This is a genomic window from Streptomyces sp. NPDC050147 (assembly GCF_040660195.1).
In the GTDB taxonomy this organism is placed as follows: Bacteria; Actinomycetota; Actinomycetes; order Streptomycetales; family Streptomycetaceae; genus Streptomyces.
This window is the reverse complement of the sequence record NZ_JBFALJ010000004.1, coordinates 1-113,645: the sequence shown is the minus strand read 5'-3', so window position 1 is coordinate 113,645 and position 113,645 is coordinate 1. Positions and strand designations below refer to the sequence as shown.

Annotated in this window: 97 protein-coding genes and 2 pseudogenes; 49 read left to right on the top strand and 50 right to left on the bottom strand. The window is 70.5% G+C overall.

Annotated elements, in window-relative coordinates; all coding sequences use genetic code 11:
- The first annotated feature begins 49 nt into the window (after positions 1-49).
- Positions 50-886 carry a helix-turn-helix transcriptional regulator gene (locus tag AB0I94_RS09175; protein WP_363308824.1) on the top strand — a complete coding sequence of 279 codons (837 nt, stop codon included), beginning with the start codon at positions 50-52 and terminating at the stop codon, positions 884-886.
- Between the two features lie 90 nt (positions 887-976).
- On the opposite strand, the gene AB0I94_RS09170 is transcribed toward AB0I94_RS09175, so the two are convergent.
- Positions 977-2,194 carry a winged helix DNA-binding domain-containing protein gene (locus tag AB0I94_RS09170; protein ID WP_363308823.1) on the bottom strand — a complete coding sequence of 406 codons (1,218 nt, stop codon included), beginning with the start codon at positions 2,192-2,194 and terminating at the stop codon, positions 977-979.
- 261 nt (positions 2,195-2,455) lie between these two features.
- On the opposite strand from AB0I94_RS09170, the gene AB0I94_RS09165 reads away from it, so the two are divergent.
- The 3 genes from AB0I94_RS09165 to AB0I94_RS09155 all read left to right on the top strand — a co-directional run bounded on the left by AB0I94_RS09165 (position 2,456) and on the right by AB0I94_RS09155 (position 5,049).
- On the top strand, positions 2,456-3,628 hold the full coding sequence (locus AB0I94_RS09165) for a magnesium and cobalt transport protein CorA (protein ID WP_363308822.1): 1,173 nt from the start codon (positions 2,456-2,458) through the stop codon (positions 3,626-3,628).
- Between the two features lie 354 nt (positions 3,629-3,982).
- Complete coding sequence (locus AB0I94_RS09160) at positions 3,983-4,375, top strand: hypothetical protein (protein WP_363308821.1); 393 nt, start codon at positions 3,983-3,985, stop codon at positions 4,373-4,375.
- 5 nt (positions 4,376-4,380) lie between these two features.
- On the top strand, positions 4,381-5,049 hold the full coding sequence (locus tag AB0I94_RS09155) for a nucleotidyl transferase AbiEii/AbiGii toxin family protein (protein ID WP_363308820.1): 669 nt from the start codon (positions 4,381-4,383) through the stop codon (positions 5,047-5,049).
- 106 nt (positions 5,050-5,155) lie between these two features.
- On the opposite strand, the gene AB0I94_RS09150 is transcribed toward AB0I94_RS09155, so the two are convergent.
- The 6 genes from AB0I94_RS09150 to AB0I94_RS09125 all read right to left on the bottom strand — a co-directional run bounded on the left by AB0I94_RS09150 (position 5,156) and on the right by AB0I94_RS09125 (position 13,822).
- Positions 5,156-6,292 carry a hypothetical protein gene (locus AB0I94_RS09150; RefSeq protein ID WP_363308819.1) on the bottom strand — a complete coding sequence of 379 codons (1,137 nt, stop codon included), beginning with the start codon at positions 6,290-6,292 and terminating at the stop codon, positions 5,156-5,158.
- Entirely contained in the window at positions 6,289-6,597 is a 309-nt protein-coding gene (locus tag AB0I94_RS09145) for a helix-turn-helix domain-containing protein (RefSeq protein ID WP_363308818.1), read from the bottom strand. Before AB0I94_RS09145 ends, AB0I94_RS09150 begins: the two co-directional genes overlap by 4 nt.
- Complete coding sequence (locus tag AB0I94_RS09140; protein ID WP_363308817.1) at positions 6,594-7,337, bottom strand: hypothetical protein; 744 nt, start codon at positions 7,335-7,337, stop codon at positions 6,594-6,596. Before AB0I94_RS09140 ends, AB0I94_RS09145 begins: the two co-directional genes overlap by 4 nt.
- Positions 7,338-7,614: 277 nt before the next feature.
- Complete coding sequence (locus tag AB0I94_RS09135) at positions 7,615-8,421, bottom strand: hypothetical protein (RefSeq protein WP_363308816.1); 807 nt, start codon at positions 8,419-8,421, stop codon at positions 7,615-7,617.
- A gap of 111 nt (positions 8,422-8,532) precedes the next feature.
- Complete coding sequence (locus tag AB0I94_RS09130) at positions 8,533-9,234, bottom strand: Crp/Fnr family transcriptional regulator (protein WP_363308815.1); 702 nt, start codon at positions 9,232-9,234, stop codon at positions 8,533-8,535.
- Positions 9,235-9,373: 139 nt separating this feature from the next.
- Positions 9,374-13,822 carry a hypothetical protein gene (locus AB0I94_RS09125; RefSeq protein ID WP_363308814.1) on the bottom strand — a complete coding sequence of 1,483 codons (4,449 nt, stop codon included), beginning with the start codon at positions 13,820-13,822 and terminating at the stop codon, positions 9,374-9,376.
- A gap of 367 nt (positions 13,823-14,189) precedes the next feature.
- Here AB0I94_RS09125 and AB0I94_RS09120 point away from each other — a divergent pair, with 367 nt between their 5' ends.
- Both AB0I94_RS09120 and AB0I94_RS09115 read left to right on the top strand, forming a co-directional pair.
- Complete coding sequence (locus AB0I94_RS09120) at positions 14,190-14,450, top strand: CorA family divalent cation transporter (protein WP_363308813.1); 261 nt, start codon at positions 14,190-14,192, stop codon at positions 14,448-14,450.
- A 113-nt stretch (positions 14,451-14,563) separates the two neighbouring features.
- Positions 14,564-15,091 (top strand): 2'-5' RNA ligase family protein, encoded by a 528-nt coding sequence (locus AB0I94_RS09115; RefSeq protein WP_363308812.1) that lies wholly within the window; start codon positions 14,564-14,566, stop codon positions 15,089-15,091.
- Between the two features lie 107 nt (positions 15,092-15,198).
- On the opposite strand, the gene AB0I94_RS09110 is transcribed toward AB0I94_RS09115, so the two are convergent.
- Complete coding sequence (locus tag AB0I94_RS09110) at positions 15,199-15,639, bottom strand: hypothetical protein (RefSeq protein WP_363308811.1); 441 nt, start codon at positions 15,637-15,639, stop codon at positions 15,199-15,201.
- 665 nt (positions 15,640-16,304) lie between these two features.
- Positions 16,305-16,499: pseudogene (locus AB0I94_RS09105) on the bottom strand (hypothetical protein); the annotation flags it as partial.
- On the opposite strand from AB0I94_RS09105, the pseudogene AB0I94_RS09100 reads away from it, so the two are divergent.
- Positions 16,500-16,864 (top strand): annotated as a pseudogene (locus AB0I94_RS09100) (adenosylhomocysteinase); the annotation flags it as partial.
- Here the strand turns inward: AB0I94_RS09100 and AB0I94_RS09095 are convergent.
- Positions 16,849-17,106 carry a hypothetical protein gene (locus AB0I94_RS09095; RefSeq protein ID WP_363308810.1) on the bottom strand — a complete coding sequence of 86 codons (258 nt, stop codon included), beginning with the start codon at positions 17,104-17,106 and terminating at the stop codon, positions 16,849-16,851. The pseudogene AB0I94_RS09100 and the gene AB0I94_RS09095 overlap by 16 nt on opposite strands.
- Positions 17,107-17,712: 606 nt before the next feature.
- On the opposite strand from AB0I94_RS09095, the gene AB0I94_RS09090 reads away from it, so the two are divergent.
- A complete protein-coding gene (locus AB0I94_RS09090; RefSeq protein WP_363309027.1) occupies positions 17,713-19,029 on the top strand; it encodes a phosphatase PAP2 family protein in 1,317 nt (438 codons plus the stop codon).
- A 1-nt stretch (position 19,030) separates the two neighbouring features.
- On the opposite strand, the gene AB0I94_RS09085 is transcribed toward AB0I94_RS09090, so the two are convergent.
- Genes AB0I94_RS09085 through AB0I94_RS09075 form a run of 3 tightly spaced genes read right to left on the bottom strand, consistent with a single transcriptional unit; the run spans position 19,031 to position 22,577 of the window.
- Positions 19,031-20,077, bottom strand: coding sequence for an LCP family protein (locus AB0I94_RS09085; RefSeq protein WP_363308809.1), 1,047 nt, complete (start codon positions 20,075-20,077; stop codon positions 19,031-19,033).
- Positions 20,074-22,179, bottom strand: coding sequence for a bifunctional polysaccharide deacetylase/glycosyltransferase family 2 protein (locus AB0I94_RS09080; RefSeq protein WP_363308808.1), 2,106 nt, complete (start codon positions 22,177-22,179; stop codon positions 20,074-20,076). Before AB0I94_RS09080 ends, AB0I94_RS09085 begins: the two co-directional genes overlap by 4 nt.
- Positions 22,176-22,577 carry a hypothetical protein gene (locus AB0I94_RS09075; protein ID WP_363308807.1) on the bottom strand — a complete coding sequence of 134 codons (402 nt, stop codon included), beginning with the start codon at positions 22,575-22,577 and terminating at the stop codon, positions 22,176-22,178. The genes AB0I94_RS09080 and AB0I94_RS09075 overlap by 4 nt, the downstream gene beginning before the upstream one ends.
- Before the next feature lie 336 nt (positions 22,578-22,913).
- Between AB0I94_RS09075 and AB0I94_RS09070 the strand changes: the two genes are divergently transcribed.
- The gene (locus tag AB0I94_RS09070; protein WP_363308806.1) at positions 22,914-23,801 is read left to right on the top strand and encodes a DUF72 domain-containing protein; all 888 of its coding nucleotides are present in this window, start codon (positions 22,914-22,916) and stop codon (positions 23,799-23,801) included.
- Here AB0I94_RS09070 and AB0I94_RS09065 read toward each other — a convergent pair.
- The 4 genes from AB0I94_RS09065 to AB0I94_RS09050 all read right to left on the bottom strand — a co-directional run bounded on the left by AB0I94_RS09065 (position 23,772) and on the right by AB0I94_RS09050 (position 27,802).
- Positions 23,772-24,185, bottom strand: coding sequence for an STAS domain-containing protein (locus AB0I94_RS09065; protein WP_363308805.1), 414 nt, complete (start codon positions 24,183-24,185; stop codon positions 23,772-23,774). The genes AB0I94_RS09070 and AB0I94_RS09065 overlap by 30 nt on opposite strands.
- Positions 24,182-25,384 (bottom strand): cobalamin-dependent protein, encoded by a 1,203-nt coding sequence (locus AB0I94_RS09060; protein ID WP_363308804.1) that lies wholly within the window; start codon positions 25,382-25,384, stop codon positions 24,182-24,184. Before AB0I94_RS09060 ends, AB0I94_RS09065 begins: the two co-directional genes overlap by 4 nt.
- Positions 25,381-27,108 (bottom strand): PP2C family protein-serine/threonine phosphatase, encoded by a 1,728-nt coding sequence (locus AB0I94_RS09055; protein WP_363308803.1) that lies wholly within the window; start codon positions 27,106-27,108, stop codon positions 25,381-25,383. The genes AB0I94_RS09060 and AB0I94_RS09055 overlap by 4 nt, the downstream gene beginning before the upstream one ends.
- A 241-nt stretch (positions 27,109-27,349) precedes the next feature.
- Positions 27,350-27,802 carry an ATP-binding protein gene (locus AB0I94_RS09050; RefSeq protein ID WP_363308802.1) on the bottom strand — a complete coding sequence of 151 codons (453 nt, stop codon included), beginning with the start codon at positions 27,800-27,802 and terminating at the stop codon, positions 27,350-27,352.
- Positions 27,803-28,075: 273 nt separating this feature from the next.
- Here AB0I94_RS09050 and AB0I94_RS09045 point away from each other — a divergent pair, with 273 nt between their 5' ends.
- A complete protein-coding gene (locus AB0I94_RS09045; RefSeq protein WP_363308801.1) occupies positions 28,076-29,404 on the top strand; it encodes a phytase in 1,329 nt (442 codons plus the stop codon).
- 49 nt (positions 29,405-29,453) lie between these two features.
- Here AB0I94_RS09045 and AB0I94_RS09040 read toward each other — a convergent pair whose 3' ends face one another.
- From AB0I94_RS09040 to AB0I94_RS09015, 6 genes are all read right to left on the bottom strand, one after another.
- The gene (locus tag AB0I94_RS09040; protein ID WP_363308800.1) at positions 29,454-30,149 is read right to left on the bottom strand and encodes a GntR family transcriptional regulator; all 696 of its coding nucleotides are present in this window, start codon (positions 30,147-30,149) and stop codon (positions 29,454-29,456) included.
- Positions 30,150-30,234: 85 nt separating this feature from the next.
- Positions 30,235-31,236: a proline racemase family protein gene (locus AB0I94_RS09035; protein WP_363308799.1), complete on the bottom strand. Its 1,002-nt coding sequence runs from the start codon at positions 31,234-31,236 to the stop codon at positions 30,235-30,237.
- A gap of 46 nt (positions 31,237-31,282) precedes the next feature.
- Positions 31,283-32,209 carry a dihydrodipicolinate synthase family protein gene (locus AB0I94_RS09030; RefSeq protein ID WP_363308798.1) on the bottom strand — a complete coding sequence of 309 codons (927 nt, stop codon included), beginning with the start codon at positions 32,207-32,209 and terminating at the stop codon, positions 31,283-31,285.
- 23 nt (positions 32,210-32,232) lie between these two features.
- Positions 32,233-33,909: an FAD-dependent oxidoreductase gene (locus tag AB0I94_RS09025; RefSeq protein WP_363308797.1), complete on the bottom strand. Its 1,677-nt coding sequence runs from the start codon at positions 33,907-33,909 to the stop codon at positions 32,233-32,235.
- Positions 33,906-34,232 (bottom strand): (2Fe-2S)-binding protein, encoded by a 327-nt coding sequence (locus AB0I94_RS09020; protein ID WP_363308796.1) that lies wholly within the window; start codon positions 34,230-34,232, stop codon positions 33,906-33,908. Before AB0I94_RS09020 ends, AB0I94_RS09025 begins: the two co-directional genes overlap by 4 nt.
- On the bottom strand, positions 34,229-35,407 hold the full coding sequence (locus AB0I94_RS09015) for an FAD-binding oxidoreductase (RefSeq protein WP_363308795.1): 1,179 nt from the start codon (positions 35,405-35,407) through the stop codon (positions 34,229-34,231). Before AB0I94_RS09015 ends, AB0I94_RS09020 begins: the two co-directional genes overlap by 4 nt.
- A 109-nt stretch (positions 35,408-35,516) precedes the next feature.
- Between AB0I94_RS09015 and AB0I94_RS09010 the strand changes: the two genes are divergently transcribed.
- From AB0I94_RS09010 to AB0I94_RS09000, 3 genes are all read left to right on the top strand, one after another.
- Entirely contained in the window at positions 35,517-36,944 is a 1,428-nt protein-coding gene (locus tag AB0I94_RS09010) for an aminopeptidase P family protein (protein WP_363308794.1), read from the top strand.
- 147 nt (positions 36,945-37,091) lie between these two features.
- Entirely contained in the window at positions 37,092-37,826 is a 735-nt protein-coding gene (locus AB0I94_RS09005; RefSeq protein WP_363308793.1) for a polysaccharide deacetylase family protein, read from the top strand.
- A gap of 50 nt (positions 37,827-37,876) precedes the next feature.
- Positions 37,877-38,335: an SRPBCC family protein gene (locus tag AB0I94_RS09000; RefSeq protein ID WP_363308792.1), complete on the top strand. Its 459-nt coding sequence runs from the start codon at positions 37,877-37,879 to the stop codon at positions 38,333-38,335.
- A gap of 36 nt (positions 38,336-38,371) precedes the next feature.
- Here the strand turns inward: AB0I94_RS09000 and AB0I94_RS08995 are convergent, their stop codons facing one another.
- The 6 genes from AB0I94_RS08995 to AB0I94_RS08970 form a co-directional block, all read right to left on the bottom strand.
- Positions 38,372-39,598, bottom strand: coding sequence for an FAD-dependent monooxygenase (locus AB0I94_RS08995; RefSeq protein WP_363308791.1), 1,227 nt, complete (start codon positions 39,596-39,598; stop codon positions 38,372-38,374).
- Between the two features lie 63 nt (positions 39,599-39,661).
- Positions 39,662-40,819, bottom strand: coding sequence for an XdhC/CoxI family protein (locus AB0I94_RS08990; RefSeq protein WP_363308790.1), 1,158 nt, complete (start codon positions 40,817-40,819; stop codon positions 39,662-39,664).
- A gap of 37 nt (positions 40,820-40,856) precedes the next feature.
- Complete coding sequence (locus tag AB0I94_RS08985) at positions 40,857-42,335, bottom strand: NCS2 family permease (RefSeq protein ID WP_363308789.1); 1,479 nt, start codon at positions 42,333-42,335, stop codon at positions 40,857-40,859.
- A 280-nt stretch (positions 42,336-42,615) separates the two neighbouring features.
- The gene (locus AB0I94_RS08980) at positions 42,616-45,006 is read right to left on the bottom strand and encodes a molybdopterin cofactor-binding domain-containing protein (protein WP_363308788.1); all 2,391 of its coding nucleotides are present in this window, start codon (positions 45,004-45,006) and stop codon (positions 42,616-42,618) included.
- A 2-nt stretch (positions 45,007-45,008) separates the two neighbouring features.
- On the bottom strand, positions 45,009-45,602 hold the full coding sequence (locus AB0I94_RS08975; protein ID WP_363308787.1) for a (2Fe-2S)-binding protein: 594 nt from the start codon (positions 45,600-45,602) through the stop codon (positions 45,009-45,011).
- The gene (locus AB0I94_RS08970) at positions 45,602-46,492 is read right to left on the bottom strand and encodes a xanthine dehydrogenase family protein subunit M (RefSeq protein ID WP_363308786.1); all 891 of its coding nucleotides are present in this window, start codon (positions 46,490-46,492) and stop codon (positions 45,602-45,604) included. Before AB0I94_RS08970 ends, AB0I94_RS08975 begins: the two co-directional genes overlap by 1 nt.
- Positions 46,493-46,843: 351 nt before the next feature.
- Between AB0I94_RS08970 and AB0I94_RS08965 the strand changes: the two genes are divergently transcribed.
- Both AB0I94_RS08965 and AB0I94_RS08960 read left to right on the top strand, forming a co-directional pair.
- Positions 46,844-48,586, top strand: coding sequence for a PucR family transcriptional regulator ligand-binding domain-containing protein (locus AB0I94_RS08965; RefSeq protein ID WP_363308785.1), 1,743 nt, complete (start codon positions 46,844-46,846; stop codon positions 48,584-48,586).
- 154 nt (positions 48,587-48,740) lie between these two features.
- Positions 48,741-49,502, top strand: a complete 762-nt coding sequence (locus AB0I94_RS08960) for a hypothetical protein (protein ID WP_363308784.1) — start codon at positions 48,741-48,743, stop codon at positions 49,500-49,502.
- 213 nt (positions 49,503-49,715) lie between these two features.
- On the opposite strand, the gene AB0I94_RS08955 is transcribed toward AB0I94_RS08960, so the two are convergent.
- Positions 49,716-50,459, bottom strand: a complete 744-nt coding sequence (locus AB0I94_RS08955; protein WP_363309026.1) for a GntR family transcriptional regulator — start codon at positions 50,457-50,459, stop codon at positions 49,716-49,718.
- A 192-nt stretch (positions 50,460-50,651) separates the two neighbouring features.
- On the opposite strand from AB0I94_RS08955, the gene AB0I94_RS08950 reads away from it, so the two are divergent.
- Together AB0I94_RS08950 and AB0I94_RS08945 are read left to right on the top strand one after the other, a co-directional pair.
- Positions 50,652-51,503, top strand: coding sequence for a (2Fe-2S)-binding protein (locus AB0I94_RS08950; RefSeq protein WP_363308783.1), 852 nt, complete (start codon positions 50,652-50,654; stop codon positions 51,501-51,503).
- Positions 51,504-51,734: 231 nt separating this feature from the next.
- Complete coding sequence (locus tag AB0I94_RS08945; RefSeq protein ID WP_363308782.1) at positions 51,735-52,799, top strand: DUF2637 domain-containing protein; 1,065 nt, start codon at positions 51,735-51,737, stop codon at positions 52,797-52,799.
- Positions 52,800-52,838: 39 nt separating this feature from the next.
- Here the strand turns inward: AB0I94_RS08945 and AB0I94_RS08940 are convergent, their stop codons facing one another.
- Entirely contained in the window at positions 52,839-53,321 is a 483-nt protein-coding gene (locus tag AB0I94_RS08940) for an ATP-binding protein (protein WP_363308781.1), read from the bottom strand.
- A gap of 217 nt (positions 53,322-53,538) precedes the next feature.
- On the opposite strand from AB0I94_RS08940, the gene AB0I94_RS08935 reads away from it, so the two are divergent.
- A complete protein-coding gene (locus tag AB0I94_RS08935) occupies positions 53,539-56,598 on the top strand; it encodes a glycoside hydrolase family 38 C-terminal domain-containing protein (RefSeq protein WP_363308780.1) in 3,060 nt (1,019 codons plus the stop codon).
- 7 nt (positions 56,599-56,605) lie between these two features.
- Here AB0I94_RS08935 and AB0I94_RS08930 read toward each other — a convergent pair whose 3' ends face one another.
- The 3 genes from AB0I94_RS08930 to AB0I94_RS08920 form a co-directional block, all read right to left on the bottom strand.
- On the bottom strand, positions 56,606-58,348 hold the full coding sequence (locus AB0I94_RS08930; RefSeq protein ID WP_363308779.1) for a pyruvate dehydrogenase: 1,743 nt from the start codon (positions 58,346-58,348) through the stop codon (positions 56,606-56,608).
- Between the two features lie 62 nt (positions 58,349-58,410).
- The gene (locus tag AB0I94_RS08925) at positions 58,411-59,967 is read right to left on the bottom strand and encodes a protein phosphatase 2C domain-containing protein (protein WP_363308778.1); all 1,557 of its coding nucleotides are present in this window, start codon (positions 59,965-59,967) and stop codon (positions 58,411-58,413) included.
- A 129-nt stretch (positions 59,968-60,096) separates the two neighbouring features.
- On the bottom strand, positions 60,097-63,876 hold the full coding sequence (locus AB0I94_RS08920; RefSeq protein WP_363308777.1) for a S8 family serine peptidase: 3,780 nt from the start codon (positions 63,874-63,876) through the stop codon (positions 60,097-60,099).
- A 203-nt stretch (positions 63,877-64,079) separates the two neighbouring features.
- On the opposite strand from AB0I94_RS08920, the gene AB0I94_RS08915 reads away from it, so the two are divergent.
- The 3 genes from AB0I94_RS08915 to AB0I94_RS08905 all read left to right on the top strand — a co-directional run bounded on the left by AB0I94_RS08915 (position 64,080) and on the right by AB0I94_RS08905 (position 66,196).
- Entirely contained in the window at positions 64,080-65,063 is a 984-nt protein-coding gene (locus AB0I94_RS08915; RefSeq protein ID WP_363308776.1) for a helix-turn-helix transcriptional regulator, read from the top strand.
- Between the two features lie 70 nt (positions 65,064-65,133).
- Entirely contained in the window at positions 65,134-65,616 is a 483-nt protein-coding gene (locus AB0I94_RS08910; RefSeq protein ID WP_363308775.1) for a DUF456 domain-containing protein, read from the top strand.
- Between the two features lie 211 nt (positions 65,617-65,827).
- A complete protein-coding gene (locus tag AB0I94_RS08905; protein ID WP_363308774.1) occupies positions 65,828-66,196 on the top strand; it encodes a PPOX class F420-dependent oxidoreductase in 369 nt (122 codons plus the stop codon).
- A gap of 155 nt (positions 66,197-66,351) precedes the next feature.
- On the opposite strand, the gene AB0I94_RS08900 is transcribed toward AB0I94_RS08905, so the two are convergent.
- Both AB0I94_RS08900 and rsgA read right to left on the bottom strand, forming a co-directional pair.
- A complete protein-coding gene (locus AB0I94_RS08900) occupies positions 66,352-67,704 on the bottom strand; it encodes an AlkA N-terminal domain-containing protein (protein WP_363309025.1) in 1,353 nt (450 codons plus the stop codon).
- Between the two features lie 548 nt (positions 67,705-68,252).
- Positions 68,253-69,383: a ribosome small subunit-dependent GTPase A gene (gene rsgA, locus AB0I94_RS08895; protein WP_363308773.1), complete on the bottom strand. Its 1,131-nt coding sequence runs from the start codon at positions 69,381-69,383 to the stop codon at positions 68,253-68,255.
- 413 nt (positions 69,384-69,796) lie between these two features.
- On the opposite strand from rsgA, the gene AB0I94_RS08890 reads away from it, so the two are divergent.
- The 3 genes from AB0I94_RS08890 (at position 69,797) to AB0I94_RS08880 (ending at position 73,031) form a co-directional block, all read left to right on the top strand.
- The gene (locus AB0I94_RS08890; protein WP_363308772.1) at positions 69,797-70,309 is read left to right on the top strand and encodes a hypothetical protein; all 513 of its coding nucleotides are present in this window, start codon (positions 69,797-69,799) and stop codon (positions 70,307-70,309) included.
- Positions 70,310-70,489: 180 nt separating this feature from the next.
- Positions 70,490-71,257 (top strand): hypothetical protein, encoded by a 768-nt coding sequence (locus AB0I94_RS08885; protein WP_363308771.1) that lies wholly within the window; start codon positions 70,490-70,492, stop codon positions 71,255-71,257.
- 40 nt (positions 71,258-71,297) lie between these two features.
- Positions 71,298-73,031, top strand: coding sequence for a hypothetical protein (locus AB0I94_RS08880; protein WP_363308770.1), 1,734 nt, complete (start codon positions 71,298-71,300; stop codon positions 73,029-73,031).
- On the opposite strand, the gene AB0I94_RS08875 is transcribed toward AB0I94_RS08880, so the two are convergent.
- Both AB0I94_RS08875 and AB0I94_RS08870 read right to left on the bottom strand, forming a co-directional pair.
- Positions 73,003-73,413 carry an NUDIX domain-containing protein gene (locus tag AB0I94_RS08875; protein WP_363308769.1) on the bottom strand — a complete coding sequence of 137 codons (411 nt, stop codon included), beginning with the start codon at positions 73,411-73,413 and terminating at the stop codon, positions 73,003-73,005. The two genes, AB0I94_RS08880 and AB0I94_RS08875, sit on opposite strands and share 29 nt — an antisense overlap.
- A gap of 10 nt (positions 73,414-73,423) precedes the next feature.
- Entirely contained in the window at positions 73,424-74,266 is an 843-nt protein-coding gene (locus tag AB0I94_RS08870; protein ID WP_363309024.1) for a radical SAM protein, read from the bottom strand.
- Between the two features lie 286 nt (positions 74,267-74,552).
- Between AB0I94_RS08870 and AB0I94_RS08865 the strand changes: the two genes are divergently transcribed.
- Entirely contained in the window at positions 74,553-75,755 is a 1,203-nt protein-coding gene (locus tag AB0I94_RS08865) for a cytochrome P450 (RefSeq protein ID WP_363308768.1), read from the top strand.
- A gap of 9 nt (positions 75,756-75,764) precedes the next feature.
- A complete protein-coding gene (locus tag AB0I94_RS08860; protein ID WP_363308767.1) occupies positions 75,765-75,956 on the top strand; it encodes a ferredoxin in 192 nt (63 codons plus the stop codon).
- A 27-nt stretch (positions 75,957-75,983) separates the two neighbouring features.
- Here the strand turns inward: AB0I94_RS08860 and AB0I94_RS08855 are convergent, their stop codons facing one another.
- Complete coding sequence (locus tag AB0I94_RS08855) at positions 75,984-78,533, bottom strand: polysaccharide lyase family 8 super-sandwich domain-containing protein (protein ID WP_363308766.1); 2,550 nt, start codon at positions 78,531-78,533, stop codon at positions 75,984-75,986.
- Between the two features lie 142 nt (positions 78,534-78,675).
- On the opposite strand from AB0I94_RS08855, the gene AB0I94_RS08850 reads away from it, so the two are divergent.
- The 3 genes from AB0I94_RS08850 to AB0I94_RS08840 are packed head-to-tail and all read left to right on the top strand — an operon-like array spanning position 78,676 to position 82,206.
- The gene (locus AB0I94_RS08850; protein ID WP_363308765.1) at positions 78,676-79,275 is read left to right on the top strand and encodes a chemotaxis protein CheB; all 600 of its coding nucleotides are present in this window, start codon (positions 78,676-78,678) and stop codon (positions 79,273-79,275) included.
- Positions 79,275-81,296 (top strand): CheR family methyltransferase, encoded by a 2,022-nt coding sequence (locus tag AB0I94_RS08845; protein ID WP_363308764.1) that lies wholly within the window; start codon positions 79,275-79,277, stop codon positions 81,294-81,296. The genes AB0I94_RS08850 and AB0I94_RS08845 overlap by 1 nt, the downstream gene beginning before the upstream one ends.
- A 25-nt stretch (positions 81,297-81,321) precedes the next feature.
- Positions 81,322-82,206, top strand: coding sequence for a GAF domain-containing protein (locus AB0I94_RS08840; protein WP_363308763.1), 885 nt, complete (start codon positions 81,322-81,324; stop codon positions 82,204-82,206).
- 15 nt (positions 82,207-82,221) lie between these two features.
- On the opposite strand, the gene AB0I94_RS08835 is transcribed toward AB0I94_RS08840, so the two are convergent.
- Complete coding sequence (locus AB0I94_RS08835; protein ID WP_363309023.1) at positions 82,222-82,905, bottom strand: pyridoxamine 5'-phosphate oxidase family protein; 684 nt, start codon at positions 82,903-82,905, stop codon at positions 82,222-82,224.
- A 237-nt stretch (positions 82,906-83,142) separates the two neighbouring features.
- On the opposite strand from AB0I94_RS08835, the gene AB0I94_RS08830 reads away from it, so the two are divergent.
- Entirely contained in the window at positions 83,143-86,022 is a 2,880-nt protein-coding gene (locus AB0I94_RS08830) for a glycoside hydrolase family 2 TIM barrel-domain containing protein (RefSeq protein WP_363308762.1), read from the top strand.
- A gap of 68 nt (positions 86,023-86,090) precedes the next feature.
- The gene (locus AB0I94_RS08825) at positions 86,091-86,519 is read left to right on the top strand and encodes a VOC family protein (RefSeq protein ID WP_363308761.1); all 429 of its coding nucleotides are present in this window, start codon (positions 86,091-86,093) and stop codon (positions 86,517-86,519) included.
- Here AB0I94_RS08825 and AB0I94_RS08820 read toward each other — a convergent pair.
- Positions 86,491-87,219: a DUF6597 domain-containing transcriptional factor gene (locus AB0I94_RS08820; RefSeq protein WP_363308760.1), complete on the bottom strand. Its 729-nt coding sequence runs from the start codon at positions 87,217-87,219 to the stop codon at positions 86,491-86,493. The genes AB0I94_RS08825 and AB0I94_RS08820 overlap by 29 nt on opposite strands.
- Before the next feature lie 25 nt (positions 87,220-87,244).
- Complete coding sequence (locus AB0I94_RS08815; protein ID WP_363308759.1) at positions 87,245-88,180, bottom strand: AraC family transcriptional regulator; 936 nt, start codon at positions 88,178-88,180, stop codon at positions 87,245-87,247.
- 80 nt (positions 88,181-88,260) lie between these two features.
- Between AB0I94_RS08815 and AB0I94_RS08810 the strand changes: the two genes are divergently transcribed.
- A complete protein-coding gene (locus tag AB0I94_RS08810; protein ID WP_363308758.1) occupies positions 88,261-89,154 on the top strand; it encodes an NAD(P)H-binding protein in 894 nt (297 codons plus the stop codon).
- A 159-nt stretch (positions 89,155-89,313) separates the two neighbouring features.
- Here the strand turns inward: AB0I94_RS08810 and AB0I94_RS08805 are convergent, their stop codons facing one another.
- Positions 89,314-90,462: a YihY/virulence factor BrkB family protein gene (locus AB0I94_RS08805; protein ID WP_363308757.1), complete on the bottom strand. Its 1,149-nt coding sequence runs from the start codon at positions 90,460-90,462 to the stop codon at positions 89,314-89,316.
- 17 nt (positions 90,463-90,479) lie between these two features.
- Between AB0I94_RS08805 and AB0I94_RS08800 the strand changes: the two genes are divergently transcribed.
- The 16 genes from AB0I94_RS08800 to AB0I94_RS08725 all read left to right on the top strand — a co-directional run bounded on the left by AB0I94_RS08800 (position 90,480) and on the right by AB0I94_RS08725 (position 105,716).
- A complete protein-coding gene (locus AB0I94_RS08800; RefSeq protein WP_363308756.1) occupies positions 90,480-92,117 on the top strand; it encodes an acyl-CoA dehydrogenase family protein in 1,638 nt (545 codons plus the stop codon).
- A 265-nt stretch (positions 92,118-92,382) separates the two neighbouring features.
- On the top strand, positions 92,383-93,675 hold the full coding sequence (locus tag AB0I94_RS08795; protein WP_363308755.1) for a GAF domain-containing protein: 1,293 nt from the start codon (positions 92,383-92,385) through the stop codon (positions 93,673-93,675).
- Positions 93,676-93,900: 225 nt separating this feature from the next.
- Positions 93,901-94,464 carry a GNAT family N-acetyltransferase gene (locus AB0I94_RS08790; protein WP_363308754.1) on the top strand — a complete coding sequence of 188 codons (564 nt, stop codon included), beginning with the start codon at positions 93,901-93,903 and terminating at the stop codon, positions 94,462-94,464.
- 216 nt (positions 94,465-94,680) lie between these two features.
- Complete coding sequence (locus AB0I94_RS08785; RefSeq protein WP_323178717.1) at positions 94,681-94,764, top strand: putative leader peptide; 84 nt, start codon at positions 94,681-94,683, stop codon at positions 94,762-94,764.
- 118 nt (positions 94,765-94,882) lie between these two features.
- Positions 94,883-96,580, top strand: coding sequence for a nitrite/sulfite reductase (locus AB0I94_RS08780; RefSeq protein WP_363308753.1), 1,698 nt, complete (start codon positions 94,883-94,885; stop codon positions 96,578-96,580).
- Between the two features lie 28 nt (positions 96,581-96,608).
- Positions 96,609-96,788 carry a hypothetical protein gene (locus AB0I94_RS08775; protein WP_363308752.1) on the top strand — a complete coding sequence of 60 codons (180 nt, stop codon included), beginning with the start codon at positions 96,609-96,611 and terminating at the stop codon, positions 96,786-96,788.
- Entirely contained in the window at positions 96,785-97,498 is a 714-nt protein-coding gene (locus AB0I94_RS08770) for a phosphoadenylyl-sulfate reductase (protein WP_363308751.1), read from the top strand. The genes AB0I94_RS08775 and AB0I94_RS08770 overlap by 4 nt, the downstream gene beginning before the upstream one ends.
- Entirely contained in the window at positions 97,498-98,079 is a 582-nt protein-coding gene (gene cysC, locus AB0I94_RS08765) for an adenylyl-sulfate kinase (RefSeq protein ID WP_363308750.1), read from the top strand. The genes AB0I94_RS08770 and cysC overlap by 1 nt, the downstream gene beginning before the upstream one ends.
- On the top strand, positions 98,076-99,014 hold the full coding sequence (gene cysD, locus AB0I94_RS08760; RefSeq protein WP_363308749.1) for a sulfate adenylyltransferase subunit CysD: 939 nt from the start codon (positions 98,076-98,078) through the stop codon (positions 99,012-99,014). The genes cysC and cysD overlap by 4 nt, the downstream gene beginning before the upstream one ends.
- 2 nt (positions 99,015-99,016) lie before the next feature.
- Positions 99,017-100,390: a GTP-binding protein gene (locus AB0I94_RS08755; RefSeq protein WP_363308748.1), complete on the top strand. Its 1,374-nt coding sequence runs from the start codon at positions 99,017-99,019 to the stop codon at positions 100,388-100,390.
- A 230-nt stretch (positions 100,391-100,620) separates the two neighbouring features.
- Positions 100,621-101,751: an aliphatic sulfonate ABC transporter substrate-binding protein gene (locus tag AB0I94_RS08750; protein WP_363308747.1), complete on the top strand. Its 1,131-nt coding sequence runs from the start codon at positions 100,621-100,623 to the stop codon at positions 101,749-101,751.
- Between the two features lie 67 nt (positions 101,752-101,818).
- A complete protein-coding gene (locus AB0I94_RS08745) occupies positions 101,819-102,613 on the top strand; it encodes an ABC transporter ATP-binding protein (protein WP_363308746.1) in 795 nt (264 codons plus the stop codon).
- Positions 102,600-103,520 carry an ABC transporter permease gene (locus tag AB0I94_RS08740; RefSeq protein ID WP_363308745.1) on the top strand — a complete coding sequence of 307 codons (921 nt, stop codon included), beginning with the start codon at positions 102,600-102,602 and terminating at the stop codon, positions 103,518-103,520. The genes AB0I94_RS08745 and AB0I94_RS08740 overlap by 14 nt, the downstream gene beginning before the upstream one ends.
- Before the next feature lie 9 nt (positions 103,521-103,529).
- Positions 103,530-104,291: a sirohydrochlorin chelatase gene (locus AB0I94_RS08735; protein ID WP_363308744.1), complete on the top strand. Its 762-nt coding sequence runs from the start codon at positions 103,530-103,532 to the stop codon at positions 104,289-104,291.
- Between the two features lie 11 nt (positions 104,292-104,302).
- Positions 104,303-105,160, top strand: coding sequence for a hypothetical protein (locus AB0I94_RS08730; RefSeq protein WP_363308743.1), 858 nt, complete (start codon positions 104,303-104,305; stop codon positions 105,158-105,160).
- Positions 105,161-105,206: 46 nt separating this feature from the next.
- The gene (locus AB0I94_RS08725) at positions 105,207-105,716 is read left to right on the top strand and encodes a GNAT family N-acetyltransferase (RefSeq protein ID WP_363308742.1); all 510 of its coding nucleotides are present in this window, start codon (positions 105,207-105,209) and stop codon (positions 105,714-105,716) included.
- A gap of 28 nt (positions 105,717-105,744) precedes the next feature.
- Here the strand turns inward: AB0I94_RS08725 and AB0I94_RS08720 are convergent, their stop codons facing one another.
- The 7 genes from AB0I94_RS08720 to AB0I94_RS08690 all read right to left on the bottom strand — a co-directional run bounded on the left by AB0I94_RS08720 (position 105,745) and on the right by AB0I94_RS08690 (position 112,338).
- Positions 105,745-106,788 carry a 2-dehydropantoate 2-reductase N-terminal domain-containing protein gene (locus AB0I94_RS08720; RefSeq protein WP_363308741.1) on the bottom strand — a complete coding sequence of 348 codons (1,044 nt, stop codon included), beginning with the start codon at positions 106,786-106,788 and terminating at the stop codon, positions 105,745-105,747.
- Positions 106,789-106,820: 32 nt separating this feature from the next.
- Positions 106,821-107,204: a DUF4440 domain-containing protein gene (locus tag AB0I94_RS08715; protein ID WP_363308740.1), complete on the bottom strand. Its 384-nt coding sequence runs from the start codon at positions 107,202-107,204 to the stop codon at positions 106,821-106,823.
- Positions 107,197-107,760, bottom strand: coding sequence for a DUF1697 domain-containing protein (locus tag AB0I94_RS08710; RefSeq protein ID WP_363308739.1), 564 nt, complete (start codon positions 107,758-107,760; stop codon positions 107,197-107,199). The genes AB0I94_RS08715 and AB0I94_RS08710 overlap by 8 nt, the downstream gene beginning before the upstream one ends.
- Before the next feature lie 65 nt (positions 107,761-107,825).
- Positions 107,826-109,034, bottom strand: a complete 1,209-nt coding sequence (locus tag AB0I94_RS08705; RefSeq protein WP_363308738.1) for a S8 family peptidase — start codon at positions 109,032-109,034, stop codon at positions 107,826-107,828.
- A gap of 351 nt (positions 109,035-109,385) precedes the next feature.
- Positions 109,386-110,354, bottom strand: coding sequence for a CDP-alcohol phosphatidyltransferase family protein (locus AB0I94_RS08700; protein ID WP_363308737.1), 969 nt, complete (start codon positions 110,352-110,354; stop codon positions 109,386-109,388).
- A gap of 223 nt (positions 110,355-110,577) precedes the next feature.
- Entirely contained in the window at positions 110,578-111,798 is a 1,221-nt protein-coding gene (gene mgt, locus AB0I94_RS08695; protein ID WP_363308736.1) for a macrolide-inactivating glycosyltransferase, read from the bottom strand.
- 93 nt (positions 111,799-111,891) lie between these two features.
- On the bottom strand, positions 111,892-112,338 hold the full coding sequence (locus tag AB0I94_RS08690; RefSeq protein WP_363308735.1) for a MarR family transcriptional regulator: 447 nt from the start codon (positions 112,336-112,338) through the stop codon (positions 111,892-111,894).
- A gap of 81 nt (positions 112,339-112,419) precedes the next feature.
- Between AB0I94_RS08690 and AB0I94_RS08685 the strand changes: the two genes are divergently transcribed.
- Positions 112,420-113,511: a hypothetical protein gene (locus tag AB0I94_RS08685; RefSeq protein ID WP_363308734.1), complete on the top strand. Its 1,092-nt coding sequence runs from the start codon at positions 112,420-112,422 to the stop codon at positions 113,509-113,511.
- Positions 113,512-113,645 lie beyond the last annotated feature (134 nt).

Here is a 113,645-nt window from a genome sequence, read left to right as displayed (position 1 = left end):
GGTCTCACCACCCCCGGACGGGGGTGTCCCGGAGCGAAAGGGCTGACGTGTGACGGCTGACGGAGGCGAGGCGGTCGAGCTGCGGTCCGCGCTGTTGCGGCTGCGGCGCGGCACGGGGCTTCCGGTGGCCTTCGGGGGCCTGGTCGAAGGGCAGCGCCAGGTGCGGATCGGCGAGCTGACGGGCACGGGGACGCGTGCGCTGTGCGGCCTCGCGGTGTCGTCCGGGAACGGCCTCGGCGGCAAGGCGGTCGCGCTCTCGCGCCCCTGCGCGGTCACCGATTACCACGACTCGCGCCACATCAGCCATGAGTACGACAGCGCGGTGGCCGCGGAGGGCCTGCGTTCGGTGCTCGCGGTTCCGGTGGTGGTGCGGCGCAGGGTGCGAGGCGTCCTGTACGGGGCCTTGCGCTCGGCCCAGCCGCTGGGTGACCGGACGCTTTCGGCGGCGGTGGCGGCCGCGCGGGACGTGGAGCAGGCCCTTGTCGTACGGGACGAGGTGCATGCGCTCATCGCGGCGGCGCGGGAGCCGCAGGCGGGCGCCGGGCCCGCCTGGGGGCAGGTCCGCGAGGCACACGGTGCGCTCCGGGAGCTGGCCCCGCGGATCGCCGACCCTGCGTTGCGTGCGGAGATACTGGCGGTGTGCGGGCGGTTGGCCTCGGCTGCGACTGTGCCGCCCGGACGGGAGCGCACGGTGTGCCTCGCGCCGCGCGAGGTGGACGTCCTCGCCTGCGTGGCCGGGGGCGCGACGAACGCGGTGACGGCGGAGCGGCTGGGGCTGCGGCCCGAGACGGTGAAGGGGTATCTGCGGGCCGCGATGCGGAAGTTGGGGGCACACACGAGGCTGGAGGCGGTTGTGGCGGCGCGCAGGGAGGGGCTGCTGCCGTGAGCCGGGGGGAGGGTCGGTCGGGGGGCCTCGGTCGGGAGAGCGCCGGATCTGCATGCTGCCCACCGCCGCTCACCGCTGCTCAACCGCTGCTCACCGCTCGATGACCGTGCCGAAGCGGATGTCGTACGTGGCGGCCTGGTGCATCGGCCCGCTCAGCAGCCGCTCGGCCTCTTCGGTCACTTCGTTCCGTTGCGCCTTGGTCAGGGCTCCGAACGGTTCGACGGTGAGGACAGCGGAGCCCTTGGCCGCCCCCGCGCCCTCCTCGACGCGCCACACGCCCGCGAGGAAGCCGTCGACCAGGAAGACGCTGTAGGCGAAGTTCCCCTTCCAGGTACGGCCCTTGTACTCGGGCGGCACGATCCGGGCGCGGTCCGCGTGGGACAGGAGGAGGTTGTCGAACTCGGGCAGGAAACGTGCCGGGGCCGGGGTGTCCGCGTCGGGGCGTGGCGCGTCGGGGAGGTCGAAGAGTTCGACGCCGTTCTCGTCGCGGAACGTACGCAGTTGGGGCCGCAGCCGCTCGAAGGCCTCCCGCAGCCGCGTCAGGCCCGCCCAGGTCTGCATGTCCTTGACCGAGGCGGGCCCGAAGGCCGCGAGATAGCGCAGGACGGTGGCGTCGGGGGCGGGCACCGGCTCGCTCGGGCGGCCCAGCCAGTGCTCGGCGGTGGTGAGCGCGACCTGCCCGCTGCGCCGCCACAGTCCGCGCGGGGTGACCTGGACCAGTGGCAGCGAGCAGCGGGCCGCGACGGCGAGCGACTGCGGGTCGGCGTCGGGCCAGCGGGGCAGCAGGACCTCCCGCAGCTGCTTCATCGTCCGGGGCTCCTCCTCGACGGCGGCGCGGGCGAGCGAGGCGAGTTCCCCCAGATCGACGCCGGTCAGTCCGTTGCGGAAGGCGTGCAGCTCACGGTCGCGGGCGCCTTGCACCAGCGGGCGCAGGGTGAGGGCGTCGTCGGCGGTGTGCAGGTGGATGGTGGAGCGCATGGTGACGATGCGTACGAGATCGCGGGAGGCGAGGAGCGCGGACAGGCTCTCGGGGTCGAACCCTTCCAGCCGGGCGGCGAGGGCGAAGTAGGGCGGCTTCACGTTCTGCGCCTGGAGGCCGAGGAGGTGGGCGACGGCGCCCTCGACGGAGAGGCGGGCCGAGCGGCTCAGGAGGAGTTGACGGTCGAGGGTGGCGCGGTTGAGGGCGCGCGTGCTGAGTACGGGGGCAGTGGGCTCGGGGGCCTTGGTACGGGTGGCCTTCGGCTGGGTGCCGGCGCCCTTCGGCTTCGCGGTCCTCGGCATCCTCGGCGTCCTCGGCGTGTTCGTCATGCAGCGCACGCTAGCGGGACTTGCGGACATCTTCTGTCCGCAAGATTGGCCGGACAGGATTCGGGGGGCCGGGAGGCGGCCTGGAGCGAGTCGGGACATGGCCCGGAGCACACCTGAGCACGCCTGAGCGCGCCGAGACGGTGCCAAGCCCGTCGAGCTCGCGACTTTTGGGCCGTATATCCTGCTTCGGAGCCGACAAGACACACGTTCGACGCTCGACGTACGACGATCGACAGCGATCCGACATCGGAGGCAGCCAGCATGGCGGAGCGCCGGCCCCGACCCGCACCGATCGCGAAGAGGCACGGCTGGCGGCGGACCGCCCCGCCCAAGGCCTCTTCGGCCGCGGGGAACGGGGACCAGACAAATCCTGAGACCCAGCCCGCGTCCCCCTCCCCGGGACCACCGGACGCCGCGAGTGTCGTACAGGCCGCGCTCTACCGGGACGGGGTCCGCGTCGCGACGCCCGCCTCCCTCGCCGACACCTTCCGGGAGCTGCGCGAGCAGCGGGACGGCATGGCGTGGATCGGCCTCGCACGCCCCACGGAGGCCGAACTCCTCTCGCTGGCCGCCGAGTTCGATCTGCATGAGCTCGCCGTCGAGGACGCGATGGAGGCCCACCAGCGGCCGAAGCTGGAGCGCTACGGCGAGACACTCTTCGTCGTCCTGCGCGCGGCCCGCTACTTGGACGCCCAGGAGGAAGTCGACTTCGGCGAGCTGCACGTGTTCGTGGGCCCCGACTTCGTCATCACGGTGCGCCATGGCGCCGCCCCGGACCTGACCGCCGTACGCCGCCGCATGGAGGAGAGCCCGGAACTCCTCAAACTCGGCCCCGAGGCGGTCCTGTACGCGATCCTGGACGCGGTGGTCGACGGGTACGCCCCGGTCGTGGCCGGAGTCCAGAACGACATCGACGAGATCGAGACCGAGGTCTTCAGGGGCGACCCGGAGGTCTCGCGCCGCATCTACGAACTCTCCCGGGAAATGGTCGAGTTCCAGCGGGCGACCCGCCCCCTGGTGGCCATGCTGCACTCCTTGATGGCGGGTTTCGCGAAGTACCGCACCGACGAGGAACTCCAGCGCTACCTGCGCGACGTCGCCGACCACGTCACGCACACCAGCGAACGCGTCGACGGCTTCCGCCAGGCCCTCACCGACATCCTCACGGTCAACTCCACGCTCGTCACACAGCAGCAGAACGCGGAGATGCGGGCACTGGCGGAGGCGGGCTTCGAACAGAACGAGGAGATCAAGAAGATCTCGTCGTGGGCGGCCATCTTGTTTGCTCCCACGCTGGTGGGAACGATCTACGGGATGAACTTCGACGAGATGCCGGAGCTGCACTGGACGTTCGGCTACCCGTTCGCGATCGGCCTGATGGGGGTTGTTTGTATCAGTTTGTACTTGATTTTCAAGCGAAGAGACTGGCTCTAGGAGGGGCAGCAGCCCCTCAAGCACTTCGCACGGTTTACTCTTGCATCTACCGAAAACAGAGCCATGACGGGCCCTGGGGAGTTTCTGGGGAGACGTGATGCGAGTGATCTCGTCTACCTGCCTCTGTTACGCATCTGACCAGGACTTTTCACCCTCCTGAGGCCGCTGGGGAGAATCCGGGGAGATTTGGCTGACGGCACAGGCCCTGTGCCAGCATCCGCTGCGCCGTCCCGATTCCCGCAAAGCGTCTCGCCGGTGTCCGTTGCCGCATCCGCGATGGATAACAGACAGCGACATTGGCTCCATGGCTGGAGCCGCAAGACCTCGCCCCTCTGCGGCCGCCATAATGGGGTCATGGCCTCCCACCCGCAGCACACCGGACCCGGGACAAGGAACCTCTCGGGCGCAGACGCCGAGGATCTCGCGCTGTACCGGGAAAAGTTCCGGCTCCGTCTACCGGAGTCGCTTGACGAGCTGCACGGACCGGCCCAAGGTGTCGTGGAGCTGCCGCTGCACCTGGCCTGGTCCGGAATGACCTCGTACGACCTGGGCAATCCTCGCCAGCGCATGGGCCTGTACCGCACCGTCCTGCACGAGGGTCTGCACGACGATCTGCCCCGCTACCTCAACCAAGACCTGCTCCTCCAGCTGTGGCCGGTGTTGCGCACTCTCGTCGGTCGCACCGTGCGCACCGTGTGGGAGACCGCCTTCACCGAGCTCGCCTGCCGCACCCGGGCAGCCGCGTGACGGACATGCCGGAGCTGCACACACGGCTCCTGGCGGATGTGATCGCCCTCGGCTCGCCGTATCCCCTGGTCCTCACCGGCGGGTACGCCGTGAGGGCGCATCGCCTCGTGAACCGACCCAGCCAAGACCTCGATGTCGCCACCGAGAACCCGGCCCCCATGGCCGATATTGCGGCCGCACTCTGCAGCGGCCTGACAGCCCGGGGCTGGAAGGTGCAGGCGCTGGAGACTGCCCCGCTGTCCGCTCGCTTCACCGTGACGGACCCCGCCACCGGGCAGGAGTGCGAAGTCGACATCCTCAAAGAGATCTTCTGGCGACCCATCGCCCAGAGCCCGTACGGCCCCGTCCTCGCCGAGGAGGACGTGATCGGGACCAAGGTACGCGCCCTCGCCGACCGCGGAGCGCCCCGCGACCTGATCGACGTGTACGCAGCCTCGCACCGCTGGAGCAACACCGAGCTCGAAGAGTTCGGCCGCCGCCATGCCCGCGGCCGCTTCGAGCGCGAGGACCTCCAAGCGAACCTCACCGGCGCAGAGTGGACCGACGACGAAGCCTTCACCGCCTACGGCCTCGACGAACCCACCATCACCGCTCTGCGCACCTGGGCCCTGGAATGGGCCGACGACCTCGCGAGCCGCCTCCTCGAAGAGTCCAGTGACCTCGACATCGACTGAACACGGCCGGGCGAGACCGCATCTGCCAGGCTGTGAGGGTGCAAGCAGCAGGCGTGACGCACAGGACCCGGGCCTCTGAAAGAGGTCCGGGTCCTGCAATGTAGTGTCATGCGGTGGCTTTGTTCGCCAGGGCACGGGCCTTTGTCGCCCACTCCCCCATCCTCGTGATGGCGGAGGTCAATTGCTTCACCGCGGCGGAGATCTCCCTCACCGGCTTGCGGAGGTGCCGACTCACCCGAACCAGAGAGCCCGCCGAGGAGCCGAAGTAACTGATCTGCACCAGCCCGTCCTGCGCAGCCTCGTCCAGGGACATCAGCTGCTCCAGGAACTCCTCCGCTTCCTCACCGCGTTCGTCTGGAGGTGTCATCTCGATCAACCCCAGGGCGGCCCGCACCCCGCTGTCCAGGGTCGCCATCCGCTCCGCGAACGCAGCGGCGACGGTGTTCAGTTCGCCCGCCGGTGCACTGATCGTCTCCGCGTACCGGGCGACGGCGGCGAGCCGTGCGCTCGCGGGCGCGTTCGCCTGAGTCAGGTCGAGCATCTCGGTACCGGACTGGTCGGTCAGTGCTCCGATCGTCTCGATGGTCTTCGTGATCGCCTCCATGTCGGCGGTCATCTCGTCCAACCCGTCCTCGATAACGGCGAAGTCGTCGAGCAGACCGGGCGGGTCCTCGTCCTCCTCCTTCCCTCCGTCGTCGAACTCCGATCCGGAGGGCGGCCCGTCACCGGTCTGAATTCCGCGCAGCACCCGCGCTGGCGTGAGAAGTTCGAAGCCGTCCCGGAGCCCGGCCTCCAGGGCGCTCTCAATCTCCTTGCGAGCTCCGGCCAGATGGCTGCGCGTCCGCTGGTAGCGGATCGTCCTGATCGATGCGATGTCGAAGGGCAGCTGCCCGGCCTCCCCGATGTGGATCGTCGGCTTGCCGGTGATGTGCCGGAGGCCCAGCTCGTACATCACGTTGGGGTTGCCGCCGCTGACGTCCGCAACGACCAGGTCGGACTCGACGACGTGCCGACAGATCTGCTCGTTGATGTCACCGGCGTGCGCAATGCCGTCCGCGCGCACGGCGCTGATGCCGTACTTCTCGCAGGCGGGGGCGATCACCTGCTCGAAGATGCCGAGGTGGTGCTCGTACGCCTCGCGCTCGGGGCTGTCGTGCGCGGCGTGCGGGTCGCCGATGGGGCCGACGACGAAACACATCCGGGGCTGGTCGGACTCCTGTCGGAGCGTCGGTGCCGTGATCATGCGGGAACCTCCGATGCGTGGGCGTGGATGTCGTGGGACCTGGCTGCGGGCGCCGCGTCGTCCTCCAGGGGGACCGCATACACCGGACGCTCCTCGATGCCGAGCGTGCGCAGCAGGTAGGCGGTAGGGATGCGGTAGCGTCCGCCGACCCGCAGCACGGGGCACGGGAATACGCCGAGGCGGATCAGCTTGTACGCCGTCGCAGGGCAGATGCCGAAGGCGCGGGCGGCTGTGCGCAGGTCGACACTCAGGGGCAGGTCAAGAGCCTCCGCGAAGCCGAGCGGCCGACCGGACCGCCCGCTCACCGCCGGGCTCCCGCGGGGAGCAGGACCAGCGTGCCGATGAGGTCGGCCTCCTCATGGCGGCGAGCCCGGAACACCATGTCGGGAAGGCGGGCACCGGTCCTTCGGCCGTCTTGCCGGGGGTGCGGCTCAGCGAAGCGGAGCGTGGCGTACAGGCCCTCTCGGCGGGGCGGGGGTGTGATATGCACTTCCCATCCCCCGGCCGGGCGGAGCCGTTCCTCCACCGGTGCGGTGGAGTTTCGGGCCTCGGCGAAGGCACCGATGTCGACGACGGGGATCTCCCGCGTGACGCGCTTCGCGTAGGCCCACATTCGATTCACCGCCTCCTTGACCAGACAGCCGCCCGTGTCCGGGCAGTCCGTGTCCGCCGCATCGAGGGCGGCAAGCACGGCCAGAACGGCCTCGGCCTCCAGATCAGCCCGCTCTACCCGCCGCCAGAGGCGCAAGATCCGGTACAAGTTCCGGTAGAGCCCGGGGAGGGCCAGCCAGGCGACGAGCAGCCGTCCGCTGCCGTCGCCGTCCCGCGGCTCCCGCCGGGCCTCGGAGACGGCCTGCCGCCACACCGCCGCACCCAGCGCGGCGTCCCGCCGTGGGCCGTAGAGCGCCTTCCTGCTCTCCTCCAGCGAGAGCAGGACCGCGCGGGAGCCGACGTGCACTGTGAGGGACGGCCGCGTCGCGGCGGGCGGCCCGAGGATGCCCCGGTCGATCCGAGCGAAGAGGCTCCCGGCTCCGGTCGATGTCATTCCTCCTCCTTTCCGGCCTCGTCGGGCCGGAGGTGTATCAGGGCGGCGGTGGCTCGGCCGCAGGCACGTGCGAGGTCGGTCAGGGCCGACCGCACAGACCTGTGCCACGTCATGCGGGCCGGGTGCGCCGTCCCGTTCCGGCGCCGGGGCCGTGCGGCGGGCAAGGCGGGCGGGTGGAGGTGAATACCTCCGTACACGGCGTGGCCGACGTTCACCCCGTAGTCCGCCCACTGGCTGTCACCCCGCTCGCGCCAGGGCGGTGCCTCGTTGGGGGCCGTCATCGGGCGGGCCCGGAGCTGGCTGGCGGAGGGGCCACGGGCAGACCGACGGTGAGACCGCCGACGACGTCCCTGCCGACGGCGGCACCCTGGTGGACATACTGGGACAGATCCGTTCGAGTCGTCCGGCTCGGGGCGTCGGCCTCAGGCGAGGGCTTCTGGTCCGGCTCCGGCGACTCCGCCACCGCCGACCGCACGTCGTCCGGTGCATGGCCCGGCACACGGATCCAGCCGTAGCCGCCGAACTCCTTCACCCGCACATGGGCCCGCACGTACTGCGTGGGGTCGAGCCCACGCCGCCCGGACCGCACGATGTCCTGGTATAACCGGTCCGACACGATGACCGCGAGATCTGCCGCGGTGAGGGTCGCGAGTACAGCCTTGAGCTGGGGCGCGTTGACGTAACGCGCCACGGCGACCGGGGCCGGGCCCGCGTGGCCGAGGGCGGCGGTCGCGACCATGCCGGTATCCACGGCCATCCGCAGCCTGACCCGCTGAGCGGCCGGGCAGGTGTTACGGTCCCCGACGCGGACCGCGAGGTGGTGCACGAAGGGGCCCAGCACGGCATGCTCCGGCGTGGCCTCAGGGAGGACGGCGAACTCCAGGTCGCCCTGCGGCTGGCGCATCCAGGCCGCCCGGTCCAGCCCGGTCAGCGCCGCCGCCTCATCCAGCATCCGAACCAGCTCTGACTGGACGGCCGACTGCATCAGGGTGTCGAGACGGCTGTACTGCTCCACGTCCACGGCCAGGCACAACCGGCGGTGCGGCAGGCCGACCGGTGGTCGGGGAGGAGAGATCTCTTTCATGGCAACTCGCCACCTTCCACAGGGGGTTGGGTTGCAGTGCATGCCAACTGTGGGTGGAAGGGGTGAGAGCGGCACAGAAAGCCGCATTAATGCGGCTTTCTGGCTATGGCCCTAGGCGATCGGGAAACTCAGCCGAGCTGCTTTGCACAGGCGGGCCAGGTCCCGCACGTAGGTCTTCCGGAGGCCGGTGGTGATGATGCCCTTGTTCCGCAGCTGCGCAAGTGCTTCGTGCACGCTGCGCGTCTTGGCTCCGGTGAGGGCGGCGAACTCGTCCTGGGAAAGGTTCACGTCGATGCGCAGTGAGTTCCGTTCGGGTTGCCCGTGTGTGACTGCCAGTTCGACGAGAACGCGCGCCAGCCTGACTGGGACCGGGTATCCGCCCAGCTCCAGCCGTAGGCGGTCCGCCCGGCGCAACCTGCCGCAGAGCAAGCGATTAAGCGCCAGTGACGTCTCGGGGTGGGCGAGGAGGAAGAGCTCCAGTTCGTTGCGCGGGACGACAGTGGCGAATACGTCGCCGCAGGAGGTGACCGTGGCTGATCGCGGTCCGACACCCATCGTCGCCATCTCACCCACGATGTCCCCGGCGTTCCAGATGTCCATCAGCGACACCCGGTCACGGTCCAGCCGGGCGGTCACCTTCACCCGGCCTTCGATCAGGACCACCAGCTCCTGTTCATGGTCGCCCTCGTGGATGAGTACGTCTCCCATGGCGTAGCGGCGTCGCGTACCGAGCCGAGTGAAGGCCGCGCGTTCTTCGGGCGACAACGTGTCGAGGAAGGCCGCTCGGCTGTTGAGGTTCGAGCCGTTCATCATCTGCTCAGCACAGCACTCGGTCACCGCGGCGGTGAACGCTTCCGCCTGGTCCGCCGGTGCGCCAGACGCACGCTGGGGCGCGCGGCAGCGCACAGCGGGAGCATCCCTGCGGGCCGGACCCATGCAGGGCCGGTTCCGTTCAGCTCCGGTCGGAGTCGTTGATCGCCTCAGCCACGCCGTAGGACCCGAGGAGCAGCAGTCGGTCCAGCAGATCGAGGATCGCGGACCGGCTCGCGGGGGCAGTTGCCTGGATATACGCGCGGACCAGCAGTCGGCCGATGTCGCGGGCATCGGCCGCCGCACCACGGGCCAAGTCGGCCGAAGCAGTTCCGAATACCGCGACAAAGCGCCGCGCGCATACCAGAACCAGTTCGTCGACCCGGTCCGGGGCGTCCTCGAGCGTGATCAGCAGCTGAGGCAGGGCGGCCCCGAAGGCGTGGGAGTCGATCAGTGCAATCAGTGTCCGCCGATAGGGCCCCAGACGTCGGCCGCGCAGCGCGGCGGCCACTGCTGCGGCGGCTTCCCGCACGCCCTCCTCGGAGTCGTGGAAGAACCGTACGAGTGCGTGATGGGCGAGCGCCGCGTCACCTGTGTTCAGGAGGCGCTGGGCGCACACGTCCGCCGCTCCCTGTCTCTGTGCCACGTCGTTCCCGGCAAGCACCTCGGCCAGCAGGCCAGGCGTCTCCCACTCCATCGCGGCCAGCGCGGCGGCCTGGCCGCCGGCCCGGCGCACCGGCGCCAACGGGGAGCGCAGCATGCGTTCCGTCAGTGGTCCGGCCGACTCCGGGTCTCCGCGCATCAGGACAACGGCCAGGCGGGCTACGTACGGTGACGCCAGCAGATGGTCGGGAGCCTGGACGAGCACCGCGAAGGCATCGGCTGCCGCCGGGCGGTCGTGACGGATCGCGGCACGCACCACATGGGCCACGCACGCCCGGACATCGAGGGAGGGGTCGGCCGCTAGTCGGCCCAGGTGAGGGACGATCAGGGCGGCGCGGGACCCGTCGGCGTCATGGACGAGCAGATCGCCCAGGCTCTCGGCCGCGCTGCCCCGTACGGTGTTGATCCCGGCGGTGAGCAGGTCACGCGTCACGTTGTCCCCGTCCGCGCCGGACGGATCGGCGGCGTCGCTAAGCTCACCCGAGTCGAGAGCGCAGGTCAGGAGCGCCTCCACCAGGTCGAGCGGCACGTGGTCAAGGTACTTCCGCAGGGCGTGCCCCAGCCACAGATCCATCTCTGGCCGACCCCTGCGCGCGCAGTGGCGCACCGCCTCGAAGACAGTCTCCGGATCGTCATATGGCTCGGCCTCCCCCAAGCCGAGGAGTAGCGAGGCACCGTACGCCGGGTGCGTCCCTGCGTCGATCCGCACGGCGAGCCGGGCGAACCGACCGGGGTCCTCCACCGTCATGCTCTGCAGCACGTGGGACAGCTCGCGCGCCCCGCCGGTCTGGGTCGCCCAGTCGATTCGGTCCCGACTGTGCTTCCTCATGGCCCTCAGCCACTGGTCGTCACTCATGTAGCGGGCCGCTTGTGCCGGGATGGGCGGTCCGACGAACCCACCCGTCACCCCCTCCGGTTCGTCCGGCTCCCGCCGGTCGCCGTGGAGCCGACGGAGCTCTCCGAGCCGACGCGTCGCCCGCTCGGACAGCCTCTCTTCAGGCAGCGCCGTCAACAGGGTGAACTCATGCCAGGGCGAGAGCTTCTCGTCCCGACGAAGTCGCAGGTGCAGCAGGGACTGCTCCAGCCGCCCGAAAGTATCGTCGGGCAGGGCGCCACCGATGGCGTGGAGGACCTGCCGGGCACCCCACACGGCATTGGCGACGTAGCCGGACAGCAGACGATGCCCGCCCTCAAGAAGAATGTCAGCAGACCACGGGGCGAGCTCGGAGCCCCCTTCCGCCAGCACCTGGTAGAGCAGCCACTGTGCCGCCTCGTACGACTCGTTCACCAGATGTTCCACGAGCTGACGCGCTCGCACGGCGTCCCGGCCCGCTGTGATCCGCAGAGCTGTGGCGGTGCCTTGCAGCAGGGCGTCGCCCAGGTCGCCGGGGCCGCCCCCAGGATGGCGGTACGAGAAGTGGCGGTCATGGGCGGGCCGCCCCGTCCGCATCGGAAGGGCGGTCAGGCGCATCACGGCCAGGAGGACCGGCAGCATCCGGACGCAGAACTCCTCCGGTGCGCCGATAGCGGCGGCGGTCACCGTCCGGAGCACCGCGTGGTCTCGGTTCAGCAGTAGCGCGACCCTGCCTTGGTCGTCGAGCTGGAGGGCGTCCGGGCGTTCCGCCAGCAGCACGCTCAGCAACTCGACCACCCACGTGGGCTCTTCGGCCGCCAGGTCGCCCAGCGGGACCCAGAGAGTGTGTTCGGCCCCGGTGAAGAGGTCCGCTCGTACGCCGTCGAGCAGGAGGTCGAAGAGCGGTCGGCTGTCGGCGAGGCGGGCATGGAGCACGATCCGGCTCAGCCACGCACCGTACCCGGGGGCAGCGATGTGCGGTTCCAGGAGGCGGGCCACCCGGTCGGGCAGGGCATCAGCGACCGACACCAACAGCCTTACCGGCCAGTCCTGTTCTCTTGTGTCGGCGCTGTCGATCCAGTTCTCGAAGACCCCCTCGTCGTCCCCGCGACGGAACCAGGCGGGCATGCCGAGCATATCGACGAGGCGGTCACGGAAGCACGGGCGCGTGTCCAGCACACGGGCGACGACGCCCCACTCGATAGCGGTGGGAGCGTCCAGGCCACGCAGCACGGCCAGGATCAGGTGCTTGAGGTGGTAGCGGATGTCCGGACTGGTCAGGAGCGCCTCGACCTCCTCGGCGAACCGTTCCGGGTCGAGATCCCGCAGGTGATCGAGCACCTGCCGAAGCTGTCCGCGGCGAAACAACTCCTGCTCCCCACCGGTGAGGAAGGCGACCAGGCTCTCTTCCCGCCGGAGCCAGTCGCGGGCGAAGGCGTAGTCGAAGAAGCTCTCGTGAAAGAAGGCCAGTTGCCGGCCGTCGCGCACACAGACGTGCTCCGACTCCAGTACCTTCCGGCTGGCGGCGAGGTCGTCCGTGTCGAGCACACTTTGCGGCACGGACAGCCGCTGGCGCACACTCATGGCGGCGACGACGGCCGAGACCGCGTTGTGGAAGCGTACGGACGGACGCCGGGCGCACGCCTCCTGTTTAGTGTCCCAGAAAGCGTCGAAAAGCTGCCGGGTGGTGTGGAAGAGGAGAGCCTCCTCCTGATCCGCGACCTGGGCGAGGAGGACGAGATGCAGCGGTGAGCGCAGCAACGCCCTTTGCGGCGGGGCCAGTCGGGAGGTCTCCAGGCCCATGCCGGTGACGGCGACATCGACCTGGGCGTCGGAGAGCGGCCCGACCGTGACGTGCGAGCAATGGTCCGGGGTGGCGAGCCTGCGGATGCGGGCGTCGGCCTCGGCGTCGAACGTGCGGCAGGCCAGGACCACCCGCATGCCTGGATGCGCCGCAGCCTCGTCCACCAGGTCGGCCACCGCGTCGAAGGTTTCTGGGATGCGTCCCGACGCCATGCTGACGGCGTCGAGCTGGTCCACGACGAGGACGCATGGCCGCCCGTCCGCCACTGCGCCGAGAGCGCCGACCGGGGACATGGGCAGGCCGACACGCTGCCCCAGTTCATGGGTCGAGCCGAAGGGCTCCAGGCGGTCGAGACGGAAAGCGAGAACCGGAGTGGCCGCCTCGTCGAGGGCGGTGAAGGTCTGGTGCAGCACGGCGCTCTTCCCGCCGCCCGCGGTTCCGGTCAGCAGGACGAGCCGCCGGGTGCCCTCCCTCACCTCCGCCACGAGGCAAGCGGCCTCCTCCCGGGGGATTGCGGGCCGGAGCAGCGTGCGTTCGACACTCGCCGCCCACCGGCGCGTCACCGTTCTCACAGCGTCGGACACCGCGACAGCGTCGGCCCGCACGATGCCCCGCAGTCCGTACGGCACCAGCCGGCTGGTGAGGGCCGCGGCGTCGAGTGTGGTTCCCAGGTTGTCGAGCAGGACTTGGCCGAGGGCGAGCGCCGCCAGGCGGCCCGGTGCTCCGACCAAGACCTGTTCGGCCAGGACGGCGTTGGTGTGCACGAGGTCCCGTTCGTCGTGCCACTCCACCCGGAGCCCTCTCAACATCCTCCAAGCCGTCGCCGTCGAACCGTAGATGCCACCCGAGGCGAGGGCGTCGAAGGGGCCCCGGAGTCCGTCCGTCAGCCACTCTGCCTGGAAGGAGGCGACATCGTCGGAGCGGCGAGCGCGGTCAGCGAGTTCGTCAAGCGCACGGGCGGGGACTACGGAGACAAAGTGGAACACCCGGCCAGCCTCGACATGCGAACGCAGACTCTCCCACACTCCCTTGTCGCGGAGAGAGGCCACATTCCAGCTGTTCGCGTTACGGTTTTGTCGCTTGACCTGGTGTACCTCCGTCCCGTGGTCGTGCCGGTAGACGAACTCGACCCCGTCGCCCAGCGGCCCACCCGGTTCGACGCAGAGCGATATGCCCGAGCCCAGCAGTACGTATAGGGCATGTCTGATCGTCCAGGCTCCCTCGTAGCGGTTGCCGAACTTGTCCGTCTCGCCGCCCAGCCGCGGTGCCACCGTGCCCCCCCCCCCGCTCCTCGGCTCGGCCAAGATGGGCCGCGCGCGTGCGCGGACGCTACCGCATGTACGGGATGACCACTGAGCAAGCCTCGTCGGGCAGAGCTGGCGGCGATCCGCCTTCTACAACAGCCTGCGCAGCGTGCCCGGCGATGCAATGCGCCAACGGCACACGCTCCATTGACGGCACCTCATTCCCGGGTTGTGCTCATCATCAATCAAACCCAAGAACCGAACCGTTGACGGGCCAATGCCAACAACAGCCCGCGATGTGGGCTATCTCTGGGGAGAACCTGGGGAGTACGAACGCTACTGGGGAGGGCGTGGGGAGAATCAGGTGCGCAACGCGACGTCAGCCTGAAAGGCAATGAAAGCAGCATCAGCGCTGATCAGAGACGTTGGTGATCGCATCGTCGCAGGTCAGCACCACCTGGAAGACAACTTCAAGAAGATCTCCTCTTGGGCGGCCATCTTGTTTGCACCCACGTTGGTGGGAACGATCTACGGCATGAACTTCGACGAAATGCCGGAGCTGCACTGGACGTTCGGCTACCTGTTCGCGATCGGGCTGATGGCCCTGGTCTGCGTGAGCCTGTACTTCATCTTCAAGCGGCGGGACTGGCTGTAGTGGGGAGTCGGGATACTTGATGGACTTCACGTAAGAGGTCCCATGAGAGCCTCGCCTCGCCCACCTCCCGGTGCGACGCGCGCAGTAGCGGACTGGCCTGCGATGATGACGGCGTGCCAGAGCCAGGGACCACTGCCGTCGTCATTGTCTTGCCCGATGCCGCCCCGCTCCTTGATGCGGCGTGGCGTATCGACCCGGCTCTGGTGCGTCCTGGGGTGCCGGCGCACGTCTCGCTCCTCTACCCGTTCGTGCCGGAATCGGCGCTGACAGAGCAGGACGAGAAGGGCGTGCGTGCCCTGGCTGCGAGTTTTCCGGCAGCTGATCTGCTCTTGGAGGAGGTCGTGACGGCGTCCGGCTTCGTCGCCGTCACCGTTCCGGGACTCCAAAAGATCGTCGATGCGTTCCGCACCCAGTGGCCCGGGTTACGCCCGTACAAGGGCCGCTTCGGGGCGCAGCCCGCCGCCCATGTCACGGTCGCTATGGGTGCGGACGACCCGACAGCTGCCGCCCATGTCCGCGCTGCGATCGGCAGTCTGCTGCCGCTGCACACCCGTGCGACGGCGGTCCAGCTGGTGGCGCTGACGGAGGAAAGCTGGCAGCCGCGGTTCACCGTGCCGCTCGGCGTCCCGGACGGGCCGTAAACACCGCCCGCCAGTCCCTCGCCCGTGGCCGCGAACACAGCCCGAGGTCGGCGCCCCATCCTCGGGCATATCCCGGGGACCAGTCGAACCTGAGGGATGATCCCCGATCAGCGGCGGCCGGTGGCCAGGATGACGAGGAACTGGCCGCCGCCCGCCTCGATGCCGGCGGTCACCGGCACCCCCGGCAGCAGTCGGGAGAACCGGTCCACCAGCCAATCCGCCGTCTCTTGGGCGTCCTTCCTGGTCGGACAACGGCCCACCATCTCGCGGCCCCCCTTGCGCTCCAGCCTGTCGGCCACGGCGATCAGCGGCGCGGGTTCGACTACGTACAGGCGCTCCGGCCAGGCGATGACCACCTTGACCGCACCCTTGCGGCTATTGCACCCGCGGTGCGCGAGCCGCTCGGTGACCTTGGCCTTCCGGTCGGCGGTCCGGCTGTCGACACTGGGCCCCCTCGGGTCGTTCACCGACTCGTCGGGGTCGACCGGTTCGTCACACACCCAGCACCGCCAGCCGTCGCGCTCGGCCACATCATCAAGAAGACTCATCCAGGCAAACTAGCCTGCCCGGCCGCCACCCGCGCACCAGGGCCAAGGCGACCCGGTTCGCGGTGGGCCTCACCGGCGCCGTCGCCCTGCCACGACACGGACTTGGGACAGCAGAAGCCCCAAGGGACCCAAGAGCGCGGGGATCCCCAAAGCCAAGGTGGCCCATGTCACCACGCACCCCTTCCGGTTGGCCCCATGACACGCGAAGCACCTGGGTCGCTGACCCGCCGTCCTCGTCCGCATACTCCCGCCGCAAGAGATCAAAGTCTGCACGATAAATGCGGCATTTTGTGATCTTCACGCCGATGATCCCTCGCGGATCGTCTGCCGCAGGGCGTCATGGCCGCTAACGCCTTGGCTCGCGAAACCGGCCACAACTCCGCCGCGGCCGATCGAAGCGCTACTTGGCGCCGAGGGCAATAGCTCAGCGGAGACCGCGACTGCTCTGCGACGAGGCGCTGAGCGTGCGGGTTGGCGCAACACCAGCCAGCGTGCATATACAGAAAACGGGTGGCACAGCATGTGCTGTGCCACCCGTTCCCTCAGGCGCTCGCGAAGTCCTCTGGGATGTACTCAGGGAGGATGTACTCAGGGACCACTCCGAGCAAGGCGTCGACGGCCGCTCGCCCCTTCCCGCCCGCCTCTGGCATGAAGTGGGCCAGTCTGAGGTCTTCGAATTCGCGGGTCGCGGCCTGCATGACGCGGGTCGCGTAGTCGTGGTTGCCGTCCTTGCTCAGCGCGGTGCCCACCCACAGGCGCGCTCTGGCCCGGTCACGGCGGGAGAGCCGGTCGTCGACGGCGAGTGTCTCGTACGTACGTGCTGAAGTCGCCAGGTTGCCGGACATCTCCGCGACGACCGCGCCGTGTCCCTACGCGGTGAGGACTTCTCCCACCTGCGCAACGGCGCCTACGTCGCCACGTCACCTCCAGCGAGGACGAACTCGACCTCACCGGGCTGCCCGATGTCTACACCCGCACACAGGTCGGCGACCACATCACTCGGTACCAGACCACCGGCCACTACTTCTATCTGGCGAACGGCGGCAACGCCGTCAACTTCCTGCACGGCGCCAGCGTTGGACCGTTCATCTTCCTGGTCCAGGCCGAAATCCTCGCCGCGATCAGGATGCTCACCCTCGACGACCTCGCCCCCGGCATCCACGAGGTCTCCGCACCCGACCGCGAAGCCATCGCGGCGACCTGGCTCTCCTACTTCAACAGGTGATCACCATGCCCATCACAGCAGACCACATCCGCACCACCATCGCCGCCTGCCTCCACCAGCACCCCGAGGACAAACGCGAACTCGACGCCGTACGCGGTCTCCTCGACGACAGCGACGACCTCACCCACCGCGCCACCCTGCCCGGCCACGCCACCGCCGGCGCGATCCTCGTCGACGCCGCCCACCACGTCCCGCACATCCACCACCTCGCCACTGGAAACTGGCTTCTGCCCGGAGGCCACCTAGAACCCGTCGACAACACCCTGCTCCAGGCCGCTGGGCCAAGAACGAACCCGCCCACCAGCACTTCGACTTCCGCTTCCCTTTCCGCACCACCACCGCCGACGTCGGCCGGCTCCAGACCGACGAGGTCTCCGACTCAGCCTGGCGCGACATCAGTGAGGTCCGCGACCCACGACTCCGAGAGCGCATCGCTGACGCCCTGCGCTGACCAGCGCCGAAAGGGTCGCCCAACGGCGTCCACGGACTCGAGGGCGGCCCTCGGGACCACCGCTGTGAAAAGAGCGAGATGAGCGTCAAAGTCTGCTCGCATCTTCAGACTCATGCTCTACGCCGAGGGCGTGGACTGGTCCGACCGGACCAGGTACGGCGTGCGCTCCTGGTCTTCGGGGACGTCATCCGCGCGTACCTCGCCCCGGGCGATCCAGGCACACCGAAGTGGTTGGACGACAGCAGGGTGCGACTGGAGCGTGCGGCGGGACTGGCTGCAGGCGGCGCTCGTCCCAATGGCATGATCGGCCTCGCGACCAGCGCCTCGACCTACTCCCACCGCATCGACCAAATCGGCCAGACAATTGATACCTATACCTTCGCGGACATTTCCGCGAATAAACCGCAGAACCGTCCTGTGGGCCACCGCAGGCACGGTGGCCCTGGGGTTCCTCATCGCCCTGGAGGTCGCCGCGCGTCGCTACGGCGGCGTAGCGGGGCCGATCACCAATCAGGTGCGGGAGGTGATCTTCGCGCCCAAGCCGGGTCCGCTGTACGGCGGTCTCGCCCTGATGATGGTGGTGCTCACCTGGCGGCAACGGTTCATCGCCGCCGGATTCGCGGTCGGCGTCGACGTCGTCTTCGTGGCGGCACGGTGGGCGGTCGACGCCGATGTGCCCGAAGGGCAGTTCTTCGGCAACGGCGCGTTGTGGGCCATGCTGGGCTGCGCGGTCTTCGCGATCGCGCGCCGCACGGGCGAGGAACGCGTCCTGCTGCTGAAGGGCGTCGGCCTTGGCCTGCTGCTCGTGACCGGCCGCAAGACCGGTGACACCTGGCTGCTCATCACGTCGAAGACCCGCCCGACCGTGCTCGACCCCTATGTGGCGATGGCCGATCACGCACTGGGCAACCCGTCGTGGCTCGCGGGCCGGCTGCTGGAGGCCGCGGGACCGGTCAGCACCCACGTCCTGGACCTGGTCTACGCCCAGCTCGCGGTGGCCGCGGTCGCCGTCGCGCTCTACCAGCTGCGCAACGTGGCGGCCGAGCGCGCCTTCCCGCGCCACCATCTGGTGCGTACCTTCCTGCTGATCGGCCTCCTCGGCCCCGCCTTCTACATGATCTTCCCGGTGGTCGGCCCGATCTTCGCCTACGGCCCCGGCACCTCCGGCACCGGCGGCGTGCAGTGGGCCGTGGCCAACCTGTGGCCGCACACGCCGCCGCAGATCAGCGTCCCGCACCCGGTGACGTACGACGGGATCACCCCGCGCAACTGCATGCCGAGCCTGCACACGGCATGGGCGACAGCGATCTTCATTCACTCCCGCAAGGGCCCGCGCCTGCTGCGCTACGCGGGCACGTTCTGGCTGGTCTGCACGCTCGGCGCGACGCTGGGCTTCGGTTACCACTACGGCGTGGATCTCGTCGCCGGTGTGGTGTTCGCGCTCACCGTCGAGGCGGCGCTGCGTACGTTCGACCGCGGCTGGCACCGGTCGGGGGTCCAGCTGGTCGCTTACGGCACGGCGGTCTTCGCCGCGCTCCTGGTGTCGTACCGCTTTCTGCCGATGGAGATGGCCGCCCACCCGTGGGTGTCCGGCCCTCTCGTCATCCTGTCGATGCTCTCGGTGATCTACGGCTACGTACGGACCACCGGAGCGTGGGAGCCGAAGGCCGCACCGGCGCTCCGGCCGCCGGACCCGCAGCCCGAAATGGTGTGAGTCATGTCAGCGGCCGGTCCTGCCGCAGATCGGCGAAGAGCCGGGCCGACTTCTCGGCGTCCCACTTCAGTACGTTGCCCTTGGAGGTCGGGACGCCGAAGCCGGACACGGGCACGTTGAGCCGGGTGCCCCGGCCGCCCGAGACGCTCTGCACGGCGCGGAACATCTCGCCGAGGTCCCGCAGGCTCATGTCCTCGTCGACGATGAGCGTGTCGAGCCCGGCCCGCATGGCCGGTCCGATCTCCGTCGGGTCGAAGAGGGTGCCGGGCCGGGCGGCCTGGTGGGCGAGGGTCGACAGGAACTTCTGCTGGTTCCTCGACCGGCCCAGGTCACCCTCCCTCTCCTGGTGCCGCTGGCGGACGAAGGCGAGCGCCTGCTTGCCGTCCAGGGTGTGACAGCCCTTGCGCAGGTCGGCACCCGACTTCTTGTCCTTGATGTCGCGGTCGAGGCACATCCGGACACCGCCGATGGCGTCGACGATGTTCACGAACCCGGCGAAGCCGATCTCCGCGTAGTGGTCGATGCGCAGCCCGGTGTTCCGCTCGACGGTGTGCACGAGGAGTTCCGGGCCGCCGTAGGCGAAAGCGGCGTTCAGCTTGTCCCCCTCGGGCCGCTTCGTCTTGCCCGTCGTCGTGTCGAGGCGGCCGGGCACGGTGACCCAGGAATCGCGCGGCAGGCTGACCATGCTGGTGCCGTTGACCCCGGTGTGCAGCAGCATCATCGAGTCGGTACGCCGCCCGCCGCCCCCGCCCGCGCGCAGGTCCCTCACCTCGCCCTCGGAGAGCCCGTCGCGGCTGTCCGAGCCGACGATCAGGTAGTTGGTGCCCTCGCCGGGTGCCGGACGGTCCTCGTACGTGTCCAGGTCGATGTCGCGCTGGAGGCGCGTCTCGGCCCAGCCGTACGTGCCGCCCGCCGCGACGATCACGCCGGTCAGCAGGACGAGCACCGTCCGCCGCAGCCTCCTGCGTTTCTTCGGCTGCCGGGCGTGGGCCCGCCGGGGGCCGTAGCGGGAACTGGGGCGCTCGGCGAAACGGAGGGGGTCTGTCATCGTCCACTCCCTTGCAGACTCTGCCGCGCCTCTTGTGGCGGCGTGTGAAGCAGGTAAGGGTCGGCGGTACCGGTCCGCTTCATGCTGTGCCACTTCAGGCGGGTGCCGAGCAGCGCCGTGGTGACGGAGTGGATGACCACCAGGTACATCAACTGCCGGTACACGAACTGCTGGAGCGGCAGCACCCACAGCACGCGCAGCCGTTCGCGGTCGAGCCGCAGCGCGTACGCGGCCGTCACCAACTGGACGGCGAGGAAACCGAACCAGACGAGGGCCGCCTCCACGGGGTCGCGGAACAACGCCCCGAACAGGGCGAACATGTCCACGACCGGAGCGCACAGCGGCAGCACGATCTGGAACAGCGTGACGTAGAGCAGTACGCGACGGCCGAAGCGCCCGGCGGGGCCGACCTCCACCGCCGCGTGCCGGTGCTTCCACATCGACTGGAGGGTGCCGTAGCACCAGCGGTAACGCTGGCGCCACAACTGCCGCACGGTGCTGGGGACTTCGGTCCAGGCGACCGCCGACTGTTCGTAGACGACCCGCCAGCCTGCCCGCCAGAGCGCCATCGTCAGGTCGGTGTCCTCGGCCAGGGTCTCGTCGCTGACACCGCCGACGCCCATCAGCGCGTCCCTGCGGTACGCCCCGATCGCCCCCGGCACCGTCGGCATGCACTCCAGGACCTCGAACATCCGCCGGTCGAGGTTGAAGCCGAGCACGTACTCCAGGTGCTGCCACTTGCCGAGCAGGCGGCGCCTGTTGCCGACCTTGGTGTTGCCGCTGACCGCGCCGACCGCCGGGTGGGCGAGCGGCTGGACGAGTCGGGCAAGCGCCTCGGGTTCGAAGATCGTGTCCGCGTCGACCATCACGATGATGTCGTACCGGGCGTGTGCGAGGCCGGTGTTGAGGGCGCTCGGCTTGCCGCCGTTGGGCTGCCGGATCACCGCCACCCGTGGGTCGGCGTTGGCGATGGACTCGGCGATGTCGGCGGTGGCATCGGTGGAGCCGTCGTCGATCACGATGATCTGGAAGTGCGGGTGGGTGGAGGCGAGGAGCGAGTACACGGTGGAGGCGATACCGGCCTCCTCGTTGTACGCGGGCACCAGGACCGTCACCGGATCCCGCACCTCGCGCAGTCGCGGTGCGCCGGGCCGCAACCGGTGCAGCCTGCGCACGTGCAGCCGGGCGAACAGTGCGAACAGGAGCATCCGCAGGACGCCGAGCACGCCCGCGAGGGTCAGCGTCCACACCATCACGGTGAGGAAGGCCTTGCCGAGCCGCTGGGACCAGACGAGACCCTCGCCCTCGATCTCCTCGGTGACCGGGACCCCTTCGGTGAACGAGGGCCGGCCGAGGCCGCCGCTGATGGTGGTGAACGACTTCACCCGGCGGTCCCGCAGCAACTCCTCGGCCTCGCGGTAGCCGAGGTCGGTCTGGCTGTGCTGCGTCACCACCCCTCGCCACGGCTCGCGGTCCTTGCGGTCCGACGCGACCACCAGGTATCCCTGCTCCGCCGCGCGCTTCGCGGCCGGCCACTGGGGGCCGCAGAGGGTGTCCGCGGCCGTGGTGTGCGGCAGCCGCAGCAGGGTGGTGTTGACGCCGGCCGCGCCCGCGAGCGCGGTCTGGGTGAGCGAGAGTTCGAGGCGGGCGCGCAGCGGCGACGCGACGCCGAAGTCGCCGCCGCTGTACGTGTACGAACCGACCTCGTGGCCCTCGCGCAGGATTCGCCGCGTCAGCTCGGGGTGCCGGGCCGCGTCTTTCCCGTAGACGAAGAAGGTCGCCCGCGCGTGGTGCCCGCGCAGCAGGTCGAGCAGGCGCGGCGTCCACACCGGGTCGGGCCCGCCGTCGAAGGTGAGCGCTACGGTCCCCGGTGGCATGGCCACGGTGGTGACCCCTTTCGGGCCGAACCGCAGCAGTGGCTTCCCGTCGTCCGCCTCGCGCGGGATCGGGCGGGTGCACGGCGGTTTGGTGCGCGCGGCGTCGACCTGATGGGTCGTCCAGCCCTCGAAGAGGAGGGCGACGGCGACCACCAGGAGGACGAGCAGGAGCACGAGCCAGTGTCCGCGCGGCGGGCGGCGGACTCCGGCGGCGCCCCGGCTCACTGCTTTCGGACCCCGGTCGGCGGGGTGGATCTGGCGGCGGGCGGGTGGCGGTGCTCGTCCCGGTCCGCGCGGGCTCCGGCCGGCAGCCCGTCGGTGTTCACGCCGGAGGACGCCGGTGCGTCCGTACTCGGCGGGTGCGTGCCGACGGGCTGCCAAAGGCCGCTGATCAGCGTGCCCGCGAACAGCAGGTAGCCGAGGCTCGCGCAGCCCACGAGGAGACCGAAACCCTGCAGCGCACGCCTGCGCCGGCCGGACTGGTCGATGAACACGGGGAGTTGCGGGGCGGCGGCCGGGGGACGCCGTGCGGTCGGGGCGGCGCCCGACGGGTACGGGTACGGCGACACGGACGGCAATCGCCCGTCGTGCGGTGTGCTGGCTATGTGGGGGGTGCCCTGCACTGGTGCTCCTGATCTGCGGCCGCGCACGCGCGACTCTTTGTGTGTGGGGGTACGGACCCGGGGGCCCGCCGTAGTGCCCGTGAGACGTCAGGAGCCGCATCCCGGTGCCCGGCGCGTACGGGGTTTCCCGTCCACGCGCATGCGGTGCGTCCTTCCCGGGTGGGGCCGGAAAGGCCGCGTACGCGAAAGCCGCGTACGCATGCGCCCTCACGAGGGCAGGGAGGCCAGGGTGCGGCCGTCGGTGTCACGCAGCCCCCGACCCTACTCGGGCGCGCGATGACGGTCACGTGAGAAATGCCATGCCCGGCAGGCGTCCCCTGTGGGTACCGGGCCCCCATGGGCGACATTCTTGTGGGGACGTGCTCGTGGACCGATCCGGCGCTTGTCCGCAGCGGGTGGTATCCGAGGGGGAGGCGCGACGCGGAAGGGCGGCTGCGGTACTACGCCGAGCGGTTTCCCGTCGTCGAGGTCGACTCGACGTACTACGCACTGCCCGGCGAACGCAACAGCCGGCTGTGGGCCGAACGCACGCCGGACTCCTTCACGTTCGACGTGAAGGCCTTCTCGCTGCTCACCGGACACCCCGCACGCCCAGCCGCGCTCCCCCATGACCTGCGGGAAGGGATGCGGCAGGTCGACGCCCGGGACCCGGGTCTGCTCGACGAGGTGTGGAGGCGCTTCGCCGCCGGGATCGAGCCGCTGCGGCAAGCCGGCCGTCTGGGCAGTGTGCTGTTCCAGTTCCCGCCGTGGCTGCGGCCCGGGCAGCGGGCCGAGGAGTTCCTCGCCCTGACCGCCCGGCGGGCCCGGGGGTGGCCGGTGGCCGTGGAGTTCCGGCACCCCGACTGGTGGCGCCCGGAGCAGACCGCGGCCACCACGGCTCTGCTGGCCGGCCACGGCATGGCGGCGGTCGGCGTCGACATGAACCGGACGCTGCCGTCCTCGCTGCCTCCCGGCGCGCCGGTGACCTCACCTCGGCTGTCCGTCGTACGGTTCCACGGCCGCAGTACCGCATGGGGACGGGGCAGCAAGGAGGACCGCTTCCGGTACGCGTACGACGATGACGAACTCGCCGAGTGGGTGCCCAGGTTGCTTACGCTCGCCGAGCAGGCAGAACGGGTTCACGTCCTGTTCAACAACTGCTGCGCGGACGCCGCCGTACGAGCCGCCGAGTCCATGGAGCGGCTGCTCGGTCCGTCACTTCCCCCGCATGTCCGGCGTGCCTGACCCGCCCGCCGCCTGGTCGGACGAGGCGGCGCCCTTGGGCGCGTTGGAGGCGGTGAGGTGGTCGAAGGTGCAGGTGAGCCGCAGCAGACGGTCCAGGCAGTCGGGGCGGCGGTCGAGCCTGAGGGCGACCCCATGGGCGTCCGCGACGCGGCGGGCCATCAGCAGGGACGCCAGCCCCATGGAATCGACGAACGTCAACTGAGCCAGGTCGAGCACTAGTTGGTGCGCTTGACGGCCGCTCGCGCGGGCGCGGTCCAGTTGTTCGGTGACGGTGGCGACGAGGCTGTCGGTCACCCCGTGCTCCAGGCTTCCACCGACATGGACGGTCAGGACGCCCTGCTGGAACTCTGTGCGCAGGTCGAGGCGGGAGACGGGTCGGGTCATGCGGTTTCTCCGGTCTTGACTTCTCCGATGCCGGCTTCTCCGGTCCTGATTTCTCCGTGGGCGGTGTCGAGGACGCGCGTGGCGCGCGGGAAATCGGCCAGCCTGCCGCCCAGGACCTCCAGGGCGAGGAGGAGGCTGTGGGCGGGGACGTGCCGGGCGGTGAGTATGTCCGCCGTCCAGTCGAGGAACCGGGTGAAAAGCGCGTCGTCGTCCAGGTAGAGCGCCGTGGCCAGGTTGTCCACGATGTGCGCGATGTCCTCCGCGGTGTGCTGCCGCTGCTGCGCCGTGTAGCGCGCCATCGGAGGGAACAGCTCCTCCAACTCGCGGAGCACCTCCTTGACCAGCTCGCCCCGGCTGCGGGCGACCATCGAGTATTCCTGGTCGATGAGGTGCGGCAAATCGCCCACGGCCTGATGGAGCGTCACCTGCGGGCGCACCAGGCCGCGTTCGAGCAGATCGGCCCCGTCCCGCGCGTCGGCCGCCCAGGCGTCTGCACCGAGGGACTTGGCATACCGCCCGTTCGGCCCGAAGGCCGCGCCGCCGACGAGCACCGGCGCTCCGACGGCCTGGCAGGCGGTGAGCGCGGCATGGGCGACAGGAAGGTTCGTCGGGATCGACGAGGAGAGCGCCACCACGTCGGGCACCTGCTGATGCAGGTGCCGCACCAGGTGCGGGGTGGGGGTGTGGGCGCCGAGGAAGTCGACCTGCCAGCCGCGCAGGCGCAGTACCTCGGCGAGCAGCCGCGCCGGCAGGGCGTGCCACTCACCGTCCACACAGGCGACGGTGACGCGTCCGCGCCGCCGTGCCGTGTCCGGGAGCGGCAGGCCGGCATCTGCCGTGAGCGTGATGACCCGGTCGTTGATGGCCGTCGCGGCGTGTTCCTGGGCCACGCTGATGCGGTTCGCCGCCCATTCGGCGCCGACCCGCGCCTGCACGGGGGCGATGAGGTCCAGCAGGACGCTCTCGCATCCGTGGCCCGCCTCGACCGCGGCCCGCACGGTGCGGGTGGCCGCGCCCTCGTCGCCGTCGCGCACGTCGTCCCACAGCTGTGCGCGGGCCGATTCGAGCGGATCAGAGGCTTCGCCCGGATCAGGGATTCCGGCCGGGTCGGGCGTTTCGGACAGATCAAGAGGTCCACTCAGACCACGAGTTCCGTTCAGACCGCGAGTTCCGGCCACATCAGGGATGGGAGCGATCATCCGGTGTACCTGCCTCGGGTGTGTCCGTCCACGGCGCTGAGGTGCTGGTGGCGCGGTGCGGCTATGGCGACCACGGCCATGTCGTCGTGCGCTCCCCGGCCCACCCACTGCGCGGCCAGCATCTGCACGTGCTCGACGACCGCTTCGGCCACCATGCCGAAGCACTCCGAGAGCGCCGACGACAGCCGCTCCTCGCCGAACACCTCCGTTCCCAACGGCCCTCCCTTGGCCTCGATGATGCCGTCACTGAACAGCAGACACACCTCCCCCGGCTTGAGCCGGACATGCGCGGTGCTGGACGTGACCTGTGGCAGCGCGCCGATCAGGGTGCCCCGCGTCTCGGCCTCGTCGACGCTGCCGTCCGCACGGGCGATCAGCGGCGGGGGATGGCCCGCGCTGGTGACGCGCAGGTCCACGGAGTTTCCCCGGCGGGCCACGGAGGCCAGTGCCAGCGTGACGAACCGGGCGTGCTCGGCCCGCAGCAGCGATTCGTTGAGCAGGGCGAGCAGCTTCTGGTGGTCGTGCCCCATGGGCCGCAACGCCTGCACCGTATTGCGGATCTTGCCGGTGAGAGCTGCCGCTTCCAGGCCCTTGCCACAGACGTCACCGAGAACGGCGAGCGTCTCGTCCTCCGGGGTCTGCCCGGGGTGTACGTCGTAGAAGTCGCCGCCGACGAGCTCTCCGGCGCCCGCGGCGAGGTAACCCCCGGCAAACTCCACTCCGTTCATCGGGCGCAGGTCGGGCGGGAGCAGGTCACGCATGAGCGTGCGGGAGATGGCGCTCTGTTCGGCGTAGAGCCGCGCCGCCGATACCGCCGCGCCGGCGCGAGCGGCGAAGGCGCGGGCGAAGGCCTCCTCGGCCTCGCTGAACGCGCTGCGCTCGGTGGACCGCAGCAGCATCAGGACACCCGCCGGCACACCGTGACCGGGCAGCGGGGTGATCGCCACCGAGCTCACCGCGCCGGTGAGATGCGCGGGCACGGCCCAGTCCGGAAGCGTCGCGGGGTCGATCCACCGCGAGGGCACCGGCGGGAAACCCTGCATCGCCTCGCTGAGGCCCGGCACCTCCGACAGGTCGATGTCCAGCGTGGAGTGGGTGACCTCCCCCGCCGGTCCGGTGCAGGTCACGTGGTGCACGCTTCCGCGGCCCGGCGCGATCACTGTCGCCGCGTCACAGAGATTCCCCGCCGCCGTGGCGGCCGTCACCTCCATGCATCGCTCGACGTTGAGGGAGGCCGACAACTGCCGCGAGGCGTCGGCGAGAAGGGCCGTACGTCTTCGTTCGGCGCGGAGGTCGTCCTTTGCCCCGCACCGGTGCGTGTCCTCCGCCAGCCACCATGCCCAGTGTCCGTCGCCGAGCCGGGCCGGGCGGGCCTCGAAGCTCCGCTCGCCGATCTCGCCGCGCACGGCGTCCGGCTCCCCCCGCGTCCGCGTCGGCAGGCCGGGCCGTGCGCCGTCACCGTCCGGCCGAGTGTCCACTGCGGCCGACCGGGCGTGCTCTGCGGCCAGCCTGGCGTGCTCCTCGGCAAGCCACCGTGGTGCGACCTCCCCAAGGGCCGTGCCGTCCACCGCTGTCGGCAGGAGAAGCCTCGCCGCCTCGTTCGTGGCCGCCACCCGGCCCGCGCCGTCGGCGACGACCACGGGGTAGGGCGCGGTGACCCAGGCGTCAGCCAGGACCGATGGTGTGGTGCGCGTCTCCGTTTCCAGCTGTTCCGGTGCGTTCATGGCGATGGGCACGCGATGCGAACCCCACCTCCCTTCCAGAGCGCGTCAGCGGGCGCACGACGACCGTCTCCCTTGAAAACGGCGTTGAGGGAAGACATTTGCCGGTATTTCACCCCATCGGCGTTGATTCGCGGCACTTGGCCCGTAAGAAACACGGGTACCACGTACACGTTTCAGCAAACGGGGACCATCAACCCGGCAAGCGACCGGCTCGTTTCAGATCAGCTCAGGTCAACTCAGATCAGCACAGGGGCAGCGTCACCGTGATGCGCTTGCCGCCGCCGCGTTCCAGGACGAGGGTGATCTCCGTGGCCAGTTCACGGACGAGAGGCCACCCGAACCCGCCCTCGCCGCCCGGCCTCGTATGCGAGTCGGTGGTGTTCCGCTGCTGCGGCAGGTCCGTCGAACGGTCGCCCACCGTCACCCGCATCTCGTCGGCCTCCGCGCTCACCTCGAACCGGGTGACGCCATCGCCGTGCCGCAGCGCGTTGGTGAACAACTCTGATACCACGAGCAGAATGTCGGTCAAGGTGCGTTCGGTGACCGCGCCTTCGCCTCGGTCGGTCCGGTGCCGCAGGACACACCGCACGTGTGCGCGCGCCGCGGCCGCCGTGGGCGGGAGTGACGAAGCGGCCGGCGGCGCCGCCGAGCGCTCGTTCTCGCGGGGCCAGTCGGATGGTGCGTCGGAACTCACGCGCGGGACTCCTTCACAGGGCCGTGGACAGCGTCGTACCGAGGCCCTCGGCCGACCCGGAGTTCCCCGAGGTGCCCGTCATCTCGAACGGCCCGTTTCACGTGCTGTTCGGGGCGCACATTCTACGAACACGCGCCTGCCGGTGACACACTCCGTTCACTTCCCGGACCGCCACCCGTCGCACCGCCTGACGGCAAGTCTTCACGGCAAGATCACAGAGTGGATTCGTCATGCGGTACCCATGACCGGCCCATGACAGAAAGGAATCCCTTCATGGCCAAGCTCCGCAGACCCCGCGGCGTCCTCGCCCGCCCCGCCCTGCCCCGCATCGCTCTCGTCGCGGCGCTCGCGGCGGTCGCCGCGACCGCGCCCCTGGGCTCCGGCGCCCTCGCGGCCACGGCGCTGCCCGCCGTCCAGCCGCGCGCCGAGACCCCCGCCCTGCACGACGACGACGCGGGCGGCAACGCCGACGCCGACGACCCGGCGATCTGGCGCAACCCCGCCGACCCGGGCCGCAGCCTGGTCGTCGCCACCGCCAAAGAGGGCGGACTGCGCGTGTACGACCTCTCCGCGCGCGAGGTGCAGTCCGTTCCCGCACCCGCGGCGCCCGGACCCGAGGACGCGCCCGGACGCTTCAACAACGTCGACCTGGTGCACGGACTGCGGCTGCCGTCGGGCCGCGCCGACCTGGCCGTGACGAGCGACCGCGGCAACGACCGGCTGCGCGTCTACCGCATCGACCGCGAACGCTCCGGCGGCCCGCTCACCGACGTCACCGACCCGTCCGCGGCGCCCGTCTTCTCGTCCTCGCAGGCGGAGATGAACGAGCAGCGCACGGCGTACGGCCTCGCGACCTGGACAGACCCCTCCACGGGCCGGTCGTACGCTCTGGTCAGCCAGCGGGAGCGGACCCGCGTCGCTCTCCTCGAACTGACCCCGAAGAGCGACGGCACGGTCGGCTACCGCAAGGTCCGCACGATCGACCTGCCCACCGACTTCCGCCTGCCCGACGGCAGTTCCTGGTCGCCCTGCGGTGAGCCGGGCGAACTGCCGCAGGTGGAGGGCATGGTCGTGGATCCGGCCGATGGCACGCTCTACGCCGGCCAGGAGGACGTCGGCATCTGGCGGCTGCGCGCCGACCTGACGGGCAAGCCCCAACTGATCGACAAGGTACGTGAGTACGGCGTCCCCGCGACGTACGACCCCGTGACCGAGGAGTGCGCCGCGGGCGCCGACCCGGGCTATGGCGGCAAGCGCCTCAAGGCCGACGTCGAGGGTCTGACGCTCCTTGACGAAGGTGACGGCGACGGCTACCTGCTGGCCTCCAGCCAGGGCGACAACACCTTCGCCGCGTACGACCGTGAGGTGTCCGACCGCAACGAGTACGAGGGCGGCTTCCGCGTCACCGCCGCCTCCGCCACGCTCGACGGCTCCGAGGAATGTGACGGCGCCGCGGTCCTCAACAAGCCGCTCGGCGCCGCTTACCCGCATGGCCTGCTCGTCGTGCAGGACGGTCAGGACACACCCGGTGACCCCGAGCGGGCCTCCACCGGCTTCAAGTTCGTGGATCTGGGCGACGTACTCGACGCCGTCGACGACTGACCCGGCGACCGCGGGCAGCTCCTCCGGCGGGCGAACGCCGGCCGGAGGGCTACCCGGCCGCCCACATGCCGCGCACGTGACCGAGGTGGCGGGTCATCACCGCGCGTACGGCGTCCTCGTCGCGGGCGAGCAGCGCGTCGAGGATCTCCAGATGCTCCTCGGCCGATGCCTGAAGACGGCCCGCGTCGACCAGCGCCTGGAGTCCGTACAGGCGGGAGCGCTTGCGGAGGTCGCCGACCACCTCGACGAGGTGGTCGTTGCCGGAGAGCGCGAGCAGACCGAGGTGGAAGCGGATGTCGGCCTCGACGTAGGCGATGAGGTCACCGTCGGCCGCCGCCGTGACGATCTCCCGCGCGACCGGCCGCAGGGCTTCGAGCGCGGCGGCGTCCGCCGATGTGGCGAGCTCCGCCGTGGTGGGGATCTCGATCAGCGCGCGGATGTGCTTGTACTCGTCGAGCTGCTTCTCGGAGACCGCTGTGACCCGGAAACCCTTGTTCGGCACCGTGTCGACCAGCCCCTCCTTGGCCAGGTCCAGCATGGCCTCGCGGACCGGGGTGGCGGAGACGCCGAAGCGTACGGCGAGGGTGGGGGCCGAGTAGACCTCGCCCGCGCGCAGTTCACCCGCGATGAGCGCGGCGCGCAGCGCGTCCGCGACCCGCTCGCGGTAGCTGCTGCGTGTCCCGCCCAGGCTCGGCAGGGCGGCGGGGGCTGCGGACGGACCACGGTTGCGCTGGACGGCGGCCATGGGAAGGGTTCCTCCTGGGTGCAATGTCACGTGCCATGAGTGCCACGGGCCACGAGTATCCCAGCCCGCCAGGGCCGCTAGAGCCTTAGAGCACGAAGCCCGCAGGGAAGGGGTCGTCCGGGTCGAGGAGGTACTGCGCGGTGCCGGTCACCCAGGCGCGCCCGGTGAAGCTGGGCAGTACGGCGGGGACGCCCGCGACCTCGGTGGTGCCGAGCAGCCGTCCGCTGAACCGCGTGCCGATGAAGGACTCGTTGACGAACTCCGTGTCCAGCGGAAGCTCTCCGCGCGCATGGAGCTGGGCCATGCGCGCGCTCGTCCCCGTGCCACACGGCGAGCGGTCGAACCAGCCGGGGTGGATGGCCATCGCGTGCCGGGAGTACCGGGCGGTGGCGCCGGGCGCGTGGAGGTGTACGTGGTGGCAGCCGCGGATGGAAGGGTCCTCGGGGTGCACCGGCTCGTCCTCGGCGTTGATCGCCGCCATCAGCGAGAGGCCCGCCGCGAGGATCTCGTCCTTGCGCCCGCGCTCGAAGGGGAGGCCGAACTGGTCCAGGGGCAGGATCGCGTAGAAGTTCCCGCCGTAGGCCAGGTCGTACGTCACCGAACGGCCGTCGGGCAGGGTGATCTTGCGGTCGAGAGCGACGGCGAAGGACGGCACGTTGCGCAGCGTGACGGCCTTCGCCGCGCCGTCCTCGACGGTGACCTCGGCGACGACCAGGCCCGCCGGGGTGTCGAGGCGGAGCGTGGTGACCGGCTCGACGACCTCGACCATGCCGGTCTCGACGAGGACGGTGGCGACGCCGATGGTGCCGTGCCCGCACATCGGCAGATAGCCCGAGACCTCGATGTAGATCACGCCGTAGTCGCAGTCGGGCCGGGTGGGCGGCTGGAGGATCGCGCCGCTCATCGCCGCGTGGCCGCGCGGTTCGTTCATCAGGAGCTGCTTGATGTCATCGCGGTGCTCGCGGAAGTGGAGCCTGCGCTCGTTCATCGTCGTGCCGGGGACGGTGCCGATGCCGCCGGTGATCACCCGCGTCGGCATGCCTTCGGTGTGCGAGTCGACCGCGTGCAGGACGAGTTTGCTGCGCATTTCCGGTGCCTTTCGTACGGGGGCGGGGCGGCCTGGGAAGGTACCGCTAGGCGAGCCCGGCGGCGATGGCCCGTTCGGAGGCGGTGCGCACGGCCTTCTCCTGCTCGGGCAGCAGCGGTACCCGTGGGGGGCGGCAGGGGCCGCCGTGCCGTCCGGCGATGTCCATGGACAGCTTGATGGCCTGGACGAACTCGGGCTTGGAGTCCCAGCGGAGCAGGGGGTGCAGTTGCCGGTAGAGCTTGCCCGCGGTGGCCAGGTCACCGGCCACGGCGGCACGGTACAGCTCGACGGACGCGGCGGGCAGCATGTTCGGGTATCCGGCGATCCAGCCCTTGGCGCCCGCGACCGCGAGTTCGAGCAGGACGTCGTCAGCGCCGATCAACAGGTCGAGCTCAGGGGCGAGTTCGGCGATCCGGTACGCACGGCGCACGTCGCCGGAGAACTCCTTGACGCCGTGCACGTACCCCTCGGCGTGCAGTTTCGCGAGGAGTTCGGGCACCAGGTCGACCTTGGTGTCGATGGGGTTGTTGTACGCGACGACGGGGAGGCCCGCCTTCGCGACCTCCTCGTAGTGGGCGAGAACGGAGCGTTCGTCGGCGCGGTAGGCGTTCGGCGGGAGCAGCATCACGCAGGCGCAGCCCGCGTCCTTGGCCTGCTCGGCCCAGCGGCGGGCCTCGGCGGAGCCGTAGGCGGCGACGCCGGGCATCACGCGCCGCCCGCCGACCGCCGTGACGGCGGTCTCCACGACCTTGGCGCGCTCCTCGGGGGTCAGGACCTGGTACTCGCCGAGCGATCCGTTGGGCACGACGCCGTCGCAGCCGTTCTCGACGAGCCAGGCGCAGTGTTCGGCGTAACGGCCGTAGTTGACGGAGAGGTCGTCGTTCAGGGGCAGGGCGGTGGCGACGAGGACGCCGTGCCAGGGGCGGGGGTGGTCGGGGGGTGTGGGCGTGGGCGGGGTTATCGGTGTGGTCATGGGCGTGGTCCCTTCGGTGCGGGTCAGAGGGAGGGGTCCTGCTCGCCTACGTCTTCGTCTTCGCCTACGTTGTCGTCTTCGTCGGTGGTCTGCGCGAGTACGCCGAGCGGCACCGGCCGGGCGAACGGCCGCCGCGCGGAGCGCTCCTCGCAGCCCGCGAGTTCGGCGACGGCCGCCGAGCACATGCGGCCCTGGCACCAGCCCATGCCGGCCCGGGTCAGGAGTTTCACGGTCCGCACGTCCGTGGCCCCGAGTTCCTCGACGGCCTCGCGGACCGCCGATGCCGGAACCTCCTCGCAGCGGCAGACGAGGGTGTCGTCGCGAAGCTGCTCGGCCCAGTGCGCGGGCGGCGCGTACACGGCGCCGATCGCGGCGGCGAACTTACGTGCCTTCTTGCGGGCCGCGGCTGCGGCGGCCCATGCGCGCGGGTCCGGTGTGCTCCCCTGGAGCCGGGCGGCGGCCGAGCGTCCGGCGATGTGGCCTTCGGCGAGGGAGAGTGCGGCGCCGCCGATGCCTGTCGCCTCGCCCGCGGCCCAGACGCCGGGGACGTCGGTGCGCTGCTCGGAGTCGACGGCGACGTTCACGCCGTCCACCCGGCAGCCGAGCCCCTCGGCGAGATCGGTGTGCGGCAGCATGCCGTGGCCGACGGCCAGGGTGTCGCAGTCGACGCGCCGCTCGGTGCCGGGCCTGACCCGCCCCGCCGCGTCGAGCGCGGCGATGGTCACCGCGTCGAGCGCGTGCTTGCCGTGTGCCTCGACGACGGTGTGACGCGACGCCACCGGCACGCCGTGCCGCAGCAGTTGGGTGGCGTACCAGGCGCCTTCGGCGAGCTTGTCCGGATGGGCGGCGAGGGTGGCAGCGTGCCGCGCGAAGGGTTCGGGTCCCGCGGACTCGACCAGGGCGGCCACCTTCGCCCCGGCCGCCGCGAGCCCGACGGCGACGGGCATGAGCAGCGGCCCGGTCCCGGCCACGACGGCAGTGCGCCCCGGCAGGACGAGCCCTCCCTTGAGCATGGCCTGCGCGCCACCGGCGGTGATCACGCCGGGCAGGGTCCAGCCGGGGAACGGCAGGACCTTCTCGTACCCCCCGGTCGCGAGAAGCACGGCGTCGGCGTGCACGGCCACGGACTCTTCCTGCCCGGGGCCGAGCAGCGCGTGCACGGTGAAACCTGGCCCGGCGGGGCGGGCGGGGTCGACATCCGTGGACGCGGCCTCGGCGCGAGCCGCCACCCCGGAGCCTCTGCCGGACCCGGCCACCGACGACCGCCCATCGGTCGCCGTGCCGACCACCGCATCGCCCACATGCCCCGCACCACCGCATGGCACAACGGAGGCCGGTGCGCCGGATGCCACTGCGGACCGCTCGCCGGGCCCCGGTGTCGTCCGCCGCACGGCCGCCGACGCGCCTGTGAAGCCGCGCTCCACGAACCAGACATGATGCTCCGTCAAGTGCGTGACGCGGCCCGACGCGATGTGTTCCGCGAGCCCGTCCCGCAGCCGTTCCCACGTACGCCACTGGTGGTGCAAGGCCTGCGGCCGACGCGCGCCGAGCGCTGCGGCGGGCTGCCGGTAGAACTGCCCGCCCGCCTGCCCGGCCGAGTCGACCAGCGTCACCCGGACGCCCCGCCGAGCCGCGGCGAGCGCCGCCGCGAGACCTGCGGGCCCCGCGCCGATCACGGCGAGCGTGTGCGGAGTACTCATCGCCCACACCCCGTCTCCCCGTCGTGACCGGTGCCTTCCTGTGTCCGGATCTCGGCTCCCGGCGTGGCCGGTACCAGGCAAGCCCGCTGGTTCGCCCGCCCGTCGACCTCCACCAGGCAGTCGAAGCAGACCCCGATTCCGCAGAAAACACCCCTTGGTTCGCCGCTCCGTCTCGTGGTGCGCCATGCCGTGATTCCTGCCGCCCAGAGCGCGGCGGCCACCGTCTGGCCCGGCAGGGCCGGGATGTCGCGGCCATTGAACGTGACCGTGTGGGGCGGGCCCGGGTGGGCGTCGGTCAGGGCCAGCGGGGTGCGTCTGGTCACTGCGCCTCCTTGGGCGGGCTTTCGGCGAAACGGTCGGGGAGGAACGGGGTGAGGTCCAGGTCCGGGGTCGCGCCGCGCAGCACCTGGGCGATCAAGTGCCCCGTACCCGTGGCGAGTCCGATCCCCGCGCCCTCGTGACCGCAGGCGTGGATCATCCCCGGCACCCGGGCGTCAGGACCGATGGCGGGGAGGTGATCCGGCAGGTAGGGGCGGAAGCCGACGTACGCACGCATCGCGCGGACGTCCGCGAGGAACGGGAAGAGCCGGGTCGCCCCCGCCGCCAAGGCCCGCACGACCGGCAGCGAGAAGCTCCGGTCGAAGCCGACCCGCTCACGGCTCGCGCCGATCAGGACCGGCCCCGCCGCCGTGCCCTCGACCACCGGCGACGTCTGGAGCGCGGCGGACCCGCTGGCCACGTCCGCCACGTAGTCGGCGGCGTAGACCTTGTGCCGGACCATGCGCGGCAGCGGCTCCGTGACCAGGACGAAGCCGCGCCTCGGCAGCACGGGCAGGGCGACTCCGGCGAGGGCGGCGAGCTCGCCACCCCAGGTGCCCGCCGCGTTCACCACGTACGGGGCCTGGATCTCGCCTTGGTCCGTGCGCACCCCCCGTACTGCACCGCCCGCGGTCCGCAACAGGGCGGTGACGGCCCATCCCGTACGCAGCTCGGCTCCCAAGCCGCGAGCCAGGCGCACCAGTTGGGCCGCGGCCAGCGACGGCATCACCTGGGCGTCCTGCGGGTAGAAGACGCCGCCCGCCGTGCCGGGAGCGAGATTCGGTTCCAGGTCGTACAGTTCGTCGGCCGCGACGGCTCTCGCGTCGACCCCGGCTTCGCGCTGGCCCGAGGCGAACTCCCCCAGCGCCGCAAGCCCTTCACCGGAGGAGGCGACGACCACGCCACCCTTGGCGTCGAACTCGATGTTCGCGCCCACGCCCGGTTCCGTGGTCAGTTCCGTCCACAACCGGCTGGACAGCAGGGCGAGTTCGAGTTCGGGTCCGGGTTCCTTGTCGGAGACGAGAATGTTCCCCTCGCCGGAGCCGGTCGTGCCGCCGGCCACCGGGCCGCGGTCCACCAGGACGACACGCAGTCCGGCGCGCGCCGCGTACAGGGCACAGGCGGCGCCCACCATCCCGGCGCCGACCACCACAACATCGCAGGTCAGCCGCTTTGTCACGCCAGTACTATGTCACATGTTCCCTTACGGGCCAAGGGTCTCTACGCTGGCGGAAACCGCCCAGAGCAATGCACCCCGGCCCCAGAACGGGGCAGAAAAGGTGAACCCCATGGCCAAGTCGAAGGCGCGCAAGAACGGCCTGTACCCCGAGATCTCCGAGGAGCTCTCCGCCCTGATGAGGACGGGCTGGGCCGACACCGAGCAGCGAGACCTGCGCCCGGCCGAACAGGCCCCGCACGCCGTGCGCCGCCGCGCCGCCCTGTCCGCACTGTTCCCGGGCGAGCGCCTGGTGATCCCCTCGGGAAAGCTCAAGGTCCGCTCGAACGACAGCCATTACCCCTTCCGCCCGTACTCCGCGTACGTCCACATGACCGGCGACCGGGCACGGGACTGCGCCCTCGTCCTCGAACCGCGCGCCGGGGGCACCGGCCACGACGCGTACCTCTACCAACTCCCCCGCGACAGCCGGGAGAGCGACGAGTTCTGGACCGGCATGACGGCCGAGCTGTGGATGGGCCGCCGGCGCAGCCTCGCCGAGTCCGAGCTGCTCCTCGGCCTGCCCTGCCGCGACGTCCGCGACGCCCCGGCCGAACTGGCGGCGTCGCCGGACGTGCCGACCCGCATCGTGCGCGGCCACGACCCGGTGCTGGAGGAGGCCGTGACGACCGACGAGCAGCGCGACGCCGGGCTGGAGGAGGCGCTCTCGGGTCTGCGCCTGGTCAAGGACGAATGGGAGATCGGCGAACTGCGCAAGGCGGTGGACTCCACGGTCCGTGGATTCACGGACGTGGTGCGGGAGTTGGCGACCGCGGTCGCCACGTCGGAGCGCTGGATCGAGGGGACCTTCTTCCGCCGCGCCCGCCTGGAGGGCAACCACATCGGCTACGGATCGATCTGCGCGGCGGGCGAGCACGCCACGATCATGCACTGGGAGGACAACGACGGCCCGGTGCGCCCCGGCGAACTCCTCCTCCTTGACGCGGGCGTGGAGACCCACACCCTCTACACCGCCGACGTCACGCGCACCCTCCCGATCGACGGCACCTTCACTCCGCTCCAACGCAGGATCTACGACGCGGTGTTCGAGGCGCAGGAGGCGGGCATCGCCGCCGTGAAGCCGGGCGCCGCGTACCGCGACTTCCATGACACGGCGCAGCGGCACCTCGCGTACACGCTCGTCGAGTGGGGCCTCCTCGACGGCGACCCGGAGCGGGTCTTCGAGCTCGCGCTGCAGCGCCGCTTCACCATGGCGGGCACAGGCCACATGCTCGGCCTCGACGTCCATGACTGCGCCCAGGCGCGCACCGAGGAGTACGTCGGCGGCGTACTGGAGGAGGGCATGGTGCTCACCGTCGAACCCGGCCTGTACTTCCAGCCGGACGACCTCACCGTGCCCGAGGAGTACCGGGGCATCGGGGTCCGGATCGAGGACGACATCCTCGTCACGGCCGACGGCAACGAGAACCTGTCGGCGGGCCTCCCGCGGGAGTCCGCGGCGGTCGAGGCCTGGATGGGCCGCCTGGTGGACGGCCGCTGAAGCGGGGAGAGCCGACGGGGCGCGGGCCCCGTGACCCCTCTATACACCCCGTATATACACACTATGTATAGTGCTCGCATGCCCGCTGCGAAAAGCAAGATGAAGAGATCGGCCCCAGGGTTCCGTCGAGCCGCTTTCCTGACGGCCATGACCGCCGCGGTCATGGCCGTCACCCTGACCGGATGCACCAAGGTGGACACCACCTCCCCCAGCTCCGTGCGCAAGGACGCCGCATCGGTGAGCGTCAAGGGCCAGGCGAAACTCGGGACGGTCGACTGCCGCAAGGCGAAGTGCGTGGCCCTGACGTTCGACGCGGGGCCGAGCGAGAACTCGGCGCGGCTGCTCGACATCCTCAAGGAGGAGAAGGTGCCCGCCACGTTCTTCCTGCTCGGCAAGAACCACATAGTCGAACACCCCGGGCTCGTGAAGCGCATGGACGCCGAAGGGCATGAGGTGGCGAGCCACACCTGGTCGCACAAGATCCTCACCGACATCACACCGGACGAGGCACACGAGGAACTGCGCAGGCCCAACGAGGCGATAGAGAAGCTGATCGGCCGCAAGCCGACGCTGATGCGCCCGCCGCAGGGCCGCACCAACCCGGACGTCAACAAGATCTCACGCGAGGAAGGCCTCTCGGAGATCTTGTGGAGCGTGACCGCCAAGGACTACACGACCAACGACTCCGCCCTGATCCAGAAGCGTGTCGTCGATCAGACCAAGCGGGACGGCATCATCCTGCTGCACGACATCTACAAGGGAACGGTGCCCGCGGTGCCGGGCATCATCGACGAGTTGAAGAAGCGCGGCTACGTCTTCGTGACGGTCCCGCAGCTGCTCGCGCCGGGGAAGGCCGAGCCGGGCAAGGTCTACCGCCCGTAGAAGGCGAGTAGCAGGCGAGTTTCGCCTCCGGGTCCTGGCAGTATCGCCGTGTGGCTCTCTTCCGTATCGACCGGGAATCATCCTTGCCCGCCGACGACGTCTGGCGCCGGCTCACCACGTGGGAGCGGCATGCCGACGTGGTCCCGCTGACGCGGGTCGTCGTCCGGACACCGCCGCCCAGCGGGGAGGGAACGGTGTTCGTCGCCCGCACCGGGCTCGGGCGGGTCTGCTTCGACGACGTGATGGAGGTCGTGACGTGGCGCCCGGCAGCGGCCGGCGGTGGCCTGTGCCGGCTGGAGAAGCGGGGGTCGTTCGTCTCGGGGTGGGCGGAGGTCGAGGTGGCCCCCCGGTCCGGGGCGGCCGGTTCGACAGTCGTCTGGCAGGAGGAACTGCGCGTGCGGTGGCTGCCGAGGGTCTTCGACAGGGTGCTCGCGGCCGCCGCTCGACGGATGTTCGGGCGGGCGGTGGACGGACTGCTCACCTCTCCCCCGCCACGCCCTTTCACCTGACCGGCCCCGAACCTCAGGGCCCGTCTCGGCCCCGCCTCAGCCTCGCGAAGCCTGTGACCGTCCGTGCAGGGTCCGTGCCAGCCTCGGGCCCAGCCAGCGCTTCATCCGGCGCAGGGGCTCCAACTGCTCGGCGGCGCGGTCGATCCGGTAGTACAGCTGCGGCGGGATGTGCGGAAGCAGCGGTGAGTGGCGCTGGCCGAGGAGCGCGAACATCTGCGCCGGGTCGAGGCCGATGTAGCGCGGCAGGTTCTCGTACCACTGGGCGCTGTAGCGGGCCGCGCTCTGGACGGACAGGAGGGCGGCCCGCCGTTCCCGCTCGTAGCTCGCGAGGGCGGGGGTGAGCTCCGGGTCTCCCCGCAGGGCGCCCGCCAGGGCGATCGCGTCCTCCAGGGCGAGCGTCGTGCCCGCGCCGATCGAGTAGTGCGTGGTGTGCGCGGCGTCGCCGAGCAGGACGACGTTGCCGCGGTGCCACGTCCGGTTGGTCAGCGTCCGGAAGTTGAGCCACTGCGCGCTGCCGTCGGCCTGCGCGCGGCCGATCAGACGGTGCCCGTCCAGCGGACCGGCGAAGAGCCGCTCCAGGAGGGCGAGTCCGTCGGCCTCGCTCGCCTCGTGCAGGCCGAGGCCCGTCCAGGTCTCCGGGGAGCACTCGACGACGCAGGTGCTCCGCTCGTCGCTGAAACGGTAGCCGTAGCACCAGATCCAGCCGTGCGCGGTCTCCACGAAGGCGAAGGTGAAGGAGTCGAAGACCTTGGTGGTGCCGAGCCAGATGTACTTGTTCCGGCCGAGCGCGATCTCTGCGCCGAAGTGGTCCGTGTGGCGCTCGCGCAGGGCGCTCCTGACACCGTCCCCCGCGACGATCAGATCGGCGTGGGGCAGCTGGGCCGCGTCGGTGATCTCCCGCTCGTACTCGACGCGTACGCCGAGTGATCGGGCCCGGCTCGCGAGGATGTCGAGGAGGCGGTGGCGCCCGATGCCGTGTCCCTCGTCGCCGTGGTGGACCGTCGTACGGTCGCCGACGTGCGCGATGCCGTCGCTCCAGCGGACCGAGTTCTCGCTGATGGCGCGCGCGGACTCGGGGTCACCGGCGTGGAGCTTGTCGAGCAGGCCGCCCCAGTAGGTGACTCCCCAGCCGTACGTGGACCCGGCGGGGTTGCGCTCGTGGACGGTGATGTCGTGGGACGGGTCCTGCCGCTTGAGCAGGATCGAGAGGTAGAGGGCGGCGGGCCCGCCACCGACGCAGGCGACCTTCACATACGCTCCCATTGCGTCACAAAAGGGTCAATTTGTGACGCAACGTAGCAGAGACCGCAGCTTCCGCCGTGGATCTCAGGCCACGGACCCGATGCGCCCCGTAGGCCGCCGCGAGCCGTCGTGGTGGATCGGCGTGTGCGCGCCCGTCAGCGAGACCCCGCTGCCGCCCCGCCGGTTCGCGACGATCTCCGCAGCGATCGAGAGGGCCGTCTCCTCCGGGGTGCGCGCGCCCAGGTCGAGGCCGATGGGCGAGCGGAGCCTGGCCAGCTCCAGCTCGCTCACGCCGACTTCGCGCAGCCGCTTGTTGCGGTCCTCGTGCGTGCGGCGCGATCCCATCGCGCCCACGTAGGCGACCGGCAGACGCAGGGCCAGTTCGAGCAGCGGCACGTCGAACTTGGCGTCGTGCGTCAGGACGCACAGGACGGTGCGGCCGTCGACCTCCGTCCGCTCCAGGTAGGTGTGCGGCCACTCGACGACGATCTCGTCCGCGTCCGGGAAGCGCGCCGCCGTGGCGAACACGGGCCGCGCGTCGCAGACGGTCACGCGGTAGCCGAGGAACGTGCCGATCTTGACGAGCGCCGACGCGAAGTCGATGGCGCCGAACACGATCATGCGGGGCGGCGGGACGCTCGACTCGACGAGGAGCGTGAGCGGCTGCCCGCAGCGCGAGCCGTCCTCGCCGATCTCCACCGTGCCGGTGCGCCCCGCGTCCAGCATCGCGCGGGCCTCGCCCGCAGCGGTGCGGTCCAGCTCGGGATGTCCGCCGAGGCCGCCCTCATGAGGGGCGTCGGCGTCCGCACGTACGAGAAGAGCCCGGCCCACGAGTTCCGCGGGGCCGGAGGTGACGCGGGCGACGGCCGCGGCCTCGCCCGCGGTGGCGACCGCGAGCGCGGAGGCGATGACCGGCCGCGCGGAGGAGTCCGCGCGGACCGGGGTGACGAGGATGTCGATGATGCCGCCGCAGGTCAGGCCCACGGCGAACGCGTCCTCGTCGCTGTATCCGAAGCGCTCCAGGACGCTTTCGCCGTCTTCGAGCGCCTGTCGGCACAGTTCGTAGACGGCGCCTTCCACACACCCGCCGGAGACGGAGCCGATGGCCGTGCCGTCGGAGTCGACGGCCAGGGCCGCACCGGGCTGCCGGGGCGCGCTGCCGCCGACCGCCACCACGGTGGCGACGGCGAAGTCGCGTCCCTGCTCGACCCACCGGTGCAGCTCTTCGGCGATGTCCAGCATGTCCGTCTCCTAACGGGTGTGTGGTTACCAGAATGGGCTACTTGACGCCCATCCAGTTCTCGATCGGATGGAGCGCGAAGAAGGCGAGGAACACGAGCGCGAGCACCCACATGAGCCAGCCGATGTCACGGGCCCTGCCCTGGACGGCCTTGATCAGGACGTGGGCGATGACACCGGCCGCGATACCCACCGTGATGGAGTACGTGAACGGCATCAGGACCGTGGTCAGGAACACCGGGATGCTGGTGGCCTGGTCGGTCCAGTCGATGTGCCGGGCGTTGCTCAGCATCATCGCGCCGATGACGACGAGCGCGGCGGCGGCGACCTGGGTGGGGATGAGCTGGGCCAGCGGAGTGAAGAAGAGACACAGCGTGAAGGCGAGGCCCGTGACCACGCTCGCGAAGCCGGTGCGCGCGCCGTCGCCGACGCCCGCGGTGGACTCGACGAAGACGGTCTGGCCGGAGGCACCGGCGAATCCGCCGACGACGCCACCGGCACCGTCGATCGCCAGGGCCTTGCTCAGACCCGGCATCTTGCCGTCCTTGTCGGCGAGGTTGGCCTGCTGGCCGATGCCGATGATGGTGCCCATGGCGTCGAAGAAGCCGGCGAGGACCAGGGTGAAGACGATGACGCCCACGGTGATGGCGCCGATGTCGCCGATCCCGCTGAAGGACACCTCGCCGAAGAGGCCGAAGTCGGGCGATGAGACGATGGAACCGTCGAGCTCCGGGGCGTTCAGGCCCCAGTCCTTGGGGCCCATGCCCGCGAGCTGGTGGACGATCGCGGCGAAGACGGTGCCGCCGACGATGCCGATGAGGATCGAGCCCGGGACCTTGCGGACCTGGAGCAGGAAGATCAGCAGGACGGTGACGGCGAAGCAGAGGACGGGCCAGCCCATCAGCTTGTCGTCGATGCCCATCTGGATCGGCTTCGCGCCCATGTCGCCGTGCTTGGACGGCATGGAGGTGACGAAGCCCGCCTGGACCAGGCCGATCAGGGTGACGAACATGCCGATGCCCATGGTGATGGCGTGCTTCAGCGCCAGGGGGATCGCGTCCATGATCAGCGTCCGCAGGCCGGTGAGGACCAGCAGGATGATGATGACGCCGTAGATGACGCACATCGCCATCGCGTTGCCCCAGGTCATCTCCGGGGCGACCTGGAAGGCCATGACGGCGGAGACCCCGAGACCAGCCGCCAGGGCCAGCGGCACGTTGCCGAGGATGCCCATGACGATGGTGGTGGCGGCCGCCGCGAAGACGGTGGCGGTGGTCAGCTGATCACCGTCGAGGCGGTGTCCCGTGGCGTCGGGCACCGAGAGGATCACCGGGTTGAGCAGGATGATGTAGGCCATCGCCATGAAGGTGGTGATGCCGCCACGCACCTCCCGACCGACCGTCGACCCTCTGTGGGTTATGTGGAAGTACCGGTCGAGCCAAGATCTGCCGGCCGGGACGCGTGAGCCGTTGCCCGCGTCCTCTGCCGATGTCTTCGGCTCGGTTGACTGCTGGGTCATGGTGCCTAACTCCCAAGGTTCAAAGGGGCACCCGCATCAGGCTGTGGTGTGAAGGGTGGGGCCTGAGGAGACTGCGGGATTTGGGATGGTGCGTTTGGCTGCACGACCCGGGGGACGGCCCGAGACGAACTGGGGCTCCGAAGAGCGTGGGTGCTGCGTGGTTCTGCTTGGGTTCTGCGATGACCGCGAGCGGTGCGGTACTGGGGTTCTCCGGGCGGCGCGGGCGTCGGGAAGTGTGACGTTCCGAGGGAGGCACGCGCCGCCCGGAGAGATCGTGGGATCAGGTGCCGGTGAGGTGTTCGGGACGTACCGGCGTCCTGTTCAGCTCCAGACCCGTCGCGTTCCGGATCGCCGCGAGGACGGCCGGGGTCGACGAGAGGGTCGGGGCCTCGCCCATGCCGCGAAGGCCGTAGGGCGCGTTCGGGTCGGCCAGTTCGAGCACGTCGACGGGGATCGTCGGCGTGTCGAGGATGGTCGGGATGAGGTAGTCCGTGAAGGAGGGGTTGCGCACCTTCGCGGTCTTCGGGTCGACGATGATCTCTTCCATCACCGCGACGCCCAGGCCCTGGGTGGTACCGCCCTGGATCTGGCCGACGACGGAGAGCGGGTTGAGTGCCTTGCCGACGTCCTGGGCGGTGGCGAGCTCGATGACCTTGACCAGGCCGAGCTCGGTGTCCACCTCGACGACCGCGCGGTGCGCGGCGAACGAGTACTGGACGTGGCCGTTGCCCTGACCGGTCTTCTTGTCGAAGGCCACGGTCGGACGGTGGCGCCACTCGGCCTCGACCTCGACGCTCTCGCCGTCGAGCAGTTCGGCCAGGTCCGCGAGGGCCTCGCCGCCGTCGGTGACGACCTTGCCGCCCTCCAGGACCAGTTCGGCGGTGGCCCACGCGGGGTGGTAGGAGCCGAACTTGCGGCGGCCGATCTCCAGGACCTTCTCGCGGACGAGCTCGCAGGAGTTCTTGACCGCGCCACCGGTGACGTACGTCTGACGGGACGCGGACGTCGAGCCGGCGCTGCCCACCTGGGTGTCGGCGGGGTGGATGGTCACCTGCTGGACGCCGAGCTCGGTGCGGGCGATCTGCGCGTGGACGGTGATGCCGCCCTGGCCGACCTCCGCCATCGCGGTGTGCACGGTCGCGACCGGCTCGCCGTTGATGACCTCCATGCGCACCTTGGCGGTGGAGTAGTCGTCGAAGCCCTCGGAGAAGCCGACGTTCTTGATGCCGACCGCGTAGCCGACGCCGCGTACGACGCCTTCGCCGTGCGTGGTGTTGGAGAGACCGCCGGGCAGCGCGCGGACGTCCGCGCCCTCGCTGGACTCCCACTGGCGCTCGGGCGGCAGCGGACGGGCCTTGACGCGGCGCAGGATCTCCGCGACCGGGGCCGGCGAGTCGACCGGCTGTCCCGTCGGCATGATCGTGCCCTGCGACATGGCGTTGAGCTGGCGGAACTCGACCCGGTCCATGCCCACCTTGTCGGCGAGCTTGTCCATCTGGGCCTCGTAGGCGAAGCACGCCTGGACCGCGCCGAAGCCGCGCATCGCGCCGCACGGCGGGTTGTTCGAGTAGAGGGCGATCGCCTCGATGTCGACGTCGTCGATCACGTACGGACCGACCGACAGGGACGAGGCGTTGCCCACGACCGCCGGGGAGGCCGACGCGTAGGCGCCGCCGTCCAGGACGATCCTGCACTTCATGTGCGTGAGCTTGCCGTCCTTGGTGGCGCCGTGCTCGTAGTAGAGCTTGGCCGGATGGCGGTGCACGTGGCCGAAGAAGGACTCGAAGCGGTTGTAGACGATCTTGACCGGCTTGCCGGTGCGCAGCGCCAGGAGGCAGGCGTGGATCTGCATCGAGATGTCCTCGCGGCCACCGAAAGCGCCGCCGACGCCGGAGAGCGTCATGCGCACCTTCTCCTCGGGCAGGCCGAGGACGGGGGCGATCTGTTCGAGGTCCGAGTGCAGCCACTGGGTGGCGACGTACAGGTCGACGCCGCCGTCCTCGGCCGGCACGGCGAGGCCGGACTCCGGGCCGAGGAAGGCCTGGTCCTGCATGCCGAAGGTGTACTCGCCCTTGACGATGAAGTCGGCCTTCTTTGCGGCCTCTTCGGCGTTGCCCCGGATGATCGGCTGGTTGTGCACGATGTTCGGGTGCGGGACGTGCTTGATGTACTCGTCGGTGCGGCCCTCGTGCACGAGGACGGCGTCCGGAGCGGTCGCCGAGGCCTCGTCGGTGATGACGGGCAGTTCCTTGTACTCGACCACGATCTTCGCGGCGGCACGGCGTGCGGTCTCCGGGTGGTCGGCGGCCACGAGGGCGACCGGCTCACCGTGGTGACGGACCTTGCCGTGGGCGAGGACCGGGGTGTCCTGGATCTCCAGGCCGTAGTTCTTCATCTCGGCCGGCAGGTCGTCGTACGTCAGGACGGCGTAGACGCCGGGGGTCTTGAGCGCCTCGACGGTGTCGATCGAGAGGATCTCGGCGTGCGCCACGGTGCTGCGGAGCGTCTGACCCCAGAGCATGTCCTCGTGCCACATGTCCGAGGAGTAGGCGAACTCACCGGTGACCTTCAGGGTGCCGTCCGGGCGGAGCGTGGACTCGCCGATGCCGCCCTTGTTGTGCTTCTGGGTGACTTCGGTGGGCGCGCCCGTGGTGGTCTTGGTTCCAGCCATGATCAGACCGTCTCTTCCTGACGGGCGGCCGCCAGGCGGACCGCGTCCAGGATCTTCTCGTAACCGGTGCAGCGGCAGAGGTTGCCGGAGAGCGCCTCACGGATGTCGGCGTCCGACGGCGAGGCGTTGCGCTCGAGGAGCTCGTCGGCCGCGACGAGGAGACCGGGGGTGCAGAAGCCGCACTGGACGGCGCCGGCGTCGATGAACGCCTGCTGGATCGGGGACAGTTCACCGCCCTCACCGGTCTGGCCGTCGGTGCCCTTGGCCTGCCACTGGCGGGCCTCCTGGAGGCTGGTGCCGCCGCAGACGGAGCCGCAGGCGCCGCCCGGGTGGGCGGTCTCGCGGTGCTTGGCGTAGTCGGCCAGGCCCTCGACGGTGACGATCTCGCGGCCCTCGGCCTGTCCGGCGGCGACCAGACAGGAACACACCGGTACGCCGTCGAGGCGGACGGTGCAGGAACCGCACTCGCCCTGCTCACAGGCGTTCTTCGAACCGGGGAGCCCCATGCGCTCGCGCAGGACGTAGAGGAGGGACTCGCCCTCCCAGACGTCGTCGGCTTCCTGCTGACGGCCATTGACCGTGAAGTTCACGCGCATTATGCGACTCCCTCAGTGCTGCGGCCGTTGCCGCGGTACGACTCCCAGGTCCAGCCGAGCGTGCGGCGGGCCATGATGCCGACGGCGTGCCGGCGGTAGTTCGCCGTGCCGCGGACGTCGTCGATCGGATTGGCGGCACCGGAGGCGAGCTCCGCGAACTGCTTGGCGATCGAGGGGGTGATGATTTTCCCGCTGTCCCAGAAGCCGCCCTCTTCGAGCGCCGCGTTCAGGAATTCCTCGGCGGCCTTGGCCCGGATGGGGGTCGGGGCCGCGGAGCCGATGCCGGTCCGTACGGTCCGCGTCTCGGGGTGCAGGGCGATACCGAAGGCGCACACGGCGATGACCATCGCGTTGCGGGTGCCGACCTTCGAGTACTGCTGCGGGCCGTCGGCCTTCTTGATGTGGACGGACTTGATCAGCTCGTCCTGGGCGAGGGCGTTGCGCTTCACGCCGGTGTAGAAGTCGTCGATCGGGATGAGACGCGAGCCGCGCACGGACTCCACCTCGACCTCGCAGTCGGCGGCGAGCAGCGCCGGGTGGGCGTCGCCGGCCGGGGACGCCGTGCCGAGGTTGCCGCCGACGCCGCCGCGGTTGCGGATCTGCGGGGACGCGACCGTGTGCGAGGCGAGCGCGAGACCGGGAAGCTCCGTGCGCAGCTCCTCCATGATCTGGGTGTACGGAACGGAGGCGCCCAGCTGGACCGTCTCCTCGCCCACCGCCCACTCGCGCAGTTCGGCGATGCGGTTGAGGTCAAGCAGGTACTCGGGACGACGGTGGTCGAAGTTGATCTCGACCATCACGTCGGTGCCACCCGCAATCGGCACAGCTGTCGGGTGCTCGGCCTTGGCGGCGAGCGCCTCCTCCCAGCTGGCGGGGCGAAGGAAGTCCATGAGGCTCTCTTCTTCGTATCGTGGGTCGTTCGCTTCGGGGGACTTCGTTCCGGCCACTCGGGCCATTCGTCCCTCGACTGCTCGTTCATGTGCTGTTAACGCGGAGTGGGGCAAGTACACCGCCCCGCCGTCCGATGGGGTCAGTCACCGAAACCATGAAGGAGTTGGCTGGCCAAGCCGCGCGTCTTGTAGATTCGTATGAAGAACGGGCCCCAGCAACCTCGCGGAATCCCCCTGGAAACCGGAGGTACCCCAGGACACAAGGGGCTCGGGTCGACAGGTGGCGACACAGAGTCGACAGACCTGGACTGTCTGTACATCCCATTCGAGACAAGATCGGCGGCGACCACCATGCGGCTGCGCGCACTCCTTGACACCGACGCGCTGGGCCTGCGGCTGCTCGGCGGTGAGGAAGAGCTCGACCGCACCGTGCGCGGTGTGATGACCACGGACCTGCGCGACCCCAGCCGGTACCTCGCGGGCGGCGAGCTGGTCCTGACCGGTCTCGCCTGGCGGCGCGACGCCTCGGACACGGAGCCCTTCGTACGCATTCTCGCGAGCGCCGGAGTGGCGGCGCTCGCGGCGGGCGAGGCCGAGCTGGGTGACATCCCGGACGACATCGTCGAGGCCTGCGCCCGGCACCGCCTGCCGCTGTTCGCCGTGAACGAGTCGGTCGCCTTCGCCACGATCACCGAGCACGTCGTACGCCAGGTCTCCGGCGAGCGGGCCGGTGACCTGGCGGCCGTCGTGGACCGGCACCGCCGCCTGATGACCTCTGGCCCCACCGGCGGCGGCCCCGACGTCGTCCTCGACCTGCTCGGCTCCGACCTGGACCTGCGGGCCTGGGTCCTGTCCCCCGCGGGCCGCGCCATCGCGGGGTCGAGCGCCGCGGGCCCCGCCCTGCCGACGGCCGTGTGCGCCCGTCTGGCGGGCGAGCACCTGGCCGCGGTCCGCACGGGACGCCGGGGCCCCCACCGGGTCCAGGTGGACGGCTCGACGTACTCCCTGTTCCCCATTCGGAGCAGTGGGCGCGGCTCCGGTACCGCCGCGGCGGCGGCGAGCGCGGCGGCGCTGCGCGACGTGCGCGAGACGGTCCTCTCGGACTGGTTCCTGGCGGTCGAGGCGGACGCGGGCGACTGGCCCGAGGAGCGGCTCGACCTGCTGCAGGGCGTCACCCAGCTGATCGCGGTGGAGCGCGACCGGCGCGACGCCGCACGGACCGTACGGCGCAGGCTGGCCCAGGAGGTCCTTGAGCTGGTCCAGACAGGCGCGGCCCCGGCGGAGATCGCGGCGCGCCTGCGGGTCGCCGCCCCCGTGCTGCTGCCGGGCCTGGGCGCGGCGCCGCACTGGCAGGTCGTGGTGGCCCGCGTGGAGTGGGACGGGGACGAGATCGAGGGCGGCCCGGTGGCCCAGTCCCTCCTGGAGGAGATCCTCGTGGCCCCTTCCGCGGATGCTCGGACGGACGCGAACAGGCAGGGTTCCGTCTCGGGGGGCGGCGCTGAGCTGTTCGACCGCATCGCGGTGGCCCATACGGGTGACGAGGCGATCGCGCTCGTACCGTTGCCCGCGGTCTCCGCGGAGCACGACGGTTCGGAGACGGGCCTGCTGGCCGATTCCCTTCTGGAGTCCGTCCGCGACCCCCTCTCGGCGGGCCTCGACGGCGACGGCCGCCTCACGCTGGGCGTCAGCGCGTCCGTGCACTCGGCGGAGGGCCTGCGCGGCGCATTGGAGGAGGCGCGGCACGCCCGCCGGGTCGCCGCGGCGCGTCCGGGGCGGGTCTGTGCGGCGGGCCACCAGGAGCTGGCTTCGCACGTCCTGCTGTTGCCCTTCGTCCCCGACGACGTGCGCCGGGCGTTCACGGCCCGCCTGCTCGACCCGCTGCGGGACTACGACCGGCGTCACCGGGCGGAGCTCATCCCGACCCTGGAGGCGTTCTTGGACTGCGACGGTTCCTGGACGCGGTGCGCGGCGCGGCTGCACCTCCACGTCAACACGTTGCGCTACCGAGTGGGCCGTATCGAGCAGTTGACGGGTCGTGACCTTTCGCGCCTCGAGGACAAGCTCGATTTCTTCCTGGCACTGCGCATGAGCTGACACGGGCGACCCGCGCCGAACACCTCTCATGACCCGCCCTTTGTGAAATCTTTCACCCAGCCCCTTGGCCGAGTGCGCCCATCCATGCTGAGATGCGCCCACGACTCAACAGCTCAATGGCGTGCTCGGGGAGGGCAACGTGGCGCATACCGCCATGTCTGGTTCCGGAACGACTGCAGGGGACGATCCACTCCAGACCGCGGTATGGCGGCTGCGCTCGCGCGGCTGTTGGACCGACGCGGCCGCGCTGCTGGCCTCGCGGGAGGGCCCGGGACCCGCACTGCAGAGAACCTCGCTCCTGGTGGAGCGGTGCCTGTTCACGGGAGAGGGCTGGGCAGAGGCGGAGGACGGGCTGCGGACCGCCGAGGCGCTGGCCGTGGAGGACGAGGACCGCGGCGCCGCCGCCTGCGAGCGCGGCCAGCTCGCGTACGCCTCCACGGTGCTCGCGGTGCGGGACCGGGCCGACGAGGCGCGTACGGCACTGGGGCGGGCGGCGGCGCTCCTCGCCCCCAACACGCCGGGACGTCCCCTGCTCGACTTCCGCCGGGGTCTGATCGCCGAGCACATCGCGAATTCACCTCAGGCGGCGCGGGCGGCCTACCGGCGGGCGCATGCGGGGGCGACCGCGCACGGCGACCCCTTGCTGCTCTCCTTCACCTGGCGTCACCTGGCCGGACTCGCCCTGCGTGAGGGCGAGTTGGCCGAGGCGCGGCATGGCTTCGCGGAGTCGCTGCGGATTCGCGAGGAGCTGGGGTATCTGGTGGGTACGGCGCCCGCGCTGGCCGCGCTGGCCGATGCGGAGCCTGAACCGGAGGCGGGGCGGCTTCGGGCCGAGGCGGCTCGGCTCTTTCGGTTGATGGGCGGGGTGCCGTCGTGGCTGGCGCAGCAGTTGTCGCCGCCGGCGCCGGCGGCGTGACGTAAGAGCGGTTGCTTTGTCGCCGTTGATCACCGGCTCCGCCGAGTTCGTCCTCAATCGCCGGACGGGCTGATATTTCAGCCCGTCCGGCGTTTGAGGACATCTTGTACGGGGGGCCAGGGGGCGGAGCCCCTTGGTTTCGGGAAGGGGTGCCCGCGCGCGGAGCGCGCTAATAGGCGCAGTGGGGAAAGCCCCGCAGGGGCCGCCCGAACCTCAGCCCCCAGCCCCCGCAAAGTGTTCCCGCACCAAGGTCTGGACGACCCCCAGGTCCTGCGCCACCAGCGCCTCAAGGAGCGCCATGTGCTCCGCCGCGTCAGCGACGAGATCCGCGCGGCGAGCGTGCACGGGCCCGCTCACCAGGGGCCACTGCGACCGGCGGTGCAGGTCGTCCGCCACCTGCACCAGCTGCTGATTGCCCGCGAGGGCGAGAACCGCTCCGTGAAAGGCCCGGTCCGCCTCCGCGTACCGGGCCAGGTCCCCGCCCGCCGCCGCCACCGCGCTCGCCTCGGCCAGCGGCCGCAGCTCGCACCACCGCGCCGCCGGCACCGTACGGGCGAGCCGCAGCATCACCGGCACCTCGATCAGCGCCCGCACCTCCGCCAGCTCCCCCAGCTCTCGCGCGCTCCGCTCGGTGACCCGGAAGCCGCGGTTGGGCACGACCTCCACCGCTCCCTCGATCGCGAGCTGCTGCATCGCCTCGCGCACCGGAGTCGCCGAGACCCCGAAGCGCTCGCCGAGCACGGGCGCCGAGTACACCTCGCCGGGCGCGAGCTCGCCCCCGACGAGCGCGTCCCGCAGGGCGTCCAGGATCTGACCGCGGACCGAGTTCCGCTGCACGGTCCTGCGGGGCACGGGCACGGGTACCGGCACCGCCGCTTCCCCGTGCGTGTGCTCACCGCGGGCGGCGGCAGGGGACGTCGCCGGGGCCGCCGCGTCCCTGGCCGTCGCGGCCCGCACCTGCTTCGGCACACGGGCGGCGAGGCGGTACGCGTCATGCGCTCTGGCCTGCTCCACGAGGTCCACCCCAAAGTCCGCTCGGTCCGAAAGGTACGAGAGGCACCATAGGCGGACAGCCCCGCAGTTGAAACCTCGATCATTCTGGGTAAGGTTAGGCTTACCTGTAATCGATCGTGATTCGGTGGTTCCCGCATGTCCGTACCCACCTTGGCGAAGAGCGCCCCGAGCGCCCTCGCGGACGCCTACGCCCGCCTCACCGAGGTGTTCCCCGGACTGCGCGTGACCGAGCTCGGCGTCGAGGAGCAGACCCCACAGGGCGACGGTTGGGTCACTGCCGCCCGGCTCGCGGAGGGCGGGGCCGATCTCGACGCGTTCATGGCGTGGGACGAGGCGCAGGTACGGAAGGACTACGGGCAGGCGGGGCGCCCGGACGTCATCGCGAGCTTCGCCCTGCACCGCTACGCCTGGCCTGCCACTCTCCTCATCACCCTGCCGTGGTTCCTGCACCGCCGCGTGCCCCGCTACCCCGTGCAGAACGTGTCCTTCCAGCGCACCCTCGGCCGTCTCGCCGTCCGCAGCGAGGGCTTCGCCTGCCTGCCGGACGATCCGGCCGCCTCGCTGCCCGGCGCCCGCGTCGTGCCGGACGAGGAGGCCCTGCGCGCGGAGGTGCGGGCCGCCGTCGCCGAGCATCTGGGACCGCTCCTCGACGCCTTCGGGCCACGGATGCGGCGCCGTTCGCGCGCCCTGTGGAGCGTCGCCACGGACGAGATCGTCGAGGGGCTCTGGTACATCGCCCATCTCCTCGGCGAGGAGCAGCGCGCCACGACCGATCTCGAGCGGCTCCTTCCCGGCGCCACCAAGCCGTACGTGGGTACGGCGGGCTTCCGTGAACTGCGCGGGCCCAGCGGCGAGTCCCTGCCGACGCGGGACCGCGCGAGCTGCTGCATGTTCTACACGCTGCGGCCCGAGGACACCTGTGTGACCTGCCCGCGCACCTGTGACGCGGAGCGCGTCGCGCGCCTCAGCGCCGCCGCTGCCGCCTGACCGCGCCGCACTCCGGGCAGAAACCGCGCCCCCTCCCCCTTGAACCACCCTTTCGTGTTCGTTTAATCGAACTCAACTCGGCTTACTGGGCCCTGCGTTCGAGCAAAACGGCGCGCGCCGCACCCCTTTGCCCCCCCCTTGGCGTTCTCTTGCCCAAAAACCCCTCTGGGGGCCATCGGGATTGGGCCACTATGGCGCCCGAACGCCCTACCGCGACGCAAGGGACCCCAGATGAGACTGACCGACATATCGCTGGACTGGCTGCTTCCGGGTGGCGTCCTGCTCCTGGGCATGCTGGTGGCGGTGGCGGTACTCGCACGCGGCAAGCGCGCCGGGCAGAAGGCGGCCGCCGGCGCGTCCGGCGACGACTCCTGGGAACGCAGCGAGGAGCGCCGCAGGCGCAAGGAAGCCATCTACGGAACGGCTTCGTACGTTCTCCTGTTCTGCTGTGCGGCGGTCGCCGCCGCACTCTCCTTCCACGGCCTCGTCGGCTTCGGCCGGCAGAATCTCAACCTCACCGGTGGCTGGGAGTATCTGGTCCCGTTCGGGCTCGACGGTGCGGCGATGTTCTGCTCCGTACTCGCCGTGCGCGAGGCCAGCCATGGTGACGCGGCGCTCGGCTCGCGACTCCTGGTGTGGACGTTCGCGGGCGCGGCCGCCTGGTTCAACTGGGTGCACGCGCCCAGGGGACTCGGCCACGCGGGCGCCCCGCAGTTCTTCGCCGGGATGTCGCTGTCGGCGGCGGTGCTCTTCGACCGCGCGCTGAAGCAGACCCGCCGCGCGGCACTGCGCGAACAGGGCCTGGTGCCGCGGCCGTTGCCGCAGATCCGGATCGTACGGTGGCTGCGCGCGCCGCGGGAGACCTTCGCCGCCTGGTCGCTGATGCTCCTCGAAGGCGTACGCAGCCTGGACGAGGCGGTCGAGGAGGTCCGCGAGGACCGGCGCGAGAAGGAGCGCACCCGGACCCGCAGGCGGGACCGGGAGAAGCTGGAGCGTGCGCAGCTCAAGGCGATCAGCAGGGGCCACCGCGGTCTCCCCAGTCGCGGTGGCGCGCGGCAGGTCGATCTGCCGGCGGTCGCGCCGGCCGCCGGGTCCGCGCAGGTCGGCGCGGACCCTGCCATAGCGCCGCAGGAACAGGAACAGTTGCCGCTGCGCTCCCGGCCCGCCCTCCAGGCCGTCAAGGGCGGCACTGAACCCGTCACCGTCGACCTCACGGCCGAGGACGACACCCAGGCGCTGCCACGGCTCGACTCCCTTGAGCGCAAGCTCAAGGATCTGGAGCAGCAGTTCGGCTGATGACAGCGGCGCAGGACGGGAGTTGACCGGCGGTCCGGCTCATGCCGGGCCGCCGTCCAGCTCGAACCACACCACCTTTCCGACCCCGTCGGCCCGCACGCCCCACGCGTCGGCGAGGGACTGCACGAGCATCAGGCCCCGGCCATGCGTGCCGTCGTCGGCATTCGGCACGCAGAGCTTCGGGCGGCGTCCCACGAAGTCCCTGACCTCGACGCGCAGCCTGCCCGGCCGCACGGTCGCCGTCACAATGGCGTCGCGGTCGGTGTGCACCAGAGCGTTCGTGACCAGTTCGCTGGTCAGCAGTTCGGCTATCTCGGATCTTCCGGGCCTCCCCCAGGACCGGAGCAGTTCGCGTAACGATCCCCTGACCTCAGGGACCGCCCGTAGGTCGGATCTCCCCAATCTGCGCCGGAGTTGAGCCCTGTGAAGCTCCACCGGCTTGTCGTCGATCGGCCCGTCCCTTGCTATCGGCGAAGAAGTCCCGAACTGAATGGGACCGCCCCCTCTTGCTTGCCTTGTCATGACCCCCGCCCACAAACGAGTCCAATCCTTCCTGCTCGAACACCTTCACGGAAATGCATGCCCCACCGGGTTGGCGGCACTCATGTCCATTCGTCAACCATTGGAGTGGGTGCGCCCGAGCCCGGCGGGGAAGTGAAGCCGTGGACCGTTTCTGCTTGATCCCGACCGGGCCCGATCGCGTCACATCGGCCCCGCCCGAGCGTTCTGAGGAGCCGCCGTGCACGACGACCGACTGCTGGTGGAGGGACGCCTGGAGCGCGCCCTGCGGCAGTTCATCCGCCCCGCCCAGTACGCGGACCGCGTGCCGCTCGCCCTCTCCGTCTGGCACGCGCCGGGCGAACCCGTCCCCGTCGCCGAGGCTCTGGAGGCCTCGTACGAACCCTTCGCGGCAGGCACGGAGTGGGGAAAGCCCTGGTCAACAAGTTGGTTCCGGCTGCGGGGTCAGGTGCCCGAGGAGTGGAGCGGGCGCCACGTCGAGGTGGTCGTCGACCCCGGCTTCACCGGTGAGGGCCCCGGCTTCCAGGCGGAGGGGCTGGTCTACGACGCCTCGGGCATCCCCCTCAAGGGCATTCACCCCCGCAACCGGCACATCCCGGTGGCAGCCTCCGCACAGGGCGGCGAGCAGGTGCACCTCCTCCTGGAGGCGGCGGCCAACCCCACGGTTCTGCATGACTTCGAACCGACACCCCTGGGCGACGTACTGACCGCGGGAGATCGCCTCATCTACCGATTCGCGTCTGCCGATCTCGCCGTACTGGACGAGGACGTCTGGCAGCTGACGATGGACATCGAGGTCCTCTCCGAGCTGATGTACGAACTGGACGCCGCCCGTCCGCGGCGCCACGAGATCCTGCGCGCCCTGGAGCGGGCGCTCGACGCACTCGATCTGCACGACGTGTCGGGCACGGCGGCAGCGGCGCGGGCCGAGCTGACGGAGGTCCTCGCGAGTCCCGCCCACGCCAGCGCTCACCGCGTCTCGGCCACCGGGCACGCCCACATCGACTCGGCGTGGCTGTGGCCGCTGCGCGAGACGGTGCGTAAGGCGTCCCGCACCTTTGCCAATGTGACGGCTCTGGCCCAGGACTATCCCGAGCTGGTCTTCGCCTGTTCACAGGCCCAGCAGTACGCCTGGGTCAAGGAGCACCAGCCGCACATCTGGGAGCGCATCAAGAAGGCCGTCGCGGACGGCAACTGGGCGCCGGTGGGTTCCATGTGGGTCGAGTCGGACGCCAACATGCCGGGCGGCGAGGCACTGGCCCGCCAGATCACGCACGGGATGCGGTTCTTCCGTGAAGAGCTGGGCGTGCGGACGCAGGAGATCTGGCTGCCGGACTCCTTCGGCTACACGGCGGCGTTCCCGCAGCTCGCCAAGCTCGCGGGCATCCGCTGGTTCCTCACGCAGAAGCTGAGCTGGAACCAGTCCAACAAGATGCCGCACCACACTTTCTGGTGGGAGGGCATCGACGGCACCCGTGTCTTCACGCACTTCCCGCCGGTGGACACCTACAACTCCCAGCTCCACGGCGCCGAACTGGCCCACGCGGAGCGGAACTTCACCGAGAAGGGCCGCGCGTCCCGTTCCCTGGTGCCGTTCGGCTGGGGTGACGGCGGTGGTGGTCCGACCCGCGAGATGCTGGAGAAGGCGCGGCGGCTGCGGTCCCTGGAGGGGTCGCCGCGCGTCGAGATCGAGAGGCCTTCCGCGTTCTTCGCCGCCGCCGAGGAGGAGTACGGGGCGGGGGCGCCGGTCTGGTCCGGCGAGCTCTATCTGGAGCTGCACCGCGCCACGTACACCACGCAGGCGGCCACCAAACGCGGCAACCGGCGCAGCGAACACGCGCTGCGGGAAGCCGAGTTGTGGTGCACGGCCGCCGCGGTGCGCGACCCCGCGTACGTCTATCCCCACGCCACCTTGGACCGGCTCTGGAAGACGGTGCTCCTGCACCAGTTCCACGACATCCTGCCCGGCTCGTCGATCGCCTGGGTGCACCGGGAAGCGCGTGACACGTACGCGCGTGTGCTCGCCGAGCTCGATGAGATCACCGCGGCGGCGGTCCGTTCCCTCGGCGCGGGAGGGCCCGTGGCGCTCAACGCGTCGCCGTACGCCCGCAGTGAGGTCGTCACGGCCGACGACGGCACCCTGGTGCACGTCGATGTCCCGGCGCTGGGCAGCAAGAGCCTCGAAGAGGCCGCCTCGTACACGCGGGAGACCGGGGCCACCGCGCTGCTCGCCGACGGCGAGATCCAGTTGCTGAACGAGCACCTGCGCGTCGCCGTCGACACGGACGGTCTTCTGACCTCCGTGCACGACAACGACGCGCACCGCGAGGTCCTGTCCCCCGGCGCGCGCGGCAACCTGCTCCAGCTGCACCCCGACCACCCCACGCACTACGACGCCTGGGACCTGGACAAGCACTACCGCAACACGCACACCGACCTCACCGCGGCCGAGTCCGTGGAGCTGGTCGAGGACGGGCCGCTGCGGGTCGCCGTGCGCGTGGTGCGGTCCTTCGGGAAGTCGCGGATCACCCAGGAGATCCGGCTCGCGGCCGGCAGCCGTCGCGTCGACGTCGTCACGGAGGTCGACTGGCAGGAGTCGGAGAAGGTGCTCAAGGCGGCCTTCCCGCTGGACGTGCACGCCGAGCGGTCGGCGGCCGAGATCCAGTTCGGGCACGTGCACCGCTCCACGCACGCCAACACCGGCTGGGACGCGGCCCGTTTCGAGATCTGCGCGCACCGGTGGCTGCGGGTCGCCGAGGAGGCGTACGGCGTGGCGGTGCTCAACGACTCGACGTACGGCCATGACGTGACGCGCACCCCGCACGGCGAGGGGCTCGGCACCACCGTGCGGCTCACGCTCCTGCGTGCCCCGCACAGCCCGGACCCGGAGACGGACCTGGGCGTGCACCGGTTCGCGTACGCCCTGCTGCCGGGCGCGACGACGGGCGACGCGGTCGCGGAGGGGCTCGCCCTGAACCTGCCGCTGCGGGTCGCCGCCGCGCCCGCCCTGCCGTCGCTCGTCAGCGTCGACAATCCGGCGGTGACCGTGGAGTCGGTGAAGCTCGCGGACGACGGGAGCGGCGACGTCGTGGTGCGGCTCTACGAGTCGCGGGGCGGGCGCGCGGCGGCCACACTCACCACGTCGTTCGCGGTGAGCGCGGCCGAGGTGACCGACCTCCTGGAGCGTCCGCTCGAACCGGCCCACACCGACGACGCCGGGCTCGTGCTGGCGCTGCGTCCGTTCCAGATCGTGACGCTGCGGCTGCGGCCGGTCCGCTGACCGCTTGTCAGAGGCGGGGCACGTTACGCAGGTTGGAGCGTGCCATCTGGACCATGCGGCCGACGCCGCCGTCAAGCACGATCTTGCTGGCGGAGAGCGCGAAGCCCGTCACCATCTCGGAGCTGATCTTGGGCGGGATGGACAGGGCGTTCGGGTCCGTGACGATGTCGACGAGAGCGGGGCCCTTGTGCGCGAAGGCGTCCTTCAGGGCGCCCGCGAGCTGCTTGGGCTTCTCGACCCGTACCCCGTAGGCACCGGCGGCGCGGGCCACGGCGGCGAAGTCGGGATTGTGGTTGTCCGTGCCGAACGAAGGGAGCCCGGCCACCAGCATCTCCAGCTCGACCATGCCCAGGGAGGAGTTGTTGAAGAGGACGACCTTCACCGGCAGGTCGTACTGGACGAGGGTGAGGAAGTCGCCCATCAGCATGGAGAACCCGCCGTCGCCCGACATCGAGACGACCTGGCGCTTGCGGTCGGTGAACTGGGCGCCGATCGCCTGCGGCAGGGCGTTGGCCATCGAGCCGTGGCTGAAGGAGCCGATGATGCGGCGCCTGCCGTTCGGGGTGAGATAGCGGGCCGCCCAGACGTTGCACATGCCCGTGTCGACGGTGAACACCGCGTCGTCGGCGGCGAGTTCGTCGACGATCGAGGCGACGTACTCGGGATGGATCGGGATGTGCTTGTCGACCTTGCGCGTGTAGGCCTTGATGACGCCTTCGAGGGCGTCCGCGTGCTTCTTGAGCATCTTGTCGAGGAACTTGCGGTTGCTCTTGGGCGTGACGCGCGGGGTGAGACAGCGCAGGGTCTCGCGTACGTCGCCCCAGACGGCGAGGTCCAGCTTCGAGCGGCGGCCGAGGTGTTCGGGGCGCACGTCGACCTGGGCGATCTTGACGTCGTCGGGCAGGAAGGCGTTGTACGGGAAGTCGGTGCCGAGCAGGATCAGCAGGTCGCACTCATGGGTGGCCTCGTACGCGGCGCCGTAGCCGAGCAGTCCGCTCATGCCGACGTCGTACGGGTTGTCGTACTGGATCCATTCCTTGCCGCGCAAGGCGTGGCCCACCGGCGACTTGATCTTCTCGGCGAACGCCATGACCTCGGCGTGCGCGCCGGCCGTGCCGCTGCCGCAGAAGAGAGTGACCTTGTCGGCCTTGTCGATCATCGCGGCGAGCTTGTCGATCTCCGTGTCGCCGGGGCGTACCGAGGGGCGGGAAGTGACCAGGGCGCTCTGGGCGGCCTTGTCCGGGGCGGGCTCGTCGGCGATGTCGCCGGGCAGCGTGACGACACTGACGCCGGACTGTCCGATCGCGTGCTGGATGGCGGTCTGGAGCAGCCGCGGCATCTGCTTCGGGTTGGAGATCATCTCGCAGTAGTGACTGCACTCGCGGAAGAGGTGATCGGGGTGGGTCTCCTGGAAGAAACCGAGGCCGATCTCGCTCGACGGGATGTGCGACGCGAGGGCGAGGACGGGCGCCATGGAGCGGTGGGCGTCGTAGAGGCCGTTGATCAGGTGAAGGTTGCCGGGGCCGCAGGAACCTGCGCAGGCGGCGAGGCTGCCGGTGACCTGGGCCTCGGCACCGGCCGCGAAAGCCGCGGTCTCCTCGTGCCTGACCTGCACCCACTCGATGCCCTTGGTGCGCCTGATCGCGTCCACGACCGGGTTGAGGCTGTCGCCCACGACCCCGTACATGCGACGCACACCGGCGCGGTGGAGGATGTCGACGAACTGTTCGGCGACGTTCTGCTTGGCCATGGCTTCACGAACCCTTCAGTCCCCTTGACTCTCTTGGGTCCATGAATTCACAGGGCGGGCGCTCACGCCTCCCAAACGGCGGCCGCCGTCCGGTCGTCCGCGTACCCCTTGACCCTGACCTGGATGTCCGCGAGGAACGTCGCGAGGCCCGGCGGGCCGCTCTTCGCCCACCGCTGGGTGAGGTGGGCGGCGAGCTCGGGCTCACCGCGCAGGGGCTCGGCGAGGCCGCCGCTGCAGAGCAGGAGGGCATCACCCGGGCGGGCTACGGAGGCCCGGAAGCGGAACGGCTCGCGGGGCGGGGGCTCGGGCGCGGGCTCGTACGGACTCGGGGGCGTGATGATGCCCATGTCCATGGTGAGCCGATCGCCGTCGGGGGTGTCCGACGGGACGGAACCGAATCCGACGACGGGCGGCCCGGCGTCACCGGCACAGTCGCTGACGTGCGGCTCGATGTCCTGCCAGGCGCCGTCCCTGAGCCGGAAGAGTCCGCCGCCGCCGACGCCGAAGAAGACGCGGGTGCGGCATTCGGGGTCGGCCGTCAGAAGGAGGCAGCGCAGGGACGCGGCGTACTCCTCGGGCTCGACGCCGAGGTCGGTGGCGTGCGCGCGGAGCTTGCCGAGGCTGCGGTCCGTGAGCCGGTGAAGGCCGCTCTTGAGGTCCCCGCGCCGGGCGGCCCGGATGTCCTCGGACAGCCGCTGATGGCTGCGGCCCACGGCCCGCCCGATCCAGGCGCAGGCCTCGGCGGCGGCGCGATGGGCGCCGGGCGTGGCCCGTGCGCCGGTGGCCATGGCCACCAGGACGAGGGCGCCGCGCCCGGTGCCGAACCGCGCGGTGAGCAGTGAGTCGCGGCGCGGCTCGCCCCGATAGCGGGCGGAGTCCCCGCGCACGGAGACGGCCCGCAGCGTGGAAGTGCCGTACCGGGCGCCGTCGAGCACGGTGTCGGCGACCAGGTCGCCCAGGTCGTCGGGGTCGGCGGCGGGCAGGACGGTGGGCTCGGCGTCGTAGGTGGGCGGGCCGTCGCCCACGTACACACCGTCCCCGGATGCTGCCGCCGGGACGGCTGGCTCCGGTTCCGCCGGGGCGGGCGCCTGCGGGGCGGGTGCCTGCGGATTCCGCACCGCGGACACTTCGGGCGCGCGGGGAGCGGGGACGGCGGTGGTGCGGCTCGGAGCACCGGGAGGCTTCGGCGGCCCCGCCGGGAAGGTGACCGGTCCCGTGGGCGCCGCGGGGGGCTCCCAGGGGGCGACGTCTTCACGGATGCGGGCGGCGGGTGGGGGCGGGGACACGGACGACGGTGCGGGTGCGGGTGGCGTCGACGGCTCGCGCGGCGTGAGCGGTGCACCCGGCGCGGGCCCGGCGCGGTCCCCGAGCCCCGGGGGCGGCGGCTCCGGGGCAGGGAAAGAGCTGCTGCGCGGCAGGGCCTCTTCCGCCCCGGCGCTCCCGGGGGCGGAATCGGCCACGCCCTCGCCCGCCGCGGACACCGCCGACGCGAACCTGTCGTCGAGGGTGTCGGCCACCTCGGCCGGCCCCGTGTCGTGAGCGGAGTCGTCGTAGAGCTGACCCCACCAGTCGTCCTCCTGGCCGGAGGTCCCGTCGTGCCTCTCCCCCTGCTGACTCATGCCCTTATTGTCCACCGCGGAGGCCGTACGAAAACGGTTCATCCGGAAATTCCGGCCACCGCCAGGGTGATGAGGGCCGCCGGGCGGACCCACCCCCCACGGGAGGACCGCCCGGCGGTGTCTGTGTGTTTATCGCACGTCGTAGGCGCGGGCCACTGTCTGAGTGACGGAACTTCCGTTCGCATCCGTCAGTTCGGTCCTGAGCCGGACCTGCTTCCCCGAGGCGCCCGCGTGCTGCACGGTCGCGGTCCACTTCCCGCCGGATGCGGACGTCTTCGCTTCGGTCCAGGTCTTTCCTTCGTCGTACGAGTAGGACAGGGCCGCCGACTTGAGCGGGCCCGGCTTGTAGCCCGAGTGCCCAGTCGCCGTGATCTCAATCCGCTGGCCGTCCTTCGCGGGCAGGGTCTTCATGCCGTCCTCCGGCAGTCGATAGCGCGGGAACAGCATCGGGATGCCCTGCGAGTACACCTCCTCGTCGAGGTGCGAGCGGAACGCCCACGTGGTCCGCGTGCTCGTGGACCGGTTCCAGACCTTCGACCCGATCTTCTGGGTGTTGAGGGTGAGTTCGTACGCGGAGTCGTCCGCCGGAACCGAGAACACCCCGGACGGCCAGCCGGATTCACCCACGATCTCGCCGTCCCGCTTCAGCTGGACATTGCCGATGTCGCCGAACCCGCCCTGGATCCCAGCGTGTTCGCTGTCGGCCCAGAATCCGGGCGCGACACCGATCAGGTTGCCCTGCCGCTCCCCCGCGAGAGCGAGCTCGCCGTCGGCGTCGCGCGGCGCGGCGGGGGTGAGCACCCCCTCGTACCAGTTCTCGCTGCGCCGCTCGCCCTTCTCGTACGTCCGCACCGGGTCGATCATGAACTCGCCGAACGGGAAGCTGCTGGAGACCTGGTGGCCCCAACCGGTCGTGCCTGCCGAGTAGTACTCGGTGCGCTTGCCGGGGGCCGGGACGGACTCGATGTCGGCGAAGTACACCTCGAGTCCCGAGGGGCGGACGGCCGAGGGCAGGTCCACGTAGTCCGTGGTCGTGCCCATCGCGCGGTACGTCGCCTCGTTCGCGGCCAGGTCCTTGTCCCGTACCCGGTAGGTGCGGTCGTCGCGGATCTGCCCGGTCTCGGGGAAGGCGAGGTGGTAGACGTAGGGGCTCTTCGCCGTCGCCTTCCATCTCAACTCGACCGTGTCATTGGCGAGTTGGTCGAGCAGTGCGGTCGCCTCTCCCGTCTGGATGCCGAGGACCGGAAGCGGGGAGCCGCTGAGGCCGACCGAGGGGTACCAGCGGCCCGGTGCCGCGCGGTGGGCGATGACGGCTACCGCGCCTGCCTCCTTCGCGTTCTTCGCGACGGCGTTGGCGCTGCCGCTGTCCGGGACCTTGACCAGGGCGATCTTGCCCTCGACCCCGGCGGCTTCCAGCTCCGCGGGTGTGCCGGACTTGGCGTCCACGAGTGCCGCCTTGCCCGTGCCGTCGAGGTTGGCCGAGCCGGTGGACGCGGTCACGGGGTGCAGCGCTTCGCCGCCCACGACGGCGAGTTCGGAGAGCAGGGGCGCGGCGGCACGCCAGTAGCTGCTGGACTCGAAGGTGCCGTCGGTCGCCTTGCCCTCCACGGACTGGTAGAAGCCGCGGATGGTGCGCGGTCCGGCGGCGGTGCCCGCGTGCAGCCAGTGGTCGGTGCCCCAGGTACGGGCGAACCCGAGGGTGGCGCCGCGCACTTCGGACTTCTTGTCCGTCTTGACGGTGAGGCGGTGCGCGTCGCGGGCGTCGAGCGTGAGAGTCATGTCCTTTTCCACCTCGACCTGGGGCCGGGCGATGTGCGTGAGCGAGTCGGTCAGGGTGCCGCCGTCCGCGTCCGGCGTCGCGATGAAGCCGGTCAGGAAGTAGCTGCCGGGGCGGACTTGGTACGTCTGGTCGTTCGCGCCCTCGTTGAAGCGGCGTTCGCCGGTGGCGTCGTCGGTGCCGATGAGGTCGACGGACGACGGGCCGTCGGCGGGCTTGCCGTCGCGGTCCACGAGCTTCACGCGGAGGCTGACCGTCTGCGGCTGTACGTAGAGCGAGAAGGGCGTGGAGACCGCGATGTCGTCGGCCTTCGCCAGGACGCGGCCGGTCACGTCGCCGTACTGGGCCTTCTTGAGGTCCGCGTCGGGGTCGAGCTTCAGCGGGACCTTGACCGTGGACCCGGCCGCGACCGTCACGGAGCGTTCGGCGAGCTTGGCGATGCCCGAGCGCACGGCGGAGCCGTCGTTGCCGGTGACACCCTGCACGGACAGCTTCAAACGCACCGTCTTGTCGGTGGTGTTGGTGTACGGGACGTCGACCGTGGTGCGGTCCGAGCTGTCCTGGGGCCAGCCGAAGCTGCCGCCCTGCACCGCGGGCGAGCCGAGCACCTTCTGGTCGACGGCCGCCTTCACGTCGAGTCGGCCGCCGCCCGTCTCGGTGACGTCACCGGGGATGCCGCTGTCCGCCGACGACACCAGGGCCGACTTGATCTGCTGGGCGGTCCAGTCCGGGTGTCGCTGCTTGACCAGGGCGGCGGCACCCGCGACGTGCGGGGTGGCCATCGACGTACCGCTCATGGACTGGTAGGCGTAGACGCCCCTGCCGTCCGCCGCGGCCGCTGAGATGTCGACGCCGGGTGCGGCGATCTCCGGCTTGAGGGTGTGCGAGCCGTACGCGGGCCCCCGGCTGGAGAAGGAGGCCGTCGAGTCGTCGCGGTCGACGGCGCCGACGGTCAGGACGCTCGGGGCGCAGCCGGGCGAGGAGACGGAGTTGAGGCTCGGGCCCGTGTTGCCGGCGGCGAGTACGAAGAGGGTGTCCTTGCTCGACTGCGCGAGCTCCTCCGTGGCCGTGCTCATGGGGTCGGCGCAGTCGGTCCGCGCCGGGTTGCCGAGGCTCATGGAGACGACGTCGGCCTTCTCATCGACGGCCCACTGCATGCCCGCGATGATCCACGAGGTGGCACCCGAGCCACTGTCGTCGAGAACCTTGCCGTGCAGCAGCTCGGCGCCGGGCGCGACGCCCTTCTTCTTGCCGCCGCTCGCCGCGCCGGTGCCGCCGACGGTGGAGGTGGTGTGGGTGCCGTGGCCCCGGCGGTCCTCATTGTCCGGCGATTCGGTGAAGTTCTTGGCCGCGCCGATCCGGCCCTTGAGATCGGGGTGGCCGGCGTCGGCACCGGTGTCAAGCACGGCGACCTTGGCGCCCTTGCCGTCGTAGCCCGCGGCCCAGGCCTCCGGGGCGTGCACCTGCTTCGTCGACCTGTCGAGGGTCGCCTCGACCTTGGCGTCGAGCCAGAGCTTCTTCAGATCGGACGCGGAACGGGACTTCGGTGACGTGATGTCCGCCCAGAAGTCCGCTGCCTTCTTCTTGTCCGCCTTCAGCGCGACCCCGTCGACGGGGTCGAGGACGAGCCCGCGTTCGGCGCCGCGCGGGGTGGCGGGCACCGCGCGCGTGACATCGACGGACGTGTCGTACACGGCGATCAGCGGGAGCTTCTTGGCGTGCGCGTCGTCGTATCCCTGGCGGACGAGGCCGGTGACGTTGAAGAGCTCCTCGTCGACCTTGCCCTCGGCGATCGCGTGGACGGCGCCCTCGGGGTAGACGTACAGGTCCTTGCCGGACTGCCTGGTCTGGACGAGGGGCACCGTGCCGTCGGCGTCGGGCAGCGCGCTCGCCCCCGCGCGGCCCTTGCCGTCGGACGACACGAGGACGCGGTCGCCGGTGACGAGGGTGACGACGGAGCTCCCCCCGGCGCGTGGGCCGCTTCCCGTGCTTCCCACGCCCCCCACGCTTCCCACCAGCGGATTCGTCTCCGCCGTGGCCGTGCGTGGCTCGGCCACGGACGGGACGGCCACGGTGACGGCGAGGACGACGGCGGACGCCGCCCCCAAAGCCGTGCGCGATATCGGACGCATCGCTCTCCCCAAGGTTGATGGGCATGCGGAACCACAGCCGAAAGGGACCAAAGGCCCTATTCGCGGCTGCCGTTGGTGCTGCGGTGGCGTCACCTTGGCAGAGAGGCGGGGGGTGCGGGGATGATGTCCCGGGGCGGGTTTACGCCGTGGCTGTTTTCCGCCAGGGCGCCGTCGGAACGGAATCTGGGGAGGGACGTCGCCGCATGCTGGCCGCGATAGGACTGGACGAGCTGCACGAATCGGCGTACCGCGCGCTGGTGGCGGTGGGCGCCTCCGACGTGCCCGATCTCGCGCGGCGGCTCTCGCTCGGCGAGCCGGAGACGGTGCGCGCGCTGCGCCGTCTCGAACTGCACGGCCTGGCGGCCCAGGCGTCCGGCAAGGCGGGCCGGTGGGTGGCGGCTCCACCCGGGGTCGCGCTCGGCGCGCTCCTGACCCAGCAGCGGCACGAACTGGAGAAGGCCGAGCTGGCGGCGAAGCTGCTCGCCGAGGAGTACCGCGCGCAGGCCGCCGAGCCCGCGGTGCACGACCTGGTCGAGGTGGTCACCGGCGCGGGCGCGGTCTCGCAGCGCTTCCTGCAGCTCCAGCTGGGTGCGAGCCACGAGGTGTGCGCCCTGGTCACCGGCAACCCGGTGGCGGTCACCGGCATGGAGAACGACGCGGAGGAGCAGGCCGCGGGCCGGGGTGTCACCTACCGCGTGGTCGTCGAACGCTCCGTCCTCGCCCTGCCCACCGGCCTCATCGAACTGTCGACGGCGATCGGCCGCAACGAACAGGTGCGCGTCGTGGACCGCGTCCCGACGAAGCTGGTGATCGCCGACGGCTCGCTCGCGATGGTGCCGCTGACCTCGCGCAGGGCGGAGCCCGCCGCGCTCGTGGTGCACGCGAGCGGCCTGCTCGAATCCTTGACGGGGCTCTTCGAGGCGGTGTGGCGGGACGCTCTGCCGCTGCGGCTCGGCGAGGGCGGCCACGCGGTCACCGAGGACGCACCCGAAGGGCCCGACGGCGCGGACCTGGAGATCCTCTCGCTGCTGCTCGCCGGCCTGACGGACGCGAGCGTCGCCAAACAGCTGGATCTGGGGCTGCGGACGGTGCAGCGCCGGGTCAAGCGCCTGATGGAGCTGACGGGCGTGACGACGCGGCTGCAGCTGGGCTGGCACGCGTACGAGCGGGGCTGGGTGGCGCGCTAGAGCTCGTCAGGGCGGGTTACGGGGGCTTGCGCGGCCTGCGGGTTTGCCGCGTTTCCTGCACGCTTGGCACATGGGAGCCTGGGAACTCCTGCTGGTCGCGGTGGTGCTGCTGCTCGGGATCGGCGGAGTGCTTGTGCCCGGCGTGCCGGGACCGTGGCTGGTGTGGGCCGCGGTGCTGTGGTGGGCGCTGCAGGACCCGAGGCCGGTCGCCTGGTGGGTCCTGGTCGGCGCGTCCGTCGTGCTTCTCGTCGCGCAGGGCGTCCGCTGGCTGCTGCCGCCGCGGCGCTTCCGGCAGAGCGGTGCCACGCGCCGCACGGCCGTGTACGCGGGGGCCGGGGCCCTTGTCGGGTTCTGCGTGGTGCCCGTGATCGGGTCGCTGCCGGGCTTCATCGGTGGGATCTACCTGGGCGAGCGGCTGCGGCTCGGCGGGCACGGGGAGGCGGCCACGGCCACGAGGATGGCCATGCGGGCGGGCGGCTGGAGCGTGCTGACCGAGTTGTTCGCGTGCTTGCTGATCGCGGGGGCTTGGCTGGGGGCGGTGATCTGGGGCTGAGTGCCGCTCTGGCTTTCGGCGATGTAAAGCTCCGGGTGAAGCTCCGGTGAGCCGGGAAACGAACCCTGCCTCGGCAACGGCTTCATCGGCTCGGGGGGTTACGCCGAACCGGGCACCGAACCAAGCGCTGAACCGGGCACTGAACTAGGCACCGGACCGGGCACCGAACCTTGCACAACGCTGGGGCGTGCCTGCGGCTTAGGCTCGCGCCATGACCGAATTCAGCGAGGCCGAACGGGCGTACCTCAAGTCCCAGCGTCTGGGCCGGATGGCCAGCGTGGACGCGACGGGACAACCGCAGGCCAATCCTGTCGGGTTCTACCCGCAGGACGACGGGACGATCCTGATCGGCGGGTACGCGCTGGGGACCACCAAGAAGTGGCGGAACCTTCGGCAGAATCCGAAGGTGTCGCTCGTCGTCGACGACATCGTGAGCGAGCAGCCGTGGAAGGTGCGGGGAATCGACATCCGGGGGGAAGCGGAACTCCTCACGGGGCGGCATGAGTTGGGTCCGCACTTCAGCGAGGAGCTGATCCGGATTCATCCTCGGCGGATCCACAGCTGGGGACTGGAGCAGTAATCACTTCCTGACCCCGCCCGCACCGTCGACCTCGCCCGCACCGGCGGAGAATCTCAGCCCGTGGGGCCCCTGCTCCCGGTGACGCCAGCACCCCGGCTCCCCACGCCCGCGCGCCCAGCGGGGTTTCGGGAAGGGGTGGGGCCTAGGGAAGATCCCTACCCCGCCGCCAGCAGATGCCGTACCCCGTACGACCGCCACGGCCGCCACCCCTCCGACGCCTCGATCCCCGGCAGGCCCACATCGGGGTCCCCGAGGGCCCGCATCCGAACGGCCGCCACAACCCCCGCGTCCACCCCCGCCAAGGCCGCAAGGCCCGCCTCCGCGTCCTCCCGGTCCGCCCCCGCGTCCAGCCGCACCCGCCCATCGGCGAGCGCGGCAGCCAACTCTCCCAAGGGCCCCGGCTCCCCCGCGAGCGCCCCCGGCTCGGGGAACACATGGGTGAGGGCCCCGCAGGGCGCGTCCAGCGCCTTCCCGTACCGCTCCACGAGAACGGCGGCCTCCGCACGCCCCACCAGCGCCCGCACGGCGAACTCCTCGGGGTCCGCGGCGCCGGGCGACCGGAGGCCGGGCCGGGCCACGACCAGCGGAGCGAGCCGCGCGTCGGCGCCGAGCCGCTCGTCGACGGCGTACGGATCGGCGTCGAGGTCGAAGAGCCGGCGCAGTCGCTGCACGGCGGTCGTGAGGTCCCGCAGATCGGTCAGGTGGAGCCGCGCGTCCAGCCACCCGCCGACCCCGTGGTCACTCTCCTCGACGGCCACGATCCCCGTGCCGTACGGCAGCCGCAACGTACGCCGGTAGGTCCGCCCGCCCGGCTCCCCGCTGACCTGCTCGACCCCGGCGACAGCCTCGTCGGAGAGCAGGTCGAAGACGGCACCGGCCTGGTAGGACCCCCGGTACGCGAGCCGCAGCGGAATTCCGGCTGCCGGGGTCGCGCGTCCCGCGCCACCGCCGCGAGGCGCGGCGGCCCGCAGCGCCGTGGGCGTCAGGGCGTACACCGCGCGGATCGTGTCGTTGAACTGCCGGACGCTGGCGAACCCCGAAGCGAACGCGATCTCCGTGATCGGCAGACCCGTGGTCTGCAGCAACACCCGGGCGGTGTGCGCCCGTTGGGCGCGCGCGAGGGCGACGGGCCCGGCCCCCAGCTCGGCGGTGAGCTGCCGCTGCACCTGCCGGGAGCTGTAGCCGAGCCGCACGGCGAGACCGGAGACGCCCTCGCGGTCGACGACACCGTCACCGATCATCCGCATGGCGCGCCCTACGACGTCCGCGCGTACGTTCCACTCCGCGGACCCCGGCACGGCGTCCGGGCGACAGCGTCGGCAGGCCCGGAATCCGGAGCCCTGGGCGGCGGCCGCGGTGGCGTAGTAGCGGACGTTCCTGCGCTTCGGGGTGACGGCGGGGCAGCTGGGGCGGCAGTAGATGCCGGTGGTCTCGACGGCGAAGAAGAACTCTCCGTCGAAGCGCGCGTCGCGGCTGCGCACCGCCTCGTACCTGGTCTCTTCATCGATCACGTATCCAGTGTGCGGCCAAGCCGGCGCCTCGGCTGGCGGATTTCGGACGCCGCGTTGTGAGGGGGCGGGCGGGGCTCGGGCGGGCACGGGCGGGTGGATCGCCGCCGGCGCGGGAGCGGCTCACTCCGTGACGAGGTACGCCGGAGCAGGAGGGGAGGAACGGAAGGAGGGCAGGAGCGGGAGCCGGACGCGGGCGGACGGGTGGCGTCCTGCGGCGCCGCCGATGCCGCCCGTGCCGCGGTGCCGGCAGTGCCATCAGTGCCGCCAGTGCCATCGGCGGTCGCGGTGCGGTGCGAGGCACCGTGACGAGGTACGCCAACGCAGTAGGGCAAGAAGGCAGGAAGCGGTAGGAGGGCAGGGCGTGAGCCGGACGCGGGCGGACAGGTGGCGTCCTGCGGCGCCGCCGGTGCCACCGTGCCGCCAGCGCCGCCAGTGCCACGGCGCCGCCAGTGCCATCGGCCGTCGCGGCGCGGTACGAGGCGGGGCCTCCGAAGCACCCCGCACCGCACCCCGTCTGCCCGGCGCCCGCCCGTCCGCCCCGCCCCCTAGCGGATCCGGCCCCGCTTGGCCTCCATGGCCGCCTTGCCCTCCGCGCCCCGCAGCTTCCACATGCGTCGCATGTCCGCCCGGAGCTTCGCGTCCGTCTTGGCGACGATGCGCTGGTTCTCACGGATCAGCTTGCGATAGCTGTCGAGGCGTCGGTCGGGGAGGGTGCCGTCCTCCACGGCCGCGAGCACCGCGCAGCCGGGTTCGGCGGTGTGGGCGCAGTCGTGGAAGCGGCAGTCGGCCGCCAGCTCCTCGATCTCGGAGAAGACCTGGCCGACGCCCGTCCCCGCGTCGAAGAGACCGACGCCGCGCAGCCCCGGCGTGTCGATGAGGACACCACCGGCGGGGAGCACGAGGAGGTTGCGGGTCGTCGTGGTGTGGCGGCCCTTGCCGTCCACGTCACGGGCGGCGTTGACGAGCATGACGTCCTCGCCGACGAGCGCGTTGGCCAGCGTCGACTTGCCCGCCCCGGACTGGCCGAGCAGGACCGACGTACCACCGGCGACGACGGCGCACAGGATGTCGACGCCTTCCCCGGTCGTGGCGCTGACCGGGAGCACCTGGACGCCGGGGGCCGACGTCTCGACGTCCTCCACGAGGTAGGACAGGCCCGTGACGTCCGGGACCAGGTCGGCCTTGGTGAGGACGACCAGCGGCTGGGCCCCGGACTCCCAGGCCAGCGCCAGGAACCGTTCGATCCGGCCGAGGTCGAGCTCGACGGCGAGCGAGACCGCGATGATCGCGTGGTCCACGTTGGCCGCGAGGATCTGCCCCTCGGACCGCTTGGAGGATGTGGAGCGCACGAAGGCCGTGCGGCGCGGCAGCAGCGTCCGCACGTAGCGCGGATCGCCGCCCTCGGGGTCGACGGCGACCCAGTCCCCCGTGCACACGACCTTCATCGGGTCGCGGGGCACGACGAACTCGGTGTCGGCACGCACTGTGCCGTCCGGCGTGACGACGTCACACTGACCGCGGTCGACGCGCAGGACGCGGCCGGGCAGCAGGCCCTGCGCCGCGTACGGGGTGAAGTCCGCTTCCCAGTTCTCGTCCCAGCCGTAGGGCGCGAGGGGATGTGTGGAGAGGGAAGACGACTGCGGAAATGACGACTGCGGAATTGCGGAGGAAGACAAGGGGTGACCCTTCACAGGGTGGCCCCGGCGTACGCGCACACAGGCGCGCGAAGAAGGAGGTAGGTCAGCCGGCGGCCACGGAGGTGGAATGGACGGACTTCTCGATGCGGGCAGCGCCCATCTCAACGACAGCCATCGGTCACACCTCCTGGATCACACACTTCGCCGATACCGGCGGCCAACAGGCCGCCGGAAGAACGAATCCAACTCTAGCCCCGCCCTCAGACGGAGCGCCAACCTTTTTCGCTCCCGGCGGCGACGGCCCGCTCGCGCTCGCGCACCTCGGCGAGCGACTGCTGAGGGAGCGGACGGACCTCCTCGCCGTCTCCGGACTCCCGCTGGCACAGGTGGCGTTGACCGTCCAGTCGGGCACGACAGGGCGCAGCCAGGGATGAACCCGCCATGCTGACGGAGTGACACTGAATCCGGCCACTGCGGCGATCATCGGCACGACCCTGGGAGCGATCGCCTCCATCTCCGGCGCCTTGCTCACCCAGCACGCGACGAACAGGCGCGAGCGCGAGAACCGCGTCTGGTCGCGGCGCATGGCCGTCTACGAAGACGCCATGATCACCGTCCACCGGCTGGCCGAACTGCGCTCGGAGCTGAGCAGGACCGGGACCTGGCCGGACGGCACCGGCGCCGCGGTGACCGACAGTCATGCCCTCGCGGCCCGGCTCGAGATCTACGCCACGACCGAGGTTCTCGACGCGCACTTGGACACGTTCACGGCGATGCGGGCGTGGATGCACGCGTGGGAGGAGTGGGACAACCAGGAAGAGGGACATCCCCGGGTGTCCCAATCCGACGGGCTGTGGCGGGAATTCATCCGGTGCGTCGATGCGTCGGTGGAGTCGGACCGCCAGTTCTGGATCATTCTGCGAAAGGAGGTACGCGGGAGTAAAGGAGAAACGCGCCTGCCGTGACCAGCGCGGCCACGGGGCGCCCCTTCCTTGGCGCGCGCCCCTGAAGGGGCCTCCACAACTCCCGCCCCGGCAAAGATACTTGTGTAGTCACTCCCGATCCGGAGCCCTCCGCGGCTACCATTGCATATTCCACGCGCAATGGCGCGATTCGTTCTGGGGATCGGACGGGGGGACGAACCCATGACGCACCCCAAGCACTTGATCCAGATATTCCGGGGAAACCGCCGCATCGCATCCGGTGTACGGCTGACGAAGTACTTCGCCCTGACCGTGGCGCACCGCCTGGGGGACGACCGGGAGCAGCGTCAGCGGCCGGTCATCGTCCGGCTTCCGGGCGGAAGGCGTCTGGAAGGCGAGGTCGCGGACTGCGACCTCCTGACCGACATGGCACTCGTAAAGATCATTTTCCGCAAGGGTGAGAGCGTGCCGCTGCCCGGCGTCGACTTCGACGAGGCACGGCCGGGCGAATCGTGGACGGCTGCCCACCGGACGCCGGGAAATGGCGTGGTGCTGCGGGGAACCGTGAGCGACGTGTCGGTCATCTATCAGAGCACGCGCGACAACCAAGCCGTCAACTGCCATCGGCTCCGGCACGACGGTTCGTGCGGCAACGTACAGAAGTACGCGGGCAGCCCCGTCGACCGGGAGCACCAGGACCCGGACCGCCCGTCGGTCGTGCTCGGCCTCCTCGTCGCCCGGCCCACCGCCACGACCGCTCCGGCGGACACGCTCTTCGCCGGGGTGATCAAAGAGGCGGTGCGCCGGTTCGACTCCTTCAGGTTTCGTCCCGAGCCCTCCCGGCCGCTGTCCGAGTCCGAACGGATCTACACGGTCGTTCAGGACCCGCAGGCGGAGGCGGCGGCCCGCAAGGACGAGACGGTCCGGGCCGGCCTGCAGCGGGCCGGCGTGTCCAGCTACGTGAACCTGCGCTGGAACCACCGGCCGTGAAGACCACGCCGCGCACGGCGGCCCGCCTCCTGGAGGGGACATGACGACGATCGCCCACATAGGTGAGGCGCTGACCGCGGCCGAGGACGCACTCGAAGCGCAGGGCAGTGCCCGCGTGGACCTGAAGGAGTCGCTCGCCGGCTACGTGAAACGCCTCACCAGCCGGGAAGCCTCGCTGGCGCCGCTGCGGACCACCGCCCGGCAGCACATCACCCTCGCACAGCTCCTTCTCGCGCTCGGGATGACCGAGCGTTCTTTCTCCGTGGCCGATGTGGCCCTGCGGCACATGGAGATCGCCGAGGTGGACAGGGAGGTCTTCGCGCCCGACACCTGGAACGAACTGGGCTCGCTGCTCGCGGAGCACGATGATCTCGACCGGGCCCGCATGGTCCTGAACTACGCCCTGAACAGGGCGCAGCGCAGGGCGGCTCCCGAGCACGCCAGGATTCTCGCCAACCTGAGCGCGGTGAGCCTGCGGGCCGGGCACCTGGAGGGCGCCTCGCTGTGGGCGCAGAAGGCGGTCACCGTACTGGGGCAGTCCTACGGCGGCGACCCGGAGGCGCGGCTGACCGCCGACTGGGTGCGTGTCGAGGTGGCGTCGATCCGGCGGGACACGACAGAGCTGAAGCTGGCCATCGACGAGTTCGCCGCGTCCGTCGACTGGTTCATCACCAGCCTGACCGACGACGACGACCCCAAGGCCATCGCCGCCCGGTCCGCGCTGGCGCAGGCGCGGTTCCAGCTGGCCAGGGCCACGCAGAACGACGAGCGGGCCGAGGACGAGCTCGGCGAGCTGGAGATCGCCCATCTGCGGGCGGTCGCGCTGCTCGGCGCCGACCACCAACAGACGCTGATCGCCCAGGCCGCCCTCGCCACGGCGGAGTACGACGCCGCCGACGGCGCCCTGCTCAGCGCGGAGCGCAAGCAGCAGGCCGTGGCCATGCTGGACTCGGCCACCGCCAGGGCCGCCCGGACCCTGGGGCGTGACCATTCCCAGACCATCGCGCTGCGTGCGGCGCTCGCGAACATACGGAGCGAGTCGGCTCCGCCCGACGAACTCCCTTACGACATCGACCATGTCTACACACCTCAGGAGAGCACCACTCGCAACAAGGCCAAGGGCGACGCGATCCGGCGCGAACGCAACATGATCAGGCTGATCGCGCACGCGGGTGCGTCGTTCTTCCTGAAGGACCTGAAGCGCTTCCACCCACAGGTGGTCCACGCCCTGAACCAGGGCAGCAACTTCTACGCCATCATCAGCAGCCCCTGGAACTCCCTCGCCATGTTCACCAAACACGACGCGACGGCCGAGCGGCCCAATTCCCACAACATCGTCGACATCGTCGCGGCAAGCGATTACTACGACAAGACGTTCCTTCCGGTCATCGACTCCTACCGCACGCTCGCACAGACGTACCCCGGCCAGATCGAGTTGCGCCTCACCCATATAGACATACCTGGTTCGACGCTTCTCACGACGCACAAGGGTTTCTTCGAGCCCTACATCACGTCCAATCCCGAGCGCAGGACCCGACGCAAATTCAATGTGTTCGAGGTGGAGTTCCACAAGGACAGCAGGTATTACACGGACAGCGGCTACGAATTCGGGATCCAATGGGAACTGGCCAGCCCTCTTGACCAGTTCGAGGCGAACGAGGAACAGCACAAGAAGGCTCTGCGGGACGCCGTGCGCGCGCAGGCCGACGACCGCCTGATCAAGGCGCCGGGGTTACCGCGGACCGTCACGGGAGATGGAGAGCCCCGCCCCTGACGCTGCGCAGCACCCCCGCCGAGCCCACGAACAGCGCGTCGGGCAGCTCGTCGAGGTGCCAGAACTCCCAGCCCAGGCAGCGCTCGGGCTCCAGGACCCGGGGCTCTCCGGCGAAGTGGAGGATCTCCACCCCCACCTGCATGTGGTGATTGGCCGCCGGGTCGGGATCGGTGACGCAGGCGACCCGCGTATCGATCGCACGCAGGCCCGTCTCCTCCGCCAGCTCACGGCAGGCGGCGCCGACCAGGGACTCGCCCACTTCGAGATGCCCGCCGGGCAGTCCCCAGGTGCCGCCACCGAAGGTGTTGGCCCGCAGACCGAGCAGCACACGCCCGCCCGCGCGGACGATCGCCTGGACCCCTACGCGTACCTGTGCTGTCATCGCGGGCTCCTCACGCGTCCGGGTAGGTGCCGGTGAAGTTGTCGATGTTCCTGGCTCCCTCGACCGGCGGGGACAGCTCGCCGAAGCTCTCCGCGAGCCGCTCGAAGAAGTTCCCGATCCTGCGCTCCCCGCCTTCGTCGACGACGACGACCTCGCAGTCCGGGTCGACGAAGAAGTAGCTTCCCGTGCGGGTCCTGTTGCGATAGACGCGCAGCGTGACGCCGCGTTCCTCGGCCGCGGCCTCGCAGCGGTGGACGACGTACTCGAACTCGTCGTCCCCGAGGGCGAGCCAATCCCTGTTGTCGGCGCCGTAGTTGGTCTCCGACATCTGGTAGACCTTCCACACGTCGGGCAGGCAGTGATCGTCGATGAGGCTCAGTACGTCGGGCGCGCCCCCGACGTTCAGCCGGGTGACAACGGTGCCGAGCTTCACCTGGACGTGCCGGTGGTTCTTGCGGACCTCCTTGAGCAGGGCGAGCATCTTGTCGCGGTGTGGCGCGACGCCGGTGCGCAGCGCCCGGTGCTCGTCCGCGTCGGCGGACTCCAGTGGCAGCGCGATCCAGGAGAGGCTGGGCAGAACCCGTTCCATCGTGCGCAGCGGAGCGAGCCCGTTGGTGCTCAGGACGACCCGTGGTGCGCTGCCGTCCTCGCTGGGCTCGCACAATGCCGCCGCGAGCTCGTCGAGATAGGAGAGCAAGGTCGGCTCACCCCCGGAGATGACGACGCCGCGCACACCCCCGTCCCTCAGCGCTGCCGCGACCTTGAGCGCGACGCCCCGGGACATGGAGGGGACTTCGTGCCTGGGACCGAAGCAGAAGGGGCAGCTGAGGTTGCACCTTCCGATGGGTCGCATATCGACGAAGGCGGGGATTTGCATGGAGGGACAGTAGCGATTTTCGAGGCAGGCGTTACCGAGAATCGCCCGGACGGTACGCCGACGAACACTTGCCCGCAGCGGGCGCCCGCCAATCCGCCACGGTGGCCGCCTCAGGGAGGCAGGTGGAGTGGAGGGTGTGATTCCGGCCAGTTTCGCCCGTGAAAGCCGCTCTGATCTGGCTTGTCTTGCCGTGGACCAAGTAGATGCCCCAGGCATCCAATGGGAGAGGTAAAAGGATCCCCTCCGTTTGTGAGGTCAGTCCATGACGGAATCCATCGCGTCCGAACCCATCCCCTTCCCCCAGGACCGCACCTGCCCCTACCACCCCCCGGAGTCCTACGACCCGCTCCGCGAGGCCCGGCCGCTGTCGCGGGTCCGCCTCTTCGACGGACGTTCCGTCTGGGTGGTCACCGGTCAGGGGACAGCACGTGACCTGCTCGTCGACCCGCGTCTTTCCACCGACCGCGAGAACGAGGCCTTCCCCGCACCGACCGAGCGCTTCGCGAACGTACGCAACCGCCGTATCGCCCTGCTCGGCGTGGACGACCCCGTGCACAACGCGCAGCGGCGCATGCTGATCCCGAGCTTCTCGGTCAAGCGGATCGCCGCGCTGCGCCCCCGTATCCAGGAGACGGTCGACGGGCTTCTCGACGCCATGGAGAGGCGGGGGTCACCGGCCGAGCTGGTCACCGCCTTCGCGCTGCCGGTTCCGTCCATGGTGATCTGCGCGCTGCTCGGTGTGCCCTACGCCGACCACGAGTTCTTCGAGGAGCAGTCGCGGCGCCTGCTGCGCGGTCCCCGCGCCGAGGACACCGAGCGGGCCCGTGACGAACTGGACGCCTACTTCCACGCGTTGATCGATCGCAAGCGGCGTGAACCGGATGACGGACTTCTCGACGAACTCATCCACCGGCAGCTCGTGGAGGGTGCGCTCGACTCCGAAGAGCTTGTCAGTCTGGCGACGATCCTGCTGGTCGCGGGGCACGAGACCACCGCGAACATGATCTCCCTGGGGACGTTCACCCTCCTCCAGCACCCCGAGCAACTCGCCGAACTGCGGGCCGACGAGGCGCTGATGCCCGCGGCCGTCGAGGAGTTGCTGCGCTTCCTGTCCATCGCGGACGGGTTGCTGCGGGTGGCCAAGGAGGACATCGACGTCGCCGGCAGCACCATTCGCGCGGCCGACGGCGTCATCTTCTCCACCTCCCTCATCAACCGTGACAGCACGGTCCACGAGGCCCCGGAGGAACTGGACTTCCACCGCGCCGACCGCCACCACCTCGCCTTCGGCTTCGGCATCCATCAGTGCCTGGGCCAGAACCTCGCCCGCGCCGAGATCGACATCGCCCTGCGGACGCTCTTCGAGCGGATGCCGGGGCTGCGCCTCGCGGTGCCCGCGCGGGAGATCCCTTTCAAGCCGGGCGACACCATCCAGGGGATGCTCGAACTCCCCGTCAGCTGGTAGGAGTCGAGTGTGCGCGTCAAGGTAGACACGGAGCGGTGCGTGGGCGCGGGGATGTGCGCGCTCACCGCTCCGAGCGTCTTCACCCAGGACGACGACGGCTTCAGCGAGGTGCTCCCCGGCCGCGAGGACGGCGGCGGCGACCCCCTCGTACGTGAGGCCGTGCGGGCCTGCCCGGTGCGGGCCGTCACCGTCGAGGACTGACGGCCCGCGACGGGCAGGGGCGGCAGGTCAGCCGCGCAACGTCACCGTGAGGCTCCGTCCGTACGCGTGGTGGGTGTCGACGTCGATCCTGGTCCCGCCCCGGGCCCGGCTCACGCGCACCCCCTCGTCGGCCTTCACCTGCCGCAGGGAGCGCCCCCGCAGCAGCACGCTGATCCTGTCGCGGTCCATCGTCGGATCGGACACCGCCACGGTGCTCGTGCCGCGCCGCTCGCGCTTCACGAGCACCGAGGCGGGGCCGTCGACCCGGAGCCCGGCGACCTCGTGGCGGCCCGCGGTGAAGCTGTTCGCGGCGGTCAGACCGAGGCCCGCGTGGCTGACGGCCTGCAGCCGCACCGTGTTCGCGAGGACCTTCAGCGGCTGCCCGGACCGGTACGACCTCAGCCCGGTCTCCCCCGCGTTCGGCACCAGGGCGTAGGCCAGCGAGGCGGGAGGCGCCCCGGCCGCCCCGTCCACCGTCACGCCGAAGACCGTGCGCGTCACCGCGGTGTCGGGGTTGGCGGTGCGCACGATCCGGCGGCTTCGCGTGACCTCGTCCAGGGCGACGCGCACCTTCGGGGTGTCCAGGAAGAGGTAACCGACGGAGGTGCGCCGCGTGGCGTTGGCGTACCGCAGCCACCGGAGGTCCCCCGTGCCCGTCCCGGTCCACGGGCGGCCGTCACGCAGCTCTCCCGTGACGGAGACCCGGTCGTCCGGCACGGCCGTCCGGGCGTCGATCGTCGTCGTCACCGCCCGCCCGGCGCGGTCACCCACCCCGGCGGCGAGGACCACGATCTCCTCGTCGAGCAGGAACCACGACTTCGTCGCCGTGGCGTTGCGGTACACGACGAAGTCCTCCGGCAGCGACTCCCGTTCCCGGAAGGCGACATCGTCGGACTGCACCGCCCCCGCCGCGCCGTACGCCCCGAGGACGGCGCCCCCGGAGTACTGGTTGGTGCCACGCGGGAAGTAGACGTACTTGTTCTGCGACTCGGAGGAGGAAGTGAAGTTCAGGGGGTGACCCGGGTTGTCGTAGTACGGCTTCCCGTAGAGGTCGGGGACGGTCCGGCGCCGCTCGACGGGCGCGGTGACCCCGGCGAGGCCGTACGGCGAGACCGTGGTGAAGTAGTCGACCCCGTACGCCTGCGTCTGGTCCTGCCCGGAGAGGTAGAGGTAGTACGCGCCGTCGCCCTGGAACCACGGCATGAGGTTCTCGCCGCTCATGTACTCGTACTTGCTGATCCGGTCGGAGCTGCGTGCCAGCGCGAACGCGTAGCCGGGTCTGCGGTGGACGGTCTTGTCCATGGCGTTGAACGCGACGCTGCGGGAGGCGGAGTTGAGGTCCGCGGCGGGCAGTGCGGCGTCGCCGATGATGTCGGCGTAGCGCACGATGCTGACGGGCGAGACGAATCCCGCCGGGTCGAGGGCGGCGCGCGAGGTGGCCCGGATGTGTTTCACATAGCTCTTCAGGGCGGTGGCGTCGGCGCCGGTCGACAGGGAGGAAAGGTCGACCACGGCCTCCACGACGACCGCGACGTCGGTGTAGCCGCCGTCCGGTCGCGAGACCGCGCGCCCCTTCACGATCTCCATCATCCAGCCCTCGAAGATGAGCGGCGCGAAGCCGTCGCGCACCCATCTGCGGACGGTCGGCACCAGCTCCTCGCCGTGCGCGAAGCCCGTGCCGTCGAGGATCTTGAGCGTCTGCACGACTCGGGTGAGCAGGGCCTTCCCGTACGAGCCGGTGTACGCGACGGAGGCGTGCTGTATGAACGAACCGTCGGCGTAGTGGCCGTCCGTCACCCCGTGGTCGAGGTGGTAGGGGTCGACGGTGACGAAGACCGTCAGCTGGTCGACCAGGGCCTTGCGGACGCGAGCCTCGCCGCTCGCGCCGAGGAGCGCGCCCTGGAGGATCCGGTTCGTGGTGATGTCGGCGAGGTTGGCACCGGTGTGGAACCGCGAGTCGAGGTTCACGTCGCCGTCGGTGCCGTTGCGGAGGTAGGCGTCCATCGAGGTGACGTAGGTGCCGATGAGTTCGGGCCGGTAGGTCCGCACCGCGTCGGCGAGGAGTACGAGGGTCTTGCTGACGTGCTGGGAGATGCCGATCTCCCAGTTGAACCAGTTGCCGTAGTAGCCCTTGGCCTGGTCTCCGTAGTGGCGCTCGTGCAGCCACACGAGGCCGTCGATGACGCGGTGCTGCACGGCGGTGTTGCCGTAGAGGTCCGAGGGTGCGGTGGGGTTCGGCGCGCGGGTCGCGAGGGCGATCTCGTACAGACGTTTGTAGGCCGTGTTGAGATGAGCGTCGTCGGTGCCGAGTACCAGGCCGGCGAAGAGCTCGCCCTCGCCCGCGTCGTCCATCGCCTTCAGGTTCGTCCGCGCGGCCTTGTCGATCGCGGTGAGCTTGGCGGCCGTCTCGGGGCGCGCGTTGGATTCGGCGGTCCCGGCGAAGACGTCCACGGTGTTGGCCAGCAGTCGCGCGTTGTCCGCCGCGACCTCGGCGGCGGTCGCCGGGAGCGTGGGGATCACCGCCAGGAGACCGGTGGCCGAGAGGGCGGACAGCAGGCGTCTGCGGGTGATCTCCATGGCTTCCTCCGCCGGTACGTTGGCGTTCTGGGGGATCTGGCGTGCTGCCGGGCGGAGTCAAGCAGATGCCCCGACCGGCGACAAGGGTGTTGCCGTTCCGCGCCGCTACGCCGGGTGACCACTCACCGGATAGGCTCAGTGCATGCCGTCCGAGCAGCACGCCCCCGAGGGTTACGCCGTCGTCGCCATCGCGGCGTCGGCCGGTGGCGTCCAGGCTCTGATCAGACTTCTCGGGGGGTTCGACGCCGACCTGCCCGTGCCGGTGCTCCTGGTCCAGCATCTCGATCCCAGGCACCGGACGGCCCTGCCGCAGGTTCTCACCCACCGTACGAAGCTCACGATCAAGCTGGCTGAGGACCGGGACCGCATCCAGCCGGGGATCGTCTATCTGGCGCCGCCCGGCCGGCACCTCCTGGTGAAGTCGAACGGCACGATGGTCCTGTCGGACAGCGAGGTCGTGCACTTCGTCCGCCCCTCGGCCGATCTTCTCTTCGAGTCGGTGGCCGAGGCCTATGGACCCCGGGCGATCGCGTGCGTCCTCACCGGCACCGGTGTGGACGGGGCGAGGGGGGTGGCCGCGATCAAGGCCCACGGAGGCACCGTGCTGGTCGAGGACCCGAAGACGGCCCAGTTCGCGGGCATGCCCACGGCGGCGGTGAAGTCGGGAGCCGCCGACCACGTGCTACCCCTGGAAGAAATCGCCGCGGCCCTCCGCGGACTCGTCGAGAGCAAGAGGCAGTGATGAGCGAGCCGTCCGGTCGCGGTGACGGGACCGAGAAGAGCGCCGGTGAAGACCAGTCGCCGGAGCCCACGACGGAGCGGACGCCGGAGCCGACGACAGGCCGAAGGCCCCAGCACACGGCTGAGCGGGCGACCAGGCAGGTGCCCGCGAAGAGGCCCGGGCGCCCAGGCGACGCGGTCGTCGACGAGGGGCTCGAGGATCTGCTCGGATTCATCCGCGACGCCCGCGGCTTCGACTTCACCGGCTACAAGCGGTCCACCCTCGGCCGCCGCATCCGCAAGCGCATGAACGACATCGGCGTGCACGGCTACGCGGACTACCGCGATCTTCTGGAGGCCGACACGCAGGAGTTCCGCGCGCTGTTCAACACGATCCTGATCAACGTCACCTCGGTGTTCCGCGACCCCGACGCCTGGGAGCTCATCCAGCGTGAGGTGCTGCCCCAGCTGCTCACGGACGCGGAGCCCGATGGCGAGATCCGGGTATGGAGCGCCGGCTGCTCCAGCGGCGAGGAGGCGTACTCTCTAGCGATCATGTTCGCGGAGGCCCTCGGCGTCGAGGAGAGCCTGGACCGCGTGAAGATCTACGCGACGGACGTGGACGAGGAGGCGCTGCGCGACGCCCGAGCCGGCCGCTACCCCGCGAAAGCCCTCGAAGCGCTCGATACCGAGCTGCGCGACAAGTACTTCGAGCGGCACGACACCCACTACGTCTTCCGCCCCGATCTGCGCCGCCGAGTGATCTTCGGCCGGCACGACATCACACGCGACGCGCCGATCTCCCGTCTCGACCTGCTCGTCTGCCGCAACACGCTCATGTACTTCAACGTCGAGGCACAGTCTCATGTCGTCGACCGCTTCCACTTCGCGCTGCGCGAGCACGGCTACCTCTTCCTCGGCAAGGCCGAGATGCTTCTGGGCGACAGCGACCGCTTCGAGGCGGTCAACATCCGCCAGCGGGTGTTCCGTCGCAGGCCCGGTACCACCACCTCGCCCCATCCCCCCGCCCCCCTCAAGATGAGGCCGACTGTCGGTGCCGAGGCCCAGGCCCTCACGCGGACGCGTCATCTGAGCGAGCTGATCCTCGACGCCTCGCAGGGCGCCTGCGTCGCCCTGGACCAGGACGGCATCGTCGTGGTGATCAACAATGAGGCCCGCACCCAGTTCGGGCTCTCGGTCCACGACGTGGGCCGCCCTTTCCAGGATTTGGAGCTTTCCTACCAGCCCACGGAACTCCGCTCGCTGATCGACCGGTCCACCTACGAGCGCAGGCCGCTTCGGGTCAACGCCGCCGAACGGCGCGTGGGCAACGAGGTGCGGTACTTCGACATCGTCGTGCAGCCGATCTCCGACGGCCGCGGCGTTCCGGTGGCCACCAACGTCCTGTTCACCGACGTCACGGAGATCACGCAACTGCAGGACGAAGTCAAGCGCGTACGCGCGGACTTGCAGGCGGCTTACGAGGAACTCCAGTCCACGAACGAGGAGTTGGAGACCACCAACGAAGAACTCCAGTCGAGCATCGAGGAACTGGAGACGACCAACGAAGAACTCCAGTCCACCAACGAGGAACTGGAGACCACCAACGAAGAACTCCAGTCGGGCAACGAAGAGCTCGAGACCATGAACGACGAGCTGCGGCTGCGCTCCACGGACCTGGACGAGACGCGGGCCTTCCTGGAAGGCGTGGTGAGCAGTATCGCGGCGGGTGTGGTGGTCCTCTCCGGCGACATGCGCGTCCGAAGCTGGAACCGCGGCGCGGTCGAGCTGTGGGGGCTGCGTGGGGACGAGGTGCTCGGCACCGACTTCTTCTCCCTCGACTTCGGGCTGCCCACCGGCACACTGCGTGAGCTCATCCCGGAGTGCGTCGCGTCGGGAAAGCGGTCGGGCCCCGTGGTGATCCCCGCCGTGAACCGCATCGGCCGGCACATCGAGTGTTCCGTCATCTGCTCCCCGTTCGACGCGCACAGCGGGGGCGTGGTCCTTCTGATGGAAGACATCAAGGCAGGACGCGGCAACTGACCCCGCGCGTCGTATTCTTGTGGACATGAGCGCCATGGAAGGCAGTTCGCGAGAAGCGGGCGGCCAGGGCGACATCGCCTGGGGGCGTGCCGTCCGGGCGAGGGAACGCGCGGCCCGGGAAACGGCGACAGCCGAGCGGTACGACCGTTTGTACGCGGAGAACGGCCTCCCGTTCCACGCGGAGGCGGCGCAGCGACACCACGCGACGGTCAAGAGGCACCTCACCACCGCCCGGCTCCAGGAGAGCTACGCGCGCAAGATGTGGGCGTGGGCGGCGAAGCGGCCGACGCCCAAGCCTCCGCCCCCGGACGAGCACCGCCCCTTGTTCATGGCCGGGGTGGCCGAGGCCTGCGGGACGCGCAGCGCGGCGCTCACCCTCGTCGGGGAGGACCTGGGCCAGCTCGCCGTCGCCGCGTCCGACCATCGCGCACGCGGTGCCCAGGACCTGGAGTACGTCCTGAACTCGGGGCCCGGACTCGACGCCGTCGGGAGCCGCCGCAGCGTGTCCGCGTCCGGCGCCGTCCTTGAGCGGCGCTGGCCGGGGTACGGATCGGGCCTCGCCGACCTCGGTCTGAGTACGGTCGCCGCGCTGCCGCTGAAGGCGGCCGGCAACTGCGTCGGGGCGCTCATCCTCTTCGATCCCGCCTCGCAGCCGACCCGGTCGGACACGTTCGACACCGTCGCCCGTGCTCTCCTGAACGGCGTACTGCTCGGCCCCGACGGAGACCTCGACCTGTACGGGGGTGCCGACATCCGGGCCGTGGTCCACCAAGCGGCGGGCGCGCTGTCCGCGCAGGCCGGCCGCTCGCTCCCGGATTGCCTCGCACTCATCAAGGCCCGTGCGTTCGCGCACGGCGAGTCTCCCGAAGCGGTCGCCCGGCGCTTTCTGTCCGGGTCGATGGAGCTCTAGCCGCCCTGACCCGGCTCAGCCGTGCCGCGTCCCGCCGCGTGCGGCGATGTGCGGCGGGACCGGGATGCCGGGCGGGAGCAGAGGGTCGGGGACCGGGGTTCCCCAACTGGCCGTCAGGGGAAGGTTCCCGGCCCAGACGCCGAGCTCGGCGTCGGGCCCGTCGCCGTCGTCCGGTGGTCCCACGCTCGTCTTGACCGACGCCTCCTCCAGGGAGAGGGCGAGCAGTGTCGTCGCGGCGAGTTCCTTGCGGTTGGGGCGCCTGGCGTGGTCCCACTGGCCCGGGGCCGCGTGCTCGGTGAGCAGGCGCAGGCCCGTCAGTTTCTCGTCCGGGTCGGTGACTTCACGCGGGACGCCGTAGATCATCGCGCTGCGGTAGTTGACGCCGTGCTCGAAGACCGAGCGGGCCAGGATCAGGCCGTCGACGTGGGTGACGGTGACGCAGATCTCGGCGGCCGGGTCGACGGCCAGGCTGCGGCTGGCGACCGAGCCGTGCAGGTACAGCCGGGTGTCGTCGCGTCCGTAGACGGTGGGGACCACCATCGGGTGGCCGTCGACCACAACGCCCAGATGACAGACGAATCCCGCGTCGAGGATGGCCTCCAGGTCGGCGCGGTCCAGGCTGCCCTGGTCGCGCAGACGGCTGTGGCGGGTGCGGCCGGTCTGCGGGAGGGTGCCGGGCAGGTGCGAGGGCGACGGCACGTGCGGCTTGCCGGGCACGTGCGGCTTGCTGGGTTGCTGGCTGGTGGTCACGCCTCCGCAAGCTACCGATACCGCGACCCAAATGCCATACCTCAACGAATAACGTCCGGGTAGTCGGCACCGAACAACGAAATCCGCAATCCGCACGCCTTTTGTCCAACTCGGCCTCCGAGAATCCAACAACCCCCGCCGCGTGGCTGTTGTGACGCCTCGCCTCCCGGCTGTCTGATGGAAGCCATGGAGCTCCCCTATTTCGAGGACGTGTCCCCCGGCACCGGCAGCCTCCCGCCCCGCGCGTGGTATGCGAAGTCGGACGCCATCTCCCTTTCACTGAACGGCAGTTGGCGCTTCCAGCTCTCTCCGTCCGCCGCCGGCGCCGACGACTCCTTCGCCTCGCAGGGCTACGACGCCGAGGCCTGGGACATCGTGGCGGTGCCGGGCCACTGGGTGCTGCAGGGTCACGGCGCACCTGTCTACACGAACATGGTCTATCCCTTCCCGGTCGATCCGCCCCGCGTGCCCACCGAGAACCCGACCGGCGACCACCTGCGCACCTTCGACCTGCCGGACAACTGGCCGCAGACCGGCGACGGCACACTGCGCTTCGACGGCGTCGAGTCCTGCGCCCGCGTCTGGCTGAACGGCACGGAGCTCGGCGAGTTCAAGGGTTCCCGGCTTCCGCACGAGTTCTCCGTCGGCCACCTCCTGAAGCCGTCGGGCAACGTCCTCGCGGTCCGCGTGCACCAGTGGTCGTCCGGTTCCTACCTGGAGGACCAGGACCAGTGGTGGCTGCCGGGCATCTTCCGGGACGTGACCCTCCTTCACCGCCCCGAGGGCTGCGTGCTCGACTTCTTCACGCACGCCTCGTACGACCATCGCGCGGGGACGGGGACCCTGCGGGTCGACTCGGGGATCGAGGGCCGGGTCACCGTGCCTGAGCTGGGCGTCGATGTCGCCACGGGCGAGTCCGTGACGGTGGCCGTCGAGCCGTGGACCGCCGAGACGCCGCGCCTGTACGACGGGGTCCTGGCCACGGCGGGCGAGCGCGTCCCGCTACGGATCGGCTTCCGCACGGTCGCCGTCGAGGACGGCGTCATCAAGGTCAACGGGCGGCGCATCCTGTTCCGTGGCGTGAACCGGCACGAGTTCCACCCGGAGACCGGCCGCGCGCTCGACCTCGAAACGATGCGCACGGACGTCCTGCTGATGAAGCAGCACAACATCAACGCGGTCCGCACCAGCCACTATCCGCCGCACCCCGCCTTCCTCGACCTCTGCGACGAGCTGGGCCTGTGGGTCATCGACGAGTGCGACCTGGAGACCCACGGCTTCACCGAACAGGGCTGGCGCGGCAACCCCGTCGACGACGACCGCTGGACGCCCGCCCTCCTGGACCGCGCGGCCCGCATGGTCGAGCGCGACAAGAACCACGCCTCGGTGATCATCTGGTCCCTCGGCAACGAGTGCGGGACGGGCCGCGGCCTGACCGCCATGGCCCGCTGGATCCGCGCCCGGGACGCGGACCGCCTCATCCACTACGAGGGTGACCCGTCCTGTGCGGACACCGACATGTACTCGCGCATGTACGCCGACCATGCCGAGGTCGAGCGTATCGGCCACCGGGCGGACGCCGATGGGCCCGAGGCTCGGCGCCAACTCCCGTTCATCCTCTGCGAGTACGGGCACGCGATGGGCAACGGCCCCGGTGGCCTGAGCGAGTACCAGGAGCTGTTCGACGCGCACGAGCGCAATCAGGGCGGTTTCATCTGGGAGTGGATCGACCACGGCCTGGGGCACCCGGAGTTCGGTTACGCCTACGGCGGCGACTTCGGCGAGGAGTTGCACGACGGGAACTTCGTCTGCGACGGCCTCGTCTTCCCCGACCGGCAGCCTTCGCCGGGGCTCGACGCGTACATGCGGGTCATCCAGCCCGTGCGTTTCGCGTACGACGAGGACGCGGGCACGGTCACGGTCACCAATCTGCACGACTTCGCGGACCTGTCCCAGCTGACTTTCGAGTGGTCGTACGTCCGCGACGACGAAGAGCTGCCCGCAGTCGGCGAGCTGGCCGTCCCGCCGGACCTCGGCCCCGGCGAGTCCGTCGAACTGAAGCTGCCGGACGCGCCGCCCGCGAGCCGTGACGCGGAGACCTTCCTGCACGTCACGGCCTCGGTGGACGTCGAGACGAACGGGACGAAGCTGGACCACGTCGTCGCGCGGACCGGGTTCGCCGTCACTCCACGCCCCGCGATCCGCCCCGCCACCGGCGCACGCCTCTCGCGCGGCGATGACTCCCTCGGGCTCGGCCCCGGCACCTTCGACGCCCGCACGGGCGAACTGCGCGCCCTGCACGACATCCCCCTGTCCAGCGCCCCGCGCCTGGACGTCTGGCGGGCCCCCACCGACAACGACAACGGGGCTGCCTGGCAGGGCGGGCAGCGCAACGGCCTCGTCTGGCGCGAGCTCGGTCTGCACCGGATGCAACACCGCCTGGACGACCTTGAGTTGACGGACGACTCGCTCACGATCCGCACCCGCGTGGCGCCCGCCGCGCGCGACATCGGTCTGCGCACCGTCTACCGCTGGACGTCGGACGGCACCCGGCTGCGCCTCACCGTCCTGGTCACGCCCGAGGGCGAGTGGACGGTGCCGCTGCCCCGGCTCGGCATCCGGCTCGGTCTGCCCGCCGCGTACGGGTACGCGCACTGGTTCGGCGGCAGCGGCGAGGCGTATCCGGACACGGCGGCGGCGTCCGACATCGGCCGTCACTCCACGCCGGTCGACCGGATGCAGACGCCGTACGTACGCCCCCAGGAGAACGGCGCACGGGCGGACGTCCGTTGGGCCGAGCTGCGTGCGGGCTTCACCGGCGACGGGCTGCGAGTGGTCGGCGAGCCCACCTTCTGGTTCACCGCGCGTCGCTGGACCACCGAGCAGCTCGACGCGGCCACGCACCGCACGGATCTCACCCCCGGCGACACCGTCTGGGTCCACCTCGACCACGGGCAGCACGGCATCGGCTCGCAGTCGTGCGGCCCCGGGGTTCTGCCGCGACACGTGCTCCATGCCGCCCCGGCGGAGTTCGCGTTCACCTTCTCGCACCGGCAGGACGGCTAGGCCCTAGGAGTGGCGCGTCGTCCGTTTTCTTCAAGACGGCAGGAGGGCGGCTGCCTACGCTGCGAAGCATGAACACGAACATCACACCCCGCTTCGACCTGGTCGGCATCGTCGTCTCCGACATGGCCGCGACACTCGCCTTCTACCGCCGCCTCGGCCTGGAGTTTCCCGAGGGTTCCGAGGACCAGCCGCATGTCGAGGCGGCGCTCCCCGGCGGTCTGCGCCTCGCGTTCGACACAGAGAAGACCATCAGCTCCTTCGTCGAGAACTGGGAGCCGCCGCAGAGCTCGGGCCGCATCGGGCTCGCGTTCCACTGTGAGACCCCCGAGGGCGTCGACGCGGCGTACGCGGAGCTGGTCGGCGCCGGGTATCACGGTGAGCTCAAGCCGTGGGACGCCTTCTGGGGCCAGCGGTACGCCTCTGTCCTCGACCCGGACGGGAACGGCGTCGACCTGTTCGCGCCGCTGGCTACTCCGTCCGGACCGGCCGCGGGCTGAGCAGCCGGCTCAGCGGGACCCCCGTCAACTCCTTGACGTCACGCGCCAGATGGGCCTGGTCGGCGAAGCCAGCGACGGCCGCGGTCTCCGCGTACGCCAGGCCTCCTCTGGCCAGGGCGAGCGCGCGCTGCAGCCGCAGGACGCGGGCCAGCGTCTTGGGTCCGTAGCCGAAAGCGGCCAGCGAACGCCGGTGCAGGAGGCGGGCATTGACGCCCGCCTCCTCGGCGGTCGACGCGATGCTCCGCCCCGCGTCCAGGGACTTGACGACGTGCGCGAGCAGCGGGTCCGGCGGCGGGCTTCCGTCCGCGCGTGCCAGAGCGGCGGACTCCAGGACGGCGGCCGGATCGCGGGCCGCGTCCATGCGCTCGGTCAGCCGCCGTGCCTCGGCGGACGGCCACACGTCGGCGAGGTCGACGCGCCGGTCACGGAGTTCGTGCGCGGGCACGCCGAGGAAGGCGGGGGCGGTGCCGGGGTAGAAGCGGATGCCCACGTACCGTGCGGCGCCGTGCGACTCGGGGCGGTACGCGCGTGTGTCGGGGCCCGCGACCAGGAGCCTGCCGCCGGTCCACAGCAGGTCCATGCAGCCGTCGGGCAGGACGGGGTACACGGGGCCGGTCTCGACGCCTCCGGCACGGGTCCACAGGACCGCGCCGGTGACCCGGGACGGCCGCTCCGCGTACGTGACGGGCTCGAACGACACGCTTCAAGGTTACGCCGCTCGGGCGCTACGCGGCCCGCGAGCGGTGCTCCTGCGGGCTGACCCCGTACACCCGCTTGAAGGCGCTGGACAGTGCGAACGCGCTGCCGTACCCGACGCGGCGGGCGATCGCGGCGATCGTCTGCTCGCTGTCGCGCAGCAGGTCGGCGGCGAGCGCGAGGCGCCAGCCCGTCAGGTACGCCATCGGCGGCTCGCCGACGAGCTCGGTGAACCGCCGGGCGAGCGCGGCCCGCGAGACCCCCGCCTTGGCGGCGAGCGCGGCGATCGTCCACGGATGTGCGGGGTCGTCCTGGAGCAGCCGGATCGCCTGGCCGACGACCGGGTCCCCCATCGCCCGGTACCAGGCGGGGGCCTCCGCCTCCGGCCTGGAGAACCAGGCTCGCAGCGAGGCGATCATCAGCAGGTCGAGCAGCCGGTCCAGCACGACGTCCTGCCCCGGCTCGTCCTTGGTGATCTCGTCGGAGAGCAGCGGGGTGAGCGGGCAGTCCCACACCTCGACGGGCAGGACCAGGAGCGGAGGCAGCGCGTCGAGCAGCCGCCCGGTGATCTCTCCGCGCGCCTGATAGGTGCCGATCAGCATCTCGGCGGCGCCGTCGGACGTCTGGCCCCAGGTGCGCCGGCCGAGGTCCTGATACCGGTCGGCCGGAGTGTCGCCGAGAGGCACGCAGCGTTCGCCGGGCCGGATCTCGACGTGCGCTTTCCTCGTCCGGTCGTCCGCGACGGTGTAGTGGCCGGGGCCGCGGGCGACGGCGACGTCTCCGGGGCGGATCAGCTGCGGTTCGCCGTCGTCGGGCACGATCCAGGCGGTGTCACGCACCATGACCATGATCGAGAGGGGTGCCTCGTCCGCGATGCGGACGGACCAGGGCGGGTCGAAGCACGCGCGGATCATGAAGGCTCCTCGCGCGCGGGGGCCTTCCAGCAAGCCTGCGAGTACGTCCATGCGGGAAGCGTAGACGTACGCGTATGGGGGTGAGTCCCTGACGGATGGCTCCTGGTGGCGCGGGACAGTTCACTGAAGTCATGACAGAGAACGCGTTGAACACGCAGAGCACGCAGAGCACGCAGAGCACGCAGAACACTCAGCACCCCCAGGACATGACGGTGTTGGTCACGGGCGCCACCGGCAAGACCGGGCGCCGGGTCGCGGAGGCCGCCGAAGCGGCGGGGTACACGGTGCGGGCCGCCTCGCGGTCGGGGACCGTGCGGTTCGACTGGTACGACCCCTCGACGTGGGAGGACGCGCTGCGGGGCGCGGACGCCGCGTACCTCGCCTATATGCCGGACGTCGGCGCGCCCGGCGCGGGCGAGGCGGTGGGCGCGCTGGCCCGGCAGGCGGTGGCGCTCGGTGTGCGGCGGCTCGTGCTGCTGTCCGCGCGGGGCGAGGACCAGGCGGAGCCGGCCGAGCGGGCGGTGCGGGAGTCCGGGGCCGAGTGGACGATCGTACGGGCGAGTTGGTTCGCCCAGAACCTCAGCGAGGGACATCTGGTGGACGGCATGCGGGCCGGGGAGCTGGTGTTCCCGGCCGGGGAGGTGCTCGAACCGTTCATCGACTCGCGGGACATCGCCGATGTGGTGGTGGCGGTGCTGCGCCCCGACTCGGGTTACGCGGGACGGGTGGTGGAGATTTCGGGGCCGCGCCTCATGTCGTTCCGTGAGGCGGTGGCCGAGATATCGGCGGCCTCGGGGCGGGAGATCCGGTATGTCCCGGTCTCGGCGCGGGAGTACGGGGGCGCGCTGGCGGAGTTCGGGGTCCCGGCGGAGGAGACGGAGTTCCTGATCGAGCTGTTCGAGACGAATCTGGACGGCCGCAACGCGCATCTCTCCGACGGGGTGCGGGAGGTCCTGGGGCGGGCCCCTCGTGACTTCGCTGATTTCGCCCGGGAGCAGGCGGAGGCGGGCGCCTGGAAGGCGTGAGTTTCCCGCGGGCCGCTCTGGCGCGGGGGCCTTGCGCACCGTCATCACCGGCGTCGCCGAGTTCGTCCGCAACGCCGGACGGGCTGATCAGTTCAGCCCGTCCGGCGTTTGAGGACGTCTTGTACGGGGTCTGGGGCAGAGCCCCAGCCAGGGGAAACGTCAGTCCTGGTCAGGCGGCGGGTCCGCGTTGCCGCCGTTCTTCTTGACATGCGTCCGCAGCCGTGAGGAGACATCGTCCGGCGGCAGGAAGCGGGACCACCGCTCCGGGAACTCCGACGGCATGTCGGGGTCGTCCGGGTCCGCGGAAGCCTCCCGCGCGGCGGCGGCGCGAGCCACCATCTCCACGGCCCGCGCCTCCCGGATGCGGTCGTTGGCCGCTCGCGCGGCCGCCGTGGCGACGGAGGGCCACACCCGGTCGATCGCGGCGTTCACCGCCGCCCCCACAAGGACCGCGAACGCCGACACGCCGATCCACAGGAGGACGGCCACCGGCGCCGCCAACGAACCGTAGATCGTGGGCCCTTCGACCGTGCTCGTGAGGTAGATCCGGAGCAGGAAGCTGCCGAGGACCCACATCCCCAGGGCGATGAGCGCGCCCGGCATGTCCTCCACCCAGGGCGAGCGCACCGGCACCGACACGTGGTAGAGCGTCGTCAGGAACACCACCGAAAGCAGCGTCACCACCGGCCAGTACAGGATCTGCACCACCGTCGTGGAGCCGGGCACCAGCTTCACCACCGCGTCGGGGCCCGCCACCATCAGCGGCAGCGCCACCGAACCGATCAGCAGCGCCACGATGAACAGGCCGAACGCCAGGAGGCGGGTCTTGACGATGCCGCGCGCGCCGTCCAGGCCGTACATCACCGTGATCGTGTCGATGAAGACGTTCACCGCACGCGAGCCCGACCACAGGGCGAAGACGAAACCGATCGAGATGACGTCGGGCCTGCCGACCCGCATGACGTCCTCCAGTATCGGCTGCGCGATCTGGCTGACGCCCTTGTCGGAGAGGACCGTGCGGGACGCCTCGAGGATGTTGTTCTCGACGCTGGCGATCGTGTTCGCGCCGGTCCACCGGTCCACGTACGCGAGCAGGCCGATCAGGCTCAGCAGCAGCGGTGGCACCGAAAGGAGCGTGAAGAACGCCGCCTCGGCGGCGAGACCCAGGATGCGGTATTCCACGCACGAGTTGACCGTGTCCTTGAGCAGCAGCCAGGCGGTCCTGCGCTTGGAGACGTTGCTGTAGAGAGCGCGGGCCCGGTTCCAGCGGCCCGACGGCCTCCCGGGTGTTTCATTTGCCTGGTGCACCTCCTTACCGTAGCGGCATGGCAGCCACCACCCACACAGTGACCAACCAGGCTCCGCCCCTGGTGGGATATGACGTTTTTACGTCCGACCGCGCGCTCGCAGAAGGAGTCGAACGGCATCTCGACCCCGCCCTTCTCGCCACGGCACGCGAGCAACTCTCCGAACTGGGGCGCACCGCGGGCTCGGCGCAGGCGCGCGATTGGGGGTTTTTGGCCAATGAGAATCCACCCGTTCTGCACACCCATGACCGCTATGGAAACCGCATCGACGAAGTCGCCTTCCATCCCTCGTGGCACCGGCTGCTCGGCAAGGCGGTCTCGTCGGGTCTGACCACCGCCTGGTCGCGGCCGGGCGGCCATCTGCGGCGCGCGGCCGGGTTCCTGGTGTGGTCGCAGGTCGAGGCGGGGCACGGCTGCCCGGTCTCGATGACGCACGCGGCCGTACCGGCGCTGCGGGCCGATCCCGCGCTCGCCGCCGTGTGGGAACCCCGGCTCACCTCTCTCGTCTACGACGAAGGTCTGCGGCCCGCCTCCCAGAAGGCCGGAGCCCTCTTCGGGATGGGCATGACGGAGAAACAGGGCGGCAGTGACGTGCGCGCGAACACGACGCGGGCGCGTGCCCTCGCGGAAGAGGGCGCCTATGAACTCACGGGGCACAAGTGGTTCTGTTCCGCACCCATGTCCGATGCCTTTCTCGTACTCGGGCAGACCGACGCGGGACTCACGTGTTTCCTCGTGCCGCGGGTCCTCGAAGACGGCACGAGGAACGCCTTCGCCATTCAGCGCCTGAAGGACAAACTGGGCAACAAGTCGAATGCCTCCAGCGAGGTGGAGTTCGACGGGACGTGGGGGCGCCGGGTCGGGGAAGAGGGGCGCGGGGTGCGCACCATCATCGAGATGGTGGCGGCCACGCGGCTCGACTGCGTCGTGGGCTCGGCGGCGCTCATGCGGCAGGCCGTCGCGCAGGCCGTGCACCACGCGACGTACCGCGAGGCGTTCGGCGGCAAGCTCATCGACAAGCCACTCATGCGCAACGTCCTTGCGGACCTCGCCCTGGAGTCGGAGGCCGCCACGACGCTCGCGCTGCGCCTCGCGGCGGCGTACGACGACGGGAGCGAGCAGGAGCGGGCGTTCCTGCGCATCGCGGTGCCGGCCGCGAAGTACTGGGTGACCAAGCGCTGCACGCCGCTCGTGGTGGAGGCCCTCGAGGTGCTCGGCGGCAACGGCTACGTCGAGGAGTCGGGGATGCCGCGGCTGCTCCGCGAGTCGCCGCTCAACTCCATCTGGGAGGGCTCGGGGAACGTACAGGCGCTTGATGTGCTGCGTGCGTTGCAGCGGGAGCCGCTGGCCCTGAACGCCTTCCTCCAGGAGGTCGGCCTCGCGCGCGGCGCCGATCACCGCCTGGACGGCGCGATCAAGGGGCTGCTCACCGAACTGGCCGACCTGGAGGGCGCCGAGGCGCGGGCGCGACGGCTCGTGGAGCGGATGGCTCTGGTGCTCCAGGGTTCGCTGCTCGTGCGGTACGCGCCGCCGGAGGTGGCCGACGCGTTCTGTGCCTCACGGCTCGGCGGGGACTGGGGCTCGGCGTTCGGGACGCTGCCGCACAGTCTCGATCTGGCCGCCGTGGTGGAGCGGGCGGCTCCCCGCGACAACTAGGGCCCTGGGCGAGGCGACCGGAGGGAGTTGCGGGGGTGGTGCTGCGCCGACACGGCACCACCCCCGCTCCCGAGCCCCGTTCAGGAGCCTCAACGCCGCGTGAACGGCGTTGGACATCAGCTTCGATCTCCGCACGGCCGTTCGCGAGAGTTGCAGACGGTTGCAAGCCGACAGTTCATTACTGAACCAATACCCTTGCGGACGCCGAAGGAGCACGATGGGTGGGTGCCCCCGACGCACTGGCTCTGCTCGGGAAGGACCGGTCATGAACGCGACTTCGACGATCAATCTCGCGGGGATCTCCGCCATGGACTGTGCTCAGGCCGCACGTGTGCTCGCCGGTGTCCGCCAAGCGGCGCTCGCCGGACAGCGGCCGCGTGTGCTGCCGCGTCCGGTGATCGAGGAGTCCTGGGAGCGCATGAAGCTCAGCGGGGTCGATCCCGACCGCGATGTCCGCTCCCGGCTGCTCAGCGTCGAGGAGCTCGAGGAGCGCAGGCGCGCGTCGCCGCTGGCGGAGATCATGCCGGTACTGCGGGACGCGCTGGTCACGGTGGCGGACGCGGCGCACCACATCATGGTCGTCTGTGACGCGGAGGGCCGGGTGCTGTGGCGCGAGGGCAACGCCCCGGTGCTGCGCAAGGCGGACTCGCTCGGCTTTGAACCGGGGGCGGACTGGAACGAGAGCGTCGTCGGCACGAACGGCATAGGGACACCGCTCGTCGTCCGCCGTCCCGTGCAGGTGTTCTCCGCCGAGCACTTCGTGGAGACGCATCACGCGTGGACGTGTACGGGCGCGCCCATCACCGACCCCCGTGACGGCCGCCTCCTCGGCGTGGTCGACATCAGCGGGCCCCTGAACACGATGCATCCGGCGACGCTCGTCCTGGTCGACTCGGTGGCGAAACTCGCCGAGGCGCGGCTCCGGGAGACCCATGGGGCGGCGCTCGACCGGCTGCGCTCGGTGGCGGCGCCGATCCTCGCCCGCCTCGCGGGGCGCGCCGTCGCGGTGGACTTCCACGGGTGGACGGCGGCGGTCACGGGAATGCCGCCCACGGATCGGCTCTCCCTGCCCAAGGCCATGGCCGCGGGCCATATGTGGCTGCCCTCGCTCGGCGCCTGCGCGGTGGAGCCGCTGCCCGGCGGCTGGCTGCTGCGCGTCGAGGAGGACCCCCAGCCGCTCGGCGCGGCCCGCGTCATCCTGGACGTGAGCGCGGCGCGCCGCTGGTCGGTCACCGTCGAGGGCGGCGGAGCCGGCGGCTGGACGCGTGAGCTGACCCCGCGGCACGCCGAGTTGCTCTTCCTCCTGACCAGTCACCGCAAGGGCCGCAGCGCTGCGGGGCTGGCCGAGGACATGTTCGGCGACCCTGCCCGCACGGTCACGGTCCGCGCCGAGATCTCCCGGGTCCGGCGGTACTTGGGCGGCCTCCTGGCCCACCGCCCTTACCGCTTCCCCGAGGACGTGGACGTGGAGGTGATCCTGCCCGAGCACCCGGCCAACCTGCTGCCGCATTCGACGGCGCCGGCGGTGCGCGCGGCGCGGAGGGTTCCGGAACCTTGAGTGCCGCTGCCCTGCGCCCACCCATGACGCGTGCCGCCGCCTCACCGCCGTCGGGCGGTGCGCCACGGTCGCGAGCAGCCTTACGTACACCTCCGCGTCCCGGGCCGCCCGCCCCACGAACAGCCCGTCGACACCGGTCAGCCGCAGCGGCCGGCCGCGTCGCCCTTTCACGCCGGCGCGGGCCCGCCTTGGCCGCCGCCCCCGCCCCGTGATTCGCTGGCCGGCATGAGCCTCACTGTCACCACCTGGTCGCTGGAGCAGACCGCTCCCACCGATCTGCTGCCCGCCTCCGCACCCGAGGGCGACGACGTACGGATCGTCCGGGCCGAGATCCCCTCCCCCGAGTTCAGTCGCTTCCTCTACACCTCCGTCGGCGGCGACATCCGCTGGACGGACCTGCTCTCCCACTCCTACGCCCAGTGGCAGGAGGCACTCGGGAAACCGGGCGTCGAGACGTGGGTGGCGTACGAGAAGGGGACGCCCGCCGGGTACGTGGAACTGGAGGCGCAGGAGGGCGGTGTCGTGGAGATCGTGCACTTCGGGCTCATCCCCGCCTTCCGGGGGCGCCGCATCGGCGGCCACCTGCTCTCGCAGGGCGTCCGCCGCGCCTGGGACCTGGCCGAACGCTGGCCGGACCTCACCCCGACCAAGCGGGTATGGCTGCACACGTGCTCCAAGGACGGCGAACACGCGATGGACAACTACCTCCGGCGCGGCTTCAAGCTCTTCGACACGAAGGTCGAGCAGGAGCCGGACGTGGCCGCGCCTGGGCCTTGGCCGGGGGCCTGAGGCAGTAGGGAACCGGGTTGCGAGAAAGTCCCGGTCAGTCCCCGTGGACGACGGGGCCGGCCGGGACTTTCTTGCGGTCCGCCTCCCCATGCTCCCCGCCTCCCGCCCGGGGCGGGTGGAGTGACCCACGTCACTGTGTCTCATTGAGTGGGACAACTACGTCCACATTGCGGATAGTGGTGGACTGGGTCGAAAGTCCCGTGACACGCTTCCGTCATGGATCGCACTGGAATTGCCTTGGTGAGTCGGCGTCACGTCGATCTCTGCCGCATGTCCAGCGCCATGTGTCCGGCGAGCTGACAGCACCAGCGCCGACGACCCCTCTCTCCCTGACCACCCTATTGCGCACCGCCGCGCCTCCTGCGCGAAGTGTGCAGGTCAGTGCCGACCTCAGCCCGCCTTGAAGGACGTATTCGCCATGGCTGCCACCCCCGAAAAGCCCACGACTGCCGCGCCCAAGCGCAAGGTGAGCCGTCACCGTGGTGAGGGCCAGTGGGCCGTAGGCCACTTCACGCCGCTCAACGGGAACGAACAGTTCAAGAAGGACGACGACGGTCTCAATGTGCGGACACGCATTGAGACGATCTACTCGAAGCGCGGCTTCGATTCGATCGACCCCAACGATCTCCGTGGACGTATGCGCTGGTGGGGGCTGTACACCCAGCGTCGGCAGGGCATCGACGGCGGCAAGACCGCGATCCTTGAGCCGGAGGAGCTGGACGACGAGTACTTCATGCTGCGGGTCCGGATCGACGGCGGGCGGCTGACCACCGAGCAGCTGCGCGTCATCGGCGAGATCTCGCAGGAGTTCGCGCGCGGCACCGCCGACCTCACCGACCGGCAGAACGTGCAGTACCACTGGATCCGCATCGAGGACGTTCCGGCGATCTGGGAGCGCCTGGAGGCCGTGGGGCTCTCGACGACCGAGGCCTGCGGTGACACACCCCGCGTCATCCTCGGCTCGCCCGTCGCCGGTGTCGCCGAGAACGAGATCATCGACGGCTCGCCCGCGATCGACGAGATCCAGCGCCGCTTCATCGGCAGCCCCGAGTTCTCGAACCTGCCCCGTAAGTTCAAGACGGCCATCTCGGGCTCTCCTCAGCTCGATGTCGCGCATGAGATCAACGACGTCGCCTTCGTCGGCGTGAACCACCCCGAGCACGGGCCCGGCTTCGACCTCTGGGTCGGCGGCGGGCTCTCCACCAACCCGAAGCTGGGCGTACGCCTCGGTGCCTGGGTGCCGCTGGACGAGGTGCCGGAGGTGTGGACCGGTGTCATCGGCATCTTCCGTGACTACGGCTACCGGCGGCTGCGCAACCGCGCCCGGTTGAAGTTCCTCGTCGCCGACTGGGGGCCGGAGAAGTTCCGGCAGGTTCTTGAGGACGAGTATCTGAAGCGGGGGCTCGTCGACGGGCCCGCGCCGGAGCAGCCCGCCGACACCTGGCGCGACCACCTCGGCGTGCACAAGCAGAAGGACGGGCGCTTCTACGTCGGCTTCGCCCCTCGTGTCGGCCGCGTGGACGGCGCGACCCTCACCAAGATCGCCGACGTCGCCGCGGCCCACGGCTCGGGCCGTCTGCGCACCACCGCCGAGCAGAAGATGATCGTGCTCGATGTGGAGGAGGCTCAGGTCGAGTCCCTCGTCGCCGGGCTCGAAGCCCTTGATCTGCGGGTCAATCCCTCCCCCTTCCGGCGCGGCACCATGGCCTGCACCGGCATCGAGTTCTGCAAGCTGGCGATCGTCGAGACCAAGGCGCGCGGCGCCGCGCTCATCGATGAACTGGAGCGCCGCATCCCGCAGTTCGACCAGCCGATCACCATCAACATCAACGGCTGCCCGAACGCCTGCGCCCGTATCCAGGTCGCCGACATCGGCCTGAAAGGGCAGTTGGTCCTCGACGGCGACGGCAATCAGGTCGAGGGATTCCAGGTGCACCTGGGCGGCGCGCTCGGCCTCGAGGCCGGGTTCGGCCGCAAGGTCCGTGGTCTGAAGGTCACTTCGGCCGAGCTGCCCGACTACGTCGAGCGGGTCCTCAAGCGCTTCGAGGAGGAGCGCGCGGACGACGAGCGCTTCGCCACCTGGGTGGGCCGTGCCAGCGAGGAGGCACTTTCGTGAGCGCAGCGAGCGAAACGAAAGGCACAGGATGAGCGAGCGAGCCGCCCCGTTCCACTGCCCCTACTGCGGCGACGAGGACCTGCGCCCCAACGAGACCGGTCACGGCGCATGGGAATGCGCCGCGTGCAATCGCGCCTTCCAGTTGAAGTTCCTCGGCCTGCTGGCCCAGGGAGTTCAGCGCAACAACGGTGGAGGGGAAAAGATATGACGACCGTTCAGGAGCAAGAGCAGCGTACGGACGACGAGTTGAGGGCTCTTGCCGAGCAGGCGGGGCGTGACCTCGAGAACGCGTCCGCCCTGGAGATCCTCCAGTGGGCTTCTCGCACCTTCGGCGAGCGGTTCTGCGTGACCTCCTCCATGGAGGACGCCGTCGTCGCCCACCTCGCCTCGCGCGCCCGCCCCGGCGTCGACGTCGTGTTCCTCGACACCGGCTACCACTTCCCGGAGACCATCGGCACCCGTGACGCCGTCGCCGCGGTGATGGACGTCAACGTCATCACGCTGACGCCGCGGCAGAGCGTCGCCGAGCAGGACGCCGAGTTCGGCGCGAAGCTGCACGACCGCAACCCCGACCTGTGCTGCGCCATGCGGAAGGTCAAGCCCCTCGAGGAGGGCCTGTCTTCGTACACCGCGTGGGCGACGGGGCTGCGCCGCGACGAGTCCCCCACCCGGGCGAACACCCCGGTCGTCGGCTGGGACGAGAAGCGCCGCAAGGTCAAGATCTCGCCGATCGCCCGCTGGACGCAGGACGACGTGGACGCCTACGTCACCGAGCACGGCGTCCTCACCAACCCCCTCCTCATGGACGGCTACGGCTCCGTGGGCTGCGCGCCCTGCACCCGCCGCCTCCTGGAGGGCGAGGATGCCCGCGCCGGACGCTGGTCGGGCAACGCCAAGACCGAGTGCGGGATCCACTGATGACAGATCCCCTGACAGATTTTCGGAACGAATCGGAGACGCACGTGAGCACCGGAGCCACCATCTGGCTCACCGGCCTGCCCAGCGCGGGCAAGACCACCATCGCCTACGAACTCGCGGGCAAGCTGGGCGAGGACGGCCACCGGGTCGAGGTGCTCGACGGCGACGAGATCCGCGAGTTCCTCTCGGCGGGTCTCGGCTTCAGCCGCGAGGACCGGCACACGAACGTGCAGCGCATCGGCTTCGTCGCCGAACTGCTCGCACGCAACGGAGTGAAGGTCCTGGTGCCGGTGATCGCACCCTTCGCCGACAGCCGTGAGGCGGTGCGCAAGCGCCACCAGACGGGCGGCACGCCCTACCTGGAGGTCCATGTGGCCACTCCGGTGGAGGTCTGCTCCGTACGCGACGTGAAGGGTCTGTACGCCAAGCAGGCGGCCGGCGAGATCTCCGGGCTCACCGGTGTCGACGACCCTTACGAGGCGCCCGAGTCACCCGATCTGCGTATCGAGTCCCAGGACCAGACCGTGCAGGAGTCCGCGGCGGCGTTGCGCGCGCTGCTCATCGAAAGGGGTCTGGCATGACCACCACCGTGGCCACTGTTACCGAGGGGACGGACAGCCCGTACGCGCTGTCGCACCTGGACGCCCTGGAGTCCGAGGCGGTGCACATCTTCCGCGAGGTGGCGGGGGAGTTCGAGCGGCCGGTGATCCTGTTCTCCGGCGGCAAGGACTCGATCCTCATGCTCCACCTGGCGCTGAAGGCGTTCGCGCCCGCGGCGATCCCCTTCTCGCTGCTGCACGTCGACACCGGGCACAACTTCCCCGAGGTCATCGAGTACCGCGACCGTGTGGTCGCCGAGCACGGGCTGCGGCTGCACGTCGCCTCCGTGCAGGAGTACATCGACGCGGGCAAGCTCCGCGAGCGCCCCGACGGCACCCGCAACCCGCTCCAGACCGTGCCGCTCACCGAGAAGATCCAGAACGAGAAGTTCGACGCGGTCTTCGGCGGCGGACGCCGTGACGAGGAGAAGGCGCGCGCCAAGGAGCGGGTGTTCTCGCTGCGGGACGAGTTCTCGCAGTGGGACCCGCGCCGTCAGCGCCCCGAGCTGTGGCAGCTCTACAACGGCCGCCATGCCCCGGGTGAGCACGTCCGCGTGTTCCCGCTGTCCAACTGGACCGAACTGGACGTGTGGCAGTACATCGCCCGCGAGGGCATCGACCTCCCCCAGATCTACTTCGCGCACGAGCGGGACGTGTTCTCGCGCTCGGGCATGTGGCTGACCGCCGGTGAGTGGGGCGGCCCCAAGGACGGCGAGACGGTGGAGAAGCGCCTTGTGCGCTACCGCACCGTCGGCGACATGTCCTGCACGGGTGCCGTCGACTCCGACGCCACCACGCTGGACGCCGTCATCGCCGAGATCGCCGCGTCGCGACTGACCGAGCGCGGTGCCACTCGCGCCGACGACAAGATGTCCGAGGCCGCCATGGAAGACCGCAAGCGCGAGGGGTACTTCTAAACATGACCAGCACCACCGAACCCGACAAGGCACAGCCGCTCTCCACCGAGCAGCTCTCGGCCACCACCCTGCTGCGGTTCGCCACCGCCGGGTCCGTCGACGACGGCAAGTCCACCCTCGTGGGACGCCTCCTGCACGACTCCAAGTCGGTCCTCACCGACCAGCTGGAGGCCGTGGAGCGCGTCTCGCTCGGCCGCGGCCAGGAGGCGCCCGACCTGGCGCTGCTCACCGACGGCCTGCGGGCCGAGCGCGAGCAGGGCATCACGATCGACGTCGCCTACCGCTACTTCGCCACCCCGCAGCGCCGGTTCATCCTCGCCGACACCCCGGGGCACGTGCAGTACACCCGCAACATGGTCACCGGCGCCTCGACGGCCGACCTCGCGGTGGTCCTCGTGGACGCCCGCAACGGCGTCATCGAGCAGACCCGCAGGCACGCCGCCGTCGCCGCGCTCCTTCGCGTCCCGCACGTGGTGCTCGCCGTGAACAAGATGGACCTCGTCGACTACGAGGAGACCGTCTTCGCGAAGATCGCCGAGGAGTTCACCGCGTACGCCAGCGAGTTGGGCGTCCCGGAGATCACCGCGATCCCCATCTCCGCGCTCGCCGGTGACAACGTCGTGGAGCCGTCCTCCAACATGGACTGGTACGGCGGCCCCACCGTCCTCGAACACCTGGAGACGGTCCCGGTCAGCCACGACCTGACCTCCTGCCACGCGCGCCTGCCCGTCCAGTACGTGATCCGCCCGCAGACCACCGAGCACCCCGACTACCGGGGCTACGCGGGCCAGATCGCGGCGGGCACCTTCCGGGTCGGCGAGTCCGTGACCGTGCTGCCCTCGGGGCGTACGTCGAAGATCGCGGGCATCGACCTCCTCGGCAAGTCCGTGGACGTCGCCTGGACGCCGCAGTCCGTGACGCTGCTCCTGGAGAGCGACATCGACATCTCGCGCGGTGACCTGATCGTGCCGAGCGGCGACCAGCCGCAGACCTCGCAGGACCTCTCGGCGACGGTCTGCCACGTCGCGGACACCCCTCTGGCCGTCGGTCAACGGGTGCTGCTCAAGCACACCACCCGCACGGTCAAGGCGATCGTCAAGGAGATCCCCTCGCGGCTCACCCTGGACGACCTCTCCCAGCACCCGGACCCGGGGCAGTTGGTCGCCAACGACATCGGCCGTGTCGTGGTCCGCACCGCCGAGCCGATCGCGGTCGACTCGTACGCCGCGTCGCGCCGCACCGGTTCGTTCCTCCTGATCGACCCGGCCGACGGCACGACGCTCGCGGCGGGCATGGCGGGCGACGCGTTCGCGAGCCACACCGAGCCGGCCGACGAGGCCGAGGCCGTCGCGGACGACGAGGGCTGGGACTTCTGACCATGGCCACGATCGACTATTTCTCGACCTTCGCGAAGGAGGGCGGCCGCGTCGGCAGCGGCGCCCTCGGCGCGGGGCAGGGCGGAGTCGGGCGATGTGCGCAGTGACGTACGCGCACCGCTTGCGCGCCCACACCCCCCGCGAGCCCCACCCGCGAAGACGAAAACCTGCCGATCTCCCGGCCACGCCCTGACGGTGTGACCGCCGGGCCAACGAGAGGACCACCTCCCGTGCCTGCCAGCTTCCGCACCCCACGCACCACCGGCGGCCGCCGTGCCCTGGCCGCCGTCGCCGCCCTGCCGCTGCTCGCGGTGGTGCTCACCTCCTGCGGCTACGGATCCGCCGCGGACGCCAAGGACGACAAGGCCGAGGTGGCCGCGGGTGCGAAGAAGATCGAGGGCCTCGACGAGGTGAAGATCGGGTACTTCCCGAACCTCACGCACGCCACCGCCCTCGTGGGCGACCAGGAGGGCCTGTTCCAGAAGGAACTGGGCGCGACGAAGGCGAAGTACACGCAGTTCAACGCGGGTCCTTCGGAGATCGAGGCGCTGAACTCGAAGTCGATCGACATCGGCTGGATCGGCCCGTCGCCCGCGATCAACGGCTACACCAGGGCCCAGGGCGAGAACCTGCGCATCATCGGCGGCTCGGCGTCCGGTGGCGTGAAGCTGGTGGTGAACCCGGACAAGATCAAGTCCCTGGACGACGTCAAGGGCAAGAAGATCGCGACGCCTCAGCTCGGCAACACGCAGGACGTGGCCTTCCTCAACTGGATCAAGGAAAAGGGCTGGAAGGTCGACGCCGAGAGCGGCAAGGGCGACGTCTCGGTGGTGCGCACCGACAACAAGATCACCCCGGACGCCTACAAGTCGGGCTCGATCGACGGAGCCTGGGTGCCCGAGCCGACCGCGTCGAAGCTGGTCGCCGAGGGCGGCAAGGCGATCCTGGACGAGGCCGACCTGTGGCCGGACAAGAAGTTCGTGATCACGAACATCATCGTGTCGCAGGAGTTCCTCAAGGAGCACCCGAAGGTCGTCGAAGCCGTCCTGCGCGGTTCGGTGAAGACCAACCAGTGGATCAAGGACAACCCGGAGAAGGCCAAGGCCTCCGCCAACGCCGCCCTCAAGGAGGCGTCCGGCAAGGAGCTGCCCGCCGAGGTCATCGACCCGGCGTGGAAGTCCATCCAGACCACCGATGACCCGCTGGCCGCCACGCTCGACTCCGAGGCCGAGCACGCGGTCAAGGCGGGCCTCCTGGAGAAGCCGGACCTCAAGGGCATCTACGACCTCAAGCCGCTGAACAAGGTCCTCAAGGCCGAGGGCAAGTCCGCTGTCGACGACGCCGGTCTCGGCGTCAAATAACCCCGGAAACCGTCCCCCACAGCCAAGCGCGTGGGGGGACCCCCATAGTTCCCAGGAGGTGACGACCATGGCGACGACCACGACCCTCGCCAAGGCGGCGGAAGACATCACGGCCGCCCCGCACGCAGCCCGGATCGAGCATGTCTCGAAGTCCTTCGCCACACCCGCCGGTCGGCAGCTCGTCCTGGACGACATCACGCTCGATGTCGCTCCCGGCGAGTTCGTCACCCTCCTGGGAGCCTCGGGCTGCGGCAAGTCGACGCTGCTCAATCTGGTGGCCGGGCTCGACAAGCCGTCGGCGGGCGACATCGCCACCGACGGCCGCCCCGCCCTGATGTTCCAGGAGCACGCGCTGTTCCCGTGGCTGACCGCGGGCAAGAACATCGAGCTCGCCCTGAAGCTGCGCGGTGTCGCGAAGACCGAGCGGCGCGAGCGGGCCGAGGAGCTCCTCGGCCTCGTACGGCTCCAAGGGGCGTACGGCAAGCGGGTGCACGAGCTGTCCGGCGGCATGCGCCAGCGCGTCGCGCTTGCCCGCGCGCTCGCGCAGGACGCCAAGATCCTGCTGATGGACGAGCCGTTCGCGGCGCTCGACGCGATCACGCGTGACGTCCTGCACGACGAGCTGACCCGCATCTGGCGCGAGACGAACGTCTCCGTCCTCTTCGTCACGCACAACGTGCGCGAGGCCGTGCGCCTCGCCGAGCGCGTCGTGCTCCTCTCGTCGCGTCCGGGCCGGGTGGCGCACGAGTGGCGGGTCGACATCCCTCACCCGCGCCGCATCGAGGACTCCGCCGTGGCGGAACTGTCCGTCGAGATCACCGAACAACTGCGTGGGGAGATCCGCCGACATGGCCAGCACTGACACTCCGGTCGGCAAGGCCGAGAGGGACAGCGGCGCCGAGAGGGACAGCAGCCAGGACCTGGCCGGTCTGGAGGCGGGCCTCGACGCACTGGACGCGGTCCAGACCCGGCGCGTTCCCTTCCGTCAGACTTTCGTGCAGAAGATCCTGCCGCCGGTTACCGCCGTCCTGCTCGTCCTGGTGGTGTGGCAGGTCCTGGTGTGGGCGAAGGTCACCGACTCCTACAAGCTGCCCGCGCCCTCCGTCGTATGGAACGAGGTCGAGGACGCCTGGCTCCAGGGCACGCTCCTGGAGTACATCTGGACGTCCGTCTCGCGCGGTCTGCTCGGCTTCCTGATGGCGCTCGCGATCGGTACGCCGCTCGGTCTGATCGTGGCCCGGGTGCGGTTCATCAGGGCGGCGATCGGCCCCATCCTCTCGGGTCTGCAGTCGCTGCCGTCGGTGGCGTGGGTGCCGCCTGCCGTGATCTGGCTGGGGCTCAACGACCAGATGATGTTCGCGGTGATCCTGCTCGGCGCGGTTCCCTCGATCGCCAACGGCCTGGTCGCGGGCGTCGACCAGGTGCCGCCGCTGTTCCTGCGGGCGGGCCGCACGCTGGGCGCGACCGGCCTGCGGCACACCTGGCACATCGTCATGCCCGCGGCGCTGCCCGGCTATCTGGCCGGTCTGAAGCAGGGCTGGGCGTTCTCCTGGCGGTCACTGATGGCCGCGGAGATCATCGCGCAATCCCCCGACCTGGGCATGGGCCTCGGCCAGCTCCTGGAGGCCGGCCGCACGAACAGCAGCATGTCGCAGGTGTTCTTCGCGATCCTCCTCATCCTGATCGTCGGCATCGCCATCGACCTGCTGATCTTCAGCCCGCTTGAGCGGCGCGTGCTGCGCAGCCGCGGACTCCTCGTGAAGAGCTGAGGCCACACCATGTACCCCCGTCCCGTCCTGTTCGTCGTCGCCCACGGCAGCCGCGATCCGCGGCATGCCGCGACGGTGCGCGCCCTGGTGCGCCGGGTGCGGGAACAGCGGCCGGGGCTGCGGGTCGAGACGGGCTTCCTGGACTTCAACTCGCCCTCGGTCCCCGAGGTGCTCGCGTCCCTGGACGCCGAGGGAGTACGCGACGTGATCGCACTCCCCCTGCTCCTGACACGGGCGTTCCACGCCAAGTCGGACATCCCGGCGGTCCTGAGCCAGGCACCGCCCCGGCTCCGTATCCGGCAGGCGGCGGTTCTCGGCCCGTCCCCCCTGCTCCTGACCGCTCTGGACCAGCGGTTGTACGAGGCGGGTCTCACCCCCGCCGACAAGCCCTCGACCGGGGTCGTGCTTGCCTCGGCGGGGTCCTCGGACCCGGAGGCGATCGCAGTGATCGCTGAAATCGCGCGGGAGTGGCGGCACACCGGTTGGTGCGCCGTGCGGCCTGCGTTCGCCTCCGCATCTCTGCCCCGCACGGAGGACGCCGTGCGGGAGCTGCGCGCGCTCGGGGTGCGCCGGGTGGCGGTGGCGCCCTACGTCATCGCGCCGGGTTTCCTCCCGGACCGCATCGAGCGCGGCGCCGCCGAAGCGGACGTCACGGCCCAAGTTCTCGGCCCTTCCGCGGGGTTGGCGCGGCTGCTCGTGAGGCGTTACGACGAGGCGTGTGGCGAGAACGGTGTGGTCGGGCGGGTGGCGCGGGTTCCCGTGCTGGCCTAGCTTGTGGGTTCATGACGCTCTCCAGATCCCGCACGCTCTGGCTGCGGACCGAGCCCCTGCACGCCGTGATCTACTTCGAGGAGCGCTGCCGAGATCTGGGCAGGGCTCTGGGCCTCAAAGGCTTCTGGATGGGCTATTTCGCGGCCCGCACGGCTCCCATGGGGCCGGTCGAGTCGGGCCCGGCGACGGCCGCGCTCGGCGTCTTCGCCCCCGGCATGGTGGAGCGAGCCCTTCCGTCCGCCTGGCAGTACGTCTCGCCGGGGCGGATCGTGGAGGAGCGGGCGGCCTACACGGCGCGGGCGCTGCGGGCGCTGATCCCGGGCATCGACGACCAGGCCGCCGCGCTCTGTCCGCCGCTCGCCGCGATGGTCGAGGACGCCCCGTCGCTGGCCCGCCCGCTGTTCGCGGCCAACCGTGACGTGAGCGAGCGGACCGACCCGGTGCAGCGGCTGTGGCAACTGGTCACGTGCGTACGCGAGTTCAGGGGCGACGCGCATGTCGCCGCACTCGCCGACCACGGCCTCGACGCCTGCGAGGCGCTGGTGCTCGCCGCCGCCACGGGCCGCGTGGACCAGGACACCATCCGGCACGACAGAGGGTGGGACGAACAGGAGTGGGAGCACGCGGTGGACCGGTTGCGCGGGCGCGACCTGGTGGACAGGGACGGGCACATCACCGAACACGGCCGCACCGAGCGCGAGTTGATCGAGGACGCCACGGACCGCCTGTCGGCGCGCCTGCTGCGGCCACTGGCGGCACGCGACGCGGACACACTCCTGGCAGCACTGGAGCACCCGGTGCGGCAGGTACTGGCGGCGGACGTCATTCCGTTCCCCAATCCGATCGGACTGCCGCGGCCCGCGCGTTAGTCAATCGGGTTGCCGAAGTACGGCCCGTGCGCCTACCGTCACGCCGATGACCCCCGTACTCCGTTCCGAGCGTCTGAGTCTGTCCCCCTATGCAGCCGCCGACGAGACACAGTTCGTCGCGCTCCTCCAGGACGAGGCCGTGGGCCGCTGGTTCGGGGACGGGATGCAGAGCGTGGAGCAGACACACGCGCTGTTCCGCCGGATCTTCGGCCTCATATACGCCGAGAACCACTTCCCGGTGTGGGCGGTACGGCACGAGGGGCGCTACATCGGCCACGCGGAGATCAAACCGTCGCCCGAGAGCTGGCTCGACGGCCACGAGATCGTCTACGGGCTCTTCCGGGGCAGCTGGGGCATGGGCCTCGGCACGGAGCTCGCCCGCCTGCTCACCGCGTACGGCCATCAGACGCTGGGCCTGACCGAGGTGCACGCGACGGTGGACGCGGAGAACGTAGCCTCCCTCACCGTCCTCAAGCGCCTCGGCTTCACCCAGGGCCGCTCGGTGGCGGAGGACAACGGCCGCACCACGATCCTGATGACGTCGTCGGTCAGCTGAACTCATCGGTCACCGGGCGGGCCGCCTCTCACTGCGGGCGGGCGGCTTCTCCCCGTGGGCGGGCGATTTCCGCTGCCTGCGCCACGATCGCCAGCAGTTCGGTCACCGGCATCGACCCCGCCTCGCGCCTCTCCCGCGCGAACGTGTTCGCCACCCGCTGCAAGGCGTCGTTCACCGGCGTCGCCACTGCGTGCAGCCGGCCGAGCAGCGCGATCTCGCCGTTGAGGTAGTCCGCCTCGATGGTGCCCGTGCCCCGGCTCAGGCTCTGCCAGGACGAGCCGCCGCCGCGTTCCGAGCCGCCGAAGGGCTCGAAGCGGATGCGGTCGCCGCGGGCCTCCTTCTGCTCCTGCTCACTCACCGCCTCGATGCCGGCGGCGGCGAGCACCGCCTCACCCTCCGCGCGGGCCTTGCGGTAGAGCGCGATCGCCTCGTCGTCGGAGAGCACGCCCGTGACCGCCTCGATGGCGTTGGCCAGGTTGGCGAGCAGCTTCCCGTACTTCCAGCGCATCACGTCCGCCACGACGGGCGCGAGCAGCCTCGACTTCTCAAGGTCGGCGGAGATGAGCCGGGCGGTGTCGTCGGTGCCCTTCGGGAAGCGGCCGATGTGCAGGATGCCCGTGTATGGGGCACCTGCCGCGGAGACCGAGCCCGGCTCGACATGGCTCGCGGGCAGCCAGACGCACATTCCGTACACCCGCCGGAAGCGGCGCAGCGCGATGCGCTCGCTCTCCACGCCGTTCTGCGCGCAGACCAGGGGAAGGACCTCGCCCGCCGTCCCGGCACCCGCCACCGGACGTCCGCTCCAGGTGTCGAGCGCGGCCTCGCAGTCCTGCGTCTTCACGGCGAGGAACAGCACGTCGTCCGCCCTCAACTCGCCCAGCTCGGCGGGCTCTTGGATGACGCGGAGCCGGTGCGTCAGCGCCCCTTCGGGCGTCTCGACCCGCAGTCCGCCCTCCCGTACGGCCTCATAGTGCGCACCTCGCGCGACGAGGACCACGTCATGTCCGCTCTCGGCGAGCCGCCCGCCCACGGTGCCGCCGATCGCCCCTGCTCCGATGATGATGTAGCGCATGGAGCCGAGCCTCGCACATCCTGCCGGGCAGATCAGTCCCTCGGCGGGCCGTCCTCGCTGAACGGCGTTCCTTGGTGGAACCAGAGCAGCCACTCGCCCTCGTGCCGCCGCCACAGTGAACTCCTGTGCGCCAGGCGTCCGTTGATGTCGGTGTCGAAGGTGAGGTGCACGAGGTCGTCGGCGAGCTGGACGCCCCGCATCCCGGAGGTCATGATCGGACGGCCGGTCCTGTTCGCGCTCCGGGCCAGGGCCGTGATGATCGAGGCGCGGTCCCAGCGGGTGCCGGAGACGCCGAACTCGGTGAATTCCGGGTGCAGCAGCCGGCCGAGCAGCTCGGGCGAGGCGCGCACCTCTGGTGCGAGCAGGCGCAGTTCGGCCTCGATGGCCGCCTCGACGGCGGACGCGCGGTCAACCACGGGCCGGCTCCTGGGTCAGCTGCACCAGTTTGGCGACGGTGTTCCAGTTGCGGGACGTGGCGACGACTCCCTTGAACAGGGCGGGCCGTGACAGGACCTCACCGAGCTTGGAGCGGCCGAGGCCGTCCGGTGCGTAGAGGTAGAGCGCGCGGTCGCCGAGCCGGAACTCCTCGGGCAGAAAGGCCGCTTGGTCGATCGTGTCGAGCCGGGTCGCGTCGACCGGTTCGGAGAAGTACGTGACGTGCAGTTGTCTGCCTTCGAGCGAGGCCGCGGGGAAGGGACACGCGTCGGCGACCGCCTTCAGGTAGGCGCCATCGCGCACCAGGACGTCCACGGCGAAGCCGAAGTGCTTCCCGATGGCCTCGCTCACCCGCGCGGCCAGCGCGTTCTCGTCGGTGGCCGCGTACGTGAACACCGCGTTGCCGCTCTGCAGATGGGTGCGTACGTCGCCGAACCCGAGCCCGTCGAGCAGCGTGCGCAGTTCCGCCATCGGCACCTTCTTGCTGCCGCCCACGTTGATGCCGCGCAGGAGCGCCGCGTATGCCTTGACCGTCATCCGCACACCATAAGACGGCCGCCGCGCCCCGTGGGGGTGGGCGCGGCGGCCGCCGGTCCTGTGGGTTACTCGACGACCTTGAGCAGCTTGTTGGGCGTGCCCTCGCTCGGGTTCGAGATCTTGTCCGGGGTGGCGCCGTCGGTCAGCGCCTTGGCGACGGCGTCCGGCTTGGCGTCCGGGTGGGCGGCGACGTAGACGGCGGCGGCGCCCACGACGTGCGGGGTGGCCATCGACGTACCGGAGATGGTGTTGGTGGCGTCGTCGCCGGTGTTCCAGGCGGACGTGATGTCCGAGCCCGGGGCGTAGATGTCCACGACCGAGCCGAAGTTGGAGAAGTCCGACTGCTCGTCGTCCTTGGTGGAGGAGGCGACCGTGATGGCCTCCTTCACGCGCGACGGGGAGCCCTGACCGGCGTCCGAGGACTCGTTGCCGGCCGCGACCGCGAAGGTGACACCGGAGGCGATGGCCTTCTGGACCGCCGCGTCGAGCGCCTCGTCGGCGCCGCCGCCCAGGCTCATGTTGGCGACCGACGGGCCCTGGTGGTTCTTGGTGACCCAGTCGATGCCCGCGACGACCTGCTCGGTGGTGCCGGAGCCCTGGTCGTCCAGGACACGGACCGCGACGATCTTCGCCTTCTTGGCGACGCCGTGCGCCTCACCGGCGATGGTTCCGGCGACGTGCGTGCCGTGGCCGTTGCCGTCGTCCGCGTTGTCGTCGTTGTCGATGGCGTCGAAGCCGGACGTGGCGCGCCCGCCGAAGTCCTTGTGGCTGACGCGGACGCCGGTGTCGATGACGTACGCCGTGGCGCCCTCACCGGCCGCGTCCGGGTACGTGAACTTCTTGTCGCCCGCGGTGTCCGCCTGGTCGACGCGGTCCAGGCCCCACGACGGCGGGTTGTCCTGGGTGGCGTCGATGGTGAACTTCTTGGACTGGACGACCTTGCCGACGGCCGGGTCGGCGGCAAGACGCTTGGCCTCGGTCTCGGTGAGGCTCTTGGCCGAGAAGCCGTTGATCGCGGACGAGTAGTTCCGCTTCAGCTCGCCGCCGTACTCCTCGGCGAGGTCGGACTTGGCGCCCTTGTCGGCCTTCTCGTCGAGCATGACGATGTAGCTGCCGGAGACGGCGCCCTTGGCGTCCGCTCCGTAGACCTTGCCCTCGGCGGGGGTCGCCGCGCCGGCGAACGAGGTGGCGAAGACGGTGACGCCGACGGCGGTGGCGGTCGCGGCTATCGCCGAGACGAGCTTCACCGAGCGTGCACGCTTGTGTGTTGCCATGAAGAGGGGTCTCCTCGTGGTGATGTGGGGGGATGTGGGGGGTTTCAAAACTTCACTGCGACGCCCCCTGAGATCCGGAAGATCTCCGGGCGTTGGGACGAAACCATGTCTGATTGACGCGCGCAGATCAATACCTACATACACCTGTGACTTGTTCAACAAGGTTCTGTAATAACAAAACGGGCCCCCGTCGGCAGATCGGACACCGTATGGCCGGATCCCTCAAGTGATCACAGATGTAAGGGGCTTGTCCGGGCCGGACCGACGTCGGACAGAACGACAGACGCCGGACGGGCTGGAGGTTCCAGCCCGTCCGGCGTCTGAGGACGAGATCGGCGCAGCGGGTGATGCCTACGCCGCGGTCAGCACTTTGCGCTCCTCGAAGGAATCGATCGTCCGCGTGAAGTCCCGCGTCGAAAGGAGCAGCTTGTAGATGATCGCCAGCTCGAAGACGAGCAGCAGCGCGCCGGAGACGATTGTCGCCGGCAGCACCACGTCGAACAGCGGGCCGATCATGAAGACGCCCATCTGGAACTCGATCCCGCTCACCAGGTGCGTACGGATCCGGTGCCGCAGCAGGAAGGAACGCGCCCGCAGGTACGCGGGGAACTTGTGCCTGAACTCCTGGTGCAGGTCGATGACCTGCCGCTTGGGAGCGGCCTCCGGTGCCTCCGGGGTCTGCGGAACGCCCTGCTCCGACTGCGTCTTCTGCAGGTCCTGCTCGATGTCGGCCTCGGGGTTGTCCCGGAGCAGGTCCTCCATGAAGGCCAGCTCGGCCTCGTTCTCGGCCCTGCGGGCCGCCCTCATGCGGACCTTGATCTGCTTGCGCATCGTGTGCCTGATCTTGAAGATCTCAAGGCCGTTGATGTAGCGCAGCGTGTCGAGGGCGACCACGGCGACCGCGGCCCAGATGTAGAAGGCATCCCCGGTGCGGTGGAACTGGCCGCCCATCAGGGCCACCGCACACGCCATCACGCGGATGCGGTCGAAGACGAAGTCGAGCCACGCGCCGAACACCGAGCCGGTGCCGGTGAGGCGGGCGACCTTCCCGTCCATGCAGTCGAGGATGAAGCTGAAGTGATAGACAACCGCTCCGACGACCAGCCACTGCCAGTCCCCCAGCGCGAAGAACGCGGCCGAGACAAGGCCAAGCAGGAAGGCGCCCCAGGTGATCTGGTTGGGCGTGATCCGGGTCCGCATCGCCGTCCACCGCACGAGCGGCGTGGCGACCGGATCGACCAGGATCACGGTCCACCACGCGTCGCGTTTCTTCTGGGTGATGCGGCGCACCTCGTCGAGGGGCGGTATGTCTCGTCGCATGGGGGTCAACTTCCTGGCGTTCGCGGAACGTTCACCCCACGCTAAGAAGACATTGGTTCAAGGAACAAGAACCTGAGCGTGCAACCTTTGGCCGGGGGTAACGGTCAACCTTTCAGGACGAGTCAATACCCATGCCAGAACCACCCTGCGTTACCTGAGCGTTATCGAATGACAGGGCTGTAACAGAAATGGCCTGGGCGTAACCGAATCGCCCTACGGAGCATCACGCCCCGGCCCGCCCGGCCGCCTTCGCGAGCTCCTCCTCGATCAGGTCCGCCGCCCTCTTCGTGCCGCCCTCCCCCGCCATCGAGGCCCGCACCTCGGCCAGCCGGCGCGCCACCTCCGGATCACCGACCAGGCCGAGCACGGCCTCCCGCAACGTCTGCGCGGTGGCCTCCTCCATCGGTACATGCCGGGCCACCCCCAACCCCTGGAGCATGTCCGCGTTACCGAACTGGTCGACGGCCTGCGGCACCGCCACCATCGGCGTCCCGGTGGCCAGACCCTCCTGGCTGCCGCCCGCACCGGCGTGCGTGATGAAGGCGTCGGCCTGCTTGAGGACCGAGAGCTGCGGCACCCACTGACGGACCTCCACGTTCCCGGGAACCTCCCCCAGGTCACTCGCCTCGACGTGCTTGCCGACCTGAAGCACCACATGCCAGCCGGGCAGATCCCCGAACGCCTCGATGCAGGCGCGGTAGAAGCCGGGCTGCTTGGTGAAGGACGAGCCCAGTGAGACGAGCAGCACCTTTTGCGCACCGGCGGGACGCCGCCATTCACCCTGTGCCGCGCGGTCGCCCTGGCAGGCACCGACGAACGTGTGCACCGTCTCGTCGACCCGGTCGGCGTTCGGCTGGAGCGCCTTGGGGATCAGGACGAGCGAGCGCGGCGGGTGCCCGACGAAGGGGTCGGGGTGCTGGGTGATCCCGTTCTCCTCCAGCCAGGCATGGAAGCGCGCGTAGTAGGCCTGCCCGCGCTCCGTCTCCTTCAGCTCCGCGTACATCGGCTCGGCGACCTCTTCCTCGTACCCCTCCCAGGCCACCAGGTTCGGTGAGAGCGAGATCTCGGGCACACCCCAACGGCGGGCGAGCACGCGGGCGGGAAAGGAGGTGATGTCGTACAGGACGAGGTCCGGTTCGTCACCCTCGTACGCCGACGCCAGCCGCGGCAGCGTCTCGATCGCCTCGGTGAGGAACGGCTCGATGTTGTCGATCAGTTCGGTCCCCCACGCCTCGGGATCGTCGTCGGGGCCCGGCAGCGTCGTCTCGAAGAGGACGGGCTCGGCGCCGGTCTCGGCGACCTTCTCGGCGAAGAGGGGCGGGATCGCGTACGTGACGCGGTGACCGCGGGCGACCAGCTCGCGGATGACTTCGAGGCTCGGGTTGACGTGTCCGTGCGCGGCGATCGAGAACATGGCGATGTGGGCACGCTGGCGTGTGGTCATACGCGGACTCTAAACGAGACGAGACGTCTCGTGCAACCTCATGCGCCGCGTTCGCCGTGTCCGCCGCACGCTCCGGCCCTCGCGCACTGCGCCCTACCCGACGTCCGGGCCACCGCGCGACGCCGCGTCGTTGTAGCGCAGCAGGCACTCGGCGAACTTCTCCAGGTCCGGTTCGTTCCACTCCGCGAGCCGCTCCCGGAACGCGACCCGACGCGCGTCGGTGACCTGCGCGAGCACCTCGATGCCCCGGCCGGTGAGATGCAGCACGTGGACCCGGTGATCGGCCGGGTCGAGACGCCGCTCCACGAGACCGGCCTTCTCCAGCGCGCCCACCTGCCTGCTGATCGTCGACTTGTCCAGCGTGTAGTGCGCCGCGAGGTCCGTGGCCCGGCATCCGCCCTCGTACTCCAGGTGACTCAGGAGCGTGTACGACACGAGCGACAGCTCGGGGTGCATCCGCGCGGCGGTGGCACGGGCCCGCCGCGCGAACGCCGTCATCTCCCGCTGAATGATTTCGATGGACCCGTCCCTGTCGGACACGATTTCTCCCTCTCCACGAATGGTTGTACAGTACAACACTGAAATTGAGTGCATAAGCCAACTATCGCGAGAGGCCTCTCGATGACCGCCACCTCGGCGCCCGCCCACAAGGCATCAGCGGGCCCGGCAACCGCCTCCGGACCGCTGCGCCACGTCCTGCTCCACCTCGTGACACCCCTGCTGATGTGCCTCGGCATGGGGCTCGCCTACATGGGCGCGTTCGTCACCCCGGAGCCGCACGACCTGCCGATCGCCGTCGTCGGATCGGGCGAGCAGACGCGGGCCCTCGCGCAGACCGTCAAGGACAAGGCCGGCGACGCTCTCGACGTACGGACGGTGGCCTCCCGCGCGCAGGCGGTCGACGAGCTCAAGTCCCTGGACGTCTCCGGGGTCTACGTCCCCGACGCCAAGACGCCGGAGGTCATCGTGGCCACCGCGGGCTCCGACATGAGCGCGATGGCGGTCGAGAAGATCTTCACGCCCCTCGCGGCGGAGCGGGGCGTACCGCTGAAGGTCTCCGATGTGGCGCCGACGGTGGACGACGACCCCACGGGACAGGGCCTGTTCTTCCTCCTCGTCGCGGTGAGCATCGGCTCGTACGCGTCGGTGGCGGCGCTGGGCGCCGCGGGGGCCGGGATGCGGATGCGGGTCCGGGCCGGGCTCGTCGTCGGCGTCTCGTTCGCCGTGAGCCTGATCGGCGCGGCGCTCGCCGGGCCCGTCTTCCACCTGGCGCACCAGGGGCTGTGGGGCGTGTGGGCCATGGCGTGGCTGTACTCCGCCGGCATCCTCTTCATCGGCGTCGGACTGCACACGTTCCTCAAGCGCTGGACGACGCTGACGATGATGGTCCTCTTCGTGATGCTCAACTTCACGTCCTCCGGCGGTCTTTTCCGGCCGGAACTCCAGAACGGCTTCTTCGGCTCACTGCACGCCTTCTGGAACGGCGCCGGATTCGTCGAGGGCATCCGCAGCCACCTCTACTTCGGCGGCCATGAACTCGGCGGGCACGTGTGGACGTTGGCGGCGTGGCTCCTCGTCGGCCTGGTCGTCACGGGCGTCGCGGCGCTCTGGGAGCGGCGTGAGCGGACACCCGTGGTCACGCCCGAGCCCGGCCACCAGGCCGGGCAGGAGCGGGAGCAGGAGGAGGAGATGGAGGAGTCGGTGGCGGTGTGACGGCGGCGGCCACGCCTGCCTGACGGCTGTGGCCCCCGCGTACGGACCACCCTCGGCCCCGGGGGCCCCCCCCGCCCGGGGACCCCCCCCCCCGGGGGGGTTAGGTGGAGGAACACTTATTAAAACACTCAAAA

What these genes read in the sequence shown, in the direction of transcription:
- AB0I94_RS09170 (WP_363308823.1), bottom strand. Translation starts at nt 2,194, where the DNA reads ATGACGAACACGCCGAGGACGCCGAGGATGCCGAGGACCGCGAAGCCG.
- AB0I94_RS09165 (WP_363308822.1), top strand. Translation starts at nt 2,456, where the DNA reads ATGGCGGAGCGCCGGCCCCGACCCGCACCGATCGCGAAGAGGCACGGC.
- AB0I94_RS09160 (WP_363308821.1), top strand. Translation starts at nt 3,983, where the DNA reads ATGGCCTCCCACCCGCAGCACACCGGACCCGGGACAAGGAACCTCTCG.
- AB0I94_RS09155 (WP_363308820.1), top strand. Translation starts at nt 4,381, where the DNA reads ATGCCGGAGCTGCACACACGGCTCCTGGCGGATGTGATCGCCCTCGGC.
- AB0I94_RS09150 (WP_363308819.1), bottom strand. Translation starts at nt 6,292, where the DNA reads ATGATCACGGCACCGACGCTCCGACAGGAGTCCGACCAGCCCCGGATG.
- AB0I94_RS09140 (WP_363308817.1), bottom strand. Translation starts at nt 7,337, where the DNA reads ATGACATCGACCGGAGCCGGGAGCCTCTTCGCTCGGATCGACCGGGGC.
- AB0I94_RS09135 (WP_363308816.1), bottom strand. Translation starts at nt 8,421, where the DNA reads ATGAAAGAGATCTCTCCTCCCCGACCACCGGTCGGCCTGCCGCACCGC.
- AB0I94_RS09130 (WP_363308815.1), bottom strand. Translation starts at nt 9,234, where the DNA reads ATGATGAACGGCTCGAACCTCAACAGCCGAGCGGCCTTCCTCGACACG.
- AB0I94_RS09120 (WP_363308813.1), top strand. Translation starts at nt 14,190, where the DNA reads ATGAAAGCAGCATCAGCGCTGATCAGAGACGTTGGTGATCGCATCGTC.
- AB0I94_RS09110 (WP_363308811.1), bottom strand. Translation starts at nt 15,639, where the DNA reads ATGAGTCTTCTTGATGATGTGGCCGAGCGCGACGGCTGGCGGTGCTGG.
- AB0I94_RS09085 (WP_363308809.1), bottom strand. Translation starts at nt 20,077, where the DNA reads ATGACAGACCCCCTCCGTTTCGCCGAGCGCCCCAGTTCCCGCTACGGC.
- AB0I94_RS09070 (WP_363308806.1), top strand. Translation starts at nt 22,914, where the DNA reads ATGGGCGACATTCTTGTGGGGACGTGCTCGTGGACCGATCCGGCGCTT.
- AB0I94_RS09065 (WP_363308805.1), bottom strand. Translation starts at nt 24,185, where the DNA reads ATGACCCGACCCGTCTCCCGCCTCGACCTGCGCACAGAGTTCCAGCAG.
- AB0I94_RS09060 (WP_363308804.1), bottom strand. Translation starts at nt 25,384, where the DNA reads ATGATCGCTCCCATCCCTGATGTGGCCGGAACTCGCGGTCTGAACGGA.
- AB0I94_RS09055 (WP_363308803.1), bottom strand. Translation starts at nt 27,108, where the DNA reads ATGAACGCACCGGAACAGCTGGAAACGGAGACGCGCACCACACCATCG.
- AB0I94_RS09045 (WP_363308801.1), top strand. Translation starts at nt 28,076, where the DNA reads ATGGCCAAGCTCCGCAGACCCCGCGGCGTCCTCGCCCGCCCCGCCCTG.
- AB0I94_RS09040 (WP_363308800.1), bottom strand. Translation starts at nt 30,149, where the DNA reads ATGGCCGCCGTCCAGCGCAACCGTGGTCCGTCCGCAGCCCCCGCCGCC.
- AB0I94_RS09035 (WP_363308799.1), bottom strand. Translation starts at nt 31,236, where the DNA reads ATGCGCAGCAAACTCGTCCTGCACGCGGTCGACTCGCACACCGAAGGC.
- AB0I94_RS09030 (WP_363308798.1), bottom strand. Translation starts at nt 32,209, where the DNA reads ATGACCACACCGATAACCCCGCCCACGCCCACACCCCCCGACCACCCC.
- AB0I94_RS09025 (WP_363308797.1), bottom strand. Translation starts at nt 33,909, where the DNA reads ATGAGTACTCCGCACACGCTCGCCGTGATCGGCGCGGGGCCCGCAGGT.
- AB0I94_RS09010 (WP_363308794.1), top strand. Translation starts at nt 35,517, where the DNA reads ATGGCCAAGTCGAAGGCGCGCAAGAACGGCCTGTACCCCGAGATCTCC.
- AB0I94_RS09005 (WP_363308793.1), top strand. Translation starts at nt 37,092, where the DNA reads ATGACCGCCGCGGTCATGGCCGTCACCCTGACCGGATGCACCAAGGTG.
- AB0I94_RS08995 (WP_363308791.1), bottom strand. Translation starts at nt 39,598, where the DNA reads ATGGGAGCGTATGTGAAGGTCGCCTGCGTCGGTGGCGGGCCCGCCGCC.
- AB0I94_RS08990 (WP_363308790.1), bottom strand. Translation starts at nt 40,819, where the DNA reads ATGCTGGACATCGCCGAAGAGCTGCACCGGTGGGTCGAGCAGGGACGC.
- AB0I94_RS08985 (WP_363308789.1), bottom strand. Translation starts at nt 42,335, where the DNA reads ATGACCCAGCAGTCAACCGAGCCGAAGACATCGGCAGAGGACGCGGGC.
- AB0I94_RS08980 (WP_363308788.1), bottom strand. Translation starts at nt 45,006, where the DNA reads ATGGCTGGAACCAAGACCACCACGGGCGCGCCCACCGAAGTCACCCAG.
- AB0I94_RS08975 (WP_363308787.1), bottom strand. Translation starts at nt 45,602, where the DNA reads ATGCGCGTGAACTTCACGGTCAATGGCCGTCAGCAGGAAGCCGACGAC.
- AB0I94_RS08970 (WP_363308786.1), bottom strand. Translation starts at nt 46,492, where the DNA reads ATGGACTTCCTTCGCCCCGCCAGCTGGGAGGAGGCGCTCGCCGCCAAG.
- AB0I94_RS08965 (WP_363308785.1), top strand. Translation starts at nt 46,844, where the DNA reads ATGCGGCTGCGCGCACTCCTTGACACCGACGCGCTGGGCCTGCGGCTG.
- AB0I94_RS08960 (WP_363308784.1), top strand. Translation starts at nt 48,741, where the DNA reads ATGTCTGGTTCCGGAACGACTGCAGGGGACGATCCACTCCAGACCGCG.
- AB0I94_RS08950 (WP_363308783.1), top strand. Translation starts at nt 50,652, where the DNA reads ATGTCCGTACCCACCTTGGCGAAGAGCGCCCCGAGCGCCCTCGCGGAC.
- AB0I94_RS08945 (WP_363308782.1), top strand. Translation starts at nt 51,735, where the DNA reads ATGAGACTGACCGACATATCGCTGGACTGGCTGCTTCCGGGTGGCGTC.
- AB0I94_RS08940 (WP_363308781.1), bottom strand. Translation starts at nt 53,321, where the DNA reads ATGACAAGGCAAGCAAGAGGGGGCGGTCCCATTCAGTTCGGGACTTCT.
- AB0I94_RS08930 (WP_363308779.1), bottom strand. Translation starts at nt 58,348, where the DNA reads ATGGCCAAGCAGAACGTCGCCGAACAGTTCGTCGACATCCTCCACCGC.
- AB0I94_RS08925 (WP_363308778.1), bottom strand. Translation starts at nt 59,967, where the DNA reads ATGAGTCAGCAGGGGGAGAGGCACGACGGGACCTCCGGCCAGGAGGAC.
- AB0I94_RS08920 (WP_363308777.1), bottom strand. Translation starts at nt 63,876, where the DNA reads ATGCGTCCGATATCGCGCACGGCTTTGGGGGCGGCGTCCGCCGTCGTC.
- AB0I94_RS08915 (WP_363308776.1), top strand. Translation starts at nt 64,080, where the DNA reads ATGCTGGCCGCGATAGGACTGGACGAGCTGCACGAATCGGCGTACCGC.
- AB0I94_RS08910 (WP_363308775.1), top strand. Translation starts at nt 65,134, where the DNA reads ATGGGAGCCTGGGAACTCCTGCTGGTCGCGGTGGTGCTGCTGCTCGGG.
- AB0I94_RS08905 (WP_363308774.1), top strand. Translation starts at nt 65,828, where the DNA reads ATGACCGAATTCAGCGAGGCCGAACGGGCGTACCTCAAGTCCCAGCGT.
- AB0I94_RS08885 (WP_363308771.1), top strand. Translation starts at nt 70,490, where the DNA reads ATGACGCACCCCAAGCACTTGATCCAGATATTCCGGGGAAACCGCCGC.
- AB0I94_RS08880 (WP_363308770.1), top strand. Translation starts at nt 71,298, where the DNA reads ATGACGACGATCGCCCACATAGGTGAGGCGCTGACCGCGGCCGAGGAC.
- AB0I94_RS08875 (WP_363308769.1), bottom strand. Translation starts at nt 73,413, where the DNA reads ATGACAGCACAGGTACGCGTAGGGGTCCAGGCGATCGTCCGCGCGGGC.
- AB0I94_RS08870 (WP_363309024.1), bottom strand. Translation starts at nt 74,266, where the DNA reads ATGCGACCCATCGGAAGGTGCAACCTCAGCTGCCCCTTCTGCTTCGGT.
- AB0I94_RS08865 (WP_363308768.1), top strand. Translation starts at nt 74,553, where the DNA reads ATGACGGAATCCATCGCGTCCGAACCCATCCCCTTCCCCCAGGACCGC.
- AB0I94_RS08855 (WP_363308766.1), bottom strand. Translation starts at nt 78,533, where the DNA reads ATGGAGATCACCCGCAGACGCCTGCTGTCCGCCCTCTCGGCCACCGGT.
- AB0I94_RS08850 (WP_363308765.1), top strand. Translation starts at nt 78,676, where the DNA reads ATGCCGTCCGAGCAGCACGCCCCCGAGGGTTACGCCGTCGTCGCCATC.
- AB0I94_RS08845 (WP_363308764.1), top strand. Translation starts at nt 79,275, where the DNA reads ATGAGCGAGCCGTCCGGTCGCGGTGACGGGACCGAGAAGAGCGCCGGT.
- AB0I94_RS08840 (WP_363308763.1), top strand. Translation starts at nt 81,322, where the DNA reads ATGAGCGCCATGGAAGGCAGTTCGCGAGAAGCGGGCGGCCAGGGCGAC.
- AB0I94_RS08830 (WP_363308762.1), top strand. Translation starts at nt 83,143, where the DNA reads ATGGAGCTCCCCTATTTCGAGGACGTGTCCCCCGGCACCGGCAGCCTC.
- AB0I94_RS08825 (WP_363308761.1), top strand. Translation starts at nt 86,091, where the DNA reads ATGAACACGAACATCACACCCCGCTTCGACCTGGTCGGCATCGTCGTC.
- AB0I94_RS08815 (WP_363308759.1), bottom strand. Translation starts at nt 88,180, where the DNA reads ATGGACGTACTCGCAGGCTTGCTGGAAGGCCCCCGCGCGCGAGGAGCC.
- AB0I94_RS08810 (WP_363308758.1), top strand. Translation starts at nt 88,261, where the DNA reads ATGACAGAGAACGCGTTGAACACGCAGAGCACGCAGAGCACGCAGAGC.
- AB0I94_RS08800 (WP_363308756.1), top strand. Translation starts at nt 90,480, where the DNA reads ATGGCAGCCACCACCCACACAGTGACCAACCAGGCTCCGCCCCTGGTG.
- AB0I94_RS08795 (WP_363308755.1), top strand. Translation starts at nt 92,383, where the DNA reads ATGAACGCGACTTCGACGATCAATCTCGCGGGGATCTCCGCCATGGAC.
- AB0I94_RS08790 (WP_363308754.1), top strand. Translation starts at nt 93,901, where the DNA reads ATGAGCCTCACTGTCACCACCTGGTCGCTGGAGCAGACCGCTCCCACC.
- AB0I94_RS08785 (WP_323178717.1), top strand. Translation starts at nt 94,681, where the DNA reads ATGGATCGCACTGGAATTGCCTTGGTGAGTCGGCGTCACGTCGATCTC.
- AB0I94_RS08780 (WP_363308753.1), top strand. Translation starts at nt 94,883, where the DNA reads ATGGCTGCCACCCCCGAAAAGCCCACGACTGCCGCGCCCAAGCGCAAG.
- AB0I94_RS08775 (WP_363308752.1), top strand. Translation starts at nt 96,609, where the DNA reads ATGAGCGAGCGAGCCGCCCCGTTCCACTGCCCCTACTGCGGCGACGAG.
- AB0I94_RS08770 (WP_363308751.1), top strand. Translation starts at nt 96,785, where the DNA reads ATGACGACCGTTCAGGAGCAAGAGCAGCGTACGGACGACGAGTTGAGG.
- cysC (WP_363308750.1), top strand. Translation starts at nt 97,498, where the DNA reads ATGACAGATCCCCTGACAGATTTTCGGAACGAATCGGAGACGCACGTG.
- cysD (WP_363308749.1), top strand. Translation starts at nt 98,076, where the DNA reads ATGACCACCACCGTGGCCACTGTTACCGAGGGGACGGACAGCCCGTAC.
- AB0I94_RS08755 (WP_363308748.1), top strand. Translation starts at nt 99,017, where the DNA reads ATGACCAGCACCACCGAACCCGACAAGGCACAGCCGCTCTCCACCGAG.
- AB0I94_RS08745 (WP_363308746.1), top strand. Translation starts at nt 101,819, where the DNA reads ATGGCGACGACCACGACCCTCGCCAAGGCGGCGGAAGACATCACGGCC.
- AB0I94_RS08740 (WP_363308745.1), top strand. Translation starts at nt 102,600, where the DNA reads ATGGCCAGCACTGACACTCCGGTCGGCAAGGCCGAGAGGGACAGCGGC.
- AB0I94_RS08735 (WP_363308744.1), top strand. Translation starts at nt 103,530, where the DNA reads ATGTACCCCCGTCCCGTCCTGTTCGTCGTCGCCCACGGCAGCCGCGAT.
- AB0I94_RS08730 (WP_363308743.1), top strand. Translation starts at nt 104,303, where the DNA reads ATGACGCTCTCCAGATCCCGCACGCTCTGGCTGCGGACCGAGCCCCTG.
- AB0I94_RS08725 (WP_363308742.1), top strand. Translation starts at nt 105,207, where the DNA reads ATGACCCCCGTACTCCGTTCCGAGCGTCTGAGTCTGTCCCCCTATGCA.
- AB0I94_RS08720 (WP_363308741.1), bottom strand. Translation starts at nt 106,788, where the DNA reads ATGCGCTACATCATCATCGGAGCAGGGGCGATCGGCGGCACCGTGGGC.
- AB0I94_RS08710 (WP_363308739.1), bottom strand. Translation starts at nt 107,760, where the DNA reads ATGACGGTCAAGGCATACGCGGCGCTCCTGCGCGGCATCAACGTGGGC.
- AB0I94_RS08705 (WP_363308738.1), bottom strand. Translation starts at nt 109,034, where the DNA reads ATGGCAACACACAAGCGTGCACGCTCGGTGAAGCTCGTCTCGGCGATA.
- AB0I94_RS08700 (WP_363308737.1), bottom strand. Translation starts at nt 110,354, where the DNA reads ATGCGACGAGACATACCGCCCCTCGACGAGGTGCGCCGCATCACCCAG.
- mgt (WP_363308736.1), bottom strand. Translation starts at nt 111,798, where the DNA reads ATGACCACACGCCAGCGTGCCCACATCGCCATGTTCTCGATCGCCGCG.
- AB0I94_RS08685 (WP_363308734.1), top strand. Translation starts at nt 112,420, where the DNA reads ATGACCGCCACCTCGGCGCCCGCCCACAAGGCATCAGCGGGCCCGGCA.